The following is a 114,749-nucleotide window of genomic DNA, read 5'->3' as shown; positions in this document are numbered from 1 at the left end:
CTGAGGCTCCTGCCTCGAAAACGGGATCTTCGCCAGCCACGATTTCCCGATCGCTAGGATGGGTTGTGAATGTGGGGCTCTGTGGCGGGAGGAGAGTGATGGGGCCGAAGGTGTGGATTTTTCCCTCCGCTTCGGCATGAAGGACGTAGTTTCCGGCATCTGAGGCGGTTAGACTTGGGAAACTCAGGGAGCTACTGTTTTCTCCTGCCAATACTATTCCATCTTTACGCCAGCTCAATTGGATATCCTCGGCATCCAGAATGGTTATGTCGATGGAAAGAGGGGCAGCCGAAAAAGATACTTTTTGGAGGAAAGGGGTGGAGAATCCAATGGCATTTTTGTTGTAACGGGCATTCGCATCTATGGAGCCTGAGCCAATGAGAGCGGTGCCTGATATGTATAGGTCGCCTGTTGCGGAAATATCGACCTGAGCGCCTTCCCACTGCAGGGTGGAATCTACCTCGGTGACTTCCCCGGAAGGAGAAATGGAGAATAGCGTTTCTCGGGAAAATTCGCCCGGCTTGGATCCAAGTCGGGCGGAGGAACCGTCTCGGGCGTAAACGTTTGTATTAGGCGGCACGAGTAGGTTCTTGCGGTCTTGGGAAAGTTCGATCGACGTTTCTGGGGCGTAGGTCTCGTCGAGCGTTCCGTCGAGTTCGAAGCGAGCTCCAAGCAACTTTTCGCGTTTCTCTTCACCGATGCGTACGCTGGGGATATAGATTCCGTTTGCGGTTACACGCATCCGCGTGAGGTCGCCGTACAGGTTCTTAATTTCGAATGTTGGGTCTACGACTCCGTGGAGGTCCATGCGGTTGACATGTTGCGCTTCTGCCCCGGAGGAGCCTTCCGTGTAATAGATATGTTCGTCGGATATCGTGAGTATGCTAAGGTTGGCGGATAGCCTCGGAAAGCGGGTGTCGACGCTGCCGTCCTTTTGCAGACGTACGTAGGCTAAATCGTGCCCCCATTTTCCGTTCGTTTCGCGGGCCATGAATCCGCCGTCGGGGAACTCGCCTGCAAACCAGTAGTTAGGTGGGACGTTAGGCCGATCGAGCAGGCTTATGGTTTCGTCGTAGAATTGAAAGTCGGAGGTGACGAACGTTCCGTTGCTCAATGGAGTGAGCTTGCGGTTGTAGTCCCTTTCGAAAGTCGTTCTGCGGCTGCCGTCTGCTCTGAAGATGGCGGTGCCGGTCATGAGTTCTCCAGAGGGTGTCCAGTGGGCTGAAGTTGCAGCGAGGGATTCTAGTCTACCCGCTTCGGTAGCTGTCGCGGTTCCGTCTGTGGAGATTATTGCATATCCGGCACTCTCGGTTTCTGTATTCATTTTTCCGAACACGAGCAGCCCTTGTTGGGTTGCCGCAATCGCTGTGATGGATCCTCGTTCGGTTGACGCGAATAGGCCGTTTTTATCGAGTTCGAAGCTGCTATCAACGTTTCCATCGCGCTGGAGCTTGATGATGGGCGGTAACGTTTGCCCGAATTGCCCACTATAGCCGGATACAATATAGGAATTGTCAGGCGCTAGGAATATCTCGCTGCTGCTGTGTATGTAGAGGCCATTGGGGGTGGAAAAGGTTGTGTCGATCTTTCCTTGTGCGGTGAGACGAAAGGGTGACGGTCCATCGATGGTATCTGATAAGATGAGAATGTCTCCGTTACTGAGAGCGTGGAGCGCGTATGGGTTGTAGTCGAGATGTTCGCTGTAGAAGCCCTGGGGATCGAATCCGCTGGTCGCTTGACCGTTAGAGTCGAGTTTCATGAAGGAACCGACTTTTAGCGTTTCACTGTTCCTGTATTGGCCAACGAGGAGGTATTGCCCGTTTGGCAGGGGATGAATTGTTCGGGTGTCGCCTTTTACTCGTGGGGCGTTGAAGCTGTTGTCGAGGTCGAAGGTCCCGTTGCTGTTCAGTACGTAGCGTTGCGCCTGGGTGTATTGGCTGTCGGGAACTCGTGAATCGTATTCGTTTCGAAATGCGAGGATACGATTGTTTTCGAGTAGAATGTGTCCGGATAGTTCTCCGAGATCCGTTATTTTCAGTATTTCCCCTTTGGAGGAAAATTGAACGAGCGATCTGGCGTCGATCCCCAGCTCCGGGGAGCCTTGGGTGAAAGTAATGCTGTAGGAGCCGTCGCTATTGAGGACGGCTTGGTTGACTTGAGTGTTGAGCAGTGGAAGGCTTTTGGAAAAGGGCTTGAACTGGCCTTGCAGCGTATACAGGGCGAGCCCTCCGGCAGCTTGGTCGTCGATCAAATCGAAATCGCCGTTCGCGAGGTAGCTGCCGTTGCTCAGCTCTATAATTTTGTTTGGAGCGACGGTGGTTCTTTGGTCGAGGTCGAATTCTTCACTTAATTTGTAGTTGGAGGAAGAGTACGAAAGGGGCAATAGGGTTGTGACCAAGGTTAGAAGGTAGGAGACCGTTTTAAAAAATTGAGGACGCATGGTTAGGACTGTTATGAAAGAGGTTTCAGGGGACTAGTACGCGTAGGAATATTTCGTTTCCGTTCTCGTCGTAAGGGCTGATCGTAAAGGGGATTCCATCGCTTAGGGTCAGGAAGGTGTACCCCGGAGGGGTCGACCAGTTTACGAGATCATGACTGCGTTGGAGAAGATAGTGGCGTCCTTCGGGAATGTAGAAGGAGTAGTGAGGCTCTTCGTCACGGGAGCTTAGGTTTTCCTCGATGATAACTCTGGATCCGAGCGGACTGGCTGCTTTGGCGATGGTATAGCTGTACCCGAGCTCCATCCAGGCAAGGGGCTTGCCGTCGTTTAGCTGGAGGGGAGTTGGATTGTAGAAATTGTCGAGAGGGATGATATCCCCGTTCGCGCGCAGAGCGTTGCCACCCGTTTCGAGGATCCTGATAGCAACGATGTCGTTCGGGCTTGGTCCGGAGTATCGGTAGTCACCCCAGAGCTTTACGGTCCCATCCGCTTGAAGCGCGGCGGAGAAGTCGCGACCGGCTTCGATGGCGATTACGGAGCCAAGGTCGGCGGGCGTTTCTTGTATTCCGTCGTCGGTCCATTCGAGGACTTGGCCGTTTGCGAGGAGGGCGAGTTTGCGTTGTTCGCCGTTTGCGATGGCTATGGCTGGAGCGGGCAGATCGGGAACGGTTTCGGGCGTTCGGGTAAAGTCTTCCCACGCGAGTACGGTTCCGTCGACCTTTAGCGCCAGTAAACTGTCTGCCACTGCCTTGATCGATATGATTTCGGTCAACGCTTCGGGTACGTTCAAGAGCGTTCCGTTGGTGTTCCAGATGGATACGGTTCCATCGGAGTGGAGGGCGTAGCAAAGGCCGCTGCCTGCTTCGACGCTCACGACGTCGTTCACGGAGAGGCTGCGGTGCCAAGGTTCGTCTGACCACGAGAAGGCAGTTCCGTCTGCTTTGAGCGCGAGGATGAAGGTTCTGGCCGGAGCGACGGCGACGGCTTCGTTGGCCTCGGCGGGGAAATTCAGGAGTTCGTTGCCGACGGTCCCGTGGCCGAGTAGTTTCACCACAACTACGTTTTTGATCAGTTCCAAGCTGCTAGCGTAGCCTTCCCCGATACAGCGGGCTCTGAGCTTGAGAGTCGTTTCGTAGGGAATGGGGGCTTCGTAGACGGGGGAGAAGCGGGTAGGTTTCGATCCGTCTAAGGTGTAGTGGACGGCTCCGTGGGCGTTGGGGTTTCTAATTTCGATAGTACCGCTTTCCGCGAAGGAATTGCTGTCGTCGAATTCACTTTCTGGCGGTAGCAGGATGGGCTGGAAAATTGCTTCGAGGTTGAGGTCGGAACTAAACTCTAGGTTGATTGGGTTTTGTTCGGAGTCTAGGTCGCCTTGCCAGCGGCTAAATCCGTAGCCTGCTTTGGGGATGGCGGTGAGCCTTAGGGATTCGGAGTTTTGAAAGCTGAGCTTCTGTTTGCTTTTTCTTACGGAGCCGAGCGTTGCATTGTAGGCGATTGAAAGTTGGTGGGGTTCGGTTTGGGCGTGGCGTTGGGCAGTGACCGTGCTGTAGGAGGCATTGACTGCTATCACTTTATTGAGTCGAGGATCGGGCTTATCCGAACTCGTATCGGGCCAGTGTTTGAGCGTCCCGTCGGATTGGAGACCGAAGACGGTGTTGTAGGAGGTCGCGATCGCCGTGATGTCGGACCAGGACGCGAGGGCTGCGGTGAAGGGGCTGTTGTCTCCATATCTCCTTTTTCCGGTTACGGAGCCGTCATGGTGCAGGGCGAGTTGGAAGTCGTTGCCGAAGGCGAATGCGATCGCGTTGTCGAATCCGCTCGGAAGGAACTGGTCTTTCCAGGAATCGTAGCCCCAAACGCGCACGCTGCCGTCCTCGAGGATGGCGTAGGCGAGGTTGCCGTCGATGGAAGTGGCTATGACGTTAGTTAGCTCGGCGGGTGGATCGAGATCGGGAGAGCCGCCCCAAGCGACTAGAGTTCCGTCTTTGCGTAGGGCGAGAGCCGAATCGCCGCTAGCGTGGATGGCTACCACATTGGAAAGGTCTTGAGGGACCTCCGTTTGTCCGTAGTCGTTCTCCCCCCACGCGTAGACCTTTCCGCCCTTCGAGAGGGCGAGCGCGAAATCGTGGCCGGTGGCGATTTGAATGATGTCGTCAAGTCCCTCGGAAGGAGGCTGCGTTTGGCCGAAGGGGACGTCGAGGGGGGCGAGGGTTCCGTCGGTGTAGAGGACGACAAGCCCGCTTTCGTTCGCCGATACTGAGTCGATTTGGTTCTGAAGGTTTGGCAGGGGGATATCTTCTCCGAAGCGCCACGCGTCCAGCTCCTGGATCTTTAGGAAGCTTCTTGTGCTGACTTGGCTTTCCGCTTGGTTGGGAGCCTTTGCTACGGCACGAACTATGGTTTGCCCGTGGATGGTGAAGGGGCTTGAATAGCTGATGCGGGCGGATGTGTTACCATTGGTTTCCAGCGTGTACTCGATGGTGCTGCCAGGTGTCTCGGCCTCGATGCGGATGACTTGGCTGTCGTAGAATTTGTTGGATTCTGGGTAGATCGCAGGTGGAGGCGTAGCTTGCTGCTGGGCAAACGCCATTGCAACGGATAGGTGGGCGAGAACGAGGTGGAAGAGCGCCTTTAGGTGCCACGGGGCTAGAGAACTCAGAGGTAGGTTGGGTCTGTTCCTCCGTTTGCTGATCTGATTCAATTTCAAGCCCCGATACCTAGCTTTATGTACAAGGAGGAGACAAGATTTCTTTAGGTGAATCTACCTGTCTAGTCGATCTGGTAGGAAGGAGGGAAGTATAACGGACTCTCTGAGTATAGGTCGAAAAGGCGGGCGGATCCGTTCCGTGGGCGATGTCGATTTCACGGAAGGCGAGGGAGTAGCAGGCGGACCGTTTGGGGGACGCTGAGGGGGGAGGTTCGCCGTTTCCTAGTCGATGCTTTATTTAGCCCAAGGGATTCTGGGCGTTGCGGGAAAAGCTTTCTGGGTGGAATGCGGGTGCCGTTGGAATGGGTTTTCGAGGAGGATAGAGGGGTACTTTCAAGTTTTTCGTTAGGGAGTTTCCGGTGGGAGCAGCGTTGCGAAAAGCATGCTGGGACGTGTCGGTTGGAGGAGTCGGCATTCGATTGCGAGCATAGAATGAGGCGCCCCTGTTGCGACCCGAAACATTCTGGGAGGGAGGATGGGGCGGGGTGGGGGACATGCCTGGGCGGACCTAGGGAAAAGAGTTCGCTGGTTTTTCAGGACGCTCGGAAGGCGCGGAGCGGAAGAGTCCCTGAGGATGTTGGGAAATTCCGTTTGTAAAACCTGGGTTAACAGAAAATCGGGTCAAGGGCCTCGGCCATCAGGCGTTTCACATAGCTCTTTTAATTTAACTCTGGAAGATGTTCGTGAAGACTGTATTTGAAAATTGGTTACTAGTGATTTTTAGGGGGCAAGCTCACTTGGCTCTCTCTAGCAAGCGGCGCCTGTCGAGGCTGAGAAGTTGCTGGGCTGCGGCACTTTCAGGGGGTTGTGTGGTTCTCCTCGCAGGAGTTTCGAGCTCTTATAGCGAAACGTTGAAGCTGTCGTGGACGGACCGTTCGGACAACGAGGACGGGTTTTGGATCGAACGTTCGGTCGATGGCATCGACTTTGTCGAGGTTGGCGAATCCGTCGCCAATGGAACGTTGTTTATTGATGAATCAGTACTCGCTGGAAATCGCTATCACTACAGGGTTCGCGCTTTCAACGCGTATGGAGCATCCGAATACAGCGACGTTGTAAGCTCGGAGATCAGAAGCGAGGAAACGGAATTGGAGATTCAGGACGGTCCGGAATCGAGTGTTATCGGAGAGATGTCGGTCTTGGGAGAGAGCGTTTTCGATGTGGGGGCGCGAGCGTTTGCAGTTTCTGCGTCGGGCGCTGGCTACGAACAGGTTTTGGATGAGTTGCGCTTTACGCAGACCGCAGTGGAAGGGGATTTTAAGTTGAGAGTGCAGGTTCACGCCTTCGAAGCGGACGGGAGCTGGGCGCGAGTGGGCCTGATGGTGAGAGAAACTCTCGGGCAGGATGCGATGCATGAGTCTATCGTGTTGAATGGTAAAGGTTATGTGGAGAGGCTTTCCCGGAAAGGGACAGGACTTAAGGTTGCCTCCACCGTGCAGGCCGTCGCGGGCGATACCGTGTTTCTGGGCATCGAGCGACGAGCTGGCGTGGTCTTTTTGAGCTACTCTTTGGACGGGGAGGTCTGGAAGGAAGTAAGCGGTTCTCCTAGCCAAATGGATGGCAACGTTCACGTGGGAATCGCAATCGGCTCGGAACGAGATGGTCGGCTTTCCGCGGCCCTCGTTGAAGTGCTGGAGTCGGATTTGGTCGCTTTCAGCCAGTGCTCGACGGACTGGCCCTATTTGCTAGGGCTACCGATTGAGGAAAGCGTTATTGGGGAGATGGATGACGTTGGATCGTATGCTTACGATGCGGAGAGCGGGAACCATGTTCTCGAAGCGTCTGGCTTGGGATTTGAGCAGCTGGACGACGAGTTGCGTTTTTCGAAAGTGACTGTTGACGGTGATGTCGACTTCTCCGTGAAGCTCAGCGAGCTGGAGTTGGATGCCGGTTGGGGACGTGCAGGTATCATGCTGCGTTCGAGCCTGGAGCAGCGGGCGGCGCACCTTTCCGTCGTGGTGAATGGCTATGGCAATTTCGAATCCTTGGTTCGCAGGAGCGACGGGACGAAGGTCGTAGTGTCTAAGGGACGGGCGGCGCCCTCGGTCGCCTTCCTCAGGATATCCAAGGTCGGAGATTGGGTGCGAGGTTATGTCTCGGCGGATGGGAACGCTTGGACCTTGTTGGTCGAGTCTGAAGTCGAGTTGGGCGAAACGTTCGACGCTGGCTTGGTAGTGGGTTCGCAGTATGACGGTCGTTTGTCCCGTAGTCGTTTCGAGGTCTTGAACGAGGAGGAAATCGACGTTTCCCCTGGGCCCGAAGCGCCGGAACAGACGGAGCTATCGTTGCTCGGTCACGTTGCTCGTTCGTCTATCGTGGGCGAAATTTCCGAGCAAGGGATCACTCTGTTCGACGAAGCGACAGGTCTTTACTTCTTCAGCGCCTCGGGGGCTGGCTACGAAAGTATTGACGATGCTTTGCGCTACTCGTGGGTGCCGGCGATCGGTGACTTCAGCTTGAAAGTGGCGCTCCATGATTACGTGGCGGACGATGGCTGGAGTCGAGTCGGCCTGATGGTTCGTGAAGGTCTCGAGCCCGATTCGCCCCATGCGTCGATCGTTTTGAATGGCAACGGGATTTTTGAAACGCTGGTACGGACTGCGCTCGGATCGAAAGTCCAGGTGTCGGGAAGGGGAGTTGCGGGCTCGACCCCGCAGCTACGCTTGGATCGTGTAGGAGCACGGATCAAGCTGTATGTCGCGGATAACGGTGGCCTCTGGCGCTTGGTGAATGATTTTGAATTTCCTTTGGCAACTGACGCTATGGTTGGCTTAGCGATCGGTTCGCAGCGGGACGGCGACCTCTCGAGTTGCGTGGTCGAGCTCTTGGATTAACAATCCCTTCCTTCTGAAGTTCAGAGGGCGCGGCTTAGCAGCTGCGCCCTTTTTGCATGTCAAGTCAGCGCGGCCCAAGGTCTTTGGACGAATGAGGTATAGGTTCTGAGAGGCAGCCTCAGGGGCGGGCTCGTGCCTGTTAGAATATGCGAGCGAGGGCGGCTTGGAAGCTGGCTTCGAGGGGGCAGTGGATTTGCACTTGCTTGTCTTCGAAGGGGTGGGGGAAGGCGATGTCGGTGGCGGCGAGGAGGAGGCGGTGGATGGCGAAGTTGGCGCGGGCGAGCTTGTTGGCTTTGTTGCAGCCGTGGCGGACGTCGCCGATGATGGGGTGACGGATATGGGCGAGGTGACGGCGGATCTGGTGGCGTCGCCCGGTGTGCGGATAGAGCTCGACCAGCGAGTAGCGGGTGGTGTCGTAGCGCTCCGTTGGATACGGGAGTTCGGTGATGGCGAGGCGCTTGTAGGCGGTTTCGGCTTCTTGGGTTTCGGCGCTTTTCTTGTGTCCGTCTTGGTCTTCGTACTTGTGCAGGGGGGAGTCGATGACGCCGCTTTCGGGAAGGTGTCCGCGTACCACGGCCCGGTAGGTCTTTTGGACTTTGCGTTCTTGGAAGAGGATGGAGAGGGCGGTGCCGGCTGCTTCGTCGAGGCCGAAGAGGAGGATGCCGGAGGTGGGGCGGTCGATGCGGTGGGCGGGGTAGACGTGCTGGCCGATTTGGTCGCGCAGGAGCTGGATGGCGAAGCGGGTTTCTCGCTTGTCGATGGGGCTCCGGTGCACGAGCAGTCCGGAGGGCTTGTGGATGGCGATATAGCGGTCGTCTCGATACAGGACCTCGAGGGGCGGCTCGGAGGCGGGAGGTGTGAGTGGAGCGGAGTTAATAGCGGGAGCGTGTTTGCGGATGGTGGTGCGAGTTTCGTGTTATTTTGTCCACGAAGCTGAGGAAGTTGCACGAAGGAAATTGGGGTTTTGGCTTGGAGAAACGCAAAAGCCCGCATCTCTCGATGCGGGCTTCCTGCTACCATACGCCGAACGGGGCTCGACGGAGTCTATTTTTTGACCGTACTAGACAATTGGTTTCGGGGCGGCTGATGCCTTAGATTTCCTTGATGGTGACGCGGCCGCCGTTGGTGGTGAGTTTGACGAGGGGGCCGCCGCCGTTGACTTCGCCTTCGATCTTTTTCTTGTCGAGGGATCCTTGGAAGCTGCCGGGGTGGTTGAAGGAGACGCCGCCTCCGTTTGACTTGGCGTAGACTTGGAAGGCTTGCTCGCGGGGGAGGGAAATGCTGACGCTGCCGCCCGAGGTTTTCAGTTCGGCGGGCGCTTGCAGGCCGGAGGCGAGGGTGGCTTGGACGTTTCCTCCGGAGGTGCCGAGCGAGAGGGGTTCGAGCAGGACGCCGCTGAGCTGGGCGTTGATGTGCCCGCCGGAGGTGTGGGCCCTGAGGGCGGAGATGTCGCCCTCGATGCTTATGTTCCCGCCGGAGGTGTGAAGCTCTACGGCGCCGACGAGGCCTTCTACCTTGATATTGCCGCCGGAGGTGTGGGCTTGGGTGTCGCCTGAGATTTGCTCGAGGCGGATGTTACCGCCTGAGGTTTTGATTTCGAGAGGGGCGGAAATGTCGCTGGCGGAGACGTTTCCACCCGAGGTTTTAAGGGAGAGCGGGGCGCTCATGGCCTCGGCGCTGAGGTTTCCGCCGGAGGTTTTCACGTTTGTCGCGACGGATGCGGGGAGGTGGAGGGTGGCTGCCTTGTAGCCTTTTTCGTCGCCCCAAGAGAACCAGGAGCTCTTCTCTTTGGCGTGCTCGATTTTTATGACGAGGCGGTCGCCGTCGCGGGTGACGGATTGGGTGACCTTTTCCGGGTCGAATCCGGTGAGCGGTTCTTCGAGGCTGAGTTCGAGGTCGCTGCGGTCGGAGCCGATGAGGGTGACGTTCGCTTTGGAGATGTGGAAGTCGACCGTCTTAATGCCGGCGAGGTCGTGGATTTGGACTTCGTCTGCGGCGGAGGCGCTGGCGGCGAGGGCCAGGGTGGTGAGGGCGAGAAGGGGAAGGGAAAGTCGTTTCGTATTCATGGGCCAGTTTGGTGTTTCTGGCCTCAGTATACGCGGCGGGGCGAGTGAGGTTACGGGATTTTTTTTCTGACGGAGGAAGTGCCCTTCGAGGTGGGGCGTTCTCTCGAAGGGCGGTGATATTACAGGAGCCTATTCGGCAGCTGTCTCTTCGACTGCTTCCTCTGTTGGCTCGGAGTCGCTTTCCGGTTCTGGCTCCGGCTCCGGTTCTGGGATGTCGGCGAGGAGGGCGTCGAGGCTCTCGGGGGCGGCGGTGTAGAGGGTGCTGGTGGTGGCGAATGCGGTGCGGGTCATGTAGTCGTTGATGGGCGCCGTTTCGTCGCTACTGGAGATTTTGACGAAGACGGCACCGACGGGCGTTTCGACTTCTTCCTGCGTTTCGGTGATGGTTTCGCCTTCGTCGTTAGTGGTCTCGACTTCCTTTTCGACTTTCACTTCGGGACGGCGTCCGGCGGTGATGGTGTAGGTGGTATCGTCGGCGAGCGTGTAGCTGATGGTGTAGCTGTGCTCTTGGGCTCCGACGACTTCGGGGTCACCGTGTTCGGCGAGGCGTATGAAGTTTATGGATACGAGGCGGTTGAGGGCGCGGGTGATGGCGCCTTGGTCGAGCTGCTTGCCGTCGGGAAGGCTGTCTTCGGTGGTCCAGTCGTCGTTTTCGGACTCGCGGGCGACGCTGAGGGTGTCGCCGTTTTCGAGCTGGAAAGTGGCGGAGCGGATTTCGTCGCGTTCGGTCTTCAGAAGGGTTTTGTCGAGCCAAGAGACGGGGTCGCCGTTGACGGAGAAGGAATCGCTGGCGATGAAGGCGAGCTCTTCCTGGCCGAAGCGGACGAGCTGCTTGCCGGCGTCGGTCTCGCGGCCTAGGTCGAGGGAGAGCACGCTGTTTCCGTCTGCGTCGTGGAGGTTGATGTAGTCGATGCCGAAGCCGAAGTCGGCGATGCGTTCGGGCTTGCGGGAGGCGATGCGCTGGAGCTTGGTTTCCTTGAGCTGGTTGGTGAGGTCGGTGATCTTCTTAGTGTCGGCGGGGAGGTTGTGACGTTCCTGTAGTTGCCAGTTGGATGCGTCGGCGTCGTAGCGGAAGGTCATGGACTCGGAGCCGCTGATGAGCTCGAGGGTGGTGACCTTGTTGAGGTCGTCGTTGGAGACGATGGCGGTGCCGAGGCGTGGATCTTCCGGTTTGGCGCTATCGGCGCTTTTTACGAAGTAGGTGATGCCGGCGGCGACGGCGAGCACAGCGGTGGAGATGTAGAGTTTGTTGAGATTCATAGTGCTTACGCTGGGTGTTGGTTTTCGGTGCTAGGTTGTGGGATCTGGTGGTGGGGAGCGGGAGGCTCCCGCTGCTTTGATCTTGGTTGGTCCTAGTTGCTTTTGCGCATGCGGTTGAAGGTGAGGGCGAAGGCGAGGAGGCCGATGGGCGCCCAGAGAAGGTTGATGGCTCCGATGGTATTGCCGAGGGTGTCGATGCCTTGGCGGAGGCCGCTGCGGATTTCGCGGATCTGCGACTTGAGCTCGGCTTGCTTCTTCTGGTTCTCGGCAATGAGCTCTTCCATTTCGGGGGTGGCGTAGATGATGCCGGAGCCGGCTTGCTCGCTGAGGATTTGGCTGAGCTTTTGGTTGGTCTCTTGCAGCTCGGCTTCGACGGCTTCCAGCTTGGCCTGGTAGAGCTTTTGGGCCTCGGCTTCCATGCGTTGCACGACGTCGAAGGGGCGGGTGGCTCCGGCTTTGCCGCGGATGCCGATGAGGTCGCGGCTGCCTCCGAGGTACTCGATGAAGTTGTTGGCGAGGTCTTGGTTGTCGTTGATCTTTTGGACCTGCTGCATGCCGAGGAAGTTGACTCGCTGGACGGAGAACTGGTCGAGCAGGAAGTCGCTGTCAGAGATAATGAATACAGTAATGTCGCCGGTGGCCTTGTGGTTTTCGCCTTCGCGGTCGGGGAAGGCGGTTTTGGCTTCTCCGGTGAGCAGGCCGGCTACGGTAGCGGGCTCGCTGAGCGGCTCGGCTTGGCGTCCGATCTGGCTGGGGTCGGAGAACTGGAGCATCATGCTCTGCACTTGGCCGGCGTCGCTGGAGGTGGTGAGGATGGGCTCCCAGGAGGTGGTGGCGTCGGCGGACCGCTTGAGTTGGCCGGCTTCGAGCAGGAGTACGCCTTCCAGTTCGGAGGAGGGAAGCAGGTCGCGGTTGACGAATTCGTTGCGGAAGATGAGCCAAGCCGGCTGGGTGTAGCGGCCTTGGGAGAGTGAGTTGCTCTGGTCGGTGAGGACTTGGCTGGGGTCGTACTCGATGCCCCAGGCGGCGAGCAATTCGGGCAGGTCGCTGGGGGTTGGCTGGCTCATTTGGCCCATCATCATTTGCTGGCGACCTTGTTCGCGCTCGGTGACGGAGGAGGGGTCGAGTGCGAGGAAGATGGGCTTGCCGGAGAGGGCGTATTGGTCGATCGAATACTGTAGATCTTCGCCTAGGTTCTTGGGATGGATGAGGGCGAGGAGGTCGAGGTCGGTCGGAAGTTCAGACTCGCTGGCGTCGATTTCGACGATTTCGAATTGGGTTTCGAGTTGGGTGAGGATGATTTGGTCGGTTTGCGGCTGCTGGCCCGGCATGGGCATGGCGGGGGGAGCCTTGAGCGGCAGGGAAGTGATGAGGCCGAGGCGCGGCTTGGTGATGAGCTGGGTCTCGTAGATGGTCTTGGAGATGTCGTACTCGAGGAAGGTTTCGCGGTTCCAGTTGAAGAAGGGCTGGATGGTTTCGGTTTCGCCTTGGGCGACGGCCATGCCGAGGAAGACGCGGTCGCCGTTGGGGATCTCGGTGCCGTTGAGTCCCGCTGCGATGGCGCGCTCTTCTTCGGGGGAGTCGGGCTTGGGGTCGATGACCTTGAGCTTGATGAGCCCGCCGGAGGCTTTCTCGTATTGCTCGAGCATTTGCTCGACGCGGTCGGAGAAGTTCTTGAACCAGGCGGGGAGGTCGGCGATGGACTTGGAGGAGTAGAAGTCGATGGATACCGGTTCCTCCAGCTTTTCCAGCATGTTCTTAGTGCTGTCGGAAAGGGTGTAGATGCCCTCTTCGGTGAAGTCGAAGCGTATCGGCAGGGAGGATACGACGTAGTGGAGCAGCAAGAAGTTGAGGACGATGAGGACGGCTGCGGTGATTTTCTTGGAGAGTGTCATTTTTGAATGGGTTCCAGGTGTTGGGTACTGGGTTCCGGGGATCGGTTGCGCTTAGCGTTCTATGACGATCATGTTGATGCCGAGGCAGGCGAGGGTCAGCACGAGGTAGAAGGAGAGGGCGCTGATGTCTATGAGGCCTTTGGACATGGTGGAGAAGTGTTGCTCGAAGCTCATGAGCCGGAGGAAGTCGAGCAGGGCGGTGGGCACGGAGCTGCCGAGGAATTGGGCGAGCCAGTCGGAGCCCATGAGGGTGGCGAAGAGGCAAATCATGACGCTGATGACGAAAGCGATGACTTGGTTCTTGGTGAGGGCCGAGCAGACTGCGGTGATGGAGAGGAAGGCGGAGGCGGTGAGGATGGCTCCGATGTATCCAGAAAAGATGACGCCCCAATCGGGATCGCCGAGGTATCCGGTAGTGAGGGCGAGGGAGAAGGTAAGGCAGAGGCCGATGCCGATGAAGGCGAGGGCTGCGAGGAACTTGGCGACTACCGCGGAGCGGGGCGAGATGGGCAAGGTGAAGAGCAGCTCGATGGAACCGGAGCGCTTTTCTTCGGCCCAGAGACGCATGCCGACCGCGGGGATGAAGACGATGAGGATCCAGGGTAGAGGGCGGAAGAGGCTGTTGAGGCTGGCTTCGTTGCGGCTGTAGTAGCCGGAGTAGAGGGCCAGGCCGATGACCATGATGTGGAAGACGGCGAGGATAACGTAGCCGACGGGGGAGCGGAAGTAGCCGAGGAATTCTTTTTTGAAGATAGGCATGGGTTGAAAGAGTGAATGCTGAAAAGTGAAGGGTGAATGGGAGGCGTAGGGCTCGGGTGGCTTGTCGCGTGAGCCGCAGGCTCCCTAGTTGAGTCTAGGCGAGCACGGTCTTGTTGGTGAGTTCGCGGAAGACTTCGTCGATGGTGGCGCCCGGTTTGCGGGCCTTGAATTCTGCGGGGGTCTCGTCGACGAGGACCTTGCCTTGGTCGATGATGATGACGCGGTTGCAGATGGCTTCCACTTCTTCGAGGATGTGGGTGGAGAGCACGATGGCCTTGTCGGCGGACATGGCTTGTATCAGCTTTCTCACTTCGTGCTTTTGGTTGGGGTCGAGTCCATCGGTGGGCTCGTCGAGGATGAGGACTTGCGGGTCGTGGATGATGGCCTGGGCGACGCCGACGCGCTGGCGGTAGCCTTTGGAGAGGTTTTCGATGGCGCGGTACTTGACGGAGTCGAGGTGGCACTTGACGATGACGTCGGCGAGGCGGGATTGGAGCTGGTCCATGTCGGTGATGCCGCGGGCTTCGGCGACGTAGGTGAGGAATTCCACGACGGTCATTTCTGGATACGCGGCGCTGGACTCGGGCAGGTAGCCGATGCGCTTCTTGACCTCGATGGGGTCCTTGGCGACGTCGAAGCCGTCGACGGTGGCGGTGCCGGAGGTGGGCGTGAGGAAGCCGGTGATCATCTTCATGGTGGTGGACTTGCCGGCGCCGTTGGGACCGAGAAAGCCGAGGATGTCACCTTTGTTGATGGTGAATGAGACGCCGTCGACAGCGCGCAGCGTACCGTAGTCTTTTACGAGTCGATCTACTTTTACCATAATTGGGTTCCAGGTAATGGGTGTTGGGCCGTGGCGGAGCTGCTTTGGCGTGGCTTCGCTCGGTTCCGGGTTCTGGGTTTCAGGGAGAGGGATACGCAAAAGCTCCTCGTGGTGTGCGGGGAGCTTTTTAGCGGGGAACTCCTGTATGAAACAGGCGTTTTAAAATCAAGTTTCAGTTTCGGGATTTTTTGAGGGGCGGGAGAGTTTTTAAGCGCAGGTTTCTTGGATCGGGCGGCGCGGGATTGGCGTGTAGTCCGCGCCCTACGGGTTTTATTCGAGGTCGAGGGTGTCTTGCTCGAGCTGGTCTTCGGGGGGCGGGGCTTGCTCGTCCTTGAGGTGGCGGGGGGGCTTGGCGACGCGTTGGGTGAGGTAGGCTTCGCGGTCGGTGACGATGCGTTGACAAATCTTGTGCACGTGCATGCGCAGCCACATGGAGGTGTTGGATTCGGAGGAGTAGCGGGCGGGGCCGTAGGCGTGGATGCGGTCGGTTTGCAGGAGGAGGTCGTTTTGCTCGAACTCGGCGTCGTTGCCGGGCTTGTAGACGGCGTAGGCTTTGCCGCCGAACTTGCGCACGACGGAGAAGCTGGGCACGTCGCTGGGGCCGTCTGCGATGTAGATCATGTTTTGGAAGGGGATGCGGCGGTCTTCGGCGGCCATCTTGGCGTTGACGTCGATGGTGTCGTTCTTGTTGGCGCCTTTGTTGATCTCGAAGAGAGCCCGAGTCTTGGTGGTGTTGTCGATCATGGTGCCGATTTGGCTGACGATGTCCTCGGTTTCGATTTCGAGGTCGTCCTGGTCGAGGTAGCCGGGCTGGAGCGGGTTTTCGATGAATTCGCTGCCCCAGATGCCGTCGACGTAGGGGGCGATGGCGGAGCCGCGCACCATCTCGGCGAGGCCGGTGGTGACGATGTAGTGCTCGAGCTGGATGTCGTGGCGAAGGTACTCGGGGCGGGAGCGGGTGAGGGCGCGGAGCTCTTCGAAGAATTGGGGCAGGCCTTCGTAGAATTCGATTTCCTTGCCCAGCTGGCGGAGCATCTTGTTGTTGAGGCCGGGCATCTTGCCGGCTCGGGCGTAGGTGAGGATGTGGTTGAGGTAGACGCTTTCGCCGGAGACGGTGTAGCCGCGCTGCTTGTAGCGCTCGGCCATGGTGTTGACCTCGGTCCAGAAGAGGGCTTCGTCGATCTCGAACTTTTCGAAGATCGGCTGCTGCATGTAGCCGGGGATAAGGGTCTTGTCGAAATCCCAGACGATGGCGATTTTGTTCTGAGTAGAGTAGGAGTGGGACACGTGGAGAAAGAGTGAAGGGTGAATCGCGAATGGTGAATTTGATGGATGCAGACGCAATCTGCAAATGCTGCGCTTGCCATGTGGCTCGCTTTCGGTAACGGATTTGCGTCCTTTTCAACAATTGGGCTGCCGCGAGGCGCCTTGCTCACTTCCTATGGCTATCAAGCTTCCAGATATTTCCCCTTTTAAAGCGCGCGTCGAAGAGATCGACGGCTTGATGAACGCGCCTGACTTCTACAGCGACGCTCGACGTTCCGCTGCGCTTTCCCGCGAACACATGAAGTTGCGTCAGTTGATCGAGGACTATGCGGCTTTGGAGAAGGCGAAGACGGATCTCGCCGACAACAAGGAGATGATGGACGACGCTGCGGCGGACGCGGAGCTGAAGGAGCTGGCGGAAATGGAAATTCCGGAGCTGGAGGAGAAGATCGAGAAGCTGGAGGAGAAGATCCTCGCTGCCATGATCCCGCCGGACGAAACCGACTCCCGCAATACGATCGTGGAAATCCGGGCTGGAGCAGGCGGCGACGAAGCGTCGCTCTTCGCGGCGGACCTGTACCGCATGTATTCGCGGCTGGCGGAACGCAAGGGCTGGCGCGTGGAGCAGATGAGCGCCAGCGAGAGCGGCATCGACGGCTACAAGGAAGTGATTTTCTCCATCAGCGGGGAAGAGGTTTACAAGAAGCTGAAGCTCGAGAGCGGCGTGCACCGCGTGCAGCGGGTACCGGAAACCGAGTCGCAGGGACGTATCCACACCTCGACGGTGACGGTTGCGGTTTTGCCCGAAGCGGAGGAGGTCGACGTGGAGATCAATCCGCAGGACCTGGAGATCACGGCGACCCGCGCCAGCGGCGCCGGCGGCCAGCACGTCAATACGACCGACTCGGCGATCAACATCGTGCACAAGCCGACCGGGATCACGGTTTATTGCGCGGACGAGCGTTCCCAGATCAAGAACCGGGCCAAGGCCATGAAGGTTCTCTACTCGCGCATCTTGCAAGTGAAGCAGGAGGAGGAGCGGGCCAAGTACGCGGAGAACCGCAAGAAGCAGGTCGGCACCGGAGACCGCAGCGAGCGTATCCGTACCTACAATTTTCCCCAGAGCCGCCTGACCGACCACCGTATCGGCCTCACCTTGCATAGCTTGCCGGCAGTTATGGAAGGCGAGATGGACGAGATCCTCGAAACGCTGGAGGCGGAGGACATGCGCCTGAAGATCGACGCTTTGATGAGTTCGACCAGGTCCAAGTGATCTGGATACGCTAGCCTCCCGACCAAGATGCCTGAAATGTTGACAGTGCTGGACGTGATCCAGCGTAGCTCTGCCTTCCTCGAAGGCAAGGGGGTGGAGAGCGCCCGGCTCAACGCGGAGTGGCTGATCGCCTCCTCGCTGGGCATGGATCGCATGAAGCTGTACATGCAGTTCGACCGTCCGCTCAAGGAAGCGGAGCTGGCCGACATGCGTTCCAAGGTGGCGCGGCGGGCGAAGCGAGAGCCGTTGCAATATATTCTAGGTACGACCCCTTTTCACGAGCTGGAGCTGAAGGTGGACCAGCGAGCCTTGATCCCGCGTCCGGAGACGGAGCAGCTGGTGGAGCTCTCGCTGGGGAGCTTGGGCGAAAACGACGGGGAGTACCGTATCGTGGATTTGGGTACGGGCAGCGGCGCGATCGCGCTCGCCCTGGCGTTCGCTTTGCCGCGAGCGGAGGTGTTTGCGGTGGACGCGAGCCGCGACGCCTTGGAGCTCGCCCAGGAAAATGCCCTGGGCTGTGGCTTGCAGAACCGGGTGTCCTTCGTGCTTTCCGATTGGTTTACCGATTTCGATCCGGAAGGGGAATTCGACTTGATCGTATCCAATCCGCCATACCTGACGGACGAGGAGATGGAGACGGCTGAGCCGGAGGTGAAGGATTTCGAGCCCCGTTCGGCCTTGTTTGCCGAAAAGGAAGGTTTGAGCGACTTGGAGCAGATCGTGAGCGGCAGCTATTCCCGTCTGAAGCCGGGCGGAGTCCTTTGGCTGGAAACGGGGATCCTGCACCGCGAGCCGCTGCTGGAGCTCTGCAAGACGCAGGGCTATGCCAGCGCGGAGGGGGTGGAGGACTGGAGCGGTCGCCCTCGCTTCGTAAAGGCGGTCAAGTAGTCGTTTCGCAGTTTGGTTCATGCACTTCTCGATACCTATTAATAAACTTACCTAGGTAAATAGAGAGAAGGTTCTCGACACGACTACGGGAATCGCCGAATGATAGGGGATCCAACTTTTACGTCCAAGTTCCCGAGGGCTGCGGAAATTCCTTGCGGTTGTTCGGGACTGGCAAGCGTCCTTCGGGGCACCCTGATATGGAATTTCAGACTCGATACTCGAAAATGGCGGGCCCGTTGCAGGGAGCCGCAACCGAAAAGCGCTCGATGCGAAGCGGCGCGGGCGGGAAAAGCGTTTGCCCCAACGAGTGCGCGACCTTCAGCGACTGGGGGGACTTGAAGACCTACTTGATGCGGGCCTACGACTTGGAGGACGTGGTCATCCAGCTGCGGCCGGACTATGTGGGGGCGGAGACGATCGATTGCCTGGATCGGATCGAGGTGCGGGAGATCGCGGCCAACGAGGTGCTGCTTTCGCTCACGGTAGGCCTGCGGGTGAGTCTCGACGTGCACTTGTTTCGCCCGATTGGCGGCGGGGAAGAGGATCGCGACTGGCAGCCGCGCAGCCAGTTTTCGGAGCTGCTGATGTGCGCCAAGACCGTGTTCTGCAATACGGTCCGGGACAAGGTGGTGGAGCTCATGTCGGTCCGCGGCCGAATGGGGGTGGTGTCGTTCTTTCTAGATGGGGAAGGGCGACTGGAGTCCGCTTCCAGCCTGGCTCGCGATTTTTGCGACATGCATTTCCCTGCCTCGAAGCGGGTCGACGACTATTTTCCGCAGTCCCACTGGGACTACCTGCAGGGAGCCATACGGCTTCGCGAAACGATGAACACCTTGAGCTATCGCAACGAGAGCATGGTGTTTTGCTTTTTCCAGGACAGCGGCATCGTAGATTGCCTGCTGCAGAAGATGGGAGACAATGGCTATTTGCTCTCCCTCGTGATGGATCGCTGAGGCGGGAGCCGCGCTGCCTCGCTTTCCCCCCCTCGCTCCGAAGGGAAGCTCTGCTCCGCGGTCGCTGCTTTTACGCCCGCTGGAAGGGCAGCGGAGAGCGGCCGGCCGCCGTTCGTTTCCAACACTTGGGTGCATGCCGCCCATAAGAAGGGTTAATTAACGACCTGTTTATCTTCAATTATCCGCGCTTAAGGCTTGATCCGCGAACTTTTCCAGCAATAAAAGAAATAAAGGTATTTAATAGTAAAATAACTAACCGATAGAATTAGCCAAGCTACTGCCAGCGAAATGAACGTCCTCTTCCTCACCGTCTTCATCGGTCTGATCCTTGTCGGCCTCGCCCTGGCGTTCTTCGCGTTCACGCGTCGCTCGGCCAACTGGAGCAGTCCGGAGCGCGACAGCCTGATGCCTTTGGCGGAGGAGCGCACGGTGAGCCACCGGAATCGTCGCTAGTTTTGGTCCGACCTCAATTTTTCGATAAGCGAACACCTCCTCCTAACCCACTGACCTTTATGTCCGATCAGAAACGAGTAATCGAGTACGACGACCAGACCGTGCGCCTGTTCATGATAGCTTCCATCTTTTGGGGCATCGTGGGCATGTTGGTAGGCCTCGTCGTTGCCGCCCAGCTAAACTTCCATTTCCTCAATTTCAATACGGAGTGGCTGACCTTTGGGCGTTTGCGTCCCTTGCACACCAATGCGGTCATCTTCGCCTTCGTGGGCAACATGATGTTCGCCGGCATCTACCACTCGACGCAGCGACTGGTGAAGGCCCGTCTCGGCTCGGACCTGCTCTCCAAGGTTCACTTTTGGGGGTGGCAGCTCATTATCCTTTCGGCGGCGATTACGCTGCCGCTGGGATTCACCCGCGGCAAGGAGTACGCGGAGCTGATTTGGCCGATCAACATCGCGGTGGCCCTGATCTGGGTCGTCTTCGCGATCAACTTCTTCCTGACCCTTGCCAAGCGCAACGAACGTTCGCTCTACGTGGCGATCTGGTTCTACATCGCCACGATCATGACGGTGGCGATGCTCTACATCGTTAACCACCTTTCGATTCCGACCGGACTTTTGCATTCGTATCCAATCTTTGGAGGCGTTCAGGACGCGCTGGTGCAGTGGTGGTACGGGCACAACGCGGTGGCCTTCTTTCTGACCACGCCGATCCTTGGGATCATGTACTACTACATGCCGAAGGCGGCGGACCGTCCGGTCTATTCCTATCGCCTCTCGGTGGTCCACTTTTGGTCGCTGGTGTTCATTTACATCTGGGCGGGGCCTCACCACTTGCTCTACACGGCGTTGCCCGGTTGGCTGCAGCAGCTCGGCATGATTTTCAGCTTGATGCTTTGGGCACCGTCTTGGGGTGGGATGCTGAACGGTTTGCTCACGCTGCGCGGGGCTTGGGACAAGCTGCGCACGGATCCGGTGCTTAAGTTCTTTGCTGCCGGGGTGACTTTCTACGGCATGGCTACTTTCGAGGGGCCCTTGCTTTCGATCCGTTCCGTCAACGCTCTGGCTCACTATACGGACTGGATCATTGGCCACGTCCACGCGGGCACGCTGGGTTGGAACGGCTTCATGGCGGCGGGTATGTTCTACTTCCTGGCGCCTCGCCTTTGGAAGACGAAGCTCTACTCCGTGCCTATGGCCAACATGCACTTCTGGCTCGGGCTCGTGGGAATCTTGCTTTACGTGGCGTCCATGTGGGTGTCTGGCATCACGCAGGGACTCATGCTTAACAACGCGGATGCCAAGGGAATCCTCGCGTATCCAAATTTCCTGGAAACGCTGCAGTCGATCCGTCCCTTGATGCTGACTCGCGTGGTGGGGGGCGGCATCTACTTGGTGGGCTTCATCCTGATGGCCTACAACATTTGGAAGACAGTGCAGTCTGGCGAAGCGGTTAACGGCGTGTGCGAAGTTTCCGCGGCGAAGGACGACGCGAAGAAGCTGGGGCTTATCGGAGCGGTGATGCATCCTGCCTTCCTTTACTCGGCGGGACTGGTCGTCTTTTCCTGCGTCTGGCTTTTTTCGGATGGACTGCTGGAATTGTTCGGTATGGGCGCGACCATTGTCGTGATCATGAGTTGCGTGGTTCATTTCACGCGCAGCGGCGACAGCTTTGCCCAGTGGTATGACAAGCTGCTGGAGAACGCTATGCCGTTCACGGTGTTGGCCCTGCTGTCCGCTGCGGTTGGCGGCGTGGTGCAGATCGTGCCGCTGGTGAATATCGACAAGGCCAGCGTTGCGGAGGACAGGCTGCAGAAGGTGTACACGCCGCTCGAGCTTGCCGGGCGCGATATCTATATCAGCGAGGGCTGCTACAATTGCCACTCGCAGCAGATCCGTCCCTTCGTGGCGGAGGTGAAGCGCTACGGCGACTACAGCCGTCTCGGGGAGTCGATCTACGACCATCCCTACCAGTGGGGCTCCAAGCGCACGGGGCCGGACCTCGCTCGACTCGGCAGCAAGTACCAGGACGACTGGCACTTCGACCACATGATCAATCCGCGCAGCACCTCGCCCGGTTCGAACATGCCGAACTACCCTTGGCTCGCTGAAAAGTTTACCGACTACGGTTCCCTTCCGGCCAAGATCAACGCCCAGAAGATGCTCGGGGTGCCGTTCCCGGATTGGTCGCCTGCCGAGATCGATGCGGCTGCCAAGGCCCAGGCCAAAGCGATCAAGGAAAACCTCGAATTTCGCGGCAAGGAGGTCGATGCGGATACGCAGATCGTAGCCTTGATCGCCTATCTGCAACAGCTCGGCAAGTCGATGGACGTGCAGGAGCAAGTCGCCAACAAGTAGGAAGGAGAAGGCATCATGTTTCAACGAGTTGAATACACTGAGTGGCAAACGCTTTTTCCGAAGATCGGTTTCGTCCTCTTCTTCCTCGCTTTTGGAATCTTCCTTTGGAAGGCGCTGAAGATGGGCAAGGCGGAAAGCAGCAAGGCCAGCCGCATGCCGCTCGACGACTAGAGCTGTATCGAGAAATAACCTACAGGAGATTTTTAATATGAGTCAGACACCGAAGGAAGAAAAAATCCGCGAGCATACCTTCGACGGAATCGAGGAGTTCGACAAGAGCTTGCCGAACTGGTGGCTTTTTACCCTCTACGCGACCATTGCCTTTTCGATCGCCTACTGGGTCTACTACCAAAAGGCGAGCATGGGCCTCGACCAGGAGCAGGAATTGGAGGCGGCTTTGGCCGAGATCGACGAGGTCGTCGCCAAGGCCAAGGCCGAAGCGGGCGTCATCGACAACGATACCTTCGCCGTAATGGCCAAGGATCCGGACATCGTTTCCGCCGGTCAGCTGATCTATACGCAAAACTGTTCGGCTTGCCATGGGCAGAACCTCGAAGGCGGGATCGGCTTGCCGCTTAACGACGCCGATTGGAAGCACGGCGGCCAGCCGCTCGATATCCAGAAGATCGTCGTCGAAGGGGTGGCCACGGCCGGCATGCCTCCTTGGGGGCCGGTGTTAGGCGAGGAGAAGGTCAACCAAGTGGTGGCCTTCCTCGTGAGCAAGCAAGCCAAGTAGATCAAAGGGAAGGAGAGGACGGAAAGCCACTCGTCCTCTCGAATTCAGCCATCTAATGAGCACATCAAGCAGCCCCCAAAAGCACGTTCCGAATCGCGATGAGCTCACCGCGGTCAACGATGACGGTTCACGCTACATAATCCATCCCGCGGATGCGAAGGGGCGGTTCACGTTCTGGCGTCGCTTGACGGCGTATGTGCTGATCCTCCTTTACGCGGTGCTTCCTTGGATCGAGGTGGGCGGATATCCTGCCCTGTTTTTGGATACGGACGCCATGCGGTTCCATTTCCTGGGAATGACCTTCGCGTCCCAAGACCTTTGGCTGGCCTTCTTCCTTATTTCGGGCTTGGGCTTCGGGCTCTTTTACGTAACGGCCTTGCTGGGGCGCATTTGGTGCGGCTGGGCCTGTCCGCAGACCGTCTTTCTAGAGCACGTCTACCGTCGCGTCGAGCGCTGGATCGAAGGCGACGCGGTGAAGCGTCGCCGGCTGGATGCGGCGGGCTGGGGATTCGAGCGAATTTGGAAGAGAGGGCTCAAGCACGCTGTTTTCGCTTTCCTGTCCTTGGCCTTGGCTCACATGTTCATGGCGTACTTCGTATCGATTCCCGGGTTATGGAGCATGATGCGGGAAGCGCCTGCCGAAAACTGGAAGGTCTTTGTATTCGTTTTTGCATATGCCGCGGTGCTGTACTTCAACTTCGCTTGGTTTCGCGAGCAGCTTTGCATCGTGATCTGTCCCTATGGACGCCTGCAGTCCGCCTTGATCGACGAGCATTCGATGGTGATCGGCTACGACGAGAAGCGCGGGGAGCCGCGGGGCAAGGCCAAGACGGTAGGCGCGGGGGATTGCATCGACTGCAACCGTTGCGTGCAGGTTTGTCCGACGGGCATCGATATTCGGCAAGGTCTGCAGATGGAGTGCATCGGTTGCTCGGCTTGTATCGACGCGTGCGATACGGTTATGGATCGGCTCAAGCGTCCGCGCGGCCTGATTCGCTACGATTCGATGGAGGGGCTGGAAGGGCGCAAGACCCAATATGTGCGTCCGCGCATGGTATTGTATACGGTCTTGCTGATGGTGGGAGCAGCGGTGCTGCTGTTTTCGCTGCAAGGACTGGGGGACGCTACGATCACGGCGTGGAGAGCGCCCGGGTCATCCTACTTCGTCGACCAGGATGTGGTGCGCAACCAGTTTATGGTACGCGTGACCAATACGCGAAACGAAGCGGGGACCTACCGTTTGGCGCTGGAATCGGAGCAATCGGACGTGACGGTGCGGGGCGTGGACCAGTCCTTCGAGATTGCGGGAAATGGCGACCTGGTGCGGCCGGTGGTCGTGCTGGTGGACAAGTCCGGCTTCCAGGGGCCGTTTTCGATGACGGTTCGCGTTTTGGACGAAGAAGGAGAGAGTTTGATGGAGCGGCCGCTTGAATTCATCGGGCCGAGCTTAAACCTGCTGAAATAGGATGTCGGGAGAAGGAAAGAGATCGGTAAGGGGAGGTTGGCGCACACTCGGCGTTTGGGTGACGCTCGCATTCGTGGTGGTCATCGTAGCTTGGTATTTTCTGATTAAGGTGGCTTCGGAGAACGCGATGGAACCGATCCCGCTGGAGCAGTCCCAATGATCGACGACGGCAACCTTTACGCGCTGCTCAGTCCGGCGGCCGCTTTTATAGCGGGAGCTTTGGTGAGCCTGCATTGCGTGGGAATGTGCGGTCCCTTGAGTTGCGCCTTGATTGGGCAAAAGAAGGGAGTCTCGGCTTTGCCATCCCACGGCGTGTATCACCTCGGACGCTTGATTGCCTACACTTCCTTGGGCGCCTTGGTCGGGGCGCTCGGCAGTCGGGTCGTTTCTTGGGTCGGGGAAAATCCAGCGCGTTTCGCGCCTTGGGCCCTTGCGGCCTTCTTCGTGGCCTTGGCCTGCAATTTGGATGGCATTGTCACTCGTTGGCAGGCGAAGTCGGGTATCGGTCGCGGCATCGTGCAGAGGGCGTATCGGCTTTCTGGGCACGCCCGCGGATTTTCTCTGGGGATCGCCACGCCCCTGATTCCCTGCGGGCCCTTGTACTTGATGTTGTGGGCAACGACGATGAGTGGTTCGGCAGGGCAAGGCGCTTTGGTTATGCTCTGTTTCGCGATCGGAACAATGCCCTTGATGCTGCTTGCTCAGACAGGCTGGGCATGGCTCTCGCTCCGCATGGACGCGCGGAAGCTCGGCTACCTGCGTCGGGTCGTAGCTCTGGTAGCGGTGGGCTTGCTGTGCTTTAGGGCTTTCATGGGCACGGATGCGACTGCAGTCGTCGCGGGTGAGGGAATATGCAAGTAGGGAGGAAGGTAGGGAGGCGAGGGGAGGTTTCGAGCGACCATGCCTGCGAGCACTGCGGTACCCGCTTCAGTCCGGTTCAAGCCGAGGAGCGCTTTTGCTGTTCGGGCTGCGAGTACGTGTATCGAATTATCCATGACGAGTCCTTGGAGCGGTTTTACGAACTGCGTGGCGAAGTCTCGCGGCCGGTGGGGTCGAGCGTTTTCGAGAACCAGGATTATCCTTGGTTGACGGCTCTGGTGGAGGTTGCGGAGGCGAAGTCTGGGGTAGCGAGCTTGAGCCTAGCTCTGGAGGGAATTTCGTGCGTGGGCTGCGTTTGGTTGATCGATCGCGTCTTTTCCGAAGCGGAAGGCGGCGTTTCCTGTCGCGTGAACGTTCAATATGGCACGATCGATCTGGAGTGGGAGAGCGGTAGCTTTGATTTGTTGGGCTTCGTCTCTCGCATCAAGCAGTTTGGCTACCGCGTTTGTCCGGCACGCGAGGCGGCGGAGTCTGAGTCGAAGAAGGTCGTTTGGAAGCTAGGCTTGGCCGGAGCGTTCGCGCTCAATGGAATGTTGTATACGCTTCCTGGATACTTGGGGATGGAGGCCGACTTTCTGGTGGCGAGCCACTTCAATTGGCTATCGGCGATTTTTGCCAGTCTCAGTCTGCTCTTTTGCGGAAGCTACTTTATAGGAAAGGCGGCCAAGGCGGCGACTCAGGGAATCGCCCACTTGGATTTGCCGATCTCGATCGGAATTGTCTTTGCGTATTTGGTTAGCTGGTACGGCTTGTGGAAGGCGGACCAGCATTTGGTGTATTTCGATTTCGTTTCCACTTTCGTCTTCTTGATGTTGGTGGGCCGTTGGCTGCAGGTGATGGCGATTGAGCGGAATCGCAATCGTCTGGCGGATATCCAGCTGAGCGCTCCGGAAGTGGAGATCGAGAGCAGCAATGGGAGTCGCATCAAAGCTCGGGCGGACCAGATCAAGGGCGGTGAGGTGTATTGGCTTCCTTCGGGGCAGCGGGTTCCGGTGCGGTCGGTATTGCTCGGCGAGCGGGCGAGCTTGGGGATGGATTGGATCAGCGGGGAGTCGGAGTCGCGTATCGTGGAGCAGGGTGGGGAGGCCCCTTCCGGAGCGGAGCTGGAGAATCAGTTTGCGACGCGTCTCGAGGCCCAGGAGGAATGGGAAGCGTCCTTGTTGTTCAAGCTGAGCTCCCGTGGGGCCCGTTCGCTGGAGCGGGACCTGGTGGCGCAGCGGTGGATCTTTCGCTACCTGCTGGTGGCCTTCGCGGTCGCCGTGTTAGGAGGGGGCGTTTGGTGGGCGCTGGGCAGCTTGGCGGCGGGCTTGAAGGTGTTTATTTCTGTACTGGTTGTATCATGCCCTTGCGCTCTGGGGATCGCTTGGCCGTTCGGGGACGAGATTGCCTTGGCGAAGCTCAAGCAGCAGGGCGTTTTCGTGACGACGCATACCTTGTGGAATCGACTGTCTCGCCTGCGTCGCATCGTCTTCGACAAGACCGGTACCTTGACCCGCTCGTCCTTGGCTTTGGTGAATCCGGAGCGCATCGAGGCCCTGGTAAGCGAGGACTTGGCTGCCCTCAGTACGCTTTGCTCGAAAACGCGTCACCCGATTTCCAATACGATCCGCGAGTACCTCATGGCGAAGGGGAAGTACTCTCCTTGGGGGGCGACCCGAGCGGAGGAATTCGTCGGCTTGGGCCTCGAGCTGAGGAGCGGGGCATCGCGTTGGCGATTGGGCAAGCCGCAGTGGGCGGGGGTCGCTGGGAAGGGCACGGTTCTGTCGCGGGACGGGCGGCTTTTGGCGGACTTGAGCTTCGAGGACCTGCCGCTGCCGGATTCCAGCCGCGAAATTCGGGCCTTGGCGGATCAGGGGTTCGACATCGCGATCCTAAGCGGCGACCGCGACGAGAAGGCCCAGCGCATCGGGCAAGCATTGGGATTGGCGGCAGATTCCGTGCACGGAAACCTTTTGCCGGAAGAGAAGGCGGCTTGGATCGCGGCGCGGGAACCGGAGGCGACCCTGATGGTGGGGGACGGGGCCAACGATACCTTGGCATTCCGGAAGGCCTTGTGCGCGGGGGCTCCCGCCAACGAGCAGGGAATCGTAGCGGAGAAGGCGGACTTTCACTACCTCGGGAACGGCATCGGCGGCATCCGCAGCTTGCTGGAGGTCGGGCGCCTGCGTCGCCGGGCGGTGCGGGGGCTGGTCGGCTTCGCCTTGGCCTACAACCTGTTTGCCGTGGGGCTGTCGCTGGCAGGCTGGGTGACGCCGCTCGCGGCAGCGGTGCTGATGCCGGCCAGCTCCATCGCGAGCCTGGCGATCGTCTGGGCAATGCTCGGCGGGAATGCGTCTAAGTAGCAGGAAGGCAAGGCCTAAGCCCTCGCGTCGTGTCCGCCTTCCGAGGGGAGGAAATTGCTTGAACCAAGAATAAGACAATAAAATACAAGTTTATCATCAAATAAGCTTGCATACTCGGATTTGGGTCCTAGGTTTGTCTTCAGTTTCAAGCGCTCCGCTAGACGATCAAGCCCAACAAAACTCATGCTCAACGGAGCAAAGGCACATTAGAGAGTTACTCCAAAACGGGCTGGATTTCTAGCGGGAGCGAGTGGAACTAGAAGGCGATTTTCGCCTTTGAATCTCTGTCAGGCAATACGAGCCAAGTTGGATTAGGCACAAGCAGGGAAGCCCTTTTAATGGGGGCTTCCTTAGCTGACAGAGATTCAAAGGACAAATTCCTGGGACAGTTTCTTGGTGTAAAAAGCGTTGTTCAATCGCACCTGCAGGTGGGGCCCTTAGCTTTCGCCTGCAGGTCTTTTTGTATCTGAGGATCAGTAATTCCTGAAAATTGCTTCGTAATATTGACGGAATGGCGGATAAAGTTACATAAAAGTCTTTATTGGTATGGCCTTAAGAATCAATTTTTAGGAAATTAGATCCACTTATGTTCGGTTACGGAAAAATGGCCAATTACGCGATCGCCAGCCTCAGCTATCTGGCGGCGAACTACGAAAAGGAGGGGTTCAAGGCGAACTCCCAAACGATCGCGACGGCTCGCAATCTCTCGCGTCCTTTGGTGGGCAAGCTGATGTCGCAGATGTCGACCGCTGGCTTGGTGAACGGTACGCCCGGACCGGGCGGAGGCTTCTTTCTCTCCCGTCCTCCCAGCGAGATCACCTTGTTGGAGATCGTGCGCCTTTTCGAGAAGGTCGAGGAGTCCTTGATGTGTCCCTTCGGTCCTGGCTGGTGCGGCAACGGGGACCCGTGTCCCTTCCACTACGAGCTGGAGGACAAGCGCGACGAGATGATGTCCTGGCTGTCCAATACGAACCTGGAAGTTTTCACCAAGCACCCGATCAAACCGGACAGGGGCTACTGCGCGGAAGAGGCCAAGTAGGCGTCCTAGCCTTGGCGAGGCGCCGGGAGACTCGCTCCTGTCGGCTCCCGCTTCTTCGCCCTTCGAGTCGCGCTTGGAATGTTTTCTGCAGGAAAAGCGGCCCGCAACCTTCGCTTCCCTTCTAGACAAAGGAGGCAGGTGAAGGTTCTGCGAGGATCGCATGTCTACGCCCGCTGCATTCAACGAAAGTATCGAAGCCTGGCCTCCGGAGGCTCGGTCGCTCCATGCCTGGAGCGGCGGTCTCGACTTCGCTAGTGGAGGCGCGGACTGGGTCGCGTCGCCCCGGCCGACGCTTACAATCCTGATCGTGAGGAACCTCCAAGTATGATCGCTCTTAGCTACTTTATCGGACTGTGCTTGATCGCTATGGCTCTGTTTGACGTGTATCGTACGGTACTCGCCAATGGAATGGGAAGAGGTCCTATCGAATCGAATCTGAGCGATTGGATTTGGAGATCTATGTTGGCCGGCGGAAAGGCGGTTAACTCGCGGGATAGGGCTGCCAGCTTGTGTGGCTCCTTGCTGGTGGTGCTGTTGCTCATGGCCTGGTCGGCGTTCCTGGTGGTGGGCTTTGCCCTGTTGTATTGGCCCCAGCTGGGGACCGGCTTGCAGTCTACTTCCCACGCTGTCGATTCTTTCAGCCATGCGTTCTACTACAGCGGTTATTCCCTAACGACTTTAGGCCTGGGGGATATCTACCCGTCGAACGACTTCGTGCGAGTCCTGACCCTTGCTCAATCATGGCTGGGATTCACGCTGCTGACGCTTTCCATATCCTACGTCCTGTCGGTTTATCAGGCTGTTCGGCACCAAGAGTCGGTATCCCTGAAGCTCCATTCGCTGAGCGGAGGTACAGGAGAAGCCTTCCCTTTGTTTCGCGCTATCGTTTCCGGGAACGCCGCGGCGGTTTTTAGGGAGCTTAACGATGATCTGATCCAGCTGCACACTGCCCATCACCAGTATCCGATCATCCACTACTTTCATCGAACGGAAGAAAAGTATTCGACGACTAGACGCTTCTACCTGGCGCTCGAATCGGTATCTCTCTGCTTATCTGCCCGTAGGGAAGATCCGTGTAGCGAAGATCGCGCCTGCTGGATTACCTTGAGGGAATCGGTGCGAGAGTTCGCCTCGATGATTGCGGGGTTCCGACCGGATCAAGCTGGTTCGGATCCGTCCAGTACCTTTCAAGCGGGAAGCGAGAGGTCGACGTTCGCGATCGAAACGCCAGGCGTTCTCGCGTTTGACGAAAAACAGTACGCGGAACTTCGTTCGCAATGGGAACCCTACCTGCGAAAGATTTGCGACTATTTAGGGGAGAGCTGGCCCGAGAGCCGAGGCGATTGACGATTTGCTAACTGCGGGAGACGCAGTTGCGGCCACGGGCCAAGGCTGAGGCAGCGCGAAGACGCTACGGCTCGGTTGCTCCGGAGATTAGCCAGAGCCTTCTCTCCGTGCTTCTCGGCTTACTGCTCCTGTTCGTCTTCGAGGGTCCGCGTGCGGCGCACGTGGGCGTAGTTGAGCAAGGCGACGAAGCCGGTGCCGCCCACGGTATTGCCGGCGATGGCGAAGAATATGAAGTGCAGGATGGAGCTGGTGGAGAACTCCGGGCTGGTGAGCCGGGCGATGAACATTTCCACGCTGCCGGCGATGGCGTGGTGCAGGCCGCCGAGGCCGATGAGGAAGGTGACGAGGAAGATGCAGACGACCTGGGAGAGGTTGGCTGGGGTGGACATGACCAGCCAGGCGCCTTGGGCCATGAGCCAGCCGGCGAGCACGCTGCTGACGAAAAGGGGCAGACTGTCGAAGTGGGTGAGGTGGTGGCCGACTTCCACGTAGCCGACGGCGGCTCCGATAACGGGCTCGGCGCTGTGCAAGAGCAGGGCGCTGATGAAGGCGCCGAGCAAGTTTCCGCTCAGCACGAGGAACCAGAGCCGGAAGAGGCGCCGAAGCGTGGAGCGTCGGTCCAGTACGGGATAGACGGCGGTGGCGGTGTGTTCGGTGAAGAGTTCCGATCCGCTCATGATGCAGACCACGAAGCCGAGAGGGTAGACGAGGGCGGTGACGAAGCGCTCTAGGAGGCTGGGTTCCGCGCCGGCGAAGTAGGTTTGCACGACGCCGACCGCCATGGCGGAGAAGCCGAGGATGAGGCCGGCGGCGATAGCTGAGATGAAGAGGGAAAGGGAGGGGCGATTGAGTTGTTCGAGACCTTCCTCGATGGTCTGCTCCAAGGTATCGTCCGGATGGCGGCGCGATTCGTCGGTCCGCTTGATGATGACGGGCACGTACTGCTCGTCTTCCTGCATCTTGGCTTTGGCCCTACGGGTGGGAGGGTCGCTTTGCTTGGGATCGTTCGGTAGCGGCGGTTTTTCGTTTTCAGGCATGGGAACGGAAGGTGGGAAGTGTCGTACTAGCGAGCAAGGGTCAGCTTGCAGAGGGAACTTTGCAAATTCGATGGTCGGAATCGGGCGGGATGGCGAGCGTCGATGCGCTGTTTTTCACAATTATTCGGGCAAGATTGACGGAGGGAAGCGGAGGCCTAGTGTCCGCCTTTTTCATGAACGGTATCGAGATTTCAAAGACTGGGAGGGGACTTGATCGCACGGGGCAAGCTTAGCGGCTTGTTGGCCTTGGTGCTGGCGATCTGGGCGGTCTACCTGGTTGGCCTGGTCGCGGGAATGGACCTGAGCGGCTTCGGCGTGCAGCCCCGCAATTGGGAGAAGCTGTACGGCGTGCTGACCTGGCCCTTCATCCATGCGGACCGTACCCATCTGATGAACAACTCGGTGACCTTGATCGTATTTGGGGCGATCATATCGCTGCGCAGCTCCAGCCGGCAGTTTCTCGGCTTGAGCTTCCTGATAACGCTGTACGCGGGGCTGGGCGTGTGGCTGCTGGCGCGGGACGCATCCCATATCGGCGCCAGCGGGCTGGTGTTCGGATATTTTGGATACATCATGACGCGTGGCATTTACGACGGACGGATCAGCTCGATCGTGATTTCGACCGGCGTGATGCTGCTTTTCGGCGGGATGATCTGGGGAATCCTGCCGACGGATGCCCGCGTCTCCTGGGAGGGGCACCTGTTCGGTTTCTTGGCCGGAGTCGTGCTCGCGGTGCGCTACCAGCCGGGACGGCGCTAGGCGGGAAGCTGGGCGATCAGGTAGATCGCGCCCATCGCAAGAGCGAGGAGGGCGGCGCTGGCAGAGCAACCGGCCGACTTGGAAGGCTCCGGGTAGCGGTCCGGGTACTTTTGGTGCAAGTCGGCGTGCAGTTTCTCGACGGCGTCCTTGGCGTCCTTCAGGCCAAGGCCGGTGGCTTCGCGGTAGATCTTGATGGCGTCGAGCTTGCGGTTGAGTTCGAGCGCTTCGGCTAGGCGCTGCATTTGGTCTTCGTTTAAGTCGTCAGGCATGGATGGTATCAGGTTTGCGTTCCCCTAACCCTAGTTCGGGCAGGGCGGAATGCAACCGCTCCCAGAAAGTAGGCGGAGTTTAGCGCGTTAGACATCGAGTAAAGAATATTTGACATGGAGAGCTTTTGCGTTCCTTGTGTTAAAGATAGTTAACACGGAGAATGTAAACCTTAACTCAATTACAGATGGCTATGTCTTATCAGGAGAGAAACAATTGGATAGAGCTGCTCGTGGCCTTGTGGGCCATCGGCTACTATGGAGTGACTTTATTGTCGGTGGAGGGCGGTTTGGGTGCGGATTTGAGCTATTTCCTTCCGTTTTTGGTGAAGGTCATCGTCGTCTCCATCGTGTTAGGGATCGTGCTGGCGATTCTTAATCGCGTGTTGAGCAAGGATGCGAACGACGCGAAGGACGAGATGGACAAGGCGATCGATATGCGCGGCTTCCGCAACGCTTACTGGGTCATGTCAGGAGCTTTGATGGTGGTAATCTTCGCAGGGCTGGCCAACGAGCGCATGCTCGAAGTGGAAGGGGCCCCTCAGATTGCCACTACGAACTTGTTGATCCATTCGATCTTCATGGTGGCGGCTTTGAGCGGTTTGGTGCAGAGCGCCACGCAGGTTTTCTACTATCGGAGGGGCTTGCTCTAGCATGGCGAAGAAGTTACCGATCACGAATTCGATTCGCCGCCTGCGTTTCGACGCGGACGAAATGACGCAGCAAGCCTTGGCGGAAAAGGTGGGAGTGACCCGCCAGACCATTTTGGCGATCGAGGCGGCCCGTTATTCGCCGACCTTGGAGCTCGCCTTCAAGATTGCGGAGGTTTTCGGCAAGGAGCTAGGGGAGGTGTTCCAGTACGTGCCAGCGTCGGAGCAGACTAAATGAGCAGGTCGCTGCGTCTGGTTGCGTATTCAGGCAAGGACTACGACGGCAGAGCGGGTGCGTGAATAGCGTCGTTCGAGCCGGCGGCGAGCGCGTACCCGAGCTGGCCGGACCGCGAAATGCGTTGCTAATGGAAAGGCTGGGGAATAGGGATGGTTAGGGGTTGGTTCACGGAAGCTGGCTCGCTGACGGAATCCATTTTCCTAATCATGACGTACTTTGAGCCTAATCCTTTGCCTTTCGATATCACCGTACGAGTCGGTTGCAGCCTCGCCTACGAAGTGGCGGGGTCGGCCAGCTTGCTGCTCAACCTGCAACCGGCGGAAAGCGCTCGCAACGAGGTGGTTTTCCAAGCTCTGTCGCTAGGGAACGACTTGATAGACAACGCCTTCGTGGACAGCCACGGAAACTTGGTGCATCGGGTTCGCCTGCAGCCCGGCAGCAACCTGTTTCGGCACGACGCGATTGTGCGGGTCAGTTCTCGTCCGGACAATTACGACTTGCCGGACAAGACGCCCTTGCAGCCGGCGGAGATTCCCTCGGAGCTGCTCCGCTACACTTTGCCGAGCCGCTACTGCGATTCCGACAAGCTGATCGACTTCGCCTGGCAAAACTTTGGCCAAGTCGATCACGGCTGGCCGCGCGCTCAGGCCATTAGCAAGTGGGTGCACGAAAATATCGAGTACCGGTACATGTCGGGGCAAGCGGACCTTTCCGCTTGGGACGTGTTGCAGCGGGGCTTCGGGGTGTGTCGCGACTTCGCTCACTTGGTGGTAGCCTTGAATCGAGCGTTCAACGTTCCGACGCGGTACGTGACCGGCCATTTGCCGGATATCGGATTTCCTGAGCCCGACGGGCATATGGACTTCCATGCCTATGCGGAGGTTTACTTGGGGGGGCATTGGCACACTATTGACGCCCGTTTCAATGTGCCGCGAATTGGTCGAGTGAAGCTCTCTTGTGGGCAAGATGCGGTGGACGGCGCGTTTTCCACGATTTTCGGCGGTGCGGCTTTGACCTATTTTGACGTCTGGGCGTATCAGGTTCCTCGTGACACGGTGGGGGTGGGGGATCCCATCGATTTGAGCCTGCGCTTGGATAACCAATACCTCGTCGTGCGCGACCCGTTGCCGCCGAGCTGAAGCTGGAAGCGAGGGTAGGCTGCGAGCGGACAGCTTGGTATTGGGAGTGGGGGCGGAGTTGGCTACTGGTTTGCGGAGTCTGATTTCCAGATCCGGTAGAACTGGGGAGCGGGGCCGTCGCTCGGGGGAAAGGGAAGGGTCGCTGGGGCTTCTCCTGATTTGTATTTCTGTAGAACTTCCCAGTTCAGCAAGTCGGTAGAATGCTCGAGCAGGTAGCTGGAATCGGTTTGGTACGGGTATGCGATGGTGGGTGTCTCGTGAGAAGCCTGCAGTCTGGCTGCTACGAGAGAGTAGGTTTGCAGCTGCCAGTTGCGAACGGAGCCTTGAGTATCGCGGTAGAGGAAGCTGGCCGAATCGGCCGCGAAGTGGGCTTGCTCGCGCACGGGGCCGAAGTTCGACATATAAACATTGTTAGGAAACCAAGCGGTGGCGGCTTCGTCGGCGATTTCGCCTTTTTCGAGGTCGACGAGGATGAGGTGGGAACGGCGTGAAAGGGCGACGAGGTAGCGGCCGTCCGGGCTGGTGTCGAGGAGCCCGCTGGGCGCTTCGCCGTACAGGTTCAGGGTTGTGAGGTCTGTGGGAGCGTCTAGGTCGAGGACTGCGATCTGGTAGTGGACGCGACCGAGTTGAGTCGAGGAAGGGAAGAGGTAGAGGCGACGGTTGTGATGGCCGAAGCGGATTTGGTTCCAGCGTCCGGAGGCCTCGCTTTGAAGCTGGATTTCTGCAGAGTCGGAGCACCGTAAGAGGCGAGGGCGGGACGTGCCGTTCGAGTTTTGCTGCAAGGTGGCGAGGTGGCTTCCATCGGGCGAGATGGATAGAGCGAGGAAATTGCCGTCGGTATTTTCGAGGTTCAGGAAGGGCGTGTTCTCCTGTTTTCGGTAAGCGATCAGGCGATTGTCATTTTCGAGAACTTGGTAGGGAGAGACCTTTTCGATTGCGGCGACGATTTCGCCGGCTTGATCCATCGCGGTGTGGGTGACTCCAAAGCTGTTAAGGGGCGTCTCCCATTGGCTGCTACCGCTTTCGGTATCGATAAGGTGGATACTTTGCGTCTGGCTGAAGAGTCCGTCGATTTGCTCCAAGGTGGTACGGCGGACTAGCCAGCTTGTGGGAGAACTGGCTAGGATCTCGGTAGAGTTGGCTCCTTGGTTGTCTATACGGCTGAGAGCCAGCTCGCCGCTTTCGAGTTGCCGCTCGGCTAGGCTGTTCGATTCGGTAAGGTAGGTCAGCGCCCCTTCGCTCGCTGGGCCGAGAAGGCTCTCGGCCGATGGGTAGATGAGCCGCTTCCAATCGCTCGGATCGTCAGTGGGCACGGCAATGGTCGAGCCTACGAGGGAGGAGAGGATCCAGTGCCGGGAGTCGGGGGAGAACTTGATCCCTAGGTAGGGCGTATTGAGGATAGGGAACTGGGCGGTGTCGCCGGTTTGCAAGTCGAGCTGGTATGCGGTGTCGCCGGCAGTCGCAGCCAGGTGCTTCCCATCTGGGGAGACGGCGAGGGCGGCGATGGTGCTATCAGCAGGTATTTGATAGCTTGCGGAGCTTTGTCCGCTTGGGATGTCGATGGCGCTGATGGCGCCGGCTTGGTTGGTGGAGAGGTAGAGAATAGGAGCCTGGGGCGAGAAGGCGGCGAAGGGGGAGGCCGCGGCCTTGGCGAACAGGAGGCTGCCGTCGGAGCTGCGGATGGCTTTTAGGGTTCGGTTCAAGTTGTCCCAGAGCAGGAAGCTGCTGCCGTCGGGGCTGAACGGGTTTGCAAGGTAGGGGGACAAGCCGGTGGCGTTCTCGATCGGCTTGGCGGTACCGTTGACTGTATCCACGATTAGGAGACTTGGATTGGAGTCTTGGGGAGTGCCGGAAGATTGGACTGTCGTGCCGATGAGCAGGAGGTAGTTTTGCTCGGGCGATGCGGCGGCCAGTCTATAGGTGTTGTTGGGATAGGGGGTCGCTAAGTCTATTTCCGAGAGGAGGCTTCCATTCGAGAGGTCGATGGCTTTCACAAGCGAGATGCCGGAGCCGAAGCTTGTGGTGAAGTTTCCAAGCGGCTGCAGTTCGATCGCTCGGCTTTGGTCCGCAGACAGGGTGTAGTTTCCTGCTTGCTGCCAAAGGGAGGCGTTTTGCGAAATGGAAAAGAGCTGGGATTTATTAGCGCTGCCGGGCGGATAGCTTCTGGCTGAGGAAAAGAAGATGTGTTCGCCGTCGTCGAGAAGCGCCGCTTCCCCTCTGCTGAGGTCCAAGTCGATGTCTATCGGATCCGCTCCGTCTACGCGCGCTTGCAGGTTCAGGTCGCGGTCGAGGGTAAGGTAGCGTCCGCTCTCCGGGTGGTAGCCGATGATAGGACCGGCGTCGGGAGAGGATTGCTGCTCGAAATGAAGTTTGCCGGTGTCGATTTCGTAGTAGCGATATCCTCGCGGCAAGACGTTCGAAGCAGGAGTGACCTGAAGGATGGAATGCGGAAGTATCCGCTCGGAGTGTGGGGGGATGCGCGGGCTGGCTACCAGCTCAGGGCTCGGCTTGAGCAGGGTGTGGGCCGAGCAAGAGAAGGCTGCGAGAGTGGCGATGGCAAGAAGCGTGAATCCGAAAGCGGGGCGATGGTACATGGGAAGAGTGGATTGCGAATGGCGCGTTTCGAATGTCAGCGCCTTTACGGTGCATTTCAACGGTAAATCTTTTCGCTGGTCTTGGGCCGGGGCTAGGTCGATGGTTCTCCCGCTATGGGTCGAGCGATGTGCTACAAGTGTAATAGGCCGCAGCAGCTCTGCTGGTGCGAGCGGGTGAAGTCGATGGGGACGCGGACGAAGTTCGTGATCTTGATGCACCCTTACGAGTATCGTCGCATAAAGTTGAATACAGGTCGGCTTACCCACCTTTGCTTGGCGGACAGCGAGCTGTATGTGGGGGAGACCTTTGACGATCACGAAGGTGTGCAGGCTCTGATCGAGGATCCTGCCAACTATCCTGCGCTCTTGTATCCAGGGCAGGAGGCCCGCGACTTGTCGAAAGGGGAGTTGCAGGCAGAAGATTTTGCGGGGAAACGTTTGGTGGTATTTTTATTGGATGGCACGTGGCGGCTGGTAAGGCCCATGTTGCGTTTCAGCGAGAGCTTGCAGCGCTTGCCGAAGGTTATGTTTTCGAACGCGGCTCCAAGTCGCTACGTGATCAAGCGCCAACCGGAAGCTGGCTGCCTCTCGACCTTGGAGGCGGCTCACGAGCTCTTGCTTGCCCTGGATCGTAGTGGCTTGGGTGAATACAAGGATCGGACGCAGATGCTTGACCTATTCCTGGAGATGCAAGCCTTTCAGGTGAAGTGCGAGCAGGAGAATCGCCGTCCGGATTTCGTGCCCCGAAGCGAGCGCCGGAAAGGAGAGGCAAGGTACAATCCGTCGAAGCGCCGAAAGGTTTTCCCAAAGGAGTAACAACGAAAGCGCGTGCATGCCCGAGCTTCGCGCAAAGTCGTGCGGAGATGTGCGAAGGTGTGCGCTTTCCATATCAACGTTGATGATGAAAGCGCACGGATCGGGGAGTTTCGGGGATGTGCGCTTTTTATATCAACGTTGATATGAAAAGCGCGCGAGGGAGGACGATGTGGGATGGGGGGAGGGCGCTTTCGTTTTGGGGGTGGGTATGGATGTGCTTGAGTTCGGCCGTCCTAGGGGGGGGCGTTCCGCTTGGTTTTCGTTCCGCTCGGTTTTCGCTCTCGGTTCTCGCTTTGCTAGGAGGGGGCCATGCTAGAGTTTCGCAGCTCTACATTTTCGCAGCTCTAGATTTTCGCCCCGCTAGAGTTTCGTCCCGCTAGAGTTTCGTCCCGCTAGAGTTTCGTTCCGTTAGAGTTTCGTTCCGTTAGAGTTTCGCTTTTGCTTATTTGAGGTAGGGGGAGGTGATGCTGCGTTTGGACTTTTTGAGGCCGGCGAGGTTGCCTTGGTAGAGGATCTTGCCGCCTTTGGGGCCGCCGCCGGGGCCGACTTCCACGACGTAGTCGGCCTCTGCGATGAGGTCGAGGTGGTGCTCGATGACGACCACGGTGTGGCCTTGGTCCACGAGCTTGTGCAGGAGGCGGATGAGCTTTTCGCAGTCGCTGAGGTGGAGGCCGATGGTGGGTTCTTCGAGAACGTATAGATTGGTTCTTTGGATGCCGCGGCTGCGTTCGGTGTAGCTTTGCAGGCCTTTGGCGAGCTCGGTGACGAGTTTGAGGCGTTGGGCTTCGCCGCCGCTGAGAGTGGGGCTGCTTTGGCCGAGAGTGAGGTAGCCGAGGCCGGTCTCGACCATGAGTTGCATGATCTCGCCGAGCTGGCTGTGGAAGCTGAAGAATTCCGCGGCTTCCTCGAAGCCCATGGCTAGCACGTCGGCGATGTTTTTGCCTTTCCAATGGAGGTCGAGCAGTTCGGGGCCGTAGCGGGAGCCGTCGCAGTCTTCGCAGGTTACGTAGGTGTCGGGCATGAAGCTCATCTCGAGCTTTACGCGTCCGGCGCCGGAACAAGTTTCGCAGCGGCCGTGGGCGGTGTTGAAGGAGAAGCGGCCCGGCTTGTATCCACGCATCTTGGACTCGGGCAAGCTGGCGAAGAATTGTCTTATGATATCGAATACGCCGAGGTAGGTGGCGGGCGTGGAGCGGGGCGTTTTTCCGATGGGGCTTTGGTCGACTTCGATGACGCTGCGGAAGCCGCTGGCTCCGGCGAGGGATTCGAAGAGAACTTGGCCTTCGTTGCCTTCGATGCTGGGCCCGTTCTTGGCGAAGTCGGCGCCGGTGATGGCGTCCTTTTTCGCCTTGATGGCGTAGGCGGTGGCGGGGGCGAGCAGGTCGCGGATGAGGGAGGACTTGCCGGCGCCGGAGGCCCCGCAGAGCATGGTGAGGCGGTTGCGTGGGATGCGGACGGTTTGTTTCTTTAGGTTGCGGAAGGTGACGCCGGTGAGGGTGAGGAATGGGGTGTTGCCAAGCTGGGGCTTGGCGTTCCCAGTTTTGCTTTTCTTTTGATTGGGTTGTTGCGGCGGCCTCGGCGAGGCGGCGCGACCTGTGGGGAGTGGGCGGTATTGACCTTGGAGGGGGTGTGGGATGCCGGATTTTAGGTAGCGGCCGGTGAGGGAGCTTTTGTTTTTCTTGAGTTGGGCAATGGTGCCTTGGGCTATGACTTCGCCGCCGTGGATGCCGGCGCCGGGTCCGAGATCGATGATGTGGTCGGCGTGCTCCATGGTGGTGTCGTCGTGCTCGACGACGAGCAGGGTGTTTCCTTTGCTCTTCAGGTTTTTGAGCGTCTCGATGAGGCGGTCGCCGTCGCGGGCATGCAGGCCGATGCTGGGCTCGTCGAGCACGTAGAGGACGCCGGCGAGGTTGGAGCCGAGTTGGGCGGCAAGGCGGATGCGTTGGGCTTCGCCTCCGGAAAGGGTTTGGGTGGGGCGGTCGAGGCTTAGGTACTCGAGGCCTACTTTATCCAGGAACTGGAGACGCTCGTGGATTTGGGCGACGATGTCGCGGGCGATGATTTGGCCGCGTTTGTCGAGCTTGAGCTTTTTGAGGGTGGCGAGGAGTTGCTTGGGGTCTTGGGCGAGAAGCTTGGGCAGGGAAATGGTGTCGCCGGATTTTAGATACAGGTAGACGTGACGGCTGGTGCGGTTGAGGCGTTCGCCGTCGCACTCGGGGCAGATGATGGCTTGGCTGTCGTCTTCGCTGGAGTCGTCGGCGCCGATGGCTTTGGCGAGCTCTTCGTCGTCCTCCAGGCGTTCGCGCATCCAAGGGTAGATGCGGCCGTGTCCGCGGCAGGCGGGGCACCAGCCTTTGTGGGAATTGAAGGAGAAGTCCTTGGGATCGAGCTCGGGGAGGGCTTCGCCGGTCTCGGGGTCCATGCGGGTGGTGGAGAGGTAGTGGATATCGGCTTTTTGCGACGATCTCGGCGAGACCGCTCCTCCTTGAGCGATAACCAGGGCGGTGCCTTTGCCGCGTTTGAGGGCTTCTTTGAGGTGATGGTTGAGCTGGGATTTGAGGTGGGCGATCGGCGCGAGGTCGGCGATGACGACTTCGATGTTGTGCTCCTTATAGCGGTCGAGCTTCTTGAAGTCGTCGGTGAAGATGAGCTTCCCGTCGACGCGCATCATCTCGTAGCCGTGGTCGGCGATCCAATTGGCGATGGGTTGGTGGTGGCCTTTGCGATTGCGGATGAGGGGGGCGAGCAGGTAGAGGTGCTTGGCTTTGGTGGCCTCGGGCGTCGTAATTATTTTTTGGAGACGCTTTTGGAGTTCGCTTTCGGTCTGGGCGATGAGTGGGTTGCCGGAGTCGGGGTTGTGAGGGATGCCGAGGCGCGAGTAGAGTAGGCGTAGGTATTGCGCGACTTCGGTGATGGTGGCGACGGTGGACTTGCGGGAACCGCGGGTGACGCGTTGCTCGATGGCGACGGTGGGCTGGATGCCGGTGAGTTGGTCGAGGTCGGGGCGGGGGAGCTGCTCGACGAATTGGCGGGCGTAGGGCGACATGGATTCCATGAAGCGGCGTTGGCCTTCGCCGAAGACGATGTCGAAGGCGAGGGTGGACTTGCCGGATCCGGAGGCTCCGGTGACTACGGTGAATTCGTAGTGGGGAATGGATACGGAGATGTTGCGCAGGTTGTGTTCGCGGGCGCCGGTGACGGTGAGTGCGGTGGTGGATCGGGTTGTGTTGTTTTTGGCCCACGAAGGGCACGAAGCGTCACTAAGGGTGGGAGTGTTGTAGGGGGTGGGGGCTTCGGCGGCGAGGAGTTGATCGGGTTGTTGCGGCGTGCCGCGAGCGGCAGCCCTACCATCGAACTCGGGAGCGAGGTAGCGGGCGGTTTCGGTGGTGGTTTTTGAGCAGGCTTCGGGGGTGCCTTGGAAGACGACTTGGCCGCCTTTGGCCCCGGCTTCGGGGCCCATCTCGATGATCCAGTCGGCGGACTTGAGGACGTCGATGTTGTGCTCGATGACGATGAGGCTATGCCCGGAGTCGACGATCCGCTGGAGCACTTCGAGCAGTCGGCGAACGTCGTGCTTGTGCAGGCCGGTGGTGGGTTCGTCGAGGAGGATGAGGGATCCTGCTTGATCGGGTTGTTGCGGCGTGCCGGGCCGTCCCGCCCTACCTTGGAGATACTTGACGAGTTTGAGGCGTTGGGATTCGCCGCCGGAGAGGGTGTTGAGGGGTTGGCCGGATTTTAGGTAGCCGAGGCCGACTTGATCGAGGGCGGCGAGTTTGTCGTGGATTTTTGGGTACTCTTTGAAGACCTCCATGACTTCGGCTATGGTGAGCTCGAGGAGGTCGGAGATGGAGTGGCCATCGTGCTTGATTTCGAGGAGCTCGTCTTTGAAGCGCTTGCCGTTGCAGTGGGGGCAGGGGACGTAGACGTCGGAGAGGAACTGCATCTCGATCTTTTCGTAGCCGAGGCCTTTGCAGGGTTCGCAGCGTCCGTCGCCGGCGTTGAAGGAGAAGCTGGATGCGGTGTATCCGTTTTCTATGGACGCTGGGAGCTTGCCGTAGAGCTTACGGATTTCGTCCCAGGCCTCGACGAAGACGATGGGGTTGGAGCGCGGGGTGCGACTGACGGGGGATTGGTCGACGAGGGTGATTTCGTCGAAGTCCAGGTCGGAGGTGAGGCTGGAAAGGGCTGCCGGGTCCTCGGCGAGCAGGCCGCGCTGGGCGATGAGGTTTTGGTAGAGGACGGCGTTGAGCAGAGTGGACTTGCCGGAGCCGGAGACGCCGGAGAGGCAGACGAAGCGTTGGAGGGGGATGGAGAGGCTGAGGTCTTGGATGTTGTGTTTGGATGCAGCGGTGATGTGGAGCCATCCTTCGCTCTGCGAGCTAGGGCGGGTTCTCGCTTTGCTCGAAGGTTGTGGGTCCGCGACCGAGGTCGCACTTACAGGGCGGGTTTTGGTGGGGACAGGGATTTGTTGTTGGCCGGAAAGGTATTGGCCGGTGATGGATTTTTTGGATTTCAGGAGCTCTTTTTGGCTGCCTTGGAAGACGAGGTGTCCGCCGTGGGCTCCGGGCTCGGGGCCGATCTCGATGACGTGGTCGGCGGCGCGAATCATGGCGTCGTCGTGTTCGACGAGGACGACGGTGTTGCCGGAGTCGGTGAGGGTGCGGACGATTTGGATGAGGCGGTCGATGTCGCGGGCGTGCAGGCCGACGGAGGGTTCGTCGAGCACGAAGAGGGTGTCGACGAGGGAGGCTCCGAGGCAGGAGGTGAGGTTGACGCGTTCGACTTCGCCGCCGGAGAGGGTGCGGGCGGGGCGGTTGAGGGTGAGGTAGCCGAGGCCGACGTGGTTGAGGTAGCGGAGGCGGGAGAGGATGGAGGCGCTGGCTATGTCGACTTGGTTGTGATCGGGTTGTTGCGGCTCGCCGGGCCGTCGAGCCCTACCTTGGATTTCGATGAGGGGGAGCAGGTCGGAGATGGGGATTTCGTAGAGGTCGGGGAGGCGGTAGTCGTTCCACTTCCAGCAGAGGGATTCGGGCTGGAGGCGGGTGCCTTGGCAGTCGGGGCATTTGACGTAGGATCGGTAGCGGGAGAGGAAGATGCGCACGTGCATCTTGTAGGTGTTGCGCTCGAGCCAGTCGAAGAAGCCTTTGACCCCGTACCAGAGTCCGCCGGAGTCGCTGCCTTCGGGGAGCTTTTGGTAGGCGGGTTCGCCGAGGATGACGATGTCCTGCTGGCGTTGGGTGAGCTTGTTGAAGGGCTTTGTAGTGGAAATTTTGAGACGTTTGCAGGCGCGGACGAGGTCGTTTTTGGATTCGCCGTAGACTTGTCCTTCGAAGGGTTTGATGAGGCCGTCTTCGATGGACTTGCTGGTGTCGGGGATGGCAAGGCGGTAGTCGATCTCGATGACGCGTCCGAAGCCGCGGCATTTGGGGCAGGCGCCGATGGGAGAGTTGAAAGAGAAGAGGGGCGGGCTGGCGGGGCGGTAGGTCTTGCCGGTGGCGGTGGAGTGCAGGCCGCGGGAGTGTCGGGCGAGGATGGAACCGTCTTTTTCGAGGAGCAGCAGCTGGCCTTGGCCGAACTCGAGGGCGGTTTCGGCGGCTTCGAGAAAGCGGGACCGGTGGGTGTCGGCAATTTGGATACGGTCCTGCACTACGTGCAGGGAGGCGGAGGCTTGTGGCTTGAAGGCTGAAGGGTCTTCGAGGCGGTGGAGCTGTGGCGGTGAGGAGGGGGATTCTTGGGCGAAGAAGCGGGAGTAGCCTTGGGCTTTGATGTTTTTGAGTATTTCCTGCCAGCTGAGCTTTTCGGGCTTTTTGACTTCGAAGGCGACGATGAGGGAGCGATTTGCAAAGCGCTCCTTGGCGTTTTGCCAAATGGATTGGGGGTTGTCGTCGTGGATGGGGGCGCCGGTGGCGGGATCGTAGAGGGCGGCGACGTGGGAGAACCAGACTTTGAAGAAGTCGGTGAGCTCGGTCATGGTGCCTACCGTGGAGCGGGAGGTCTTGATGGTGTTCTTCTGCTCGATGGCGATGGAGGGGCGCACGTTCTCGGCGGAGTCGAGGTCGGGCTTTTCGAGCAGGTCGAGGAACTGGCGCGTGTAGGCGGAGAAGGTTTCGACGTAGCGGCGTTGGCCTTCGGCGTGCAGGGTGTCGAAGACGAGGGAGGACTTGCCGGCTCCGCTGAGGCCGGTGACGGCGATGAACTTGCCGAGGGGGATATCGACGTCGATGTTCTTGAGGTTGTTCTGGCGAACGCCGCGGAGGCGGATGGAGTCTAGCATGGTGGAAAGCGTGTTTGTGGAGACGGGATCGGTGAATTGGCGGGGGGCGATTCTTGCAGGCTTTATGCCAACGAACTGAGGAGGCGGATGTACGCGGAGGTCTGGGCTTTTAGGGAAAATTTCTTTCGGGCGTGGTCGCGGGCGGCTTCGCCGAACTGGAGCCTTTGGGGCGGGTTGGTGGCTAGCGTTTGCAGCGCGGAGAGGAATGCGGCTCCGTCGCGGTGGGGGATGAGGTAGCCGGATTTTTCATGGAGGAAGGTTTCGCCGACCCCGTTGACGTCGTAGGCGACGACGGGCAGGCCGGACATCTGGGCTTCGACGAGAAAGTTGGGCAGGGATTCCTGGTCGGAGGTGTGGACGGCGATGTCGGCGTCGCAGTAGAGGGAGCGTGGATCTTTGAGGAGTCCGGGAAAATGGATACGGTCGGCGAGGCCGAGGCGATGGGCTTCGGCTTGGCAGGCGGTCCGGGTAGGGCCTTCGCCGGCGAGGGTGAGCTTCCAGTTGATGTTGTCGGGAAGCTGCGAGCAGATGCGGATGAGGCGGATCTGCTTTTTCTGCGGACGGAACATGGAGACTGAAACGAGGTGGAGAGTGGGTTCTGGGTTGTGGGTTCTGGGTTCTGGCCGCGTGGCGAGGTTGCCTAGGGGGATGGTGGTTTCGAAGTCGCGGATGCAGCCGTTGTAGATGACGCTGGAGGTATCGGGACGGTGGATACGGTAGTCGGATGCGAGGCGTCGGAGGGCTTCGTGGGAGTTGGCGACGATGTAGTCGCTGCGCGTGAGGGCCCGGCGGTAGAGGAAGGGGATGGAGCGTCCGGTGCGGAAGGTGGAGAGCAGCTTGTAGGAGCGGGGGCGGGTGGCGAGGAGGCCGGCGTGGCAGTTGGCCATGCGGCCCATGGGGATGACGACGTCGGGGGAGAGGCCCTCGAGAAGGCGTCTGAGGCCGGGGGCGAACCAGTCGGTTTTTAGGAAGCCTTGGCGCAAGTAGTGAACCTCGGGGGCTGGGGATTGGCCGGAGGGGGACATCGCTGCTACCTGAGGGTCGAGGGCGCCGCCGCGGCGGAAGACGACGAGGTGCACGGGGTGGCCGCGTTGGGCGAGGCCCTGGGCGATGGCGAGGGTCTGTTGTTCGGTGCCACCGTTGCGGAGGTGGTCTTGGAGGAGGACGATGTTGAGCGGCGCGGTTTCGATAGGGTGGGGAGATTTGGGGGGGGGGAGGAGCTGGGCAAGGATTTGTGCGGGGATTTTGCGCTCGCGTGCAACCGATGAGCTAGGCGAGTGTTTAAGCAGTTATGAGTCGTGACGGATCGGAAGGGTTTTCTTCTATTTTGAAGCGTTGGGTCGTGAGCGGCCTGGGCGTTTGGCTGGGCAGCTACTTCGTGGAGGGGATCCACTACGAGGCGAATTCGACGCTGTTGATCGTGGTCTTGCTGCTGGGCTTGTTCAGCGCGGTGTTGAAGCCGATCTTGGTTTTGCTGGCGCTGCCTTTCGTGGTGCTGACATTGGGCTTGGGCATCCTTTTTATCAACGCGTTGCTGTACTTGCTGGTGGGAGAGCTGGTCCCGGGCTTCGAGGTCGTGGGCTTCGGGGCGGCGTTTTGGGGGGCGCTGTGGGTGACCTTCCTTAATATCTTGTTCGGGAGCTGGATCGGTGGCGGCGGGCGGAGCTCTTTCACGGTCCGCGCGAGCGGCGGTGGAGGCGGGAGGGCGAAGCGTCCGACCCGGAAGGTAAAGGCCAAGGACGACGTGATCGACATCTAGGCGCTCCGCCTTGAGTCTGGCTTCCGCGTCGCTTTTCGGGCGATTGCGCTAGACACTTTGGGCGGGGGGAGCTATCCCGCTAGGCTTTTCAAAACCCGATTCATTATGGCTGACGTTAAATACGATTTGGTAGTAGTAGGAGGTGGCCCCGCAGGCTATGCGGCCGCAATTCGCGCCGGGCAACTCGGCAAGAAGGTTGCTTGCGTGGAGATGGATCGCGCCGGCGGTACCTGCTTGAATTGGGGTTGTATCCCGAGCAAGGCTCTGCTTAAGAGCGCGGAGCTGATTCACTCGATCAAGAAGGCGGAAGAGTTCGGCATTTCGGTCGGTTCCGTCGACTACGATTTTTCCAAGATCATCCAGCGCTCCCGCGGCGTGGCGGACCAGATGGCCAAGGGGATCGAGTTTCTCTTCAAGAAGAACAAGGTCGACTACATCGTGGGCAAGGCGCACGTGGACGACGCCAAGACGGTTTCGATCGTGGAAGGCAAGTCCAAGGGCAAGAAGCTGAGCACTTCGAACGTCCTGATTTCGACCGGTTGCCGCGCTCGCCGCTTGCCGTTCCTCCCGGACGACGAGCGAATCATGACTTCCCGCGAAGCGTTGGTCATGAAGAAGCAGCCCAAGTCCATCGCCATCATCGGTTCCGGCGCGATCGGCGTGGAGTTTGCCTATTTCCTCAATGCCTTTGGCACGGAGGTAACGATTCTCGAAGTGATGGACCAGCTGGTTCCGGTCGAGGACGAGGAGATTGCCAAGACCTTGGGCCGCGAGTTCAAGAAGCAGGGCATCAAGTCCGAGCTCGGCGTGCAGGTGAAGGCTGCGACAGCTGAGAAGGACGGGATCAAGCTCGTCTACGAAAAGAAGGGCAAGGACGTGGAGCTGAAGGTCGACGCGGTGATCCAAGCGGTCGGCGTGGTCGCGTTCCTCGACGGCGCGGTGAACCCTTCCCTCAACCTCAAGACCGATCGCGACTACTTGGTGGTCGACGACAAGTACATGACCAACGTGGCCGGCATCTACGCGGCGGGCGACATAATCGGTCCGCCTTGGTTGGCCCACGTGGCGACTTTCGAGGCGGTGCAGGCGGTCAACGGGATGTTTGGCGCGGCCAAGCCACGTCGCGTGAAGAACTTCCCAGGCGCGACCTACTGCAACCCTCAGATTGCGAGCACGGGCGTGACCGAGAAGAAGGCCAAGGAGCTGAAGCTTGACTACAAGGTCGGCAAGTTCCCCTTCGTGGCTTCCGGCAAGGCGGTCGCGGGCGCTCACTCCGAAGGTTTCGTGAAGCTGATCAGCGATGCTAAGACTGGCGAGATCCTCGGCGCCCACATCATTGGCCGCGACGCGACGGAGCTCATCACCGAGTACTGCTTGGCGATGGAGATGGAGGGCACGATCGACGAGATCCACGGCACTATCCACGCTCACCCGACTTTGAGCGAGGCCTTGGCCGAAGCCGCTGCTGCGACGCACGACGAAGCGATCCACATCTAGGATTTAATCGACGCGAGGTGGGCGGGCGACGAGTCGCTTTTCGGAGAAACCGCCCCACCTTTGATATTCTTTCACCTTTGCCCTCGACTTTCGGGGGCGGAGTTTGAAAACGTCTCCGAGTCAATTTTTGCTGCTCCCGTAGTTCAATGGATAGAACATTGGTCTCCGAAGCCGAAGATGTGGGTTCGATTCCCGCCGGGAGTACCATTCGCCGCTTGCGAGCGGAGGGGGATGGTGAGTCGGCCTGTTGAGGGTTGGCGTGTCTTGAGGCGGTTCGCGAAGCTGCCTTTTTTGCTATCTGGGAAGGATGCTGCGAGTTGTTTCGGAAACGGCGCGAATCCTTGCTAAATGTATCTAGGCACTTAAGTAATAGCGTCTTCCCCCGTATTCTGCATCTAGAATCCTCATGTAGATGGACAATCCTTCGATCGAAACCGAAACCGCCGTACCGGATCCCGTTAAGCAGCTCTCCATCTTCATGGAAAACAAGGTGGGCCGCCTTTCCGACATCTTCCGGCTTTTTGAAGACAGCGGCATCCACGTGATGGCCTTGACCACTCTGGACACGACGGACTGCGCGATCACGCGGGTAGTGGTGGACGATCCGCAGAAGGCGAAGGAGCTGCTTTGGGAGCATGACGTGACCTTCAGCGAGAGCGAGGTGCTGGCGGTGGAGATCGCGGGCGAGCACGACATGAACCGTGTCTTGGCTTCCTTGCTGCAGACCGAAATCAACATCCACTACATCTACGCTTTCGTGAGCAGGCCGCATGGCCGCTCGGCTTTGGTCATCAGCATCGAGGATACGGACCTCGCGGTGCACATCCTGAATACCCATAATATTCGCGTTTTGAGCCAAAGGGACATTTCTCGCTAGTCTTTCCCGCCGATCCTCCTATCCACATTGCCCACACATGAGCGAAGAAACGCTGCCACCAAGCGAACAGCCACAAAAGACAGAAGCCAATGGAGTTGCCGCTAAGCACCAGGACCTCGAGGTCAAGGATGCTCAGATTATCTTCAACACGGTTTGGACTAAGCTAGAGGAGAAGTACGGGCGCACCCGTTTGCATTTTCCCCAGGAGCTCATCTTGCTGGGTGGCGCTCCGGGCGCGGGCAAGGGCACGAATACGCCCTTCATCCAGGAGGTTCGCGGCCTGACGGCGGAGCCGATCGTGGTCAGCTCCCTGCTCGACACGCCGGAGATGCGGGCCATCAAGGACGCGGGTGGCATGGTAGGCGATACGGAGGTTATCAGCATCCTGTTCGAGCGCCTGCTTTCGCCGGACTACAAGGATGGAGCGATTTTGGACGGCTTTCCGCGCACGTTCGTGCAGGTCGAGTGTATGAAGATGCTCTACCACAAGATGCTCCAGCTGCGGGCGGAGTTCTTCAACACCGAGTACCGCTCGAGCTTCCGCCAGCCCTTGATCCACATCATGATGCTCTTCATCGACGAGAAGGAGAGCGTGGCGCGGCAGCTCAAGCGCGGCCGCGAGATCATCGAACACAACGAGGAGGTCGAGCGTACGGGGATTGGCGAGCCGAAGGAGTACCGTGCCACGGACTCGGACCCGAAGGCGGCCCAGCGCCGCTACCGCGTTTTCAAGGAGGCCACTTACGACGCCCTGCAATCGCTGCGGGAGGTCTTCCACTACCACTTCATCAATGCCCAGGGAACGCTGGCGGAGGTGCGGCAAAACATCATCAAGGAGCTGCAGTACCAGAGCTCCTTGGAGCTGGACCCGCGTACCTTCGACTCGCTCCATCGCCTTCCCATCGCGAAGAAGATCGTGGAGCACGCTCGCCAGCAGCTGGTGCGTCGCCTGGACCAGTACGAGATGGAGAACCCGGACCAGTTCCATCGGGTGATCGATTTCATCGAGGAGAAGATCATGCCGATCGTGAAGCACCATGCGATCACGGGCTCGGCGCATATCAACTCCGAGGACCCGACCTTGGACGACCCGCATTCCATGGCGATGCTCATCGACATCTTTTCGGAGCGCGGCTACCACGCGTCGGTAGATTTGCACAAGATCGAGATTCCGGAGGAGTTCGACCTGCAGACCGGCCAGATTCGCTGTCGCCTGAAGAAGGTTTGGCGTATCCAGATCCGTTTCAAGGGCTCGGAAATCCGTCGCGGTTCCTGAACAGAGCGCGGGGACCGCCGTAGGTGGAATTGTGGAGCGAAGGGCGCGATTATTGGTCGAAGACTTAACTTGCGCCGCTTGTGAGACCTTCCTAGTTCTAATGCTGCTTTGAACTGCCTATCAGGTCGTTCGGGCAGCGAATTGTCCCCATTCCGCAAGTTGTAGAGCCCTTCCAAGCCGTCGTTCGAGCTCATCTCGACCCCTCGAACGGCCAGTTCCAGAAACATGTCTAAACCTATTTTGAAAGTAGTAGTTGCCGAAGATGAAACGCTGTTTCGCGACTTTCTTTGCCGGATCATCCGGCAGCGATTTGGTTTCGAGATCATCGGCGAAGTCGCGACGGGGGAAGAGGCCTACAAGCTTTGCGAGGAGCATCGGCCGGACTTGGTCATCCTGGACTTGCGCCTGCCCGGCATCACGGGCCAGGAGTTGGCGGAGCGATTGATCAGCGAGCAGCCGGAGGCGCGCATCCTCATCATTTCCTCGGTGGAGGACCCGAAGCGGATTGGTTCGCTGCTGCAGATGGGGGTGACGGGATTCCTGAACAAGAAGGAGGAATTTTCCGTTTTCGAGCAGGCGATCGAAGCGGTGGCGAACGGCAACATCTTCGTAAAGGCGTCGGCTCAGACGCAGGTTGATTCGCCGGACGTGCTGGACCAGAAGGAACTGCTCGAGACCTTGAGCGATCGCGAGAAGCAGATCGTGGTGTTCGTGGCCTCGGGGATGACCAACAAGGAAATCGCCCAGAACCTGGGGCTCAGCATCAAGACGGTGGAATCCCACCGGAGCAATATTTCCAAGAAGCTGAAGATCTTCGATATTGCGGGAGTCACCCTCTTCGCGGTTCGGACGGGATTGGTAACGCTCTAGGGGACCGGCGACATGGCGAGCGGAGCTGAGATGAAATTCACCGTGATTTTCGACCGGCAGTTTCGCGTGCTGCGCTTGCCGGTGGAGTTGAAGATGCTCCTGGGCTTGGACCCGGAGTCCGAGGAGGCCATCGGCTGGCAGCGTATCGTGCTGGAAGACGCGGCGACTTTCCTGCCGCAGGCGTCGGACGGGAAATTGCAGCGGACGGGCTACCTCAAATGCGAATCGGGCGAGATCCTGGAGGCTTCCTTCGCTTGCGAGTTGCTGGATGGGCCTGCCGACTTGGTTTGCGTGGAGATCGCGGTCTCGCAGCCCCAAGGAGTGGAGTCTGACCCGGTTGACAAGGATTCCTTGGATTTTCTGACCACGGTCAGCCATGAGCTCCGCGTGGCCTTGAATGGCGTGATCGGCTTCGCCAACGTTTTGAGCGGAACCACTCTCGACGTGAACCAGCATGCGATCTTGGACAAGCTGCAGTCCTGCAATCACATGCTAAAGGGCTTGATCAACGACATCCTGGAGTACTCGCGGGTCGCTACCTCGAAGATCAATTTGCGTACCGAGTCGGTCGAATTGGACGTATTCGTCACGGAGGTGGTGGGTCTCTTTCGCGAGCGGGCCCGCAAGAAGGGCTTGGACCTGAACGTGGAGATCGATTCCAGCGCTCGCATCAAAGCGATTTTGCCGCGCATGCGGGTGACGCAAATCCTGAGCAATCTGATCGCCAACGCGATCAAGTTTACGGACCAGGGGTGGGTGCGCGTTTCGGTTTCCTGTTCGGAAGGGGAACTTTGTATTGGCGTCCAGGATACAGGCCCGGGGGTCGATGCTGGGGATGGCGAAGCTATCTTTAAGCCTTTCTTCCGCCTGAAGGATCAGGAGGACGCTCCAGAGGGGACGGGGCTGGGGCTAGCGATCAGCAAGGAGCTCGCCGACAAGATGGGTGGTACCTTGCGTCTCGAGCATCCGCAAGACGGGGGTAGCCTCTTTGCGTTTTGCCTGCCGTTGAGCGATAGCTTGGAGCTAGCCGAGGAGGCCCTCGAATCCGGGAAGGAGCGGGAGGCGCTCGCTCCGAAGGAAACGGCGCGAAGGGGGGACAAGCGGGTGCTCGTCGTCGAGGACAACCAGTTAAACGCGGATATCCTAGGACATTTTCTGCAGGACTACGGCGTAGCCTTCGACCATGTGGATAACGGTCGTTCCGCGGTAGACGCGTATCAGGATGGCAAATACGATTTGATCTTGATGGACGTGATGCTGCCCGAGATGAACGGCTACGAGGCTACGGAAAAGATTCTCGCTCGGGCCAAGCGGAAGCCTCCGGTTCCGATCGTGGGAGTGACGGCTAAGGTTTTTCGTCGCGACCAGATGCGTTGCATCGAAGCGGGCATGGTCGAGGTGGTGCACAAGCCGGTCGACTTCAAGCAGCTCCGAGCGGTGCTGGATAATCGCTTGTTCGGTGAAAAGGGGGCTGGCTCCGGCGTGTCGGAGGGGGCTCGTTTTGCGGACGATGAGGTGCAGTTGCCGTCGCCGGAGCTTGAAGGCGAACTTCGATTCGAAAAGGTTCCGTCTTCCAACGGTCGCGACTGCATGGATGCAGGCACCCTTGAAGCCTATATCGACCGTATGAAAACTCCGGATACGAGCCGCAGCGAAATCGTGAATACTGCGATCGCCATCGTCGATGCGGAGGTGAAGAGCTTGGTCGAGTCGATCGACAAGGGAGATCGCAAGGATGTTGGCATGCGGGCTCACTCGCTCAAGGGGGCGTTGGCCTTGTTGGGAGCCCGAAACATTTTGGATCTCGCCAAAGGCTTGGAGCTGATCGCGAGCGACGGGCGTTCACCCCTGAAGGCGGAGCATTGGAAGAATATGGTGGAAGGCTCCTATGCCGAGTTTCGGACTCAGCTGGAGGCTTACATGAATACGACGATGGCAGAGTAGCCGAGTAGCCGAGCGGCTAGGTTCGCGGCAGGCGTATGTGGGTGTTGTGCTCTACGTAGCGAGCGAGGGAGGCGAACGCGTTTTGCTGCTCGTCCTTGTGCAGCTCGATTTCCTTGAGCGGGGTGTTGAGGATGTGGGTAACCTTTTCCGACAAGGCGAGAGGGAGCTTGCTGGCCCAGTCGGCAAGCACGGGGTAGCCTTCGTCGCGGGCGAAAACGTAGAGGGTTTTCAGGAGGACTGAGTGGGGCGGGGCTCCGTCGCTGAGCGAGTCGAGGGCCCGCAGGGCGAGCCGATAGGTTTCCTCGCCGAGTTCGTCCTCGTGCATGGGATTGGCGAGGAGGAGCCCCGAGAGCCAGGAAGCGGCTTGCAGGGCGGCGTAGCTCTTGCCGAGCCCGATCCGTTTCTTGGATACGGTGAAGTCGGTGAGGAATCCGTTGTTGGCGCTTTCGCCCGGCTTGAGGTCGACTTGGGCTTCGCCTTCGTCGAAGAGGTCGAGGGAGAAGGGGTTCGACTTGCTGCGGTTGCGGCGCAGCACGCTCAGCAGTCCTCGCTCGGCGGAGAGGAGGCGGACTTGGGTGAACTTTTCGCCGCTGGGGCTGAGCTTGAGAACGATCGCGTTGGCGACGATGAGCTTTTCAGCTGGCATCCTGGGGCGTAGTGGCGGGGCGTGGCTGCTCGTTCTTGAAGTTGAGGCTTTTCTCGACGGGAGGGTAGGGCGGGGCTACGGCTCCGCCGGAGATGATGAGCTTCATGCCTTGGCCGACGGTCATGTCGAGCACTTGGATATCCTCCTTTTTCATCATGACGAGGAAGCCGCTGGTGGGGTTCGGGGTGGTGGGCACGAAGACGTTCTGCAGGAACTCGTCGGTCTTATGCTGGATCTCGCCTTTTCCGTCGCCGGTCAGGAAGCCGAGCGCGTAGCAGCCTTCCTTGGGAAACTCCACGAGGACGACCTTCTGGAAGACGGCCCGGTTTTGGGAGCTGAAGGTGTCGACGATCTGCTTCACCGAGGTGTAGACGGTGTTGATGATGGGCACGTTGTTGAGGAAGCGTTCGCCGATGGAGAAGAGGTACTTGGCGATGAAGTAGCGGGAGAGGAAGCCGAGCAGGGTGATGGCCAGCAGGACGATGACGGTGGCGAGGGTGTCCCAGACGAGGGTGAGGCTTTCCTTGGAAACGAGGTTTTCGGGGATGAGCAGCAGCTTGAGGATCGGTTCCTTGACGTTGCCCCCCACTTTGATGACCAGCCAGTTGAACACGAAGAACGTGATGCCGATGGGGGCGAGCAGGATAAGTCCCGAGAAGAATGATTTGCGGAGTCGTGTGAACATGGAGGCGATTGAGCTACGAACGGAAGTGTTGATGAATTGCTTACACAGGTACACGCCAAAAGGGAGAAGGTTTCGTATTAGCGGCTTTGCTCGAAAAGCATTGAGTGGGCTTCCTGCATTTTTCAAGGTGGTCGGTTTATGAGTTGGAAAGGAGCTAATCGCCTTTATTCGCGGCAGTCGCTGGAGCTTTGGAGTTCTCGTCTAGGCGGGGACTGGGAAGCTGCGTTCAGCGAAGCGGAATTGCGGCGCGGGCGCTCGATCTACAAGCGTGGGGAGATCCGGGAAATCTCGCTCAACGACTCGGATGTGATCGTGAACTCCAAGATCGGGGTGGCGGAGAGCTATTCGGTGGTGGAGTGGAGCTCCGGCAAGATTTCGGTGCGTTCGTCGACTTCCGACGAGGTGCTGGGCGGTGCGATCGCGGTAGCGGGGCTGCTGGAGATCGAGGAGCTTTTGGCGGACGAGGAGCTTTCGCTGATCGAGAGCGAAGGCTTGGGCTTGGACGGCGAAAGGGAAGAGGAAAAGGAGGAGGAAGCGCCGATCGACCTTTCGAAGAACGCCATGAGCAAGGAGGGCGAGGCCCGCGTGCTGCACCTGGTTTTGGATACGCATTTCAAGGGCTTGATCTGCGAGGCGTATTGGCTGGGCGGGGACGGGACGCGCGTATCGGCCTTGAGCAAGGAAGACGGGGCGCCGCGGGCGAACAATTCGGAGGAGCGCGGGCGGCTGATCATGCTGGCGGCGCGGGCCCGCAAGTCGCATTTCGTTTATTCCCCGGAGTTTGGCGGCTACTTGCTGGAGAACTTGCGGGAGGTCGTTTTCTTCATCCAGTCGGTATGGCCGAGCTGGAAGGCTCGCTTTTCCACGGAGGAGCGGGAGAACGTGAAGCACATCCAGCAGGGGATCGTCGAGATCAAGCTCAAGCCGCAGGCGAGCCGGGCCAAGTCCGGGGGCTTGGATATCCAGTGGGTTTTCGACGCGGGCGCCAAGCTGCTGGACAGCGGTTTGGCGGACGAGCTGCTGGCCCGCAACGAAGAGCCGATGCTGGTGCCCGAGCTAGGCGTGATCAAGCTGACCGAGGAGTCGCGGCAGGCCTTGAGCGCTTGGAAGGAAGTGGAGGCGGAGGCGAGCGGCGCGGGTCAGCTCTATCAGCTGTTTTCGCTCTTCGGCGAGGGCGAGGAGGAGGTGGAGCTTTCCGACGAGCTTTCGCAATGGCGGGAGGGCTTGCTCAATCCCAAGCCCGACGCGGAGCTGGAGCTGCTCGACTGCTTGCGCCCGTACCAGCGTCAGGGGGTGGAGTGGATGTCGCGCCTGCTGCGGCACGATTGCCATTGCCTGCTTGCGGACGAGATGGGCTTGGGCAAGACGGTGCAAGTGATCGCCTTGCTCCTGGCCCAACGGCAGGAGGGCGAGCGAGTGATCGTGGTTTGTCCGGCCAGCGTGGTTCCGGTTTGGATTTCGGAGTTCGCCAAGTTCGCTCCCGACGTGAAGGTGGGCAAGTATGGCGGCCGCACGGCTAAGGCGGCCTCGAAGCTGGACGTGGTGGTGGTGAGTTTTGCCCTGCTGCGCAATCGCATCGAGCGTTTGGTGGCGGAGGAATTCGACTACGCGGTGGTGGACGAGGCCCAGTTTATCAAGAACCCGGACTCCAAGGTTTCACGCAGCTGTCGGCGCCTGCGGGCGAAGCGACGCATCGCCCTCACCGGCACGCCGATCGAAAACAAGCCCTTGGATATTTGGCCCGCCTTCCAGTTCCTGATGCCCGGAATGCTGGGGTCGCGCGAGCAGTTCGACCGGCTTTACGCGGAGAATCCGGGGGCGTTCAAGGCGCGGCTGAGGGCTCAGATAAAGCCCTTCATGCTGCGGCGCACCAAGAGCGAGGTCGCCTTGGAGCTGCCGGAAAAGACCATCGTGGACCTGGAGTGTCCGGTCACGCCGGTGCAGGCCCGCGAGTACCAGCGGATTTGCGAGGAGGGCTTGGCTCGCTTCGGCGACGACCTGGGCAGCGCGATGCGTACGAATCGCTTCGCGACCTTGAGCTTGTTGACGCGCTTGCGTCAGGTGAGCTGCGACCCGCAGTTGCTGCCTTGGATGGAGGCGAGCATCGAGGACAGCGGGAAGCTGATGGTTTTGCTTGAAAAGCTGATCGAGGTTTTGGGGACAGGGCATAAGGTGGTGATATTCAGCCAGTTCGTGCGCTTTTTGGTGCGGGCTCGCGAGATGATCGAGCACGCGTTTCCGGAACTGCCCATTTTTGAGCTGACTGGGTCTACGGCGGATCGCGAAGCGCCGGTGAGGGAGTTTCAAGGGACGGATCAGACGGCGGCGATGCTGGTGAGCCTGAAGGCGGCCAGCGTGGGGATCACCCTGCATGCGGCGGACTACGTCTTTTTGCTCGATCCGTGGTGGAATCCGGCGGTGGAGAGCCAGGCGATCGACCGGGTGCATCGCATCGGGCAAACCAAGAGTGTCTTCGTCTACCGCTTGTTCGCCCAGGGAACGATCGAGGAGAAGATTCAGCTCTTGCAGAAGGAGAAGCGCGATTTGTTCGATTCGATCGTGAGCGGCTCGAAGTCGGGGCCGGACTTGTTGGCCAGCGGGGTGCAGTCGCTGCAGAGCTTGCTGGCGCTGGCGCAGAGCGGCTAGGGGCGCGGCGCTGGGGTTGTGCGAAGTGAGGAGCTGGGCAATTGCGCTCGTTTCGCCGAATTGGGATTCAGTAAACGCTACCTAATGCCGTTAAAGGGGTGAAGTACCCACCCCTTGATCGAATCCCCTATCTATACAGATTTTATGGCTCAAACCACTGCACCCACTTTAACAGCGATCGGTCAGCTCGAAATTCGAGTTGGAAACATCGAAGAGGCTCGAGCTTTTTACGGGGATACCCTTGGGGTCGAGGTGGAGTCCGTATTTGGTCAGACCATGATGCTGAAGTGCGGGGAACTTACGATCATGGTGCAGGAGTCGAGCAATCGTCCGATTGGCTGCCCGATCTATTTCAAGGTGGATGGACGGGTGCACGAAGTGGCCGACCAGCTCAAGGCGAACGGGGTGCGTTTCAAGAGCGGCCCGAGCTGCATCGTGGAGAACTTCATGGATAAGTCCTCGTGGTTGGCCTTCTTCGAGGACCCCTGGGGAAATCCTCTTGGTTTGATGGGCGATATGCCGGTCTAGGTGGCGCCGAGGTTCGCCTCGCGAGCGATACCTGTATTTTATTTCGTGAAAGATTTTGCTTCTCTATGGGGGGAACTTGTTCTAGCTGACTGCCCTTGATGTCAGAGAAAAACAGTTCGAAAAGTCTGCCGCTTTCCTTCGTGGAGGGGCATGAGAAGTTCCTCGAGAGTGATTACGCCAAGAATCCGGCCCTGTTCGCCGATTTGGCGAGCGGCCAGTCGCCGAAGGTGATGTGGATCGGCTGCGTGGATTCTCGGGTCCCGGCGGAGCGTATTCTCGGCGCCGGATTGGGCCAGCTTTTCGTGCTCCGCAACGTGGCCAATATCGTCCCGCCGCTCGCTGCGGACGAGGCCTCTGTCGGTTCCGCTATTTGGTTCGCGGTGGATGCCTTGAAGGTGGAGCACATCATCGTGTGCGGGCATTCGAACTGCGGCGGGGTGAAGGCTTTGTCGCAGCTTGGCAAGGCGAGCTTCGATCCGATGCTTTCCTCTTGGGTGGAGTACGCGATTCCGGCTTTGGAGGATTTCGACGGATCCTCGCTGGAGGACCTGGAGCGAGCGAACGTGGTGTCCCAGACCGAGCACTTGCTGGAGTACCCCTGCGTCGCGGATGCGGTAGCGGAGGGTCGCCTTTCCATTCACTCGTTCTACTACGAAATCGGGAAGGGGAAGCTCGAGCAGTACGATACGGAAAAGAAGGCTTGGTCTTACTTGGCCCGCTCCTAGGAGGCGGGTCAGCCGTTGGCGCTGAGGCGATAGCTGCTGGGGGATTCGCCGGCTACTTTCTTGAAAGCCCGATTGAATTGGGCGATGGAGTCGAAGCCGCTGGCGAAAGCGATATCGCTGATGCGGTCGCTGCTCTGGCTGATGCGTTCCTTGGCGCGTTCGACGCGCTCGCGGGTCAGGTAGTCGACGAAGGTGAGCCCGGTCTCCTCTTTGAAGACCTTGCTGAAGTGGCGAACGCTTGCTCCGGCGATCCTTGCGATTTCGCTGAGGGAGATGGGCCGGTCTGAGTGTTGGCGAATGTGGCGAACGGCCTTCAGGGCGGCTGGGTTGCCGGATTTTTCCGCTTTGGCGAGGTGGAGGGTGTTGGCGGCGGCGCCGAGGCTTTCGGCGAAGATTTCCAGCATCTTGACGAAGCCTTGGTAGGCGTCGCGATCGAGGCTGACGCTTTGGCGGTAGGCCTTGCGGGCAGCCTGCGAATCGAGCTCGATGCCGCGTAGGATCATTTCGCTATGGGCCCGATCGTAGTGGGAGTTGTCGAGCGCTTCGAGGGCGACTTGTCCGGTTTGCAGGTAGGCGATGATGCGGTGTCCCATGCGGATGGGGACCAAGGTGTCGTGCAGCCCTGCGAAGCAGTGCAGGGTGGAAGCCTTGCGCGACGCGTTTTTCTCGAGTTCCGATTGGGCCATGAGGCAGGCTAGGCAGCCCTTGCGCGCGGTGGAAACGAGGGCGCAGAACGGGTTCTCCTTGCGGTGTCCGGTGGCGGGCATGCGAAAAGTGCCGATAGGGCGCAGGGTCAGGGGCAGGCCGGAGGCGGCCGTGAAGGAGCGCTCGTATTTGGCGAAAAGGCGGGTGGCGCCAATACTCTTGGTCAGCTCCCGGCTCTCTTCGGGCGTGGCTAGCTCGAGGCTGGCCGCGGCTTGTTTCGCTCTCTTCCTGGGCATGGGTCCATTCATCCCTCTTTCAATAAGAGAGTCAAATGTAATTAATTCGCTTTTAGCCGGATTTGCGTAGGATTTGGCCGAATCCGAGTAGGGGGCTTCCTGCAAATCTGCGATAGTCCTGCCATGAACCCTAACAACGAAGTTGAGATAGTAGGCCGTCGCCTGGAGTTGACGGAGTCGATCAAAGGCAAGGTGAACGAATTGGCTGCGAAGCTTTGCGAGCACGATTCCGATATCAGTCGTATCCGGGTGGAGTTGGAGCTTGAGCGTCACTCGAAGACTCACCGTGGCGAGTTTATCGCCAAGGGACGTGTCGATGACCGCAGGAAGCGCTTCGACGTGACGGTTCAGAAGGACGATCTTTACAGGGCGATTTCTGTGTTGGGCGAGAAACTTGACCGGCTGATTCGCAAGGGAAGCCGTCGCCGGGTCACCGCGCGTCGGCATTTGGCGGCGATCGAGTTGGAGGCAGCCTTGCCGAAGGTAGGCTAGGGAAGCTACTAGGATGGATTTATCCACTATTTGAATACTGAACAATCGACGATTATGCCAACTGCACCACTTAGCTTCTCGCGGGATTCGCTCGGGCTCAATCCCGCGTTGATCCGGAAGTACAACCAGCCGGCCCCGCGCTACACCTCCTATCCGACTGCCTTGAAGTTCAAGGCGGTGGAGGACCGTAGCGGCCGCTCGGCGCTGTTGGCCGATTTGGAGGACGCGGAGGGGCCTTTGTCCCTCTACGTCCACGTGCCGTACTGCCGCAGTCTGTGTTGGTTTTGCGGCTGCGCGAAGGTCATCTCCACCGACACCTCGCTCGCGGACAAGTACCTCGACTACTTGGACATGGAGGTGCGGCGCTATGCGGGTCTGATTCGAGAGGGACGCAAGGTGGTGCAATTGCACTTCGGAGGAGGTTCGCCGAACTTTCTTTCCCCGAAGCAGGTCAGAAGGCTCTCGGGGATTTTGCGCGGCGCCTTCGAGTTCGACGATGCGGCGGAGATCAGCGTGGAGCTGGATCCGCGTACGCTTTCGGAAGCCCAGGTGGCGGCCTTTATGGAGTTGGGCGTCAATCGCGCCTCGATCGGGGTGCAGGACGTGAATCGCAAGGTCCAGGAGGCAATTCACCGTATCCAGCCTACGGAGACGAACGCCAAGACTATTAGCTGGCTGCGGGCCGCGGGGATCCATTCCATAAACGTGGACTTGATCTATGGCTTGCCGTATCAGACTGAGGAGAGCTTCAAGGAGACCCTGCAGGAAGTGCTTTCCTACGATCCGGATCGGCTCGCGGTTTTTTCCTACGCCCATGTGCCTTGGAGCAAGCCAGCTCAGAAGATTCTCGAGCGCTCGCCTTTGCCGGATGCGGATTCGAAGATCGAGATCCTAATCCAAACCGTGGAGAAGCTGACGGGTTGCGGCTACTCCCACGTGGGCATGGACCACTTTGCGAAGCTGGAGGATCCGCTGGTGAAGGCGCAGCGGGCCAAGACCTTGCAGCGGAATTTCCAAGGTTACAGCTTGCACGCGAACGTCGACATCTGCGCGTTTGGCATGTCGGCCATTAGCCAGTCGCAGAATGCGTTCCGCCAAAACTACAAGGATTTGGATACGTATTACCGGATGCTGGACGAGGGGAACATCCCGTTGGAGAAGGGCTACCTTTTGACGCGGGACGACCAAGTTCGTCGCGAGGTGATCATGCGCTTGATGTGCGACCTGGAGCTGGACTTCGCGGAGCGCGGAGCGGTGAACGGGATCGATTTTTCGAGTTACTTCGAATCGGAAATCGAAGGCCTGAAGGGCATGGAAAGCGATGGGCTAGTTTGCTTCACCGAAAAGGGGTTGAGCGTTACGCCGCTAGGGCGACTGTTGATCCGCAACGTGGCCTGTCGTTTCGACGCCTACCTGGGCAATGCCTCCCAAGGGTTCTCCAAGGCGATCTAGACTTTTTTATTCGATCTCTCGTTATCGCGTGCTCGCGGGCAGCTTCAGAAGCTGTCCGCGTTCTATTTGCTGGTCGAGTTCGACTTGGTTCATGATGGCCCAGTCGTGCGCGTCGGTCCCGGGCGGGAGTCGATCGGGCAGCAGGTCTTGGAAGGCGGCGTTGCGATCCGCTCGCGTCACCGCGATGCGGTAGGGTTGGATGTTGAGGATGTCTGGGTTCGTCAGTTCCTCGAAGGAGCCGGCGATGGAGCGGATCGTTCCAGCTTGGGCGGGGAAGGAGGCGCTGGTTCCGTATCCCAGGAATGTGAATACGTTTTCGCCTTTTTGCACGAAGGTGGCGTGGAGCATGATGACGCCGGACTGGGTGGTGACGCTGCCTTCCAGCGCGTAGGCGGGCATGCTGTTGACGTGGGTGTCCTGGGCGTAGGTAGGTTCGAAGGAAAGCTTCGAGGCGAGGGCTTGGGCGGCTGCTAGGGGCGTCTTTTCCGGGGCGATGGTGAAGGCGAGCATGACGGAGCGGTTGGCGTCGCTCAGGTAGACGGCGCCGCTTTCGTTCTGGAGGCTCCAGCCCGCTGGCTTGTCGAACTGGAAGCGAAGGTCGGGATGGTAGAAGCGTTGGCCGTCGCTGTATCCGTTTCTTGGATTCTGGCCGACCACAAGGCCGTCGATTTTCGCCAGGAAGCGCTCTTCGCCTACGATTGGGGTCTGGCCGGTTTTGGCGTTCCATTGGCTGGCGAGCTCCTGGATGGTCTTTTCGCGTTCGCCCGGGTCGGGGTGGGAGGACATCCAGGAGGGAATGCTCTGGCCGCTCTTGTCCGAGATGCGGTCGAGGGAGCGGAAGAAGGCGGAGCCCTCTCCAGCTGCGTAACCCGCTTTGGCGGCGTACTCGACGCCGTGCAGATCGGACTCGCGTTCCGCGTCGCGGCCGTACTTGAGCGTAGCGAGTTGGAAAAGCTCGCCCCCTAGGTTAACCATCTCGCGAGCGAAGTCCTTGTTTTCGGCGATTTGCTCGCCGATTACGGCGCCGGCGACGAGTCCGATTTGTCCGAGCTGTTGCTTGAGGGCTTGCTTGGAGGCGTGGCGGGCTTCCACGTGGACGATTTCGTGGCCGAGCACCACCGCGAGTTGAGCCTCGTTCTGCAAGTGGGAAAGCAAGCCGCGCGTCACGTACACGAAACCGCCTGGAAGGGCGAACGCGTTGACCACATCGGAGTCGAGCAAGCGGAAGGTGAATTCGGTGTCCTGGTAGATCTCCGGAGCGTCGCTACGCTTGATGGCGCTGTGCTGCAGGAGCTCGTTGCCGAGGTCGCGGATGTAGGCGGCCAGTTCGTCGTCCTGGTAGAGGCCCATTTGCTGGACGATCTGGGCGTCGGACTGGCGGCCCAGCTGGAGCTCCTGTTCCCAGGTGTAGGCGTAGTAGCCGGTCTGTCCTGTGTAGAGGTTTGGCTCCGTGGCGCATCCTCCGAGGAGTAGGGCTAAGGTGGATACGAGGCAGAAAATGCTAAGCAGTCTTTGGCGCATGGTGAGCTTGGATCGGTCTAGGTTGGAAAAGTTCGTTGCCTATAATGGCTTGTCGATTGGGTGCGGGTCAAACGCCCCGAGGGGAGTTTTCACTTTTTTTGATTTTCTTGAATCAAAGAGTTGACAAGGGGCTGCCGAAACTACTTTTTCCGAATCCTTCATTGCCCTGTAGCTCAGTGGTAGAGCAGGTGACTGTTAATCACTTGGTCGTTGGTTCGAATCCAACCGGGGCAGCCATTTTATTTTCCGTCCGCCAGATTGGCGGTTTTTTTGTGCTCAGGCAGCCCTTGTTTCAAATGGGGCTCAACTGTGGCTCGTTTTCCTTTTGCCGCTTTTTTCTGTGTTTCGGCGAAAGTTTTGATTGATTTCCACCTGAAGCGACTTACGGTTCGCTCCCTTTCACTCGGAGTCTCGCTCCGCATCTAACGATTTTCGTACCATGAATACGCTCACAATCAACGCTTCCGCCCGCGAACAAGCGGGATCTGCATCATCCGGCCGTCTCCGCGCCGAAGGCCGCGTGCCAGCTGTTGTATACGGCAAGAGCAAGAAGCCTGAAAATCTGTCGATCGACTCTAGCGAGCTTCGCCAGCTTCTCCGCGCGATCGGTAACAACACTCCCGTCGTTCAGCTCAAGGCTGGCGAAGGCGAAGCGGTCACTTCTATTATCAAGGAAGTGCAGCGCCACCCGATCAAGGACACCTACACTCACGTAGACTTCCAGGAGATCGCGGAAGGCGAGCTCGTCGTTCTCGAGATTCCCGTTCACGCCAAGGGCGAGGCATGGGGCGTGAAGAACGAAAACGCGACGGTTGAAACCGTATCGCAAACGGTCAGCGTACGTTGCTTGCCGAAGGACATCCCTTCTTCGATCGACGCGGACGTTCGTCCTTTGAAGGTAGGCGACAGCCTCCACGTCAGCCAGCTGCCCGAGATCGAAGGCGTCCAGTACCTCGACGCTCCGGATCAGCCGGTCTTCGCAGTCGTCAAGTAAGCGACTTAACTTTCCCCTGGTGGGCCAGTCCTTGGGCGGGCTCACCTTTTTGTTCTTTTTAAAAATCTAGAACGGCTCATGAGCTTCCGGATGATAGTCGGCCTCGGCAATCCTGGCAGCGAATACGCCGATACCCGCCACAATATCGGATTCCGCGTGGTCGACGCCTTTGCTGCGAAGCATGGGGCGGAGCCTTGGAAGAAGGAGCGCAAGCAAAAGGGCGAGGTCGCTCTCCTGAGCGGTTCGAAGTTCGGGAAGCTGATCCTCGTGAAGCCGACGACCTTCATGAACGAGAGTGGCGTGTGCGTGCAGAAGCTTTGCAGCTACTACAAGATACCTCCGGAAGAGGTGGTAGTGGTGTACGACGAGATCAACTTGGATGTCGGCGAGGTGAAGCTCAGCATGTCGGGCAGCGCGGGCGGTCACAATGGCTTGGCCGACATCCTCAGTCGCATGCCTCCTCGCTTCGCTCGCATTCGAGTGGGGATCGGGGGCAAGCCGGACAAGGAGATGCCCTTGGCAGACTACGTTCTAGGCAAATTTTCCAGCGACGACGAATCCGTCGTCTCCGCTAGTATGGATCGCTACGTCGAGAGCATCGAGCTCTTGGTGGCTCTCGGTCCGGACTTGGCGATGAACCAAATCAATCGAAAACGAAAAAACGATGACAGCAACAGCATCTAACTACAAAGCAACCTTCATTCTCGACACTCGTGGTCGCGAAGAGTCTATCGATGACCTCATCGAAGGCCTCAAGGCGGATCTCGCATCCGTCGGCGCCGAAGTATCCGAAGTCGAGAATCTCGGCCGCCAGGACTTCGTTCGTACTCCAGACATCAAGTACACCGCAGGCGTTTACGTCCGCTACGATTTCGCTGGTACCGCTGAAGTGCCTGCTGCGATCCTCGAGAAGCTCCGCTTGAACAAGCTCGTTTCTCACAAGATGATCCAGAAGGCGTAAGTTTCGCCTTTTTGAAACACCCAGCCCGCTTCGTCTATGGCCAACTTCAACAAAGTAATTCTCCTCGGTAACCTTACCCGTGACCCGGAACTTCGCACAACGCCGAAGGGCACTTCCGTGTGTCAGTTCGGCATGGCGGTCAACCGGGTCTATCGCTCCGGCGACGAGACGCAGGAGGAGACGACTTTCGTTGACCTTGAGGCATGGGGCAAGCAGGCGGAGATCATCTCCAAGTACGTTAGCAAGGGTAACCCGCTCTTCATCGAAGGCCGCCTGAAGTTCGACTCCTGGGAGTCGAAGGAAGGCGAAAAGCGAAGCAAGCTGAAGGTCATCGTTGAAAACATGCAGCTCATGGGCAGCCGCGGCGACAACAACGGCGGCGGCCAAGGCTCCGGCGGTTACGCTCCGGCCCAGCGCGAAAGCGGCTCATCGGCTCCCTCCTCTCAAGCTCCCGCCTCCAGCGGCGACATCGAAGAAGACGTTCCCTTTTGATTAGCGGTTCCGTCATCACACACATCCGAATTTTAAAATACACTTAACCACTCGCATATCATGGCAACTAGCGAAGTACTACTCATCGAGGCTGTTGAAGGTCTCGGCGGCGAAGGCGATCAAGTAACAGTTAAAGCGGGCTTCGCTCGCAACTTCCTCCTTCCTACTAAGAAGGCGATCCCGGTAAACCGTTCCAACCGCAAGCAGATCGAAGCTCTCAAGGACCGCCGCGCCAAGCGCGAGGCCAAGGAGATCGAAGACGCACAAGCACAGGCTGCTAAGCTAGGCGAGACTCAGATCGGTATCGCGGTCAAGACTGGCGAAGCAGGTCGCATGTTCGGCGCCGTCACTTCCATCCACATCCACGAAAAGCTCGTGGAAGCTGGCTACGAGATCGACCGCAAGAAGATCCACCTCGAGCAGCCTATCAAGGAGCTCGGCCAGCACACCTTCATCGTAAAGGTGCACCCAGAAGTCGAAGTCGAGATGAAGATCGACGTCGTTTCTGAGAACCCGATCGTAGAGCCAGAAGCTGAAGAGGCGGAAGGCGAAGCGGAAGCGGCTTCTGACAAGGAATAATTAGCCACGGCTTGACGATCCCACATGTCGAACAAGCCGTTCTCGGGGAATAAGTTCCCCGACAAAAAGAAGAGTCCGACCGCGTTTTCGCTGGCCGGACTCACTCCGCCCCACAGTTTGGAGGCGGAGAAGGGCCTCCTCGCCGCATGCTTGCTGGACCCAGCCGAGATCATCTCTCGCTGCTTGGCCCAGAAGCTGCCCGCGGAGGCTTTCTACCATCCGGCTCACCAGATCGTTTTCGAGACCTGCGTCGACCTGTTCGAAAACAAGTCGATGCTCGACGCCCAGGTCCTCGCGGAGGAGCTGCGCAGTCGCGGCAAGCTGGAAGAAGTGGGCGGCCTCATGTACGTCGCCGACCTGACCTCGCACATCGAGACCACGGCCCATGCGAACTACTTCCTGGACAAGGTTCGCGAGCACTATACTCGCCGCCGCTTGATCAAGACGGCGACCTCCAGCATCGAGCGCTGCTTTTCGGCAGAGAACAACGACATCGAGATGCTGGTCGACGAGATCGAAAAGGAGATCTACTCCATCTCGGACGCCCAGGTCGCGGATACCACCCTCCCGGTCAAGGAAGCGGTGGTGGAGGCGGTCAGCCTGGTCAAGCGCATGATCGAGAACAAGGGGGAGCTGGTCGGTCTCTCCAGCGGATTCCGCGGCATCGACAACATGCTGGCCGGCTTGAAGCCGACGGAAATGATTGTCTTGGCGGCTCGTCCTTCCATGGGTAAGACCAGTTTGGCCCTCAATATCGCCGAGCGCGTATCCATGTCGTACAACGGCAAGCCAGCTCAGGCCGGCACTTTGGTTTTCAGTTTGGAAATGGGAGCTGAGCAGCTCGCCATGCGACTGCTGACCGGTCGCGCCCAAATCAGCGTGTCTCGCTTGCGCGACGGAATTGTGAACCAGGAGGAGCAGGAGAAGATCGCCGCTGCAGCTATCGAGCTCAAGGACGCTCCCATCTGGATCGACGACGGCGCCCAGGTGACCATCAACCAGTTGCGAGCCAAGTCGCGACGCGTTTTCGCCCGCAACAAGAACATGGGCTTGATCGTGATCGACTACCTTCAGCTCATCAACGGCTCGGATCCGCGCACCCCTCGAGAGCAGCAGATCTCGGAAATTTCCCGTGGAATTAAAGGCCTCGCCAAGGAACTTAAGGTTCCGGTAATTGTTCTCAGTCAGCTTAATCGTGACTCGGAAAAGGAAAAACGTCAGCCCAAGCTTTCTGACCTGCGTGAATCAGGCTCGATCGAGCAGGACGCGGACGTTGTTTTGCTTTTGGCTCGACCGAAAGACGCAGGTGACGATTTTTCCGTTGCAGCCGACAAGGCTGATCTAATTGTTGCCAAGCAACGTGCTGGCGCCGTCGGCGAAATTAAGCTCAACTTCATCAGAGAAATAACCCGTTTTGAAGATTACACAGAATAGCCAGTCCCTTCTGGCCCGTATATCCCTCGCCTTTGTTCTTGTAGCTCTTAGTTTCGCCTCCGCTTCCGCCCAGGGAACGAAGGACCAGGAGCCGCCCACGATCAATAAGCTCATCATCAACTTTACCGGCCTCTCGAACGTAAACGAGGAGGTCGCTCGAGCGAACATGTCGATTCGGGAAGGGGAGAAGTACGACCCTGTCGCCGTCGATCGCGACATCCGTTCGCTCTACCGCTCGAACCTGTTCGAGTACATCGAGGCTCGCATCGCTCCCGCCGGCGAAAATTCCATCGACGTGATCTTCGACATCCGTCCGAAGTTCCGCATCTCCGCGATCATTTTCGAGGGCAACGACAAGCTCAGCAACAACAAGCTGAAGCGGGAGACGTCGATCGTGGTGAATCAGGTGCTCAACGAGCCTCGCGTGAAGGGCGCGGCGGAGGACCTGCAGGAGCTCTACCTCAAGAAAGGCTTCTCCCAGGCTCGCGTCGACTACCAGATCGACCGCAGTCCGGTGACCGGTTTCGCGACCGTGACCTTCCAGATCCGCGAAGGGCGCAAGTTCAAGATCGGCTCCATCAACTTTACGGGCAACGAGAACATCAAGAAGCGTAAGCTGAAGAAGAAGATGGAGACCAAGAAGTGGGGCTTCCTCTCGATCCTCACCGGCAGCGGCCGCTTCGACAGGGACAAGTTCGACGACGATTTGGAAACCTTGAAGGACGTTTACCGTCAGGAAGGTTATCTCGATATCGATATCGATCCCGCCAAGGTCCAGTTCTCCTATCCCTCCGAATCCCGCATGCGTATCGACATCAACGTAGGCGAGGGCAAGCAGTACCGCGTGGGCAAGATCGAGTTCGTCGGAAACGAGACCTACGAAGATTCCGTCCTGCGCCTCATGCTGCGCGTGCTTCCGGGCTCGGTCTACCGTCCGGAGAAGATCGACGAAGACGTCGAGCGCCTGGAAGATTTCTATGGGCAGTTCGGATACATGGAGACCCGTATCCGCATGCAGCGCGTGCCGAACGTGCAGACGGGCGACATCGATATCCAGTACGTCGTTTACGAGAGCGAGAAATTCCAGGTGGAGTCCATCGACATCGAGGGCAACACCAAGACCAAGAGCGTAGTGGTGCTTCGCGAGCTGGCCCTCACGCCGGGCAGCACCTTCGACAGCGTGCGCATGGAAGCCAGCCGTATGCGCTTGGACAATACGCGTTACTTCGAGGATACTAACGTCACGCCGCAGTCGACCAACGTCCCCGGGCGCAAGGACCTGCGCGTCACTTTCCGCGAAGGTCGTACCGGCAACTTCTCTTTCGGCGCCGGATTCAGTTCGCTCGAAAAGGGCGTGTTCTTCATCGAGCTCACCCAGTCCAACTTCGACATCTTCAACTGGCGCGGAGCCTTCCAGGGCGACGGTCAAAAGTTCCGCCTCAAGGCGCAGCTTGGCGGTTATTCCTCGTCCATCGTTCTGGCCTTCGAGGAGCCTTGGCTGTTCGAGCGTCGCTTGGCATTCGGCCTGCAGATCTTCAAGCAGGAGACCAACTACGACAACCAGTTCTACAATTCCATCCAGGAAGGCTTCGATATCTCGCTGAGAAAGCGCCTGATCGAAATCATCGAAGGCCGCATCTCCTATTCCTTGGTTAACCAGGACTTCAACCAGTTCCAGGACGCTGGGGTAGAGCAGCGCCTCGCCAGCAGTATCGGTACGGCGTCCAAGCTGAACCTGCTCTTGCTGCGCGATTCGCGTGACCGCCTGATCAACTCCCTGCGCGGAATGCGCCTGGAGCTCGACCTGAACTACGCGGGCGACTTCCTCGGCGGCGACTTCGACTTCTACAAGGTCGAATCTCGCAATGCTTTCTATATTCCGCTTTCCGAGCGCTTGAGCCAGACGGTCGAGGTGCTCGCTCGCGCCGGTGTGGTGCAGGAAACGGGCGACAGCCCGGTGGTGCCTTGGGAGGAGCGCTTCTTCCTCGGTGGTCCCAATACCTTGCGCGGCTTCGAGTTCCGCGACGTCAGTCCTTTGGAAGGAGGCTTCAGCAACTTGGGCCGGCCTTACCAAGCCGGCGGTAAGACTTACGGCATGTTCGGCTTGGAGTATTCCTTCGGCATAACGGAAGACTTCCGTGTCGCCGCTTTCTACGATGGCGGTTTCGTCAACAAGGAAGCCGGGGATTTCGGCATGGATGTGGAAAAGATTTTCTACGAATACGGCGGCGGCGAGTATTTCGCCGGCCAGCGTCGTTCCGGATGGAACGACAACTATGGATTTGGTATTCGTATGTCTATGATGGGTACGCCGCTGCGTCTCGATTACGCCATTCCTATGTCCACCAACGGCACCTCCGATGAATTGGGCGGTAATGACAATGGCGGACAATTCAACTTTACTTTTGGCGGTAGATTCTAATCTCTCTCTGCCCCCACAACACTAACTCCTATTCTCAATGAAACGTTTTAAATCCCTTCTCGTAGTCCTCAGCGCCATCGCCATGGCAGCAACTAGCCTTCGCGCGAACGAAGACGTCATCATCACCGTGATGGTAGACGACGCTCTCGGCAGCTATTACAAGGTCCAGGAATTCATGGCCGAAATGGAAAAGAGCGAGGAGGAAGCTCGCGCCAAGGCTGCGGAAATCGAAGCTCAGGGCACTGCGCTCGTCGAAGAGTTCCAAGAGCTGCGCGAACAGGCGAACAGCGACATCCTCATGGAGGAGGCTAAGCTCGAAGCGACTCAGGATGCACAGAAGAAGATGCAGGAAATCCAGCAGAAGGAGCAGGAGCTGCGTCAGTTCGTTGGCAACACGCGCCAGCAGTTCGCGGCCATCCGCCAGCAGCAGCTCAACGCCTACTACCAGGAGATCGCTGAAGTCGTTACCGAGATCGCTAAGGAGCGCAACGCTACCCTCGTAATCGACATCACTGCCCGCGCCGGCGACGGCCGCGCTCCGGTTCTCTACACGGACGGTTCCTACGACATCACTCCTTTGGTCATCGAGCGTATCAACGCCACCCAAGGCCAGGAGCCAGCTGCCGAGTAGTTTTCGCGAGTCGCCAAAACCGATCTTTTAGAGCCCTGTCGCGATTGCGGCAGGGCTTTTTTCTGTTTTGGGCATCGCGGGGTTCTCGTGGGTTGATTTCCCGAACGTTCGCTTCCATTTTGCCATCCTCTTGTAATTAACTTTCAGACCATGGATATCACCCTCTCCCTCAATGCAGTGCTAGATCGCATCGACTATTCCACTTTCGAAGGAGAGTTGGGAGTTCGTAGCATAACGGGAGTGGCTTCGCTCGGCGACGCTCAGCGGGGCGACGCGACCTTTGTGGCTTCGGCCAAGTACCTCGAGGAGCTTGCGAAGACGGAAGCCTCGCTGGTGGTGCTCAGCAAGGATTTGGAGGCGACGCCCAAGTCGGGGCAGTTGTTCCTGCGGGTCGAGAACCCATCCATCGAGATCGCCAAGCTTTGCGAGCTCATATCGCAGAAGATGTGGGAGAAGCCTCAACCCGGGATTCATCGGTTGGCGAATATCGATCCTTCGGCGGAGATCGATGCGAGCGCTTGTATCGACGCTTTCGTTACAGTCGCGGCGGGCGCTCGCATCGGTCCGGGCTGCGTGATCGCATCGGGTTGCTTTATCGGTCCTGCATGCGAGCTAGGGGCGGATTGCCAGCTCTCGGCCAACGTGACGCTCGAGCGCGATACGGTAGTGGGAAAGCGAGTACGCATTCACGCCGGAACGGTCCTTGGGTCGGATGGATTTGGATACGAGTTTCAGGACGGCCGTCACCGCAAGGTGCCGCAGGTGGGCTCGGTGTTGGTGGGAGACGACGTGGAAATCGGCGCCAACACGACGGTCGATCGCGGCCGTTTCGGGCCGACGCGTATCGGCGAAGGCAGCAAGATCGATAACTTGGTGCAGATCGGCCACAATGTGGTGGTAGGGAAGCACAACATACTTTGCGCCCAGGTCGGAATCGCCGGAAGCACCAAGCTGGGCGATTACGTGGTGATGGGAGGTCGCGCCGGCGCCTCGGGCCACATCGAGATCGGCCCAGGCGCCCAGTTGGCGGGGCAGTGCGTTGCCTATTCGGATCTGGAAGGCGGAGCCAAGTACGGCGGCGCCCCGGCGATCCCGCTGGTGGCCTACCAGCGCATAACGGTGATCACGCGTCGGTTGCCGGAGCTTTTCAAGCGCCTGACGCAGCTAGAGAAGCAGTTGCTGCGCGATTAGCGGATTTTAGGCCTGTGCAATCTGGAGGGGTTTGATAGCTGTTTCTGATGCGAGACAGAAACCTCAAGATCATTTCCGGTAACTCGAACCGCCAACTGGCTGAGGATATCTGCGACTTCATTGGCGTTCCGCTTACGGACACCACGGTTACGAGCTTTCCGGATGGGGAGTCTTTCGTTAAGATCAACGAAAACGTGCGGGGACAGGACGTGTTTCTGGTCCAGTCAAGCTGTCCGCCGGTCAACAACAACTTGATCGAGCTGCTGATCATGATCGATGCCGCACGGCGGGCGTCCGCGGCGCGAATAACGGCGGTGATCCCGTTTTATGGATACGCCCGGCAGGATCGAAAGGACCAGCCACGGGTACCGATTACGGCCAAGCTGGTGGCGAACCTATTGACCTCGGCCGGCGCGGATCGGGTCCTGGCGGTGGATTTGCACGCGGGGCAGATCCAAGGTTTTTTCGATATTCCAGTGGACCACTTGCTCGCTTTTCCGGTGCTCTACGAATACATCGTCAAGAAGGACCTGAGGAATTTGATGGTTATGTCTCCGGACGTCGGCGGCGTGAAGATGGCCGACGCTTATGCTCGCATGTTGAAGTGCGGATTGGGTTTCGTCGCCAAGAAGCGGCACAGCGCCACGCAAGTCGAGGCGACTAGCATCGTGGGCGACGTGAAGGATTGCGACGTTCTCCTGATCGACGATATGACGGAGACGGCGGGAACGCTTTGCGCGGCGGCTCGCTTGATCAAGAAGCAGGGCGCTCGCCGCATTTTGGCGGCCGTGACCCATGCGAACTTGCAGGAGATGGCCTACGAGCGCTTGAAGGACGGCCCGATCGACGAGCTGATCGTGACCGATACCATCCCGGTCGACCCGAAGGACTTGTCGATCAAGGTGCTTAGCGTGGCTCCTTTGCTGGGCGAGGCGATTTTGCGGATCAACAATAACGAGTCGGTTACCAGCCTGTTCAGGGTGAAGGGCTTCTGAAGCGTAGGCTTGGAAAGCGGGCTTTCCTGTGCCAGAGTTGCAACTTTCCAAGGTCACCTCTGTCCCCAATCACTATGCCCAAACTTAAACGCGCTTTCACCTGTATCAGTCTCGCCCTGCTAGCGGCCGCGCCGCTCTTGCATGCCCAAGAGAGGGAAGTTATTTCGGAGCTTGTCGAGATCGACAGCGCCGCTCTCGATCGCTCGCAGAGCGGTCGGGTGGTTAGCTACTCGGAATCGCTCAAGGAGGCTCGTCCTGCGGTGGTCAGCGTTTACGCGAAGTCGTTGGGGAACTCTCTCAGCCGCGAGGAGCTGCTCATGCAGCAACTTTTTGGCGTGCGTCCGCGTCGCCCGCAAGCTCCGCAGTTTGGGTTGGGATCGGGCGTAATCGTATCCGGAAATGGATACATAATCACGAATAACCACGTGATCAGCAAGGCGGACGAGATAAAGGTGCAGCTCGATAGCCAGCGGATTTACGACGCGGTTCTGGTCGGAACGGATCCAAGCACGGATATCGCGGTGTTGAAGATAGAGACCGCGATCGATTTGCCTTATATCAAGTTGGCGGATAGCGATAAGATCGAGGTCGGTGACGTGGTCTTTGCTATTGGTAATCCACTCGGCGTAGGCAAGACGGTGACGATGGGAATCGTATCCGCTACGAAACGACAAGAGATGGGGGTGATCGACGGCGGCTTTGAGAATTTCATCCAAACCGATGCTCCGATCAACTCGGGGAACTCGGGAGGCGCCCTGGTCGATGCCAAGGGACGCTTGATTGGGATTAATACCTTGATCCAGACCGATGGAGCTTCGACGGGGAACATTGGTATCGGATTCGCGGTGCCGGTTAACCTAGCTTATTCGGTGATGCGCGATCTCGTGGAAACGGGGGCTGTTTCCCGCGGATTTCTGGGTGTGGGAATCGAGGGGCTGGACGAGGACAAGGCTGAGTTTTTTGGTGTCGATAGCTTGAACGGGGCTCTTGTGAATCAAGTGAATCCGAACACGCCGGCGGCGGAGGCAGGTATCAAGGCAGGGGATGTGATCGTGGAGCTGGATGGCGCTCCGGTGGATTCTCCGAGCGATTTGAGAATCAGGATCGCAGCTCGAAAGCCTGGAGATACTGTATCCTTGGTTTTGATACGCGATAAGGCCCGCGAAGCGATCGACGTGACGCTCGCGGAGCGTGGAGGCGACGGGCAGATCGCCGGGACGAATCCGCTTTCAGGTGCCCGCTTTCTGGAAGGCGTTTCTATTGCCGCGTTGAACGAGGATCTTCGTGAGGCGTATCAGGTGGACGAGGCCGTGGAGGGAGTTGTGATCACCGCGGTGGAGGAGGGCAGTCCTTACGCTCGTATGTTGCCGGTGGGGATGGTGATCCAGAGCATCAACGGCAAGGAGGTGCGCAATCCGAACGAAGCGGCTCAGGCGCTGAAGCGAGAGGGTAAGAATATGTTCCATGTCGCTTTCCGAGGCGTTAACCGTTGGGTAGGCGTAGAGGTGGAGTAGTTCGCTGGAACTGTATTTGAAAAGAAAAGACGCAACCTGTGAGGGTTGCGTCTTTTTTGTTAATTAAGGGGGGTGGCTACGGGAGCGTAGCTTATGAAGCGCTGCGGCTCTTTACGAATTCAACGATGGCTGGCGTGTCGTCCATGTTGGCCCAGACGAGGCGTAGGAACTCGGCGGGGTGGATGTCGTGGGTTTGCAGGAAGTTCCTGTCTCCACCGCAGCAATACATGATCTCGTCGCTGAGCTCGCCTTGAAGCTTGCCCTTGGCTTTTTCGATGATGCGGGGGAGCCAAGGAATGCCGTCGAGCGCTTCCGGCTTCGGCGTGAGGCTGGAGGCCTGGATGATATTATCTGAAGCGACCCCTTTCTGGATGTGCAGGAAGTAGTCGCGGCGAACTTGCTCGATCGATTGGGCGATTTCGTAGGAAGGCTCGCCTCCTTGTACCTGGTCTTCTCCGTAGTCGAAGAAGTCCTGTACGCGCCAGCCGTTGGCTGCGATGAAGGCGAGCTCGTCGGCGTCGAACCACGTGCTTTTGTCGATGTTGCCCGAGCGGTAGAGCTCGACTGACTTGTCGTAGAGTTTCTTGAAGGTGTCTTGGTAGTTGTAGTGCTTCATGGGCTAGAGATACGAGGGAGTAGCCGTTCTGATCGCAGGCGAGGTCGGTCGGGGGGCCTACCGGTTCCGCTTTCTGGCAGGTTTTGCAGTCTTGGCTGGCGGAGCCGTCTTTGTCGCTTTCGCTGGTCTCGCTGGCTTGGCGGCCTTCGCAGGCTTGGCTGCTTTGGGAGCGGGCTGGGCGGGTTTGGCGGCGGCCTTTTTCGGCCGGGCGCTGGAGGCGGAGCGGCTTGGCTTCTTGGACTTCTTTTGCTTGCGGTAGAACTTCTTCGGTCCTGGCTGCGTCGTTTCGTCGGAATCGTTGCCTTTCCGTCTCGAAGGTTTCCCTCTGGTTTCTGGCGGCTTGGGCTTGCCGGCTGGAGCGGAGGTGTCCATCGGCATGATCTTGGGCTTCGGGTTGTCGGCCCGTTGCTTGGCGCAGAGACGGAAGTCGACCTGGCGCTTGAAGCGATCGACTTTGTGGACTTCGACTTGGATGGTTTGTCCGAGCGAGTAGGCGTTCTTCTTTTTGCGGCCGATGAGGGCGGTGCCGCTGGCGTTGAGGCGGTAGAGGTCGTCGCGCAGGGCGGAGATGTGTACCATGCCGAAGGCGCTGGACTCCTTGAGCTCGATGAACATGCCGTGATTGCGCACTTCGGTGATGATGGCGTCGAAGGCGGTCTGCGGTTTCTTGTCCAGCTCGCGTTCGAAGAACTCGAGCAGCTTGACCTTGACCGACTCGCGTTCCGCTTCCACGGAATTGACCTCGGTATGGCTCAGGTGCTCGGCGATGCTGGCGGCCTTGGAGGCGTTGTAGCGGGGGCCGGGTTCGGCGAGGGCGGGTTCGCCGCGGACCTTGTCGAGGAAGTGGTTGAAAACGCGGTGAGTGACCAAGTCGCTGTATCGACGGATTGGAGACGTGAAGTGCAGGTAGTCGTTCTTGCAGAGTCCGTAGTGTCCGTCCGGGGTGGACTTGTAGCAGGCCTTCTTGAGGGAGCGCAGGACTTGGGTTCTGAGCAGACGGCTTTGCGGGTGGGCGGATAGCGTTTCCAGCAGCTTGACGAGCTCGGCGCGGTTGTTGAGGTCGCTGGTTTCGATACCCCAGGTGGCCATGTATTCGCGCAGGTCGTTGAGTCGCTCTTCATCTGGATCGTCGTGGACGCGGTAGATGCAGGGGAGGCGGTTTCGCTTCATCTCCCGGGCGACGCATTCGTTGGCCAGCAGCATGTATTCCTCGATGAGCTGGTGGCTCTCGTCGTTGTGGATCTTTTCGAGGCGGTCGGCGTAGCCCTTTTCGTCGACGAAGATCTTGGTTTCTTCCATGTCGAGGTTGAGGCTGCCTTTCTTGAAGCGAGCGGCGCGGAGCTTGGAGGCGAAGTGCCAGAGCTCGCGGATCGACTTTTGCAGCTTGCCCAGTTCCTCGTCGCTGAGGGTGTTGAGAGCCCGTCCGGTGGATCCGGTTTGGTGGGATGGCGGGAGCTTTAGGTCTCGGGCGACTTGCAGGTCGTCGTTCTTGAGCAAGGCGTAGGCCTGCTTGTAGGTGAGGCGCTTGTTGCTGCGGATGACGGTGTTGGCGTAGTCCACGTCGACGATCTCGCCCTTCTTGTCGAAGGTCACGAAGACGGACTTGGTGAGGCGGTCTTCGTCTTCCACGAGGCTGCAGATCCCGTTGGAGAGGGAGCGAGGCAGCATGGGGATGACGATGCCGACGAGGTAGGTCGAGTTGCCGCGTTCGAAGGCTTCTTTGTCGAGCTGGGTGCCGCCGCGAACGTAGGCGGCTACGTCGGCGATATGGATGCCGACGCGGGTGTGCTTGTTGTCTGGATACTCGAGGGAGATGGCGTCGTCGAAGTCCTTGGCGTCGTCCGGGTCGATGGTGAAGGTGAAGGCCTTGCGCAGGTCGCGGCGTCCTTTGAGCTGGTTTTTGGAGACCTTGTCCGGTACCGCTTCCGCTTCCTTCATAACCTCCGGCGGAAACTCGGTATTGAGGTTGTACTTGTGCAGCACGGCCATGAGCTCGGCTTGCGGCTCGTGGGTCTTGCCGAGGTTTGCGATGAGCTCGCCCTCGGGGTTGACGTGGCGTTGCTCCCATTCGTGCAGCTTGGCGACGACCTTATCGCCGACGACGGGCACGGGCTTGAGGCCGGACTCTTCGGGGGGCGGTACGTAGATGTCGTGGATGATGCGGGGATCGTCCGGGGCGACGTAGTGGAAGAAGCGGGTTTTGCAGAGGGTGCCGACTACGGTTTCGCGGGCGCGTTTCTGGATACGGATGACGCGACCGAAGGGGCCTTCGTTTTGCGGACCGGGCTTCTTGTTGCGGTTTTTCCAGATGGGTTGGTTGGGCGGGGCGTCGGCGATGCGGACCACGACTTTGTCGTCGTGCATGGCGACGCTGGTGTCCTCGGCGTTGATTTGGATGGCCTTGGGGTTGGGGTCGGACTTCTTTGCGTCCGGGATGAGGATGGCGGAGCCTTTCTGGCGGAACTTGATGGTTCCGGTAACGAGGTCGACGTCCTTGGGGATGGCGAAGCGGTCCCCTTTGATGCGAATGATGTCTCCTGTAGCCAGGAGGAGGCGGACTTCGTAGTCCAGATTGCGGCGTTCCTTTTTGCCGAGTCCAAGTTCTGCGGCGATGCCAGACTTGTCGAGCGGAGCGTAGTCCGCTTGTTGGAGGAGGGCGATGATTCGTTCCCTTAGTTTCATTTATTGTATAATTGGCCGATATTGGCCCTTGGGCGGTCAGATTGTTGTTGGATTTGCGCCCCTAATCCCTAGGACAGAGGAATCTATGAAAATCGTTCATGCAGCAAGCGAGATGTTCCCTTATGTGAAAACGGGGGGCTTGGCAGATGTCTGCGGTTCCCTCTTTAAGTCGCTGGCCGGTGTAGGGCACGAAGTTTCGTTTTTCCTTCCAGGGTATCGAAAGATCATCGAGTCGAAGGAGTTCGAGAGCGCTAAGTTGAAAGTGGTGCTGCAAGTCGAGTTAGGCGAGCAATTTCTTAGGGGAGAGGTGTGGGCCTTGAGTTTAGGCCGTCGCCAGACGCTTTACATAGTCCGCCGGGACGAGTTTTTCGACCGTTCGAACCTGTACGGCACTCGCGAGCGCGACTACGACGACAACGATCGCCGCTTCATCTACTTCAGCAAGGCGGTGGTGCAGGCGATGCGCTTGCTGGAGATAAAGGCCGATATCTTGCATTGCCATGACTGGCAGACTGGCTTGCTGCCGCTGTTTCTGCGCATGACGGAGCAGGAAACGGGCAAGTCGCTGGCGCTGAAGACGTTTTTTTCGATCCATAACCTTGCGTTCCAAGGGCTGTATCCACGTTCGTCCTTCAAATTCACGAACCTGCCGAAGGAGTTCAACGGCATCGATGGCCTGGAGTTCTACGAGCAGATCAGCATGATCAAGGGCGGCATATTCTTCGCCGACAAGATCATGACGGTCAGCCCGAACTACGCTCGCGAGATTTTGACTCCGGAGTTCGGTTGCGGCTTGGAGGGAGCTTTGAAGGTCCGCGAGGAGGATTTGGTAGGCATCGCCAACGGCATCGATACGGAGGTTTGGAATCCGCAGAAGGACCCGTATCTGATCAATCACTACAGCGCCTCGGACTTGTCCGGGAAGCAGGACTGCCAGGAAACCTTGCTGCAAAAGGTGGGGTTAAAGAAGGGGGCGGGGCCAGTTTATGGCATGGTCGCTCGCTTGACCCAGCAGAAGGGCTTGGATCTGCTGCTCGAGCAGCTGAAGTTCTTCGTGAAGAACGATTGCCGCCTAGTGGTTTTGGGCAAGGGCGATCCGGAGTACGAGAAGGCCCTCAAGCGTTTCGCGAAGAGCAATCCGGAGCACGTAGCCATCTGCATCGTGCTCGACGAGGAGATGTCGCACTTCGTGGAGGCGGGATCCGACTTTTTCATCATGCCGTCGATCTTCGAGCCCTGCGGCCTCAACCAGATGTACAGCCAGCGCTACGGGACTTTGCCTCTCGTTTCCGGCGTGGGCGGCCTCAAGGATACGGTGATCGACCTGGTCAGCGATCCGGAGAATGGTACCGGCATCGTTTTCGAGCCGAACAGCGAAGGTTTTGCGGAAGGTTTGAATGCCTCGCTCGAGCTTTACGGAAACGAGAAGGACTTCGTGCACGCCATCAAGCGGGCCATGAAGCGCGACTTCTCTTGGAAGCGGGTGACCACGGAATACGAGTCGCTCTACCTCGACAGTATTTGAACTAATTCGTAAGCTATTGAAAAACAAGGCCTTCGATTCGGATAAGCCTTGTTTTCCACCCCTGCTCGGTCGCATGATGGTTTCATGTCTGAGCATCCGCCGGTAATCCTTTGGTTTCGCCGTGACTTACGGCTCGCCGATAATCCAGCTCTCCAGCAAGCCTGCGAGGGCGGACAGGCGGTGCTTCCGGTTTTCGTGCTGGACGAGGAGGGGGAAGGCGATTGGCCGGAGGGCGCTGCCAGCAAGTGGTGGCTGCACCATTCCTTGTCAGCTTTGGACAAGGACTTGCGGGAGCTGGGGTCGCGCTTGCTCTTGCTGAAAGGGGCGGCGGACGAGGCGCTCGCGAAGCTCTGCGGCGAGACGGGCGCAAGTGGCGTGTTTTGGAATCGGCGCTACGAGCCGTCGATCGTGGCTCGGGATACGGCGCTCAAGAAGCGCTTGGCGGAGCAGGGCGTGCAGGTTCGCAGTTTCAACGGATCGCTGCTGCAGTCGCCTTTGAGCGTGACCAACAAGTCAGGAACCCCGTTCAAGGTTTTTACTCCTTTCTGGAAGCATATCCAAAATCTCGGTACGCGGGAACCGCTGGGCAAGCCGCAGGCCTTGGCTGCTCCGGCGTCGTGGCCGAAAGGCGAGGCCTTGGAGTCGTTTGGTCTTTTGCCGCAGCTCGATTGGGCGGATGCGTTTGGCGAGGAGTGGACGCCGGGCGAGCGAGGCGGGCAAGTGGCGCTTGCGGTTTTCAGGGAACGGTACGTCGGGAAGTATTCGCAGCAGCGGGATACGCCAGCCGTGCGGGGCGTTTCGCGGCTTTCGCCGCATCTGCATTTTGGTGAGCTATCGCCCAATCAGGGTTGGTACGCCATGGATCGCCAGGAGCATGAACCGTACTTGCGGCAGATCGCGTGGCGAGAGTTTGCCCATCATCTTTTGTTCCATTTTACGGATACGCCTGCTAAGCCGCTTCGCCCTGAATTCGAGGCGTTTCCCTGGAAGCCCGACAGCCGTTTGCTGGAAGCTTGGCAAAAGGGGCAGACTGGCTACCCGATCGTGGACGCGGGGATGCGGGAGCTGTGGAAAACGGGCTGGATGCATAATCGGGTGCGAATGATCGCGTCCTCGTTTCTGGTGAAGCACTTGCTGCAGCCCTGGCAGGCAGGAGCGCAGTGGTTTTGGGATACCTTGGTGGACGCGGATCTCGCGAACAACACCATGGGCTGGCAGTGGGTGGCTGGCTGCGGGGCGGATGCGGCTCCGTACTTTAGGATCTTTAATCCGATCACGCAGGGAGAGCGCTTCGATGGAGGCGGGGACTATACGCGGAAGTGGGTGCCTGAGATCGCGGGCTTGCCGGACAAGTATTTGTTCAAGCCGTGGGAAGCTCCTGCGAATGTTTTGGAGAAGGCCGGTATCGATTTGGGCAATACCTACCCCAAGCCGATCGTTGACCACCCGAGGGCAAGGCAGGCGGCCTTGGATGCATACGCAGCGATGAAAGCTTGAGACCCATGAAGTTCGAAAAACGCAGTCCGATGCCGGTGTCAGCTGGGGAACTCTTCGAGTGGCATGGGCATCCGGGCGCCTTTGGACGGTTGGCCCCGCCTTGGCAAACGCTGGAGGTTTTGCGGGAGGATCCGGGCTTGGGCGTAGGCAAGCGGGTCGAGTTGAAGTTGGGCACCCCGATCGGCAAGCGCTTGTGGAAGGCGCGGCATTCGCAGTGCGAAGAGGGGCGGAGCTTCACGGACGTGCAGGAGAAGGGGCCCTTCAAGGTCTGGACGCATCGGCATGCGTTTGAGGTCACAGGAGATGCGAGCTGCGACCTGGTGGATGCGATCGAGTATGAATTGCCGTGGGGAGGCTTGGGGGAGTCCTTCGTGCGACGGCAGCTGGAGAAGTCGTTTGCCTATCGGCATTGGGTGACGCGGCGAGACTTGGACTTGCGCAATGCCTTGCCGGATTTTCGTAAGTTGAAAGTCGCGATCACGGGAGGTAGTGGTTTTTTGGGTACGCAATTGAAGTATCTGCTGGGAGCCCAGGGGCACGAGGTTTTCGTGGTCACGCGAAGTAAGCGCTCGCAGGGCGACATCCGCTGGAATCCTGCAAAGGGCGAGGTCGAGTTGGAACGGTTGGAAGGCTTGGATGCAGTTGTTCATCTGGCAGGGGAGAACCTTACGTCCGGCCGCTGGAACGAGGCTCGGAAGAAGCGTCTCTGGTCGAGCCGCGTGGATACGACGCGATTTTTAGTAGAGGCGCTCGAGCGCTTGGACTCGCCCCCGAAGGTTTTGCTAAGCGGATCCGGAATTGGAATTTATGGGAGCGACGCGGATGCGGAATTTTCGGAGAACGCGCCGCGGGGCTCAGGATTCTTGGCGGAACTCTGCGAGGCGTGGGAAGCGGAAGCGATGCGCGCTGAATCTTTGGATACGCGGGTGTGCCTGCTGCGCACGGGAGTGGTGATCGATCCACGCGGCGGCGCCCTCGAAAAGATGTTGCCTGCGTTCAAGCTGGGCTTAGGCGGTCCCTTGGGAAGCGGGAAGCAGTGGTTTCCTTGGATCTCGTTGGAGGATTGGATCGGGGCGGTGAATTGGCTCCTTTTTTCGAAGCGGGCAAAGGGAGCGGTGAACCTGGTTTCTCCCCAGATGGTCCGGCAGAAAGATTTTGCCCGAGCCCTGGGCAAGGCCTTGGGGCGACCTGCCATTTTGCCGGCCCCGGAGTTCGCCCTGAAGGCTGCGCTGGGCGAGATGGCGGAGGAAGCATTGCTTGCGAGTATCCGGGCGAAGCCGAACGCTTTGGAGGCGTCGGGCTATCCTTTTGCCCTTCCGAGCTTGGAGGCCCTCTTTTCTCGGGCGCTCTGAGCGTATTCGCGGGAATGCATTGAGCGGGTCTTGGTTGATTCACCCCAGTTGGCCATCCACGCCCCCTTTGGCCTTAAGCTGCTTTTGAGCGTGTTAGGGCTGATTTGGTTGTCTGGAAGCGGGGCGGGCTAGGTCCAACACTCGATTGAAACTGAAAGGGGAAGTTTGTTATTATTCCAGTTTTGCAGGAAGGGCCTGCGTATTGGGGAAGCATGGGAGATGAGCACGATATCAAGCGATGAGACGGGGAACCCGTCGGGAGGAGCGGGAGGAGCGATCGCTGTAGCGATAGGCTTTGCGGGTGGGATGGTTGGCGTCATGAAGATGGTCGCGCCGGAACTTTTCGCCAACGTGACGGGTGTTATTGCCCTCTTGGCGTTTTGCGTCGTGGTGGGGGCGACCGTTTTTATCGCAATCCGAAATGCGGCGCTAGGCAGCGGTCTCTCGAAGGGGGATGTTCGGCGAATGGAGGACGACAAGCTCCGCTACGTGGAGGCTCGAGTGCTGCGGTTTAAGGAAGAACGGGAGCGCTTGGAAGGGAACGCGTTCGAGTTTTACCAGAAAGTCTTGGGTGAAGTGCCACTTAAACTTCGCGAAGTGGTGGTATCCAGCCGGGTCGCATTGGGCCAGGTGTCGACGGAAATCGCGAAGGCGTCCAAGCTTGCTCGGGACATGGGAATCGAAGGGGGCGCCGACGAGTGGCGTCGGGTGATCGGCGAGCAATGGGCTGCATGGGAGAGCGATTTGGGATACGTCGGCGTGTCGGAGATCGAAAAGCGGATTCAAGAGGCCAGCGAGTCTTGGCGTTCGTACGAGGGTTTGAATCCGGACTCGTTCGAGGGCCGGAAGGTGGACGAAGAGGAGGGGCCGGCTTTGGGCTTGGCCCTTTCTATTGGGCGTCTTCGCATGGACTTGATCAACGAGTTGATGGCTGCCTATCGCCAGTCTGCGGAGAGTTTCTTGCTGGTGTATCGGCGCGAGCGGGAGTGGCTGAGCCAAGTGGTGTACCAAAGTTTGCTCTTGCTTGGGGAAGTGGGCGAAGAGAATGCGACGCTTGCGGATACGAACATGCGCAACCGGATCGTTCGGCTGAAGACGGTATTCGATTTGGTGATACGCATGGGTGACTCCGTCGAAAGCGAATTGCGAAACGTCGAGGACGGGGAAGCGAGGCGAAGCAAGGTGGTGCGAACCTGCATCAACTTGAGCGTGCTCGGCGCGATGCCCCGTTGGTTCGCGGAAGCGGGCAGCATGGGATGCGAGGAGGAGTGGGAGGGGGAGCCTGCGCTAGGGCTTGCGGAATGCGTGTAGCCCAAGCGGCGTTCCGGCATCGACAAATGTTGACTAAGGTAGGTCAGAAACCCATATAACCAAGCATTATGGCAAAAGCATTCCCTGATATCACTGCCGCGATCGGCAATACCCCGCTCATAAAGCTCAACCGCCTGACCGAAGGCTGCGTTGCTGACGTCTACGTCAAGTGCGAGTTTTTCAATCCGCTCTCCAGCGTTAAGGACCGTATCGGCAAGGCCATGATCGAGGCGGCCGAAAAGGAAGGCAAGCTGGGCGAAGGTTCGATCATCATCGAGCCGACATCGGGCAACACCGGGATCGCTCTCGCGTTCATCGCGGCGGCCCGCGGCTATCGTTTGATTCTTACCATGCCGGAAACCATGTCCATGGAGCGACGCATCCTTCTCAAGATGCTCGGCGCGGAACTCGTTTTGACTCCAGGGCCGAAGGGGATGCCCGGCGCCATCGCTCGCGCTACGGAGTTGGTCGCTGAGTACGGCGAAAAGGCGTTCATGCCGCAGCAGTTCGAAAATCCCGCTAATCCTGAGGTGCACCGCCAGACTACGGCGGAAGAGATCTGGGAAGCGACCGAGGGCAAGATCGACGCTTTCGTGGCGGGCGTCGGCACCGGCGGCACCATCACCGGCGTTTCCGAAGTGATCAAGGGTCGCAAGGAGCTTTACACGGTTGCGGTCGAGCCGACCAACAGTCCGGTTCTGTCCGGCGGCCAGCCCGGTCCTCACAAGATCCAGGGCATCGGCGCGGGCTTCGTTCCGAAGAACTGCAACAAGGACATCATCGACGACGTCATCACCGTGGAGAACGAAGACGCGTTCCAGACGGCGCAGGACATGGCCCTCAAGGAAGGCATCAGCTGCGGCATCTCTTCCGGAGCCAACGTTTGGGCGGCGATCCAGCTGGCCAAGCGCCCGGAAATGAAGGGCAAGATGATCGTAACCATCGCCGCCAGCGCTGGCGAACGCTACATTTCGACTCCCTTGGGTGAAAAGGCGCGTGCCGAAGCGGCAGCAGCGACCGTTTAAGGCTCGGGCTCTACGCGTCAGTTTAATTGATTTTCCAGCGGGCTTCCTGTTTAAGACAGGGAGCCCGCTTTTTTTGTATCCCCCTTTTTGTCCGTGAGTTTATCCCGATTGATCAGCCGTTCCTTCGACGCCGCGCTGGAAACCGCCTTCCCCAGCCAATGCGCCGGATGCGGCGAGGCGGTGGTCGGTTCGCGCTTTTCGGGAGTGTGCGGGGCTTGCGTGCCGCGCCTGCAGCTGATCGAGGATCCCAAGTGCCTGACCTGCGGATTCCCGTTTTTCGGCGATACCGAGTCGCATACGCATTGCATGCACTGCGAGCACTTGCAGCCCGCGTTTGGCCAGGGCTGGTCGATCGCGTTGTTTCGCGGGCCGGTGCGGGAATTGATCTACGCGCTCAAGTACAAGGGAGGGCTGTGGGCCTTGCGGGATATTCGCGAGCTGGGGCGGAGGGCTCCCGGCTTGACTGGATTTGCGGCGGGGGCGACCTTGGTGCCGGTGCCCTTGCATCCCCGCAAGCTGCGCGAGCGCGGCTACAACCAGAGCGAATTGCTCGCTCGCGAGTTGCTGGAAATCCTGCCGGATTGCCGTCTGGAGGCTTTGCTGGAGCGTTGCGTCGATACGGTTTCCCAGACCCAGTTCGACCGGAAGCAGCGGATCCGGAACCTCAAAAATGCCTTTTCATTGCGCCAAAAGCGTGCCATAGACCCGGCCCAACGCTATATTATTGTAGATGACGTCTTCACCACAGGTTCCACTGTCAATGCGTGCGCCGCAGCTCTGCGACGCGCGGGAGCTCGGGCGATAGACGTCCTGACCATAGGGCACGGATAGCCCGTTTCGGCGATCCCGCCTCATTTTCAAACCCATTGCTCAATCACCATGGCGCTTTTCCAAAAACCGAAGTACTCGACCGTAATCGTTAAGAAGAAGGACATTCCGCACGGCATGTGGAAGAAATGTCCCGTTTCCGGCGACATCATCTACAATAAGGAGCTGGAGCAAAACCAGAACGTGGTTCCCAAGAGCGGCTACCATTTTCCCATCACCGCTCGCAAGCGGATCTCCCATTTGCTGGACGAGGGGAGCTTTACCGAGCTGGAGAAGGACCTGTGCGCGGGCGACCCCTTGGAGTTCGTGGATTCCAAGCCGTACCCTGAGCGCCTGGCGGCCTACCAGAAGAAGACGGGCGAGAACGATTCCATCGTAAGCGGCGTGGGCAAGATCCACGGCATTCCCGTTTCGATCGCGGTTTTCGATTTCCAGTTTGCCGGCGGCTCGCTCGGTTCGGTTGCTGGGGAGAAGATCACCCGCGCCATCGAGTTGGCGATCAAGGAGAAGATTCCCTGCATCGTGGTTTCCGCTTCCGGCGGCGCTCGCATGCAGGAGGGGATCCTGAGCTTGATGCAGATGGCGAAGACTAGCGCGGCCTTGGGACGCCTTTCGGAGGCGAAGCTGCCGTTCATTTCCGTTTTGACCGACCCCACCGCGGGCGGCGTCACGGCGAGTTTTGCGACCTTGGGCGATGTCATCATCGCGGAGCCCGGCGCCCGTATCTGTTTCGCGGGAGCTCGAGTCATCAAGGAAACGACCAACGAAGAACTGCCGGAAGGCTTCCAGTCGGCGGAATTTCTTTTCCAGCGCGGCTTGATCGACCAAGTGGTTCCGCGTACGGAAATGCGGGATCGGCTGCGTGACCTGCTGGCGGCTCTCTACGTGAAGAAGGAGCCGACCCAGGCTTAGAGCCGAAAATTTAGTTGGGAAGCGACCTCGGGGCGTAGTGCCTGCCTCGCTAGGCAGTCGCGGCGGGCGGCCGCTTCCCGCGAGCGGATTTTTCTGATGCCTGATCTAGTTTCCTACGAGGCTGCCCGCGATTGGCTGTATTCGCTTAAGAATCGGGGCTCGAAGTACGGCATCGACCGCATGGAGCGCTTTGCGGAGGTCTTGGGCCATCCGCAGCGTCGCTTCCCTTGCATTCATGTGGCCGGCACCAACGGCAAGGGCTCGACCTGCGCCATGCTGGAGCGGATCTTCCGCGACCAGGGCTTCCGAGCCGGCCTGTCGACCTCGCCCCATCTGGTGAGGCAAGGGGAGCGCATTCAGGTGAATCGACGGATCCTGGAGGAGTCGCAGATTCTCGATTACGTGCGCGAGCTGCTGCCTTTCGCCGCAAGGGTGGCTCTTGAGGATTCGGAGCTGCATCCTAGCTTCTTCGAGTTCATGACGGCGATGGCTTTCCTGCACTTCGCTCGCGAGGAGGTCGATGTTGCGGTGGTCGAGGTGGGGCTCGGGGGGCGTTTGGACGCGACCAACGTGTTGGTTCCCGAGGTGAGCGTGATCACTTCGATCGCCTTGGACCATTGCGAGATCCTGGGCGACTCCTTGGCGGCGATCGCCCGGGAGAAGGGCGGGATCATCAAGCCCGGCGTGCCGGTGGTGGTTGGCTTGTTGGAGCCGGAGGCCTTGGAGGCGATTCGCGAGATTTGCGAAGAGCGGGGGTGCGAGCTGGTTTGCGTGGCGGACCGCTTCGGCAAGGACCTGTCGCGGTACCCGGAAACGAATCTTTACGGCAGCTACCAGCGCATCAACGCGGCGATCGCTCTTGCTGTGGTGGAGGGGGTGCAAGGCCGTTTCGGCCTGGATCGGGAGAAGGCCGAGAAAAGCCTGCAGGCTGTTGCCTGGCCTGGAAGGTGGGAGGAACGCCAGCTGCGGCACCGCAAGGTCGTTTTCGACGTTTCCCATAACGCGGAAGGGGCTCGCTGGCTGGACGAGAGCCTGGCGGACTTGGTGAAGCGAAGCGGCGGAGCGCGGCCGGACGTGGTGATGGGGGTCATGGGCGGCTACCGGGCCTCCGCCTTGGTGCCTGTAGCGGCGAAGTGGGCGAACAGCCTTTGCTTCGTCCGGCCGGAGCAGGATAGGGCCTGTAGCTTCGAGGAGCTGCGTTCCTTCGTGCCGGCGGATTTCGCAGGGGAAGTTTCCGATGCGAAGCTGGCGGATCTTTTTCCCCGAAAAGGGGAGTGCTCCCTCGATTTCGAGGCCGGTCGACCGCTGGTGGTGAGCGGATCGATCTATCTGATCGGAGAAATTTGGGACCGGTTTTACGAAGAAAGCCCGCTTGGCCAGGGGGCTTTGCAGGACTTTTGAACTTTCTTCAGAGGGGAAATCGAAAAAATCTCAAAACGGGGTTGACAGATGGGTTCTTAAATAGCTTTTTCGGGGCCTTCCAAATGACGCCTCTCTAGCTCAATCGGTAGAGCAGTTGACTCTTAATCAATTGGTTCGGGGTTCGAGTCCCCGGGGGGGTACCACTTTCTTTTAAGTTTAGCGGTACTTGTCCGTTTTACAGTTTAGTTTGCCGGTGTAGCTCAATTGGTAGAGCAACTGATTTGTAATCAGTAGGTTGCGGGTTCGAGTCCCATCACCGGCTCCACTTTCAAAAGATCCGCCAGCCTTCCAGGTCGGCGGTTTTTTTGTGTCCGCAGGGAAGGGGATTCGCGGCTTGTCTCGGGGCGCTGCGGCTAAGCGAAAATAGCTTTATTTCCCTTTACACTGGGGAGGTTTTGTATCTTTGTCATCGATTCCTTCAAAGTCATGCAAAAGACCAAGAAATCTATCGCAAAACGCTTCAAGCTTACTGGCAACGGTAAGCTCCGTCGTCGTTCTCCTGGCCAACGTCACCATCTTCACCAGAAGACCACGAAGCAGAAGCGCAACCTCAACAAGGACAAGTCCGTTTCCGCTGGACGCCAGGCCGACCTCATGCGCGGCTTGCCCCACGGTCTCTAAGAGTCCCTGTTACGACGAAAATTATTTCGGCTAGGTAAATTCTAATCAAGGCGACCTGTCGAAATCCAATACTAGAAAGAATAAAACATGCCTAGAGCAACAAACGCACCCGCATACACAAGGCGTCGCAAGAAGATGCTGAAGCAGGCCAAGGGCCACTTCGGTAACAAGTCACGCTTGTACAAGTACGCTAAAGAATCAGTCGCCCACGCGCTGACTTACGCCTACCGCGACCGCCGCGCTAAGAAGCGCACTTGGCGCGCCCTATGGATCGTTCGTATCAATGCCGCTTGCCGCGCTGAAGATATGAGCTACAGCCGATTTACCGAAGGCCTCAAGGCTGCGGAAATCGTTCTCGATCGCAAGATCCTCGCCGACATCGCTGTCAATGATCCTATCGCATTCAAGGGATTGGTCGAAAAGGCCAAGGAAGCCCTGAAGGCGAAGGCTGCAGCGTAAGGCCCGAAGCGAAAGCGTTTTTCCGAAGCTCACAAAAAGAGCTCGGACATCACAATTTTCCTTTCACTAGAAGGAGTTCGAGTATCTGCTCGGGCTCCTTTTTTTATAGCCAAATTTCCCGCGGCTCTCGCAGCGCAAGGCTCGATCCGCATGACCATTAGAAACCCTCCCTTCTCATGGAAGACGAACTCAAGAATATCGTAGAATCTGCCAAGCAAAAGGTAGCCGCAGTCACCAGCCGGGCCGGCTTCGAGACCATCAAGGCGGAAATCACAGGACCTAACGGAGCCCTCACCAAGGTGATGAAAAACATGGGCTCGATCGCCAAGGAAGATCGCCCCACCTTCGGCAAGCTGATCAACCAAGCGAAGTCCGCTATCCAAGGATTCTACGACGAGGCGCTCGGCGCCATCGAGCAAGCCGAGCTTGCCGCCCGCATCGGACCGGCCATCGACCCTTCGCTTCCGTCGCCTAACGACGCCTTGGGCAGCCAGCATCCGCTCACCAAGGTGCGGGAGGAGATCTGCAGCATTTTCAAGCAAATCGGATTCACGGTGACGGAGGGCACGGAAGTGGAGACCGAGTACTACTGCTTCGACGCGCTCAATACGCCCGCCGACCATCCTGCCCGCGACTTGCAGGACACTTTCTACCTGCCCAACAACGCCCAGTTCGGGAACGTATCCAAGAAGGGCGACGAGCGCTATCTCTTGCGCACGCACACCTCTTCGGTGCAGATCCGTACCATGCTCAAGGAGAAGCCGCCGTTGCGTATCATTTCGCCGGGCCGTTGCTTCCGTCGCGATACGGTGGACGCCACCCATAGCGCCAATTTCCACCAGATCGAAGGTCTCTACATCGATGAGGACGTCACCGTTCGCGACCTCAAGGCGATCCTCGACTACTTTTTCGAGCGCTTGCTCGGGAAGGGGACCAAGACGCGTTTCCGTCCTCACTTCTTCCCTTACACGGAGCCCAGCTTCGAAGTGGATTTTTCGTCCAGCCACCTTGCCAAGCTCGGTAGCGATTGGGTGGAGATCGCGGGTTGCGGCATGGTCGAGCCTGCCGTCTTGGACTCGGTTGGAGTGGATCAGGAGAAGTACTCCGGTTTCGCTTTCGGCATGGGGATCGAGCGAATCGCCATGATTCTCTACGGAATCGATGACATCCGCTATTTCTATCAGAACGACGCCCGCTTCCTCTCGCAGTTCGCGTAAGGAAAACCTGTATCCAGAATATCTAACATTTTTGTACTGTGAAAGTATCTCTCAAGTGGCTTAAGCGTTACGTTGACCTCGACGAGTCCCCTAAGGAGCTCGCCGCCTCTCTCACTCTCCTCGGATTCGAAGTGGACGACATGGAGACGACGGGAGTGCCGCCTCTCGAAAACGTGGTTGTGGGCGAAGTCCTGCAGCGCGATCCGCATCCCGATGCGGACAAGTTGGGCGTGTGCCGTGTGGACTGCGGTCCTGAGATCGGCGAAAAGTCGATCGTGTGCGGCGCCAGCAACTACAAGGTGGGCGATCGCGTCCCTGTGGCGCTTCCTGGCGCGGAACTGCCCGGCGGCTTTAAGATAAAGGAGTCCAAGCTGCGCGGAGTGCCTTCTGCGGGCATGATGTGCGGCGCTAGCGAAATTGGGGCTTCGGGCGACGATTCCGGTTTGCTCATTCTCGATGGGCGGCCGGAGCTCGGAACGCCGATCAACCAAGTGCTCACCGATAGCGACACGATTTTCAACCTCGAGGTAACGCCGAATCGTCCGGACTGCTTGTCGCATATAGGCATCGCTCGGGAACTGGCCGCTTGGTATCGTCGCGACGTCAAGTATCCAGAGGTCAATGACATTCCAGCCAAGGCGGATCGCGCCAATGGTGAAGGGATCTTTAAGGGCGTTTCCGTCGACGCAGAGGAGGATTGCCCGCTCTACATCGCGAGCGTGATCAAGGGCGTGAAGGTCGGCCCGAGTCCGAAATGGCTGCAGGAAGCCCTGACGTCGATCGGGCTGCGCCCCATCAACAATGTGGTGGACGTGACGAACTTCGTTATGCACGAATGCGGCAACCCGATGCATGCCTTCGATGCCCGTGACATCGATGGCGGCAAGATCGTCGTTCGCCATGCGGGCGAAGGGGAAGCGATGCATACGCTCGACGGCGAGGAGCGCAAGCTCTCGAGCCGCATGGTGGTGATCGCCGACCAGTCCAAGGCCCTTGCGGTCGCTGGCGTGATGGGCGGCCAGAATTCGGAAGTGAAGGAGGATACCACGGACCTCGTCCTGGAAGTCGCTTACTTCAAGCCTAGCACGATTCGTTGGGTATCCAAAAAGTTGGCGCTCTCTACGGATAGCTCCTATCGCTTCGAGCGTGGAGTGGATCCGCTCTCGCTACGCTACGCGACCGAACGCGCGATTTCCCTGATCCTTGAAACGGCGGGCGGCCAGCTTTGCTCCAATGGCGTCACCGTAGGCAATGAACCCGTGTGGCAGACGGAGGTTGAGATCACGCCGGATTGGATTCGCAAGAAAAGCGGTTTCGACATCGGCGACGCGGAGATTCGCGAAGCCTTGGAGCTGCTCGACATGAGCATCTCGGTCGACGGTGACAATGTATGGACGGTTTCGATACCAAGCTACCGCGGTGACCTTTATCGTCCGGTGGACCTCTTGGAGGAAGTGCTGCGTATCTATGGTACGGACAAGATTCCAGGCGGGCAGGTACGCGCGACCGCAACCACTGCGGGAGACAGCCCGATCACTCAATTCAATCGCAAGGCAGCTTCTTTCCTCATCGGCCAGAACTTTGCGGAAACCGTGACCTATACGCTGCGTTCGGCAGCCGAGCAAAAGCTCTGGGCAGGGCATGTATCGGCCGAAGAGTTGGCTTTGCTCAACCCGATTAGCGAAGACCAGACCCAGTTGCGCCATAGCTTGCTTCCGGGCATGCTCGAAGTCTTGCACCTGAACCAATCCCGCAAGACCGGGGCGAATCGCTTCTTTGAGACCGGTCGCGTATTTCGCGAGCTCAACGGCAAGGTCGTGGAGATGGTGGCAGTGGCATTCCTCGAGTGCAACGGCGGTACGGAGCGGTCCTGGAAGGATCGGACCTTCGACGACTTTTACGCGGCGAAGCAGCGCATCAAGACCATCGCGGGATATGCGGGCATCGACCTAGACAAGTTCAAGATCCGCGAAGTTTGCGAAAACGAGGGAGCTTGGCAGGAAGGTCACAGCGCCGCTTACGAAGAGCCGAAAGCCGGCTTCTTCGCGCGGGTCGGCTTGATGAGCCTGCCGCGGGTAAAGGAAATGGATATCCAGGGCGAAGTCTTTGGCGGCATTTTCTGCTACTTGCCGGAGCGCCTGCGCGAGCCGAAGCGCATCAAGTTCAAGCCGTTTAGCCTGTTCCCCGCCTCCAGCCGCGATTTGGCATTGGTGGTCGACAAGAACGAGCCAGCGGAAGAGGTGGTTCGCGCCGTAAGCAAGATCGCTTCCAAGGCGACCAAGGGCTTCGAGGTGGAGAAGGTTTCGGTCTTCGACGTCTACGAAGGCGTGGGCGTGCCGGAGGGGAAGAAGAGCGTAGCGGTGACGATGTCGTTCCGCGCCTTGGACCGCACCCTTAAGGACAAGGAAGTCAACAAGGCGTTTGAGACCATCCAGAACCAAGTTCGCGAGAACTCGCCCTACAGCATTCGCGACTAAATTTCGAGGCAACCGATCATGTCAGAAGAAAAGCACATCGATATCGACTACACGGCTAAGCTTGCCCGTATCAACTTAACGGATGCGGAGAAGGAGAAGCTTTCTGCTCAATTGGATTCGATTATTGGATACGTCGAGAAGCTCGAGGAGCTCGATACGGATGGGGTTGAGCCGACGGCGCACCCGCATCCGGTCTACAATGTTTGGCAAGAAGACCAGGTGCAGGAAGGGCTCTCGATCGAGGAAGCTCTCAAGAACGCGCCTGCTCAGCGCGACAACATGATCGTGGTTCCTAAGGTGGTTGATTAAGAGTTCCGCCTCGGGAAAACGCTAAGATAACACGAAGAATACGGTGTCTGAAGAATTGCATTACAAGTCGGCTAGCGAGCTCTCCGAGCTGCTGGAGAAAAAGGAATTGTCGTCGGTCGATCTGACCAAGGCGATCATCGCTCGCACGAAGGCGGTCGAGGATAAGGTGGGAGCGTTCAACTCCTACGACGAAGCGGACGCGCTTGCTCAGGCGGAAGCGTCCGACGCTCGCCGCGCGGCGAGCGCTTCGCTCGGTCCGCTTGACGGCATCCCTGTCGGTATCAAGGACAACCTCGCGGTCAATGGTCAGCCGTTGACCTGCTCGAGCAAGATGCTGGAAAAGTTCGTCTCTCCGTATGATGCGACTTGTATTGAAAAGTTGAAGACGCAGGGCGCAGTACTTTGGGGACGCCTCAATCTCGACGAGTTCGCGATGGGGTCTTCTACTGAGAATTCCGCGTTCAAGACGACTTCGAACCCTTGGAATCTCGACTGCATACCGGGCGGTAGTTCCGGTGGTTCGGCTGCGGCTGCGGCGGCAGGGCAGGCGGTAATGACGTTAGGCAGCGACACCGGCGGCTCCATCCGTCAACCGGCCTCGCACTGCGGTGTCGTGGGCTTGAAGCCGACCTACGGCCGCGTCTCCCGTTACGGCTTGGCCGCCTTTGCTTCGTCGCTCGACCAAGTGGGGCCCTTGACCCGTAGCGTTAAGGATGCGGCCTTGCTCTTGCAGGCGATCTCGGGGCACGACGAGCGCGATTCCACCTCTTACAAGATTGCGGAGCCGGACTTCGTGGCCGCCATCGAGAAGCAGCGCGGCCACAAGTGGACGCTCGGCTTGCCCAAGGAGTACTTTGCCACCGCAGCGAATACGCCTGCGATGGAACCGGTGCTCAAGGCTATCGAGTACTATAAAAGCTTGGGGTGCGAGATTAAGGAAGTATCGCTTCCGCACACGGACTACGCGGTGGCGACCTACTATATTGTCGCTACGGCGGAGGCTTCCTCGAACTTGGCTCGCTATGACGGGATTCGCTACACGCACCGAGCGGAGACTTTCGATGCGAAGGATTCGGTGGACATTTATTGCCAGTCCCGCGCGGAGGGCTTTGGCGAGGAAGTGAAGCGTCGCATTATTTTGGGTACGTACGTTTTGAGCAGCGGCTATTACGATGCGTATTACTTGAAGGCGCAAAAGGCGCGTACTTTGATCCGCCAGGATTTCGAGAACGCCTTCAAGGAAGTGGATGCCTTGCTGACGCCCACGTCGCCATCTCCCGCCTTCAAGAAGGGCGAGAAGGCGAGCGATCCGCTCTCGATGTACTTGAGCGATATCTATACGATCTCGGCGAACTTGGCTGGCATTCCTGGGATGTCGTTGCCTTGTGGATACAGTGATGGCTTGCCGGTTGGACTGCAGATTCTCGGCAAGCCGTTTAAGGAAGACGAGCTGCTTTCGATCGCCTATGAATTCGAAGCGGGGCACGACTTCAAGGACCAGCATCCGCAACTGTAAGGAAATTAGATTGAACCACAAAATGCGCAGAAGTCACAAAAGGCGCTGAGGAGATAGGATCTCCTTTGTGAGGTTTGTGCTTTCTGTGGTTAAGAAAGATTTTTCAAATGGAATACGAAGCAGTAATTGGCCTGGAAGTTCACGTTCAGATTAAGGCCGAATCCAAGATTTTCTCCCGCGTTCGGGCCGGCTACGGGCACGAGCCGAACAAGTTGGTAGACCCGGTTGTCATGGGATTGCCAGGGGCTTTGCCGGTCATGAACAAGGCGGCGCTCGATGGGATCATCAAGGCAGGTTTGGCCTTGAATTGTACGATACCCGAAACCTGTAAGTGGGACCGGAAGAACTATTTCTATCCCGATAGTCCGAACAACTATCAGATCACGCAGTACGACCAGCCTATTTGCGACGGCGGATTCGTGGAGATCGAGCTTCCGGGCGAAACGCGCGGGGTGATGGGCGAGCACAAGAAGATCAAGCTGACCCGTATCCACTTGGAGAACGACGTGGGGAAGCTGAACCACTTTGCCGACGATAGCCTAGTAGACTACAATCGCGCCTTCACCTCGCTGATGGAGATCGTGAGCGAGCCGGACATGCATTCGGGCGAGGAGGCGTTCGCGTTTCTGACCGCGATTCGCCAGACCATGATCTACTGCGGCATTTCCGACTGCGACATGGAGAAGGGGCAAATGCGCGCGGATGCGAACATTTCGGTGCGTCCGATCGGGCAGAAGGAGTTGGGTCAGAAGATCGAGCTGAAGAACCTGAACAGCATCACGGGCGTAAAGAACGGGATCGAGTACGAGATCAAGCGCCAGACGCGAGAGTTGAAGAAAGGGAACGTGATCAAGCAGGCGACGTGGCGTTGGAACGCGGACCTCGGCCAGACCGAGATGATGCGCGAGAAGGAGGACGCTCACGACTACCGCTACTTCCCGGATCCCGATTTGATGCCGGTGCGCATCGACGAGGATTGGAAGGCGAAGCTACGTGCGGAGATCCCGGAGCTGCCTTGGGACAAGCAGCGTCGTTTCATGGAGGAGTATGGCTTGCCGTATTCCATCACGGCGGTGCTGGTGCCGGATCGCGTTTTGAGCGATTGGTTCGAGGCGGCGGTCAAGCAGGCTCCGAAGCTTGCCCAGGCCCTCGGGAATTTGGTCGCCAACGACCTGCTGCGCGAACTGAGCGAGGCGGACATGGCTTTGGAGGAGTGTAAGATAACTCCGGATACATTGCTGGGACTCGTGCAAGTGGTGGAGAAGGGCGTGATTCCGAAGAACGTGGCGAACAAGGACGTTTTCCCTGAGATGTTCAAGTCGGGCGAAACGGCGGAGCAGGTGATCGAGCGCAAGGGCTTGAAGCCGGACTTCGACGAAGGCCAGGTCAAGGTCTGGTGCCAGGAGGCGATCGACGAGAATCCCAAGCCAGTGCAGAACTATCGGGACGGGAACGAGAAGGCGCTGAACGCTTTGCTCGGACCGGTGATGAAGAAGAGCAAGGGCAAGGCCAACCCGCAGCTGGTCAACAAGCTGATTCGCGAGTTGATCGACTAGTCTTTCCGCAAAAAAGCCAATCGCCGATTAGGGCGATTGGCTCGAAATGCGGGAGTGAACGAAGGGTATTCGTTACGCTCTCGGGCGCCGTGCTGCGATCACGAGCGACATGGCGGCTGCACCGATAACTCCATATAGGGAGGGAGAAAAATCTCCGATTGGATTGATTGAAGCTCCAGATTCAGAGGCTTGCGCGAGGGGTGTTTGCTGACCCGGGGTAAGTCCCAAATCGTCGGTAGAGATATGGGCACAGACGACAGTCGCGGCGATGATGCAAGCGGTTGTCGTGAGGATTGGTTTCATTGGTTGCTTCAATATGATGACCTTTCCACGACACACTAGGGGGAGGGGGAAGACAACCCCTAGAGCGCGACAATCAGGTGAACCCTGCCTTTGCTTAGCGTCGCCTCATCCAATCCCCTAGGGCCCTGCTTCCAATAACCTGACGCTCGCGCGAATCGTAAATGATATCCCTTAGCTACGACTCATTTCGCTGATCAAGTGTTCGATGGAGGTCCAGTTTTGGTCCACCGCGGCTTTGGTGCCGCTTACGGTGAAGACAAGCAGGCGGGAGTTGACGAAGGCGAAGATTTCGCGGCGTTTGACGATGGCTTTGGGAGTGGCTTGTTCGTATACGATTTGTCGAAACTGTTCGCCGAAAACGTAGGGCGTGATGGCTTGGCCGATGTTGGAGTTGTCGAGAACGATTTCCGCGTTGGGCAGCTCGGCGGCGAGTCCCGCTTTGTAGGCGTTCCAGCTTTGGTCGGAGAGGTCCGGAAGGAATTCGTCCACCTTGAAAACGGAGAGGCCGAGGGATACGCCGGGAAGGCGCGAATCCGTCAGCTCTCCGGAGTAGCGGTAGGAATTGGATCCGCGGGCCCGCAAGGTCTTTCGGTTTGATAGGAGGACGTTGAGGGAATCGACTTGTAGTTGTATCATGGGTACGTCGATCCCGTCGAAGTCCGTGTAGAAGCTGGAAACGTTGAGCTTGGGCCGACCCTCCTTGGGCCAGAAGATGGGCTCGACCGTTTGCTCGGAGCCGGCGGCTTGGCTAATGGTTGACGGGACGGCTTGAGCTCTTAGCAGAGCGGCGGGTGTCGCCACCGCGAGGGTGGCGAGCAGGAGTGATGTCGTGAATTTCATGATACTGGGAATTAGGAGTGCGGTGTTGAGCGTTTCGGTGGGTCGGATCAGCTCCACCACCACCATTTGTCCTTCTTCTCCTTTTTGCCTTTCCGGTCGTCGTCGTCCGATCCGGAGTCGTTGTCAGAGTCGGAGCCGTCGTCGGAGCTGGATCCGTCGTCGGTCCCGGAGTCAGAACCAGAACTGTCTTCCGAACCGCTGCTGTCTTCCGAGCTGGAGGTGTCTTCCGAGCTGGAGGTGTCTTCCGAGCTGGAGGTGTCTTCCGAGCTGGAGGTGTCGTCCGAGCTGGAGTCGTCACTGGAACCGGAGTCGTAAGGGTCGCTTGTTTCGTCTTCGGATGATGAAGAGGAGGAGGTGCTCTGCCAAGGGAGGGCGGCGACGTAGTCTTCGTACTCTTCCTTTGTGAGGTTGGTGTAGTTGACTCTGCGGTAGGTTCTAAGAAGGGGAGTGCCGGGAGGGAAGGTACCGTTGAGGAAGAGGCGGCTGAATCCCCACTTGCGGCCTGGCGGACCGTAGTAGTCGATGCGCCAGGCGCTGTTGTCGACTTCGCTCTCGTAGAGGCAGACGAGGGAGCCGCGAATATAGAGGTCTTTGCCGGACCAGCTTTCGAGGAAGCGAGGGAAGTTGTGCACGCCGCCGCTGCTGCGGCCGTTGTTGTCGGCGTTGGAAGGAATGAGTCCGGAGACGATGGCGGCTGCGACTTCGGTGGAGGAAGCGGAAGGCTTCTTGCTGGTGGTCGAATCGTTCCAGCTGTTGGAGAGGATGGTGACGCTGTCGCCGTAGACGGCGACGGGCACTTCTCCGACTTCGGGCACGATGGAGCTGTTTTCGCTGGTGCTGGTGTCGTGGAGGGTTCCGTCCGCGTTGAAGTGGCCGCGGATGTAGAGGGCGTTGTTGGTGGCGAAGGTCATTCCGGGGTCGGCTCCGCGGCTCGGGATGCCTTGCTTGGAGCGGTCGGTCTCGCCGCCCCAGAGGCGTACGCCGGAGTAGTGGAGCCTGGCTCGGTCGTTTGAGTTGGAGGAGCTGGTTTTGCATTCCATGTAGACGATGCCATTCCACGCCGAGCCGGGGGAGTAGGCGCTGCTGACGTATTCGCTGCTCCCGTCGGCGGGTACGGTTCCGGAAGAGTCGTAGGGCTTGATGTGCTTGTTGTTCGAGTTGTAGTCGGGGTTCTCGATGAGCTGCTTGAGCTTGCCGACGTTGAACTCGAGGATGTCGATGTACTGGTAGCGACGGTGGTCGTACATGGCGTCCGGCTTGATTTCGTAGAGGTAGTCTTCGCCGGAGCCTTCGAGGTGGGAGATGTCGTAGCGAATGCCGGCTTTGTCGTAGGCGCGGACTTCGCCGGTTTGGATGTCCCAGCTGAAGTAGAGCCCGGCCTTGGTGGAGAGCTTTTGGTCCTCGACCTCCTTGTTGTAGTCCGAGTGGGCGACGCTGAGCGGCGGCTCGATCATCTTGTGGCCCGAATTGAGCGGATCGTAGGCGGAGGTGGCGGGATTGTCGGGTTCGTAGTCGGGGAAGGCGACCGGCTGGTAGGTCTCGACCCCGTGTTCCTGGGTGAGGAGGTTGCCGTTCCAGCGATCGGCGGCGTAGGTGCGCCAGTTGCTCAGGTTCGAGTCCTTGTAGTTGCTTCCGTCCTTCATGGAGACGAGGTTGCCCGCCCGGTTCTTGAACTTGACGTGGCCGTTTTGCAGGGATTCGTAGCCGGATCCTTGGGCGGATCCGACGGGAGTGCCCCAGCCGTAGTACATGTCTTGGGCGGTGGAGACGGGATAGTGGAAGTCGACGCCGTTGATGGCTTGCAGGTAGAGGTCGCCGTTGGTGTGGACGGGGCCGTGGATTTCCATCTTAGGGCCGGGGGAGACCTCGAGGTCGAGGTTGTAGAAGATGGCGTGGGCGAAGAGCGGGGCGTCGCGGACCTGCATCTTTTGGGTAACGTAGTTGGTGATGTCCGGGCCGCCGCGCGGGTCGGTGACGGTGGCTTTCGCGTAGAGGGCGATTTGGCGGGCGTAGACGTTTTGGCCTCGCAGGGGGTCGAACTCGTTGGCGGGGTTGGTAGGGTCGATGAAGGTCAGGGTGGAGGGGTAATCGTCGATGATGCCGCCGATGATTTCGGACTTGCTGTGGTCGACGTTGGAGCCGAAGAGATCGGAGGAAGGCATCCGCAAGGCGTCCGCGGAGCCGGGCGAGAGGGCGGAGGCGCTGAAGTTGGTCTGGTTTTCGAACTTGTGGCGTAGCTGGGCGAAGCCGTATTCGACGACGGCTTCGGAGGCGTTCTTGGCGATCAGGCGGAGTTCGTGGCGGGAGTTGACCTTCCGCTCGGTCAGGGAGTGGCTGAGGATGGCTCCGAGCACGACGGCGAGGGCGGTGGTAATGACGAATACGGCCATTACGACGCTGCCGCGTTTTTCGCTGATTCTTGATTTCTTGTTTTTCATTGGCTTTATCCTCTTGGCGAAACCGTGAAGTTATAGGTGTTGGTGGCCCGTTTGAGATTGCTGCCTTGGTGGAGAATCTCGCCTTGAACGGTGATGCTACGGTTGAAGAAGTTGTAGAAGAGCTGGCCGTCGCTGAGACCTTTGGAGAGTTCGATGATTTCGTTGTGGGTGCCGAGAGTGCTGGGAGCGGGAAGCAGGTTTTCCAAGCTGTCCGCCTGGGGAGAATCGAAGAGGGTGGAGAAGCGCATGACGGGGCCTTCGCTGTCCGCGGTGGCTGCCCGGTAGAAGCCGATGACGGCGGTGTAGAGGGAAGGATTGTCGTCGTCCACGAAGGCGAGCACGAGGAAGTCGCCCGATCCGCCGTCGTCAACGACGGTGCGATTGGTGAAGGATTCGTAGATGACGAAGAAGTTGGAGTAGGTGGCGTTGTCGCTGAGCTCGCTGGTGAACTTTCGGATGTCGTGGTTCACCAGCAGCTTGCCTTCGTTGTAGGCGGCGAAGTTGGCGGTGGATACAAGGAAGCTCATCACGGTGCCAAGGATGAGTCCGGCCACCACGGTGGTGACCATGACCTCGGTGAGCGTGAAGGCTCGTTTTTTGAAATTTCGTGCAGAGCTGCGCATGTCGTTAGTAGGTGGGGATTCGCGAGCGGATGGCGTAGAGGGTGTTGCCGACGTGCACGTCGCTGCCGGTGGTATTGTCGGTGTAGTACCAACGCAGCACGATGCGGCGGGCGTCGCCCACGCCGTTGGCGTCGTCGGTGATGTCCTCCACGTAGACGACGAAGTTTATGGCGAGGTCGTCGTCGGCGTTGTCGGGGGTGTTGTTGATGTCGATGCTGCGCGTGTTGACGAGGTCAGTGTTGGCGTCGCCGCTTTCCACGTCGGCTGCGAGGGGAGAAACGAGCAGGGAGTCGGGCTGGCCTTGGCTGATCAGTTCGGGAATGGAGCTGCCGTCCAGGAGGTTGAACTCCATATTCTTGATCTGTTCGATATAGCCTTGGGCGACGGTGGTGGCGGTGGCGACGTAGATGGAGCCTTCCGTCATCTTGCGGGCCTGCAGGAGTCCGGTGAGCACTCCGACCCCGGCGATGGCGAAGATGACAGTGCCCATCATCGCCTCGATGAGCGTGAAGCCGGCCTTGGAGCGGGGGCGTTTGGACTTTCGAGGGTGAGAGCGCATTACCGCTGTACTATCGGCGAAGCGGTAAGCCTTTTTGCGTATTTGTAAGTAAAACCGCTTTTCCCGAGTTGGAGTGGGTACTGCTAGCGGAGAAAAACCGAGATAGGGCGCTTTGCTCTGAGTAGGGGCCTGCGGAAATTACTGGCCACCCTTGTGTAGTCGTTCGGGTTGCCCACGTACGGGGGCTGCGCTCTTATTTGGGTTGCGGCCACTTGGGTGGCAGCTTATGCACTCCCGCTTTCTATTGATCGATGAAGTCCTTTTACATCACCACCGCTATTGACTACGCGAACGGCTCCCCGCACCTCGGGCATGCCTACGAAAAGGTGCTGACCGATGTGGTCGCACGCTTCCGCCGCCTGATGGGGGACGACGTTTATTTCCTCACCGGAATCGACGAGCACGGGCAGAAGGTCCAGCAGTCGGCGGCCAAGCGCGGCATCGAGCCGATCGAGCTCTGCGACGAGGCCGCGGGGCAGTTCAAGGAGCTTTGCTCCAGCCTGAACATCTCCAACGACGACTTTATCCGTACCACGGAAACGCGTCACAAGGACGTCGTGCGCAGCATCCTGCAGGACCTTTTCGACCGCGGTGAAATCTACCAGGCCGAGTACAAGGGTTTCTATAGCGCCCGGGCCGAGCAGTTCCTTCAGGAGAAGGACATGGTCGACGGCAAGTGGCCGGAGATTTTCGGCGAGGTGACCGAGATCACGGAGAGCAACTACTTCTTCAAGCTCAGCAAGTACCAGGATTGGTTGGTCGAGCATATCAAGACGCACGAGGACTTCATCTTTCCCCGTTTTCGGGCGAAGCAGGTTCTGGAGTTCCTGAAGGAGCCGATCAACGACCTCTGCATTTCGCGCCCTAAGGAACGTCTCGAGTGGGGCATCCCGCTTCCCTTCGACGAGGGTTACGTGACCTACGTTTGGTTCGACGCCTTGGTGAACTACATCAGCGCCGTCGGCTACGGCACGCCCGATTTCGACAAGTATTGGCCGGTCAACTACCATGTGATCGGAAAGGATATCCTCTTGCCGCCGCACTCCGTTTATTGGCCCATCATGCTCAAGGCGATCGGCGTGGAGATCCCTTCCAGCCTCCTCGTGCACGGCTGGTGGTCGATCAATGGCGACAAGATGTCCAAGAGCACCGGTAACTTCATCGAGCCGTCCGAATTCGTGAAGGAGTACAGCGTGGACGCCTTACGCTACTTCCTCATCCGGGAGATGAGCGTGGGGCAGGACAGCGATTTTTCCGACGAGCTTTTCACCAACCGCTACAACAGCGACCTGGCGAACGACCTCGGCAACCTGCTCAACCGGGTGCTCACCATGACGCCACGCTACTGCGGCGAGACCTTTCCGGCTCGCACCATAAGCGAGGAGCCGGAGAAGGAGCTGGAGGAAGCTTGGGCGAATACGGAAGGCAAGGTGGTCGAGCTCTACGAGGAGTTCCAGTTCCACAAGGGGCTGGAGTTAGCCTTTGCCTTCATCCGTTCCATCAACCGCTACGCCGAGCAGCGTTCCCCTTGGAAGCTTGCCAAGTCCGAAGACCAGAAGGACAAGGACACTTGCGCCACGGCGCTTTCGCTCATGGCGGAGGCTCTGCGTCGCGCGGTGGGCCTGCTGGAACCTGTCATGCCCGAGACGACGGTTCGCGTGTACGAGCTTCTTGGGTACAAGAGCGATGCCCCATGGTTGGAGCGCCTCAAGCCCTCCGATGCGTTGACGGGAGCTAAGGTAGGCGAGAAGGTTATTCTTTTCCCCAAGCCGCAGCAGGAAAAGAAGTAAGCTCGTTTCCTCTTTGTGGATACAATCCAGCTAGACCCCAGCAAAGCCAAGAGCTACGAGGCCTTGCATGCTTTTTTGCAAGGCTGCCAGTTCAAGGCAGTGGAAAAGGGTCACGCCCAGCTGGTGAGTATCGCAGCGGAATCGTCCATCCTCGATCCGCTGGCGGTGCTGGAGTCGATCTACGAGGAACGTCAGCAGCACTTCTACATCGAGCGCCGACGCGACGACTTGGCGATCGCCGGGGCGGAAGCGGCGGTGAGCTATTCGCCCGCAGGTTCGGAGCGCTTCGCCTCGGTCAAGGATTGGATCGCGGAGACCTTGGACAATGCGATTGCGGTGGGCGATGCGAACCTGCCGTTTTTTGGTCCGCACTTCTTTTGCGGATTCACCTTTTTCGACGAGGTCGAGCACGGGACGCCGTTTCCCGCCTCCTCCGTCTTCGTGCCGCGCTGGCAGGTCGTTTCGAGCAAGGGGCGTTGCGTGGCGATCGCGAATGCGACCATCGCTGCCGGCGACGACATTGAGGCTGTCGCTAAACGTATTTGGAACGCGAATACGAAGTTTCGCACCTTTGACTATACCGAGGAGGAGGCTCGCTCCAAAGGCGAGCGGCTCAAGGTGCTGGAGACTCGCGAGTGCGGTGGGGAGAACGCTTTCCAGGAATCCGTGGGCCGCGCTTTGGAACGGATCGAAGCCGGAGAGTTTCAGAAAATCGTTTTGGCTCGAGCTCTTGACCTGAAGGCCGACCAAGCCTTCCACCCGCTGGAGATTCTCAACACCTTGCGCGAGCGCTACGAGGATTGTTACGCGTTCTCGATCGCTAACGGGTTGGGGCAAAGCTTCATCGGGGCCAGTCCGGAGCGTTTGGTATCCGTTTCGCAAGGACGCGTAAACGTAGACGTTTTAGCCGGCACGGCTCCCCGTGGCAAGACGGCCTCTGAGGACGCGCGTTTCGGCGCGGGATTGCTCGAGAGCGAGAAGGACCGCCGCGAGCACAAGATCGTGCACGAGTCGGTTTGCCGTCGTTTGCAGTCGCTCGGGCTTCAGGCGGAAGGAGCGTGCAATCCTGTCTTGAAGAAGCTGCAGAACGTGCAGCACCTGTTCGTGGACGTGGAGGCGGAATTGCCGGCTGGTATCCATTTATTGGATCTGGTTGCCGAGCTGCACCCGACGCCTGCGGTGGGCGGCATGCCGCGAGAGGCGGCGGTGCCGCGGATCAAGGACCACGAGAGCTTCGACCGCGGTTTGTACGCGGGGCCGATCGGTTGGCTGAATGCCAAGGGCGAGGGGGAATTCCTAGTGGGAATCCGCTCCGCTTTGGTGGACGGCGATACGGCGCGGCTGTATGCGGGGGTCGGCGTGGTCGAGGGATCCGTGCCCGAGCGCGAGCACCTCGAGACGAATTTGAAATTCCAAGCGCTGAAAGAGAACCTCCTTTGATATGGCCAAGAACTGGGCGAATGCGAACGAACTGTGGGCGGATGTCATCGCGGAGACGCTGCACCGCAAAGGAATCGCCTATGCGGTTACGTGCCCCGGTTCTCGAAGTTCGCCGCTTACTTTCGCCTTTGCGCGTCACGCGGCGATTGAGGCGATTCCCGTCTTAGACGAGCGTTCGGCGGGCTTTTTCGCATTGGGCTTAGCCAAGCGGACCGGGAAACCGGTCGCGATCGTTTGCACTTCCGGTTCCGCGGTGGCGAATTTCTTTCCGGCAGTGGTGGAAGCCAGCGAGAGCGGGGTGCCGCTGCTCGTTTTGACCGCGGATCGTCCTGCGGAATTGAGGGATTGCGCGGCCGGGCAGACGATCGACCAGGTGAAGTTGTTTGGTGGATACGTTCGGAAGCAAGTAGAGCTCGCGGTGCCGGAAGCGAGCCTGGAGCTCTTGCGCTACGTGCGGCAGACGGTGGCTCACAGCGTGGATGTTGCGACTGCTTCGAATCGTGGTCCCGTTCACCTGAATATACCTTTCCGCGACCCATTGATTCCGGTCGCGCAGGCCGACTTCGTCGCACCTTTTGGCGCGGATGATTTTGCATCGTATTTTTCGCATTTAGAGCCCTCGGATGCCTTGCCGCTTTTGCAGGCAATGTTGCCGGCTGCGATTCGCAGCGTTCAGAAAGGGCTGATCTTGGTTGGTCCTGCTTCGCCGGTGAACGAGGAAGCCTGGTGCGAAAACGTGGCGGCGCTGGCGAATGGATTGGGGTGGCCCGTGTTGTCGGATGCCTTGAATCCGATCCGTACCAACGCGAGCTCGTTTACGTCATTGGTTTGTGGGTACGAAAGCGTTCTGAGAAATGCGGAGCTAGCGGAGGGCTTGCGGCCGGAGCATGTGATTTTGCTGGGCGGTTTTCCGACGAGCAAGGCCCTGCGCTCGTGGATCGGCGAGGCGGATGTTCCGATTACGATCCTTAGCGATCGTCCGGTGAATTTGGATGCGACGCATTCCCGGGCCACCCAGGTGTACGCAGATTTCGAGTTTACGGGAGTGATCGTCGAAAAGGGCGACGCGGCGGACTATGCGGAGCGCTGGCTTGCTCTCGACCGGCAGGTGAACGAGGCCTTCGAGGCGCGTTTTTCCGGGACGGAGGAGCTCTTCGAGGCGAAGCTAGCGTGGACGCTTTCGAAGGCGTTGCCGGAAGGGAGCTCGCTGTGTGTGTCCAATAGCATGCCGCCGCGCGACATGGAGTTCTACTTCGGGCGAAACGATTTGGGTATCTCCATCTTCAGTTCGCGGGGCGCCAATGGGATCGACGGGATCTTGTCGACGGCCATGGGCGTGGCGCATGAGGGCGAGGAAACGTTTTTACTGACCGGCGACCTAGCTTTGCTGCACGACAGCAATGGGGCGTTGATCGCCAAGGACCTGAAGGGGAGCCTGACGGTTCTGTTGGTAAATAATGCGGGCGGCGGGATTTTTGAGATGCTGCCGGTTTCGCAGTTCGAGGATGTATTCGAAAAGCATTACGGCACGGACCAGAAAGTCGATTTCGCGAATTGGGCGAGGACCTATGGGATCGGCTACGAGCTGGTGGAAAGCTGGGCGGATCTGGAGGAGAAGCTGGAGGAGGCGCCGAACGGGGTGCGGGTGCTGGAGATTCGTACGGACCGGAAGCGCGATGCGGCTTGGCGCAAGCAGTGGTTTGCGGAAGTGAGTCGGGAGTTGTGGTAGTTCCTAGCGCGGTGCTTTAGCTCGAGACCGTGGAGTACCAAGGCATTGAAGTCGACGCGTTCATCGATCTTGCAGCGTGGTCGCTGGCTAAAGCTCCGCGCTAAGGGATTGCTAGGACTTTAGCAGTTTGGCGGCGACGCCGAAGCGGAGGTTGAACTCGGAGAAGTAGAGGCGTTCGCAGCCGAGGTGCTTCAAGGAGGCTTCGAGCGTGACCATGGCGGTGGGAAAGATGTCGGCTCGGCTGGCGGGGATGCCGTATTTTTCGATGCGCTTTTCGAGCGGGAGGGCGCAGATCTGGTGGGCGATTTTAGTGAATTCGCTGAAGCCGAGGCCGTTCTTGAGCTGCTTGCCGCTTAGGGTTTCGGCGAGGTGCTTGGCCGCTCCGCCAGTGAGCACCGCGATTTCGGATGGGCTGGAATGGGCGGGGAATTTGGAGGTGAGCCATTGTTCGCTCACGTAGTTTGCGATCTTCTTTTGTTTCTTGGCTTCGAGCGGGATGGCCCGGTCTTTGAGGAGCAGGGAGGCGAGGCGTACGGAGCCGAGCTGGAGGCTTTCGGCTTGCTTGAGTTTTCCGTTGAGAAATTGGATACACTCGAGGCTGCCGCCGCCGAGATCGAGCAGGGAGAAGGAGTCGAGGTGGGAGAGGGCGGGGTCGCATTTGAGGGCGTCGCCGATGAAGGCGGCTTCTTCGTCACCGGATAGGATGCGCAGCTCGTGGCCGCAGGCTTTTTCGACGGCGTTGACGAACTCTTGCTTGTTAGAGGCGTCGCGTACGGCCGAGGTGGCGACGATGCAGATGGTGTCGCACTTGCGGGCGGCCTCGACGAGGCGGGCGATGGCTGCGGCGCCGCGAGCGATGGCCTTCTTGTCGATAACGGGTGGCTGTCCTGTCATGCCTTCGCCGATACGGGTTTCTTCGACGAGGAAGTTAACCTTTTCCGCGGGCAGCCTTTTGCCGGGTTTGGCGATGAGGAGCTTGATGGTGTTGGAACCTACGTCGATGACGCCGACTGATTTCATGGTTGGGAAGGAGAAAGGTGGTAAGGTTTTTGGCCCACGAAGGGCACGAAGCGACACGAAGGGTAGTTTTAAATTGAGGAACTTCGTGTCGCTTCGTGTTCTTTGTGGGTGATTACAGTTCGTAGTTGGCGGGGGCGATGAGGACGACGAATTCGCCCTTTTTGCTGGCGGTGGACATTTGCTCGCGGATTTGGGAGATGGGGCCGGAGCGGATGGTTTCGAATTTTTTGGTGAGCTCGCGGCCGATGCAGACGATGCGTTCGGGGCCGAGCAAGTCTTCGAGCTCGGCAGTCATCTTCTCGATGCGATGGGTGGATTCGTAGAGGGCGATGGTGTGCTTGAAATCTCGATACTCTTCGAAGAAGCGGCGACGGGCGGCGGATTTGGGCGGGAGGAATCCGGCGAAGAAGAAGGCGTCGGTGGGGAGTCCGCTGACGCTGAGCAGGGAGGTGAGGGCGCAGGCTCCGGGGACGGGCACGACGGGGAGTCCGAGTCGTTGGCATTCGCGGGCGACGCGGAAGCCGGGGTCTGAGATCGCGGGGGTACCGGCGTCGGATACGAGGGCTACGGATTCGCCGGCTTGCAGTTTGGCGACGATGGAGTCGGCGGCGCGTTTTTCGTTGTGGTCGTGGTAGGCGAAGAGGGGGCGTCGGATTTCGAGGCGAGTGAGCATGGCGCCGGTGGTGCGGGTGTCTTCGCAGGCGATGGAGTCGACCTTGGAGAGGAGGGAGAGGGCTCGCTCGGTGATGTCGGCGAGGTTGCCGATGGGGGTGGCGACGACGTAGAGGTGGCCGGGCTCGGGCGTGAGGGATGGATTGTCGGAGGACATGCGATGAAAGGCTAAAGGGGGAGGCGCTGCGCTGCGGGTCTGGGCAAAAAAAGTCGGATCCCTTGCGAGATCCGTTCCTTGATTTTGCGAATCGTTGGGTGATTCGTGGATGTGCGTGGGTGCGGCTTAGCTGCTGCCCATGCCGGGAACGCCGCCTTCCCAGTCCTTTGGACGGCTCCAAGGAATGGTGGATTCGTCTGGGTCTGCGCAGCCGGTGACGAAGAAAAGGGACGAGATGCTCGCGGCGGCGAGTAGGATGGAGATGAACTTTTTCATGGTTGTAGAAGTCAGTTGAGGCTCGAAACCGAGTCCCCGGTTTGCGGGGCCTTGACCAAGGACTCTGGCAGAACTCGGGCGATGCTCAAGTTTTCCTTAACCTCGGTGACCTGTATTTTGGCAATCGGTGTGTCAGCGTGCTGCACGTAAAGTTCATTTTGCAGGCGAACGCCGTCGCTGTAGCCGATGTCGAGCACCACGAAGGAGGCTCCTTTGCCGACGGTGAGGACGTTGCCGCGCAGGGAGGGATCGGCGGGGATGGCGGTGGGGAGGGAGGTCGCAACTTGTTGCAGGGGTTGCGTTTGCTGGAGTTCGAGGACTTGGCGCTCGAGGTTGGCGATGGCGAGTTCGTAGTTGGCGATTTGCTCTTGGGGAACGCTGGTGGCCTTGAGCACGTTCACTTCTTGGGTGAGGCGGCTGTTCTCCTTTTGCAGGCGGCGTTCGGCGACATCCTGGGCGTCGCGTTCGTCGGCGAGCCGCTTGTTTTCCCGTTGGATCTGCAGGAGCTGGTTGTTGGCGAGCAGGGCGTCGGCGGTGAGTCGCTGGATTTCCGCGGCTTGGGACTCGATGGTTTTGGCTTGGTCGGCGCTTTCCTTCTGCAGCTTTTGGGAGCGGGCTTTCTCGGCTTTGAGGGAAGCGTTGAGGGTCTGCAGGTTGGTGTCGAGGGATTGGTACTCGGCTTTGGCCAGAAAGTAGAACGCGCCGGCAGCGATGGCTCCGAGGACGGCCAAGGCTTGGAGGGTGCGGGTGATCACTTTCATGGGAGGGATGTTAGGTATGCGGATTTGCGGAGGGAAGGATTTTGTTGCGGAGGGGGGAACGGGCGAGGAGTTGGAGGAGGATTAGATGGCGGGGGGACGGGGGCGGGTGAGCTTGGCGATTTCGGCCATGATGCGGTCGGCTACGATTTGGTAGCGCTCCTTGCCGGCTTCGCGGCCGGGGTCGTAGGCGGAGGGGGGGAGAGGCTTGCCGTAGCGCATGTGCACGCTGAGGTTGAGGTTGGGCAGCACCTTTCCTTTGGAGAGGACTTTGTTGGAGTTGAAGATGCGGCAGGGGATGACGGTGGCCTGGGACTTGGCGGCAATGAGGCCGATGCCGGGCTTGGCGGATTGCAGGGTGCCGTCGGGGCTGCGGGTGCCTTCGGGGAAGAGGGAAAGCAGGCCGCCGTTTTTGAGGGTGGAGAGGGTGGCCTTCATGGCCTTGATGTCGGAGTCGCCGTCGCGGTCGACGGGGATGGTGCCGACGCTGTCGAGCCACCAGCTGGCGGCTTTGTTGATCCAGAGGGTTTTGCGGGCGAAGAAGTTGATGTGGCGCTTCAGCAGGCAGCCGATGAGGGGCGGGTCGAAGTGGCTGGCGTGGTTGACGGCGAGGATGACGCCGCCGGTGGCGGGCACGTTTTCCATGCCTTCGATGTCGCCGATGAGGAGCTGGCTGAGCACGCCGGCGGCAAAGGTTTTGCTGGCGTGGTAGACGGTGGGCGAGTAGCTGGCGGGCATGCTTATTGTAGGTAGGCCTTGGATACGAGCTCGGAGACGTGTTCGACGACTTCTTCGAGGGTCATTTCGGAGGAGTCGACGAGGGTGGCGCCTTCGGGCACGGAGAGGGGCGCGGTCTTGCGGGAGCTGTCCATATGGTCGCGCTTTTCGATGCTGTCGGTGAGGCCTTCGGCGGCGCGGCGGGCGGCGCGCTTGGCGGGGTCGGCGTAGAGGTAGAGGCGCAGGTCGGCGTCGGGGAAGATGACGGAGCCGATGTCGCGGCCTTCCATGATGAGGCCGGCGAAGCCTTCTTCGCGGGCGATGGTGGCTTGGTCGCGTTGGTAGTCGAAGAGGAATTTGCGCAGTTCGGGCACAGCGGCGTATTGGGAGACGTTGGCGTTGACCTCTTCGCTGCGGATGGATTCGTCGGGTATCCAGTCGTTGACTACGATGTAGGCGGAGTTCTCGTCGATGTAGGTGCCGAGCTCGAGGGCGGCGAGGGCAGCGTCCATGGCGGGTCCAGACTCTGGGGCGACGCCGGCTTCGAGTAGCTTGACAGTAGTGGCGCGGTAGAAGGAGCCGGTATCGACGTGCATGAGGTCGAAGCGTTGGCTAAGGGCGCGGGAGGTGGAGCTTTTGCCGGCGGCTGCTCCGCCGTCGACGGCGATGATGATGAAGTCTTTCTTGGACATGTGGGTGAAAAAGTTTGATCGGGTTGATGCGGCTCGCCCGTCGGTCGAGCCCTACCGGGCGGCTGTGAGGGAGTCTTGTCTCAGCTTTTCCAGGACTTGGAAGAAGTCGGGGAAGGTTTTTTTGCAGCAGGTGGGATCCTCGATTTGCAGCCAGGCTTGGCCGTTGCCGAGGGCGTCGTAGCTGCCGAGGATGCCGAAGCTCATGGCGACGCGGTGGTCGTGGTAGGTGGCGATGGTGGCGGGCTGCAGTGGTTGGGGGGTGATGGTGAGGGAGCCTTCGGTTTCCGAGACCTTTTGGCCGACGCGTTGCAGGCCGTCCGCCATGGCGGCGATGCGGTCGCACTCTTGGTGGCGGGTGTGGCCGATCTCTTCGATGGTGGTGGTGCCGTTGAAGAGTGGGGCGATGGCGGCGGCGGTGAGGAAGGTGTCGGAGTAGGGGTAGAAGCTGCCTTCGAGGGATTCGGGCTGGGCGCCGGGTTCGTAGTGCACGGTGGCGGAGCGCTTGTCCCAGACGATGTAGGCGCCGGCTTCTTCCATGCGGCCGGAGAAGGCGATGTCGCCTTGCAGGGAGTCTTGGGTGACGCCGTGGATTTCGAGCACGCCGGTGACGGCTACGGGAAGGGCGAAGAAGTAGGAGGCGGCGGAGGCGTCGCCTTCGACGAGGTAGCCGTCGGGCTTGGCTTGGTAAGGGGTGTGGCGCTGGATGGCGTAGCCAGCTTCGGAGGCGGAGAGGGCTGACTTGGGAACGCCGAATTGCTTGAGCATGGCCAGGGTCATGTCGATGTAGCTGCGGCGCACGGAGGTGTCTTCCATGACGATCTCGATGCCGCTTTCCGCGTAGGGGGCGGCCATGACGAGCGCGGAGACGAACTGGCTGGAGGAAGAGGCGTCGATGGAGGCGCGGCCGCCGGCAAGGCCGTTGGCTCGGATGCGCAGCGGGGCGAAACCGTCGGTGGTTTCGATCTGGGTGCCGAGTTGGTTGAGGGTGTCGGCGAGGTCGGCGATGGGGCGTTTGCGCATTTGCGGGACGCCGTCGAGGATGTAGTCGCCGCCTTGGCTGAGGCAGAGGAAGGCGGTGAGGAAGCGAGCGGAGGTGCCGGAGTTGCCGACGAAGAGCTCGGCTTTCTTGTTGGGGATTTCGCCGGCGAGGCCGATGACGCGGATGGTCTTGGCCTGGGGATCCGGTTGCACGTCGAAGCCGAGGTCTTGCAGGGCTTTGACCATGATCTCGGTGTCCTCGGAGAAGAGGCAGTTTTGCAGCAGGGTTTCGCCGTCGGCGAGGGCGGCGATGATGAGGGCTCGGTTGGTGATGCTTTTGGAGCCGGGCACGGTGACGCTGCCTTGGACGGGCGTGGTGAAAGGTGTGACTGGATAGGGATCTTGCATTGGTAGGTTCCGGGTGTTGGGTGCCGGGTAATGGTCGCCTTCCGAAAAGGCGACCCGCCTATTAAAGTTGGTCGCGGAATTGTTTGCCGTCGGCGAGTTGTTGTAGGAGGTCGAAGTCGCTCTCGTTGGCGATGGCTGCGGTGAGGGTTTGCAGATGGTCTTGGAAGTCGCGTAGGGCTCGCAGGACCTCGGGGCGGTTTTGCTCGACGATCTCGCGCCAGAGTTCGGGGCTGCCGGAGGCGACGCGGGTGGTGTCGCGCAGGCCGTTGCCGCAGTAGGTGGCGGCGTCGGGGCAGCGGGTGGCGAGGAAGGTGGCGAGCGAGGAGGCCAGCAGGTGGGGGAGGTGGCTGACTTGGGCTACGATCTCGTCGTGCCGGTCGGGCGATTCTTCCACGACTTGGGAGCCGACGGCTTGCCAGAAGGCTTTGGTTTGGGCGAGGGCCTCGGGGTCGGCTTGGGCGGAAGGGGTGACGAAGCAGCTGCGTTGCTCGAAGAGGTCGCCGCAGGCGTTTTCCATGCCGGTTTTTTCCGATCCGGCCATGGGGTGGGAGCCGATGAAGCGGGCTTTGCCGGCGAGGGCGGCTTCGCAGCGGTGCACGATGTCGGCCTTGACGCTGCCGACGTCGGTGACGATGGGGGATCCGGTGGCGAAGGTGGCGATTTCCTGGGCGAGGGAGATGATGCGGTTGACGGGGGCGCAGAGCACGATGAGCTCGGAATCGCGGCAGGCTTCGGCGAGGTCGGTGGAGGCTCGGGCGCACCAGGGCTTCTGGAGAAGGGCGTCGACGGCCTCTTGGCGGCGAGCCCAGAGGGTGACGTCCTTGGCCACGCCTTTTTGGTGGGCGGCGATGGCGAGCGAGGCTCCGAGGAGACCGGGAGCGACGATGGTGATGGTTTGGAACACGTTGGCGGAAAGGGTCTGGAAAGTGTGGTTGTTGGGAGGTTCTGCTCTGCTGGCGGCGGTTTGGTCCTTTACTGGAAAGGGCTGTTTGCTAGCGTCTTGGCGAGAATTTGTAGGATGGAAGAGCCGGAAGAAAACAGTGAAGAGGCAAAGCGCGCCAAGCGAATAATTTATTGGGTGATGGCGGGGTTCATCGCCGCTCCGGCCTTGGCGTTGCTGTATACGATGTTTTCCGGTTGATTGGGGTCGTTCCGGGTCGATAGGAAGGGGATATCTAGGGCTCTTATTATTGCCCGCCGGACATCCCATCATTCCCGTCCGAAACGACTCATCCCATGAACCAATCGATACTCACTTTTCGTGCTATCCTATTGGCGTTCTGCGCCTTGGGCGGCTATGGCGTTTGGTACGCCTTCAATGAACTCGGCAGCGTGTGGCTGGTGATGACGGTGGCGGTGCTGATCGGCTGCTTGCTGATCCTCATCGACATCCTGCTGAAGGGCTTCTCCTTGCGCGGTCTGTCGGCCCTGACCTTTGGTCTTTTGGCGGGCATCTTGGCGTCGCATTTGATCTCGATTTCTCCGCTTTTCGAGGAAGGCGATCCGCAGGTAATCTACATTTCGCGGGTAGGCGTTTTCGTGGCGGTGACCTACCTGGGGGCCATCATCGCGCTTCGGGGAAAGGACGAGTTTAACTTGGTGATCCCCTACGTGCGTTTCGACCAGCAGCAGGTGGAGGTGCCGCTGGCGGTGCTGGACGAAACGGCCCTCGTAGATGGGCGGGTATCGAAATTGGTAGCGGCGCGGATGTTGGTGGATGTGTTGTTCGTGCCGAAGTTCGTGGTGGACGAGCTGAACGATCTCGGCAGTTCGACGGTCGAGGAAGAGCGAAACCGCGGCAAGCGGGGGTTGAAGACTTTGGCCGAGCTGAGGGCCTTCGAGCACGTGGAGGTACGGCTGCACGAGAGCGAGCTGAAGTCGGGGCAGAGCCGGGAGGAGAAGATGCTTTTTATCGTGCGCAGCTTGAAGGGCCGCTTGGTGACGGTGAGCGAGTCGCTGGCGTCACGGGCCAAGCAGGAGGGCGTGCCGTTCGTCGATATGCTCGGGGTCGCCAAGGCGTTGTCGCAGGAGGTAACGGTGGGGCAGGCTGTTACGGTGCGCTTGGTTAAGACCGGGCGCGAGGACAGTCAGGGAGTCGGCTACCTGGAAGACGGTTCCATGGTCGTGGTCAATGGGGCGGCGGATTTGGTGGGGACGGATGTGTTGATCGAGGTCGACAGCATTATTCCGACCAGCGGGGGTCGCATGGTGTTCGGCAAGATGCTGGGGCAGGGAAGCTAGAGGCGGCTCCGTCCTTTCTGGGTTCGTTCTTTGGGTAGGGCGACTTGGTGCTTGCCACCAGAGGTGCGCGCTTAGAATGCGGAGCGTCGGCGGACTTTTGGGTCTGCGGATGCACTCTTCAGCCTTATAACCTTCCCAAAAACCTCTTATGGAGTTCTTCACTCTCGAAAACAAAAACGGCCTTAAGCTTACGTTCACTAACTACGGGGGAATCGTATCGAAAATTCACGTACCGGATCGCGACGGCGCTTTCGCGGACGTGGCGCTCGGGTTCGAAACGGTTGAGGAGTATCAGGATCACAACGACGCGTATTTCGGCGCGATCATCGGTCGCTATGGAAACCGGATCGGCAAGGGCCGTTTCGAGCTCGATGGGTCGGAGGTTTCCGGGTTGGCGATTAACAATGGGGAGAACCACTTGCACGGCGGTCTCAAGGGTTTCGATAAGGTGGTTTGGCAGACCGAAGCTGTATCCGGAGATGGATACACCGGGATGAAGCTAACCTATCGCAGCGCGGATGGCGAGGAGGGCTATCCGGGCAATCTCGATGCGTCGGTGATTTACAAGCTGACGGATGCGAACGAGTGGGTGATCGAATACGAAGCGACGACGGATAAGGCTACGGTTTTTAACCCGACACAGCATGCCTATTTCAACTTGGCCGGGCATGATGGGCCGTCGCCGTTGGACCATGAGATGCAGATCAATGCTGCGTTCTTCACGCCGACGGACCACGGCGGTATTCCCACGGGCGAGATCAAGAGCGTTGAAGGGACGGATATGGATTTTCGCCAGGCTCGGGTTTACGGGGAAACGATCGACTCGGAGGACAGCTTGATCAGCCGCCTGGGCGGCTATGACCACAATTGGGTTTTGGATAAGCAGTATGGCGAGCTAGGCTTGGCTGCGGTTGCCTACGATCCGAAGTCCGGCCGCGAGATGAAGGTATTTACGACGGAACCAGGCGTGCAGTTTTACGCCGGAAATTTCTTGGACGGTTCGCTTACGGGCAAGGGAGGCAAGGTCTACCAGAAGCGGGACGGGTTCTGCTTGGAGACGCAGCATTTTCCGGATTCTCCGAACAAGGGGCACTTTCCCGCGACTACCTTGCGCCCCGGCCAGGTGTTTCGCTCCAAGACTGTGTACGCGTTTGGTGTTCGGTAGGCTGTCGTTGGAATTCCATTACAAGCCGGCGTCCATATGGAGCGGCTTGCTGTTATTTTAGGCTAATATGCCGCGCTTCGCCTTGAGCGGTGAGCTGGAGGCGATGGGTGACGGGCCAGGGGATGAAGGGCAGTTTGCTGGGCCACTCGATGGCGAGGCAGAAAGGAGGAAAGATGAGCTCTTCCAGCATGAGCTCGTCCCAGATTTCGGGCGACTCCTCCAATCGGTAGGCGTCCATGTGAGCGAGCTGGCGAGTACCCTGGTAGATGTTGTAGATATTGAAGGTCGGGCTGGTTACCGCCTCTTGGATATCCCAGGCTTGGGCGAGGCCTTTGACGAAGGTGGTCTTCCCGGCCCCGAGGTCTCCTTCGAGCGTGAGTATGGCTTCTTCGGGTAGGGTGGCTGCCAGGTCTCGGGCGACTTGGTAGGTGTCCTCGACCGTTTCGGTGGCGATGCCTGCTTTGAGTTTATCTAAGATGTTCATAGCCGGTTGCGGAGAAATCTTGTGGCGCGTTAAGAAGGCGGAGCTGGGAGGAGGGAGATGGGCCAAGCTCTGTAGCGTAGCCGATGTGGGTGACTTCCGTTTCTAGCGCCTGGCTCCAGGCCGAGGCGAAGGCGGCCAGGTCGGTGTCGGGCTTGAGGGCGAAGATTAGCTCGAAGTCTTCACCGTCGTTGAAAACGTGATACAACGGGCTTTGTTGGGAGCTCTGGGCGGTGGTGAGGGCGTCTGGGGAAACGGGGAGCTTGGAGCAATCGATTTCGCAGGCTAGCGATGGAGGGAGAAGGTTCGAATAGTCTTTTCCTAGGCCGTCGCTGAGGTCGCAACAGCTGAGGCACTGGCCTGAGTTTGCGAGCCACTGGCCTTCTGGGAGGCGGGGCTCGAAGTCGTGGTGTTTTTGGATACGGGTGCCGCCGAGGGCGCCGCTTACGAAGATGGGGCTGCCGGCTTGGGCTCGGTGGCGAAGGAGGGGCGCTTGATGGGGGAGGGTTTCGCCGTAGAGAGTGAGGAAGGCGCCGAGGAAGGAGTCGGCGCTGGAGACGTCGCCGCCGACGATAGGAGTCTGGTAGGCTTTCGACTCTTCGGCGAGGGCTTGGTAGAAGGATTTTATCCAGGATATGGATACTTTTGGAGAAAGGGCTAGGCTTACGACGGCGTGGGTGGGACGTCCGCCCATGGCAGCGATGTCGCTGAGGTTACGGCGCAGCAGCTTTTTCGCGGCTTGCTGGGGCGTGAGGGCGTCGTCGAAGTGCTTGCCGTAGATGACGGGGTCGGCGGTTACGAGTTGCTGGGCGCCGGGCGTGGGGGCAGGGAGCACGGCGCAGTCGTCGCCGATGCCGTAGGGGGCGGCAGGGGAGGCGTCGCCCAGCCAGGCGCGCAGCTTTTCGATCAAGGCCGATTCGCCGAGGCTGCCGATCGATTGGCTTTGTTGGGATGCGAAAGGGGTCACGTGATCTCGGGGAAGAGGAGGATTAGGCCGAGGTTGATCGCGTTGAAGGCGGAGTGGAAGACGATGTTGGAGATCAAGCTTCCGGACTCGCGGTAGGCGAAAGCGAGCATGACGCCGATGGTCATGAGGGGGGCGAAGGAGTAGAGGTTGGCGTGGAGGAGGGCGAAGAAGAAGGCGGACAGGCCGATGGAGGCGACGAGGGGCATGCGTTGGTGGAGGAAGCGGAAGATGCCGCCGCGAAAGGCCACCTCTTCGCAGACGGGGGCGACGATGACGATGACGCTGTACATGATCGCCAGCTCGAGCGCGGTGCCGCCTTCCAGGACCATTTTGATGGGGTCTTGGATCACTTGTTCGAAGCCGAGCGAATCGAGCAGGATTCGCGAAAAGGCGTTTACTCCGAACATGACGGGGTAGGCGATGGCTAGCCACTTGAGGCCGATCAAAGCGGCTTGGGGGGCGCTGGGGCGGGTGTCGGCGGGGGGCGTGAGGTCTTGCTCGAGGGTGAACCGCTTGAAGACGAGATAAGCGATGAGCATG

General features: G+C 59.0%; 96 protein-coding genes and 4 tRNA genes (2 of these 100 only partly in view). 65 read left to right on the top strand and 35 right to left on the bottom strand.

The features are described from left to right. Together QEH57_RS04495 and QEH57_RS04490 are read right to left on the bottom strand one after the other, a co-directional pair. Positions 1-2,398, bottom strand: partial view of a hypothetical protein gene (locus tag QEH57_RS04495; protein WP_309005482.1) — the start only. It extends 2,657 nt beyond the left edge of the window; only the first 2,398 of its 5,055 coding nucleotides appear in the window; the start codon lies at positions 2,396-2,398; the stop codon falls past the left edge of the window. Between the two features lie 67 nt (positions 2,399-2,465). Beyond that, positions 2,466-5,030, bottom strand: a complete 2,565-nt coding sequence (locus QEH57_RS04490) for a chitobiase/beta-hexosaminidase C-terminal domain-containing protein (RefSeq protein ID WP_309005481.1) — start codon at positions 5,028-5,030, stop codon at positions 2,466-2,468. Positions 5,031-5,998: 968 nt separating this feature from the next. Between QEH57_RS04490 and QEH57_RS04485 the strand changes: the two genes are divergently transcribed. Further along, positions 5,999-7,981: a hypothetical protein gene (locus tag QEH57_RS04485; protein ID WP_309005480.1), complete on the top strand. Its 1,983-nt coding sequence runs from the start codon at positions 5,999-6,001 to the stop codon at positions 7,979-7,981. A gap of 139 nt (positions 7,982-8,120) precedes the next feature. Here the strand turns inward: QEH57_RS04485 and QEH57_RS04480 are convergent, their stop codons facing one another. From QEH57_RS04480 to QEH57_RS04450, 7 genes are all read right to left on the bottom strand, one after another. Further along, positions 8,121-8,858 (bottom strand): pseudouridine synthase, encoded by a 738-nt coding sequence (locus QEH57_RS04480; RefSeq protein WP_343224752.1) that lies wholly within the window; start codon positions 8,856-8,858, stop codon positions 8,121-8,123. A 214-nt stretch (positions 8,859-9,072) separates the two neighbouring features. After that, positions 9,073-10,047, bottom strand: coding sequence for a DUF4097 family beta strand repeat-containing protein (locus tag QEH57_RS04475; protein WP_309005479.1), 975 nt, complete (start codon positions 10,045-10,047; stop codon positions 9,073-9,075). Between the two features lie 129 nt (positions 10,048-10,176). Then, a complete protein-coding gene (locus QEH57_RS04470) occupies positions 10,177-11,307 on the bottom strand; it encodes a DUF4340 domain-containing protein (protein ID WP_309005478.1) in 1,131 nt (376 codons plus the stop codon). 92 nt (positions 11,308-11,399) lie between these two features. Continuing rightward, entirely contained in the window at positions 11,400-13,202 is a 1,803-nt protein-coding gene (locus tag QEH57_RS04465) for a GldG family protein (RefSeq protein WP_309005477.1), read from the bottom strand. A gap of 51 nt (positions 13,203-13,253) precedes the next feature. Beyond that, on the bottom strand, positions 13,254-13,961 hold the full coding sequence (locus QEH57_RS04460; RefSeq protein ID WP_309005476.1) for an ABC transporter permease subunit: 708 nt from the start codon (positions 13,959-13,961) through the stop codon (positions 13,254-13,256). 94 nt (positions 13,962-14,055) lie between these two features. Beyond that, complete coding sequence (locus QEH57_RS04455; protein WP_309005475.1) at positions 14,056-14,784, bottom strand: ATP-binding cassette domain-containing protein; 729 nt, start codon at positions 14,782-14,784, stop codon at positions 14,056-14,058. A 270-nt stretch (positions 14,785-15,054) separates the two neighbouring features. Continuing rightward, positions 15,055-16,071, bottom strand: coding sequence for an HAD family hydrolase (locus tag QEH57_RS04450; protein ID WP_309005474.1), 1,017 nt, complete (start codon positions 16,069-16,071; stop codon positions 15,055-15,057). A 154-nt stretch (positions 16,072-16,225) separates the two neighbouring features. Here QEH57_RS04450 and prfA point away from each other — a divergent pair, with 154 nt between their 5' ends. The 12 genes from prfA to QEH57_RS04390 all read left to right on the top strand — a co-directional run bounded on the left by prfA (position 16,226) and on the right by QEH57_RS04390 (position 29,785). After that, entirely contained in the window at positions 16,226-17,323 is a 1,098-nt protein-coding gene (prfA, locus tag QEH57_RS04445; protein WP_309005473.1) for a peptide chain release factor 1, read from the top strand. 27 nt (positions 17,324-17,350) lie between these two features. After that, positions 17,351-18,211 carry a peptide chain release factor N(5)-glutamine methyltransferase gene (gene prmC / locus QEH57_RS04440; RefSeq protein ID WP_309005472.1) on the top strand — a complete coding sequence of 287 codons (861 nt, stop codon included), beginning with the start codon at positions 17,351-17,353 and terminating at the stop codon, positions 18,209-18,211. Positions 18,212-18,435: 224 nt separating this feature from the next. Beyond that, a complete protein-coding gene (locus QEH57_RS04435; protein WP_309005471.1) occupies positions 18,436-19,164 on the top strand; it encodes a hypothetical protein in 729 nt (242 codons plus the stop codon). Between the two features lie 288 nt (positions 19,165-19,452). Further along, positions 19,453-19,617: a hypothetical protein gene (locus tag QEH57_RS04430; RefSeq protein ID WP_309005470.1), complete on the top strand. Its 165-nt coding sequence runs from the start codon at positions 19,453-19,455 to the stop codon at positions 19,615-19,617. A 59-nt stretch (positions 19,618-19,676) separates the two neighbouring features. Continuing rightward, complete coding sequence (gene ccoN, locus QEH57_RS04425; protein ID WP_309005469.1) at positions 19,677-21,977, top strand: cytochrome-c oxidase, cbb3-type subunit I; 2,301 nt, start codon at positions 19,677-19,679, stop codon at positions 21,975-21,977. Positions 21,978-21,992: 15 nt separating this feature from the next. Beyond that, a complete protein-coding gene (locus tag QEH57_RS04420) occupies positions 21,993-22,148 on the top strand; it encodes a hypothetical protein (RefSeq protein ID WP_309005468.1) in 156 nt (51 codons plus the stop codon). A gap of 37 nt (positions 22,149-22,185) precedes the next feature. Next, complete coding sequence (locus tag QEH57_RS04415; RefSeq protein ID WP_309005467.1) at positions 22,186-22,713, top strand: cbb3-type cytochrome c oxidase N-terminal domain-containing protein; 528 nt, start codon at positions 22,186-22,188, stop codon at positions 22,711-22,713. A 55-nt stretch (positions 22,714-22,768) separates the two neighbouring features. Next, on the top strand, positions 22,769-24,178 hold the full coding sequence (gene ccoG, locus QEH57_RS04410; RefSeq protein ID WP_309005466.1) for a cytochrome c oxidase accessory protein CcoG: 1,410 nt from the start codon (positions 22,769-22,771) through the stop codon (positions 24,176-24,178). Between the two features lie 156 nt (positions 24,179-24,334). Beyond that, positions 24,335-25,039 carry a sulfite exporter TauE/SafE family protein gene (locus tag QEH57_RS04405; RefSeq protein WP_309005465.1) on the top strand — a complete coding sequence of 235 codons (705 nt, stop codon included), beginning with the start codon at positions 24,335-24,337 and terminating at the stop codon, positions 25,037-25,039. After that, positions 25,030-27,399 (top strand): heavy metal translocating P-type ATPase metal-binding domain-containing protein, encoded by a 2,370-nt coding sequence (locus QEH57_RS04400; protein ID WP_309005464.1) that lies wholly within the window; start codon positions 25,030-25,032, stop codon positions 27,397-27,399. The genes QEH57_RS04405 and QEH57_RS04400 overlap by 10 nt, the downstream gene beginning before the upstream one ends. A 604-nt stretch (positions 27,400-28,003) precedes the next feature. Beyond that, positions 28,004-28,438, top strand: a complete 435-nt coding sequence (locus QEH57_RS04395) for an Rrf2 family transcriptional regulator (protein ID WP_309005462.1) — start codon at positions 28,004-28,006, stop codon at positions 28,436-28,438. A 324-nt stretch (positions 28,439-28,762) separates the two neighbouring features. Beyond that, positions 28,763-29,785, top strand: coding sequence for a potassium channel family protein (locus QEH57_RS04390; protein WP_309005461.1), 1,023 nt, complete (start codon positions 28,763-28,765; stop codon positions 29,783-29,785). Positions 29,786-29,904: 119 nt separating this feature from the next. On the opposite strand, the gene QEH57_RS04385 is transcribed toward QEH57_RS04390, so the two are convergent. Continuing rightward, the gene (locus QEH57_RS04385) at positions 29,905-30,822 is read right to left on the bottom strand and encodes a formate/nitrite transporter family protein (protein WP_309005460.1); all 918 of its coding nucleotides are present in this window, start codon (positions 30,820-30,822) and stop codon (positions 29,905-29,907) included. Between the two features lie 210 nt (positions 30,823-31,032). On the opposite strand from QEH57_RS04385, the gene QEH57_RS04380 reads away from it, so the two are divergent. Beyond that, the gene (locus QEH57_RS04380) at positions 31,033-31,581 is read left to right on the top strand and encodes a rhomboid family intramembrane serine protease (RefSeq protein WP_309005459.1); all 549 of its coding nucleotides are present in this window, start codon (positions 31,033-31,035) and stop codon (positions 31,579-31,581) included. Here the strand turns inward: QEH57_RS04380 and QEH57_RS04375 are convergent. After that, complete coding sequence (locus QEH57_RS04375) at positions 31,578-31,850, bottom strand: ribosomal protein L7/L12 (RefSeq protein ID WP_309005458.1); 273 nt, start codon at positions 31,848-31,850, stop codon at positions 31,578-31,580. The two genes, QEH57_RS04380 and QEH57_RS04375, sit on opposite strands and share 4 nt — an antisense overlap. A gap of 185 nt (positions 31,851-32,035) precedes the next feature. Here QEH57_RS04375 and QEH57_RS04370 point away from each other — a divergent pair, with 185 nt between their 5' ends. The 3 genes from QEH57_RS04370 (at position 32,036) to QEH57_RS04360 (ending at position 33,874) form a co-directional block, all read left to right on the top strand. Next, on the top strand, positions 32,036-32,500 hold the full coding sequence (locus QEH57_RS04370) for a hypothetical protein (RefSeq protein ID WP_309005457.1): 465 nt from the start codon (positions 32,036-32,038) through the stop codon (positions 32,498-32,500). 1 nt (position 32,501) lies between these two features. Further along, positions 32,502-32,735, top strand: coding sequence for a helix-turn-helix transcriptional regulator (locus tag QEH57_RS04365; protein ID WP_343224750.1), 234 nt, complete (start codon positions 32,502-32,504; stop codon positions 32,733-32,735). 206 nt (positions 32,736-32,941) lie between these two features. Next, the gene (locus QEH57_RS04360) at positions 32,942-33,874 is read left to right on the top strand and encodes a transglutaminase family protein (protein ID WP_309005456.1); all 933 of its coding nucleotides are present in this window, start codon (positions 32,942-32,944) and stop codon (positions 33,872-33,874) included. A 62-nt stretch (positions 33,875-33,936) separates the two neighbouring features. On the opposite strand, the gene QEH57_RS04355 is transcribed toward QEH57_RS04360, so the two are convergent. Next, a complete protein-coding gene (locus tag QEH57_RS04355) occupies positions 33,937-36,468 on the bottom strand; it encodes a WD40 repeat domain-containing protein (RefSeq protein ID WP_309005455.1) in 2,532 nt (843 codons plus the stop codon). A 126-nt stretch (positions 36,469-36,594) separates the two neighbouring features. On the opposite strand from QEH57_RS04355, the gene QEH57_RS04350 reads away from it, so the two are divergent. Next, entirely contained in the window at positions 36,595-37,284 is a 690-nt protein-coding gene (locus QEH57_RS04350) for a tRNA-uridine aminocarboxypropyltransferase (protein ID WP_309005454.1), read from the top strand. A 442-nt stretch (positions 37,285-37,726) separates the two neighbouring features. Here the strand turns inward: QEH57_RS04350 and uvrA are convergent, their stop codons facing one another. After that, a complete protein-coding gene (uvrA, locus tag QEH57_RS04345; protein WP_309005453.1) occupies positions 37,727-43,558 on the bottom strand; it encodes an excinuclease ABC subunit UvrA in 5,832 nt (1,943 codons plus the stop codon). Between the two features lie 62 nt (positions 43,559-43,620). Then, positions 43,621-44,727: a glycosyltransferase gene (locus QEH57_RS04340; protein WP_309005622.1), complete on the bottom strand. Its 1,107-nt coding sequence runs from the start codon at positions 44,725-44,727 to the stop codon at positions 43,621-43,623. A gap of 122 nt (positions 44,728-44,849) precedes the next feature. Here QEH57_RS04340 and QEH57_RS04335 point away from each other — a divergent pair, with 122 nt between their 5' ends. The 7 genes from QEH57_RS04335 to QEH57_RS04305 all read left to right on the top strand — a co-directional run bounded on the left by QEH57_RS04335 (position 44,850) and on the right by QEH57_RS04305 (position 51,781). Beyond that, positions 44,850-45,317, top strand: coding sequence for a phage holin family protein (locus tag QEH57_RS04335; RefSeq protein ID WP_309005452.1), 468 nt, complete (start codon positions 44,850-44,852; stop codon positions 45,315-45,317). Positions 45,318-45,422: 105 nt separating this feature from the next. Then, positions 45,423-46,814 (top strand): dihydrolipoyl dehydrogenase, encoded by a 1,392-nt coding sequence (gene lpdA, locus QEH57_RS04330; protein ID WP_309005451.1) that lies wholly within the window; start codon positions 45,423-45,425, stop codon positions 46,812-46,814. A 132-nt stretch (positions 46,815-46,946) separates the two neighbouring features. After that, a tRNA-Arg gene (locus tag QEH57_RS04325) sits at positions 46,947-47,021 on the top strand. A gap of 205 nt (positions 47,022-47,226) precedes the next feature. Next, on the top strand, positions 47,227-47,691 hold the full coding sequence (locus tag QEH57_RS04320; protein ID WP_309005450.1) for an acetolactate synthase: 465 nt from the start codon (positions 47,227-47,229) through the stop codon (positions 47,689-47,691). A 37-nt stretch (positions 47,692-47,728) separates the two neighbouring features. Further along, positions 47,729-48,967 (top strand): nucleoside monophosphate kinase, encoded by a 1,239-nt coding sequence (locus QEH57_RS04315; protein WP_309005449.1) that lies wholly within the window; start codon positions 47,729-47,731, stop codon positions 48,965-48,967. A gap of 225 nt (positions 48,968-49,192) precedes the next feature. Continuing rightward, positions 49,193-49,837, top strand: coding sequence for a response regulator transcription factor (locus QEH57_RS04310; protein WP_309005448.1), 645 nt, complete (start codon positions 49,193-49,195; stop codon positions 49,835-49,837). A 30-nt stretch (positions 49,838-49,867) separates the two neighbouring features. Beyond that, the gene (locus QEH57_RS04305) at positions 49,868-51,781 is read left to right on the top strand and encodes an ATP-binding protein (protein WP_309005447.1); all 1,914 of its coding nucleotides are present in this window, start codon (positions 49,868-49,870) and stop codon (positions 51,779-51,781) included. Positions 51,782-51,797: 16 nt separating this feature from the next. On the opposite strand, the gene QEH57_RS04300 is transcribed toward QEH57_RS04305, so the two are convergent. Both QEH57_RS04300 and QEH57_RS04295 read right to left on the bottom strand, forming a co-directional pair. Continuing rightward, complete coding sequence (locus QEH57_RS04300) at positions 51,798-52,427, bottom strand: hypothetical protein (protein ID WP_309005446.1); 630 nt, start codon at positions 52,425-52,427, stop codon at positions 51,798-51,800. After that, the gene (locus tag QEH57_RS04295; RefSeq protein ID WP_309005445.1) at positions 52,417-53,112 is read right to left on the bottom strand and encodes a DUF502 domain-containing protein; all 696 of its coding nucleotides are present in this window, start codon (positions 53,110-53,112) and stop codon (positions 52,417-52,419) included. Before QEH57_RS04295 ends, QEH57_RS04300 begins: the two co-directional genes overlap by 11 nt. Positions 53,113-53,250: 138 nt before the next feature. Between QEH57_RS04295 and QEH57_RS04290 the strand changes: the two genes are divergently transcribed. The 3 genes from QEH57_RS04290 (at position 53,251) to QEH57_RS04280 (ending at position 57,011) form a co-directional block, all read left to right on the top strand. Continuing rightward, positions 53,251-55,758 (top strand): DEAD/DEAH box helicase, encoded by a 2,508-nt coding sequence (locus tag QEH57_RS04290; RefSeq protein WP_309005444.1) that lies wholly within the window; start codon positions 53,251-53,253, stop codon positions 55,756-55,758. A 144-nt stretch (positions 55,759-55,902) separates the two neighbouring features. Then, positions 55,903-56,286 carry a VOC family protein gene (locus QEH57_RS04285; RefSeq protein WP_309005443.1) on the top strand — a complete coding sequence of 128 codons (384 nt, stop codon included), beginning with the start codon at positions 55,903-55,905 and terminating at the stop codon, positions 56,284-56,286. 98 nt (positions 56,287-56,384) lie between these two features. Next, the gene (locus QEH57_RS04280) at positions 56,385-57,011 is read left to right on the top strand and encodes a carbonic anhydrase (RefSeq protein ID WP_309005442.1); all 627 of its coding nucleotides are present in this window, start codon (positions 56,385-56,387) and stop codon (positions 57,009-57,011) included. A gap of 8 nt (positions 57,012-57,019) precedes the next feature. Here QEH57_RS04280 and QEH57_RS04275 read toward each other — a convergent pair whose 3' ends face one another. After that, entirely contained in the window at positions 57,020-57,952 is a 933-nt protein-coding gene (locus QEH57_RS04275) for a helix-turn-helix domain-containing protein (RefSeq protein WP_309005441.1), read from the bottom strand. 123 nt (positions 57,953-58,075) lie between these two features. Here QEH57_RS04275 and QEH57_RS04270 point away from each other — a divergent pair, with 123 nt between their 5' ends. Together QEH57_RS04270 and hemN are read left to right on the top strand one after the other, a co-directional pair. Beyond that, positions 58,076-58,444, top strand: a complete 369-nt coding sequence (locus QEH57_RS04270) for an HPF/RaiA family ribosome-associated protein (protein ID WP_309005440.1) — start codon at positions 58,076-58,078, stop codon at positions 58,442-58,444. A gap of 54 nt (positions 58,445-58,498) precedes the next feature. Further along, positions 58,499-59,896, top strand: coding sequence for an oxygen-independent coproporphyrinogen III oxidase (gene hemN, locus QEH57_RS04265; protein WP_309005439.1), 1,398 nt, complete (start codon positions 58,499-58,501; stop codon positions 59,894-59,896). A 21-nt stretch (positions 59,897-59,917) separates the two neighbouring features. Here the strand turns inward: hemN and QEH57_RS04260 are convergent, their stop codons facing one another. Next, a complete protein-coding gene (locus QEH57_RS04260; protein ID WP_309005438.1) occupies positions 59,918-61,417 on the bottom strand; it encodes a M48 family metalloprotease in 1,500 nt (499 codons plus the stop codon). A gap of 162 nt (positions 61,418-61,579) precedes the next feature. Here QEH57_RS04260 and QEH57_RS04255 point away from each other — a divergent pair. The 12 genes from QEH57_RS04255 (at position 61,580) to QEH57_RS04200 (ending at position 72,630) form a co-directional block, all read left to right on the top strand. Then, positions 61,580-61,654 (top strand) — tRNA-Asn (locus tag QEH57_RS04255). Positions 61,655-61,856: 202 nt separating this feature from the next. Beyond that, positions 61,857-62,411 (top strand): 50S ribosomal protein L25, encoded by a 555-nt coding sequence (locus QEH57_RS04250; RefSeq protein WP_309005437.1) that lies wholly within the window; start codon positions 61,857-61,859, stop codon positions 62,409-62,411. A 78-nt stretch (positions 62,412-62,489) separates the two neighbouring features. Continuing rightward, positions 62,490-63,095, top strand: coding sequence for an aminoacyl-tRNA hydrolase (gene pth / locus QEH57_RS04245; protein WP_309005436.1), 606 nt, complete (start codon positions 62,490-62,492; stop codon positions 63,093-63,095). Continuing rightward, a complete protein-coding gene (locus tag QEH57_RS04240; protein WP_309005435.1) occupies positions 63,076-63,372 on the top strand; it encodes a 30S ribosomal protein S6 in 297 nt (98 codons plus the stop codon). The genes pth and QEH57_RS04240 overlap by 20 nt, the downstream gene beginning before the upstream one ends. A 36-nt stretch (positions 63,373-63,408) precedes the next feature. Next, on the top strand, positions 63,409-63,864 hold the full coding sequence (ssb, locus tag QEH57_RS04235) for a single-stranded DNA-binding protein (RefSeq protein WP_309005434.1): 456 nt from the start codon (positions 63,409-63,411) through the stop codon (positions 63,862-63,864). Between the two features lie 60 nt (positions 63,865-63,924). Then, positions 63,925-64,443, top strand: coding sequence for a 50S ribosomal protein L9 (rplI, locus tag QEH57_RS04230; RefSeq protein ID WP_309005433.1), 519 nt, complete (start codon positions 63,925-63,927; stop codon positions 64,441-64,443). A gap of 24 nt (positions 64,444-64,467) precedes the next feature. Beyond that, on the top strand, positions 64,468-65,877 hold the full coding sequence (gene dnaB / locus QEH57_RS04225; RefSeq protein ID WP_309005432.1) for a replicative DNA helicase: 1,410 nt from the start codon (positions 64,468-64,470) through the stop codon (positions 65,875-65,877). Continuing rightward, the gene (gene bamA / locus QEH57_RS04220; RefSeq protein ID WP_309005431.1) at positions 65,858-68,299 is read left to right on the top strand and encodes an outer membrane protein assembly factor BamA; all 2,442 of its coding nucleotides are present in this window, start codon (positions 65,858-65,860) and stop codon (positions 68,297-68,299) included. Before dnaB ends, bamA begins: the two co-directional genes overlap by 20 nt. A gap of 37 nt (positions 68,300-68,336) precedes the next feature. Continuing rightward, positions 68,337-68,930, top strand: coding sequence for an OmpH family outer membrane protein (locus QEH57_RS04215; protein ID WP_309005430.1), 594 nt, complete (start codon positions 68,337-68,339; stop codon positions 68,928-68,930). Positions 68,931-69,080: 150 nt separating this feature from the next. Further along, positions 69,081-70,121 (top strand): UDP-3-O-(3-hydroxymyristoyl)glucosamine N-acyltransferase, encoded by a 1,041-nt coding sequence (lpxD, locus tag QEH57_RS04210; RefSeq protein WP_309005429.1) that lies wholly within the window; start codon positions 69,081-69,083, stop codon positions 70,119-70,121. 47 nt (positions 70,122-70,168) lie between these two features. Beyond that, positions 70,169-71,116 (top strand): ribose-phosphate pyrophosphokinase, encoded by a 948-nt coding sequence (locus QEH57_RS04205; protein WP_309005428.1) that lies wholly within the window; start codon positions 70,169-70,171, stop codon positions 71,114-71,116. Positions 71,117-71,190: 74 nt separating this feature from the next. After that, positions 71,191-72,630, top strand: coding sequence for a Do family serine endopeptidase (locus QEH57_RS04200; protein ID WP_309005427.1), 1,440 nt, complete (start codon positions 71,191-71,193; stop codon positions 72,628-72,630). Between the two features lie 91 nt (positions 72,631-72,721). Here the strand turns inward: QEH57_RS04200 and QEH57_RS04195 are convergent, their stop codons facing one another. Both QEH57_RS04195 and QEH57_RS04190 read right to left on the bottom strand, forming a co-directional pair. Beyond that, a complete protein-coding gene (locus QEH57_RS04195; protein ID WP_309005426.1) occupies positions 72,722-73,246 on the bottom strand; it encodes a DUF5069 domain-containing protein in 525 nt (174 codons plus the stop codon). Positions 73,247-73,303: 57 nt separating this feature from the next. Further along, positions 73,304-75,928 carry an RNB domain-containing ribonuclease gene (locus tag QEH57_RS04190; RefSeq protein ID WP_309005425.1) on the bottom strand — a complete coding sequence of 875 codons (2,625 nt, stop codon included), beginning with the start codon at positions 75,926-75,928 and terminating at the stop codon, positions 73,304-73,306. Between the two features lie 85 nt (positions 75,929-76,013). Between QEH57_RS04190 and glgA the strand changes: the two genes are divergently transcribed. The 17 genes from glgA to gatB all read left to right on the top strand — a co-directional run bounded on the left by glgA (position 76,014) and on the right by gatB (position 93,955). After that, positions 76,014-77,453: a glycogen synthase GlgA gene (glgA, locus tag QEH57_RS04185; RefSeq protein WP_309005424.1), complete on the top strand. Its 1,440-nt coding sequence runs from the start codon at positions 76,014-76,016 to the stop codon at positions 77,451-77,453. 84 nt (positions 77,454-77,537) lie between these two features. After that, positions 77,538-78,950 carry a deoxyribodipyrimidine photo-lyase gene (locus QEH57_RS04180; protein ID WP_309005422.1) on the top strand — a complete coding sequence of 471 codons (1,413 nt, stop codon included), beginning with the start codon at positions 77,538-77,540 and terminating at the stop codon, positions 78,948-78,950. A 5-nt stretch (positions 78,951-78,955) separates the two neighbouring features. Beyond that, positions 78,956-80,302: a TIGR01777 family oxidoreductase gene (locus tag QEH57_RS04175; protein ID WP_309005421.1), complete on the top strand. Its 1,347-nt coding sequence runs from the start codon at positions 78,956-78,958 to the stop codon at positions 80,300-80,302. Positions 80,303-80,521: 219 nt separating this feature from the next. After that, positions 80,522-81,613 (top strand): hypothetical protein, encoded by a 1,092-nt coding sequence (locus QEH57_RS04170; RefSeq protein WP_309005420.1) that lies wholly within the window; start codon positions 80,522-80,524, stop codon positions 81,611-81,613. 68 nt (positions 81,614-81,681) lie between these two features. Beyond that, positions 81,682-82,638, top strand: a complete 957-nt coding sequence (gene cysK, locus QEH57_RS04165; RefSeq protein ID WP_309005419.1) for a cysteine synthase A — start codon at positions 81,682-81,684, stop codon at positions 82,636-82,638. Positions 82,639-82,731: 93 nt separating this feature from the next. Next, positions 82,732-83,469 carry a double zinc ribbon domain-containing protein gene (locus QEH57_RS04160; RefSeq protein WP_309005418.1) on the top strand — a complete coding sequence of 246 codons (738 nt, stop codon included), beginning with the start codon at positions 82,732-82,734 and terminating at the stop codon, positions 83,467-83,469. Between the two features lie 48 nt (positions 83,470-83,517). Then, positions 83,518-84,378: an acetyl-CoA carboxylase, carboxyltransferase subunit beta gene (gene accD, locus QEH57_RS04155; RefSeq protein ID WP_309005417.1), complete on the top strand. Its 861-nt coding sequence runs from the start codon at positions 83,518-83,520 to the stop codon at positions 84,376-84,378. A gap of 96 nt (positions 84,379-84,474) precedes the next feature. Continuing rightward, entirely contained in the window at positions 84,475-85,779 is a 1,305-nt protein-coding gene (locus QEH57_RS04150; RefSeq protein ID WP_309005416.1) for a folylpolyglutamate synthase/dihydrofolate synthase family protein, read from the top strand. A gap of 88 nt (positions 85,780-85,867) precedes the next feature. Next, a tRNA-Lys gene (locus QEH57_RS04145) sits at positions 85,868-85,943 on the top strand. 46 nt (positions 85,944-85,989) lie between these two features. Then, positions 85,990-86,065 (top strand) — tRNA-Thr (locus QEH57_RS04140). Positions 86,066-86,226: 161 nt separating this feature from the next. Next, the gene (rpmI, locus tag QEH57_RS04135) at positions 86,227-86,421 is read left to right on the top strand and encodes a 50S ribosomal protein L35 (RefSeq protein WP_309005415.1); all 195 of its coding nucleotides are present in this window, start codon (positions 86,227-86,229) and stop codon (positions 86,419-86,421) included. 87 nt (positions 86,422-86,508) lie between these two features. Further along, positions 86,509-86,880 (top strand): 50S ribosomal protein L20, encoded by a 372-nt coding sequence (gene rplT / locus QEH57_RS04130; RefSeq protein ID WP_309005414.1) that lies wholly within the window; start codon positions 86,509-86,511, stop codon positions 86,878-86,880. Positions 86,881-87,056: 176 nt separating this feature from the next. Further along, positions 87,057-88,097 (top strand): phenylalanine--tRNA ligase subunit alpha, encoded by a 1,041-nt coding sequence (gene pheS / locus QEH57_RS04125; protein WP_309005413.1) that lies wholly within the window; start codon positions 87,057-87,059, stop codon positions 88,095-88,097. A 38-nt stretch (positions 88,098-88,135) separates the two neighbouring features. Then, complete coding sequence (pheT, locus tag QEH57_RS04120; protein ID WP_309005412.1) at positions 88,136-90,574, top strand: phenylalanine--tRNA ligase subunit beta; 2,439 nt, start codon at positions 88,136-88,138, stop codon at positions 90,572-90,574. An 18-nt stretch (positions 90,575-90,592) separates the two neighbouring features. After that, positions 90,593-90,883: an Asp-tRNA(Asn)/Glu-tRNA(Gln) amidotransferase subunit GatC gene (gatC, locus tag QEH57_RS04115; RefSeq protein WP_309005411.1), complete on the top strand. Its 291-nt coding sequence runs from the start codon at positions 90,593-90,595 to the stop codon at positions 90,881-90,883. A 43-nt stretch (positions 90,884-90,926) separates the two neighbouring features. Further along, positions 90,927-92,399, top strand: a complete 1,473-nt coding sequence (gene gatA / locus QEH57_RS04110; protein ID WP_309005410.1) for an Asp-tRNA(Asn)/Glu-tRNA(Gln) amidotransferase subunit GatA — start codon at positions 90,927-90,929, stop codon at positions 92,397-92,399. A 107-nt stretch (positions 92,400-92,506) separates the two neighbouring features. Further along, complete coding sequence (gene gatB / locus QEH57_RS04105) at positions 92,507-93,955, top strand: Asp-tRNA(Asn)/Glu-tRNA(Gln) amidotransferase subunit GatB (protein WP_309005409.1); 1,449 nt, start codon at positions 92,507-92,509, stop codon at positions 93,953-93,955. 474 nt (positions 93,956-94,429) lie between these two features. On the opposite strand, the gene QEH57_RS04100 is transcribed toward gatB, so the two are convergent. The 4 genes from QEH57_RS04100 to QEH57_RS04085 are packed head-to-tail and all read right to left on the bottom strand — an operon-like array spanning position 94,430 to position 98,718. Then, positions 94,430-95,098 (bottom strand): hypothetical protein, encoded by a 669-nt coding sequence (locus QEH57_RS04100; protein WP_309005408.1) that lies wholly within the window; start codon positions 95,096-95,098, stop codon positions 94,430-94,432. A 47-nt stretch (positions 95,099-95,145) separates the two neighbouring features. Beyond that, complete coding sequence (locus QEH57_RS04095; protein WP_309005407.1) at positions 95,146-97,536, bottom strand: hypothetical protein; 2,391 nt, start codon at positions 97,534-97,536, stop codon at positions 95,146-95,148. Positions 97,537-97,541: 5 nt separating this feature from the next. Then, positions 97,542-98,159, bottom strand: a complete 618-nt coding sequence (locus QEH57_RS04090; protein ID WP_309005406.1) for a type II secretion system protein — start codon at positions 98,157-98,159, stop codon at positions 97,542-97,544. 4 nt (positions 98,160-98,163) lie between these two features. Beyond that, on the bottom strand, positions 98,164-98,718 hold the full coding sequence (locus QEH57_RS04085; protein WP_309005405.1) for a prepilin-type N-terminal cleavage/methylation domain-containing protein: 555 nt from the start codon (positions 98,716-98,718) through the stop codon (positions 98,164-98,166). A gap of 251 nt (positions 98,719-98,969) precedes the next feature. Here QEH57_RS04085 and metG point away from each other — a divergent pair, with 251 nt between their 5' ends. From metG to menD, 3 genes are read left to right on the top strand one after another with little or no spacing between them, the layout of a single operon-like run. After that, entirely contained in the window at positions 98,970-100,508 is a 1,539-nt protein-coding gene (metG, locus tag QEH57_RS04080) for a methionine--tRNA ligase (protein ID WP_309005404.1), read from the top strand. Positions 100,509-100,523: 15 nt separating this feature from the next. After that, on the top strand, positions 100,524-101,948 hold the full coding sequence (locus QEH57_RS04075) for an isochorismate synthase (RefSeq protein WP_309005403.1): 1,425 nt from the start codon (positions 100,524-100,526) through the stop codon (positions 101,946-101,948). A 1-nt stretch (position 101,949) separates the two neighbouring features. Next, the gene (gene menD / locus QEH57_RS04070) at positions 101,950-103,677 is read left to right on the top strand and encodes a 2-succinyl-5-enolpyruvyl-6-hydroxy-3-cyclohexene-1-carboxylic-acid synthase (RefSeq protein WP_309005402.1); all 1,728 of its coding nucleotides are present in this window, start codon (positions 101,950-101,952) and stop codon (positions 103,675-103,677) included. A 111-nt stretch (positions 103,678-103,788) separates the two neighbouring features. Here the strand turns inward: menD and QEH57_RS04065 are convergent, their stop codons facing one another. The 8 genes from QEH57_RS04065 to QEH57_RS04030 form a co-directional block, all read right to left on the bottom strand. Beyond that, positions 103,789-104,697 (bottom strand): hypothetical protein, encoded by a 909-nt coding sequence (locus QEH57_RS04065; protein WP_309005401.1) that lies wholly within the window; start codon positions 104,695-104,697, stop codon positions 103,789-103,791. 112 nt (positions 104,698-104,809) lie between these two features. Further along, positions 104,810-105,526 (bottom strand): 16S rRNA (cytidine(1402)-2'-O)-methyltransferase, encoded by a 717-nt coding sequence (gene rsmI, locus QEH57_RS04060; RefSeq protein WP_309005400.1) that lies wholly within the window; start codon positions 105,524-105,526, stop codon positions 104,810-104,812. Between the two features lie 126 nt (positions 105,527-105,652). Beyond that, entirely contained in the window at positions 105,653-105,802 is a 150-nt protein-coding gene (locus QEH57_RS04055; RefSeq protein ID WP_309005399.1) for a hypothetical protein, read from the bottom strand. Between the two features lie 11 nt (positions 105,803-105,813). Beyond that, complete coding sequence (locus QEH57_RS04050) at positions 105,814-106,563, bottom strand: hypothetical protein (protein WP_309005398.1); 750 nt, start codon at positions 106,561-106,563, stop codon at positions 105,814-105,816. Between the two features lie 81 nt (positions 106,564-106,644). Continuing rightward, complete coding sequence (locus QEH57_RS04045; RefSeq protein WP_309005397.1) at positions 106,645-107,298, bottom strand: lysophospholipid acyltransferase family protein; 654 nt, start codon at positions 107,296-107,298, stop codon at positions 106,645-106,647. 2 nt (positions 107,299-107,300) lie between these two features. Further along, complete coding sequence (gene cmk, locus QEH57_RS04040; RefSeq protein ID WP_309005396.1) at positions 107,301-107,969, bottom strand: (d)CMP kinase; 669 nt, start codon at positions 107,967-107,969, stop codon at positions 107,301-107,303. 51 nt (positions 107,970-108,020) lie between these two features. Then, on the bottom strand, positions 108,021-109,355 hold the full coding sequence (gene aroA, locus QEH57_RS04035; RefSeq protein ID WP_309005395.1) for a 3-phosphoshikimate 1-carboxyvinyltransferase: 1,335 nt from the start codon (positions 109,353-109,355) through the stop codon (positions 108,021-108,023). A 61-nt stretch (positions 109,356-109,416) separates the two neighbouring features. Next, complete coding sequence (locus QEH57_RS04030) at positions 109,417-110,259, bottom strand: prephenate dehydrogenase/arogenate dehydrogenase family protein (RefSeq protein WP_309005394.1); 843 nt, start codon at positions 110,257-110,259, stop codon at positions 109,417-109,419. Positions 110,260-110,373: 114 nt separating this feature from the next. Here QEH57_RS04030 and QEH57_RS04025 point away from each other — a divergent pair, with 114 nt between their 5' ends. The 3 genes from QEH57_RS04025 (at position 110,374) to QEH57_RS04015 (ending at position 112,761) form a co-directional block, all read left to right on the top strand. Then, positions 110,374-110,496, top strand: a complete 123-nt coding sequence (locus QEH57_RS04025; protein WP_309005393.1) for a hypothetical protein — start codon at positions 110,374-110,376, stop codon at positions 110,494-110,496. 95 nt (positions 110,497-110,591) lie between these two features. Next, positions 110,592-111,596, top strand: coding sequence for a twitching motility protein PilT (locus QEH57_RS04020; RefSeq protein ID WP_309005392.1), 1,005 nt, complete (start codon positions 110,592-110,594; stop codon positions 111,594-111,596). 148 nt (positions 111,597-111,744) lie between these two features. Next, positions 111,745-112,761, top strand: a complete 1,017-nt coding sequence (locus QEH57_RS04015) for an aldose epimerase family protein (RefSeq protein WP_309005391.1) — start codon at positions 111,745-111,747, stop codon at positions 112,759-112,761. A 52-nt stretch (positions 112,762-112,813) separates the two neighbouring features. Here the strand turns inward: QEH57_RS04015 and tsaE are convergent, their stop codons facing one another. The 3 genes in view from tsaE to QEH57_RS04000 are tightly spaced (each overlapping or abutting the next) and all read right to left on the bottom strand, a layout consistent with a single transcriptional unit that may run on beyond the window. After that, positions 112,814-113,245, bottom strand: a complete 432-nt coding sequence (gene tsaE, locus QEH57_RS04010; RefSeq protein WP_309005390.1) for a tRNA (adenosine(37)-N6)-threonylcarbamoyltransferase complex ATPase subunit type 1 TsaE — start codon at positions 113,243-113,245, stop codon at positions 112,814-112,816. Beyond that, positions 113,229-114,209: a thiamine-phosphate kinase gene (locus tag QEH57_RS04005; protein WP_309005389.1), complete on the bottom strand. Its 981-nt coding sequence runs from the start codon at positions 114,207-114,209 to the stop codon at positions 113,229-113,231. The genes tsaE and QEH57_RS04005 overlap by 17 nt, the downstream gene beginning before the upstream one ends. Continuing rightward, positions 114,206-114,749, bottom strand: partial view of a CPBP family intramembrane glutamic endopeptidase gene (locus QEH57_RS04000; RefSeq protein WP_309005388.1) — the 3' portion only. 230 nt of this gene lie beyond the right edge of the window; 544 of the gene's 774 nt are visible here — the last part of the coding sequence; its start codon lies off the right edge, out of view — the gene reads right to left on this strand; the stop codon is at positions 114,206-114,208. Before QEH57_RS04000 ends, QEH57_RS04005 begins: the two co-directional genes overlap by 4 nt.

Origin of the sequence: Pelagicoccus sp. SDUM812005 (assembly GCF_031127875.1) — a bacterium.
GTDB lineage: Bacteria > Verrucomicrobiota > Verrucomicrobiia > Opitutales > Opitutaceae > Pelagicoccus.
Note: the sequence above shows the minus strand (reverse complement) of the source record. Positions and strands in the feature narration are given on the sequence as shown.

Excerpts from the sequence above, each read along its gene's own strand:
- QEH57_RS04490 (WP_309005481.1), bottom strand. The coding sequence starts at position 5,030 with ATGGCGTTTGCCCAGCAGCAAGCTACGCCTCCACCTGCGATCTACCCA.
- QEH57_RS04475 (WP_309005479.1), bottom strand. The coding sequence starts at position 10,047 with ATGAATACGAAACGACTTTCCCTTCCCCTTCTCGCCCTCACCACCCTG.
- QEH57_RS04470 (WP_309005478.1), bottom strand. The coding sequence starts at position 11,307 with ATGAATCTCAACAAACTCTACATCTCCACCGCTGTGCTCGCCGTCGCC.
- QEH57_RS04465 (WP_309005477.1), bottom strand. The coding sequence starts at position 13,202 with ATGACACTCTCCAAGAAAATCACCGCAGCCGTCCTCATCGTCCTCAAC.
- QEH57_RS04460 (WP_309005476.1), bottom strand. The coding sequence starts at position 13,961 with ATGCCTATCTTCAAAAAAGAATTCCTCGGCTACTTCCGCTCCCCCGTC.
- QEH57_RS04455 (WP_309005475.1), bottom strand. The coding sequence starts at position 14,784 with ATGGTAAAAGTAGATCGACTCGTAAAAGACTACGGTACGCTGCGCGCT.
- prfA (WP_309005473.1), top strand. The coding sequence starts at position 16,226 with ATGGCTATCAAGCTTCCAGATATTTCCCCTTTTAAAGCGCGCGTCGAA.
- prmC (WP_309005472.1), top strand. The coding sequence starts at position 17,351 with ATGCCTGAAATGTTGACAGTGCTGGACGTGATCCAGCGTAGCTCTGCC.
- QEH57_RS04435 (WP_309005471.1), top strand. The coding sequence starts at position 18,436 with ATGGCGGGCCCGTTGCAGGGAGCCGCAACCGAAAAGCGCTCGATGCGA.
- QEH57_RS04430 (WP_309005470.1), top strand. The coding sequence starts at position 19,453 with ATGAACGTCCTCTTCCTCACCGTCTTCATCGGTCTGATCCTTGTCGGC.
- ccoN (WP_309005469.1), top strand. The coding sequence starts at position 19,677 with ATGTCCGATCAGAAACGAGTAATCGAGTACGACGACCAGACCGTGCGC.
- QEH57_RS04420 (WP_309005468.1), top strand. The coding sequence starts at position 21,993 with ATGTTTCAACGAGTTGAATACACTGAGTGGCAAACGCTTTTTCCGAAG.
- QEH57_RS04415 (WP_309005467.1), top strand. The coding sequence starts at position 22,186 with ATGAGTCAGACACCGAAGGAAGAAAAAATCCGCGAGCATACCTTCGAC.
- ccoG (WP_309005466.1), top strand. The coding sequence starts at position 22,769 with ATGAGCACATCAAGCAGCCCCCAAAAGCACGTTCCGAATCGCGATGAG.
- QEH57_RS04405 (WP_309005465.1), top strand. The coding sequence starts at position 24,335 with ATGATCGACGACGGCAACCTTTACGCGCTGCTCAGTCCGGCGGCCGCT.
- QEH57_RS04400 (WP_309005464.1), top strand. The coding sequence starts at position 25,030 with ATGCAAGTAGGGAGGAAGGTAGGGAGGCGAGGGGAGGTTTCGAGCGAC.
- QEH57_RS04395 (WP_309005462.1), top strand. The coding sequence starts at position 28,004 with ATGGCCAATTACGCGATCGCCAGCCTCAGCTATCTGGCGGCGAACTAC.
- QEH57_RS04390 (WP_309005461.1), top strand. The coding sequence starts at position 28,763 with ATGATCGCTCTTAGCTACTTTATCGGACTGTGCTTGATCGCTATGGCT.
- QEH57_RS04385 (WP_309005460.1), bottom strand. The coding sequence starts at position 30,822 with ATGCCTGAAAACGAAAAACCGCCGCTACCGAACGATCCCAAGCAAAGC.
- QEH57_RS04375 (WP_309005458.1), bottom strand. The coding sequence starts at position 31,850 with ATGCCTGACGACTTAAACGAAGACCAAATGCAGCGCCTAGCCGAAGCG.
- QEH57_RS04370 (WP_309005457.1), top strand. The coding sequence starts at position 32,036 with ATGGCTATGTCTTATCAGGAGAGAAACAATTGGATAGAGCTGCTCGTG.
- QEH57_RS04365 (WP_343224750.1), top strand. The coding sequence starts at position 32,502 with ATGGCGAAGAAGTTACCGATCACGAATTCGATTCGCCGCCTGCGTTTC.
- QEH57_RS04360 (WP_309005456.1), top strand. The coding sequence starts at position 32,942 with ATGACGTACTTTGAGCCTAATCCTTTGCCTTTCGATATCACCGTACGA.
- QEH57_RS04355 (WP_309005455.1), bottom strand. The coding sequence starts at position 36,468 with ATGTACCATCGCCCCGCTTTCGGATTCACGCTTCTTGCCATCGCCACT.
- QEH57_RS04350 (WP_309005454.1), top strand. The coding sequence starts at position 36,595 with ATGTGCTACAAGTGTAATAGGCCGCAGCAGCTCTGCTGGTGCGAGCGG.
- uvrA (WP_309005453.1), bottom strand. The coding sequence starts at position 43,558 with ATGCTAGACTCCATCCGCCTCCGCGGCGTTCGCCAGAACAACCTCAAG.
- QEH57_RS04335 (WP_309005452.1), top strand. The coding sequence starts at position 44,850 with ATGAGTCGTGACGGATCGGAAGGGTTTTCTTCTATTTTGAAGCGTTGG.
- lpdA (WP_309005451.1), top strand. The coding sequence starts at position 45,423 with ATGGCTGACGTTAAATACGATTTGGTAGTAGTAGGAGGTGGCCCCGCA.
- QEH57_RS04320 (WP_309005450.1), top strand. The coding sequence starts at position 47,227 with ATGGACAATCCTTCGATCGAAACCGAAACCGCCGTACCGGATCCCGTT.
- QEH57_RS04315 (WP_309005449.1), top strand. The coding sequence starts at position 47,729 with ATGAGCGAAGAAACGCTGCCACCAAGCGAACAGCCACAAAAGACAGAA.
- QEH57_RS04310 (WP_309005448.1), top strand. The coding sequence starts at position 49,193 with ATGTCTAAACCTATTTTGAAAGTAGTAGTTGCCGAAGATGAAACGCTG.
- QEH57_RS04305 (WP_309005447.1), top strand. The coding sequence starts at position 49,868 with ATGAAATTCACCGTGATTTTCGACCGGCAGTTTCGCGTGCTGCGCTTG.
- QEH57_RS04300 (WP_309005446.1), bottom strand. The coding sequence starts at position 52,427 with ATGCCAGCTGAAAAGCTCATCGTCGCCAACGCGATCGTTCTCAAGCTC.
- QEH57_RS04295 (WP_309005445.1), bottom strand. The coding sequence starts at position 53,112 with ATGTTCACACGACTCCGCAAATCATTCTTCTCGGGACTTATCCTGCTC.
- QEH57_RS04290 (WP_309005444.1), top strand. The coding sequence starts at position 53,251 with ATGAGTTGGAAAGGAGCTAATCGCCTTTATTCGCGGCAGTCGCTGGAG.
- QEH57_RS04285 (WP_309005443.1), top strand. The coding sequence starts at position 55,903 with ATGGCTCAAACCACTGCACCCACTTTAACAGCGATCGGTCAGCTCGAA.
- QEH57_RS04280 (WP_309005442.1), top strand. The coding sequence starts at position 56,385 with ATGTCAGAGAAAAACAGTTCGAAAAGTCTGCCGCTTTCCTTCGTGGAG.
- QEH57_RS04275 (WP_309005441.1), bottom strand. The coding sequence starts at position 57,952 with ATGCCCAGGAAGAGAGCGAAACAAGCCGCGGCCAGCCTCGAGCTAGCC.
- QEH57_RS04270 (WP_309005440.1), top strand. The coding sequence starts at position 58,076 with ATGAACCCTAACAACGAAGTTGAGATAGTAGGCCGTCGCCTGGAGTTG.
- hemN (WP_309005439.1), top strand. The coding sequence starts at position 58,499 with ATGCCAACTGCACCACTTAGCTTCTCGCGGGATTCGCTCGGGCTCAAT.
- QEH57_RS04260 (WP_309005438.1), bottom strand. The coding sequence starts at position 61,417 with ATGCGCCAAAGACTGCTTAGCATTTTCTGCCTCGTATCCACCTTAGCC.
- QEH57_RS04250 (WP_309005437.1), top strand. The coding sequence starts at position 61,857 with ATGAATACGCTCACAATCAACGCTTCCGCCCGCGAACAAGCGGGATCT.
- pth (WP_309005436.1), top strand. The coding sequence starts at position 62,490 with ATGAGCTTCCGGATGATAGTCGGCCTCGGCAATCCTGGCAGCGAATAC.
- QEH57_RS04240 (WP_309005435.1), top strand. The coding sequence starts at position 63,076 with ATGACAGCAACAGCATCTAACTACAAAGCAACCTTCATTCTCGACACT.
- ssb (WP_309005434.1), top strand. The coding sequence starts at position 63,409 with ATGGCCAACTTCAACAAAGTAATTCTCCTCGGTAACCTTACCCGTGAC.
- rplI (WP_309005433.1), top strand. The coding sequence starts at position 63,925 with ATGGCAACTAGCGAAGTACTACTCATCGAGGCTGTTGAAGGTCTCGGC.
- dnaB (WP_309005432.1), top strand. The coding sequence starts at position 64,468 with ATGTCGAACAAGCCGTTCTCGGGGAATAAGTTCCCCGACAAAAAGAAG.
- QEH57_RS04215 (WP_309005430.1), top strand. The coding sequence starts at position 68,337 with ATGAAACGTTTTAAATCCCTTCTCGTAGTCCTCAGCGCCATCGCCATG.
- lpxD (WP_309005429.1), top strand. The coding sequence starts at position 69,081 with ATGGATATCACCCTCTCCCTCAATGCAGTGCTAGATCGCATCGACTAT.
- QEH57_RS04205 (WP_309005428.1), top strand. The coding sequence starts at position 70,169 with ATGCGAGACAGAAACCTCAAGATCATTTCCGGTAACTCGAACCGCCAA.
- QEH57_RS04200 (WP_309005427.1), top strand. The coding sequence starts at position 71,191 with ATGCCCAAACTTAAACGCGCTTTCACCTGTATCAGTCTCGCCCTGCTA.
- QEH57_RS04195 (WP_309005426.1), bottom strand. The coding sequence starts at position 73,246 with ATGAAGCACTACAACTACCAAGACACCTTCAAGAAACTCTACGACAAG.
- QEH57_RS04190 (WP_309005425.1), bottom strand. The coding sequence starts at position 75,928 with ATGAAACTAAGGGAACGAATCATCGCCCTCCTCCAACAAGCGGACTAC.
- glgA (WP_309005424.1), top strand. The coding sequence starts at position 76,014 with ATGAAAATCGTTCATGCAGCAAGCGAGATGTTCCCTTATGTGAAAACG.
- QEH57_RS04180 (WP_309005422.1), top strand. The coding sequence starts at position 77,538 with ATGTCTGAGCATCCGCCGGTAATCCTTTGGTTTCGCCGTGACTTACGG.
- QEH57_RS04175 (WP_309005421.1), top strand. The coding sequence starts at position 78,956 with ATGAAGTTCGAAAAACGCAGTCCGATGCCGGTGTCAGCTGGGGAACTC.
- QEH57_RS04170 (WP_309005420.1), top strand. The coding sequence starts at position 80,522 with ATGAGCACGATATCAAGCGATGAGACGGGGAACCCGTCGGGAGGAGCG.
- cysK (WP_309005419.1), top strand. The coding sequence starts at position 81,682 with ATGGCAAAAGCATTCCCTGATATCACTGCCGCGATCGGCAATACCCCG.
- accD (WP_309005417.1), top strand. The coding sequence starts at position 83,518 with ATGGCGCTTTTCCAAAAACCGAAGTACTCGACCGTAATCGTTAAGAAG.
- QEH57_RS04150 (WP_309005416.1), top strand. The coding sequence starts at position 84,475 with ATGCCTGATCTAGTTTCCTACGAGGCTGCCCGCGATTGGCTGTATTCG.
- rpmI (WP_309005415.1), top strand. The coding sequence starts at position 86,227 with ATGCAAAAGACCAAGAAATCTATCGCAAAACGCTTCAAGCTTACTGGC.
- rplT (WP_309005414.1), top strand. The coding sequence starts at position 86,509 with ATGCCTAGAGCAACAAACGCACCCGCATACACAAGGCGTCGCAAGAAG.
- pheS (WP_309005413.1), top strand. The coding sequence starts at position 87,057 with ATGGAAGACGAACTCAAGAATATCGTAGAATCTGCCAAGCAAAAGGTA.
- gatC (WP_309005411.1), top strand. The coding sequence starts at position 90,593 with ATGTCAGAAGAAAAGCACATCGATATCGACTACACGGCTAAGCTTGCC.
- gatB (WP_309005409.1), top strand. The coding sequence starts at position 92,507 with ATGGAATACGAAGCAGTAATTGGCCTGGAAGTTCACGTTCAGATTAAG.
- QEH57_RS04100 (WP_309005408.1), bottom strand. The coding sequence starts at position 95,098 with ATGAAATTCACGACATCACTCCTGCTCGCCACCCTCGCGGTGGCGACA.
- QEH57_RS04095 (WP_309005407.1), bottom strand. The coding sequence starts at position 97,536 with ATGAAAAACAAGAAATCAAGAATCAGCGAAAAACGCGGCAGCGTCGTA.
- QEH57_RS04090 (WP_309005406.1), bottom strand. The coding sequence starts at position 98,159 with ATGCGCAGCTCTGCACGAAATTTCAAAAAACGAGCCTTCACGCTCACC.
- QEH57_RS04085 (WP_309005405.1), bottom strand. The coding sequence starts at position 98,718 with ATGCGCTCTCACCCTCGAAAGTCCAAACGCCCCCGCTCCAAGGCCGGC.
- metG (WP_309005404.1), top strand. The coding sequence starts at position 98,970 with ATGAAGTCCTTTTACATCACCACCGCTATTGACTACGCGAACGGCTCC.
- menD (WP_309005402.1), top strand. The coding sequence starts at position 101,950 with ATGGCCAAGAACTGGGCGAATGCGAACGAACTGTGGGCGGATGTCATC.
- QEH57_RS04065 (WP_309005401.1), bottom strand. The coding sequence starts at position 104,697 with ATGAAATCAGTCGGCGTCATCGACGTAGGTTCCAACACCATCAAGCTC.
- rsmI (WP_309005400.1), bottom strand. The coding sequence starts at position 105,526 with ATGTCCTCCGACAATCCATCCCTCACGCCCGAGCCCGGCCACCTCTAC.
- QEH57_RS04055 (WP_309005399.1), bottom strand. The coding sequence starts at position 105,802 with ATGAAAAAGTTCATCTCCATCCTACTCGCCGCCGCGAGCATCTCGTCC.
- QEH57_RS04050 (WP_309005398.1), bottom strand. The coding sequence starts at position 106,563 with ATGAAAGTGATCACCCGCACCCTCCAAGCCTTGGCCGTCCTCGGAGCC.
- QEH57_RS04045 (WP_309005397.1), bottom strand. The coding sequence starts at position 107,298 with ATGCCCGCCAGCTACTCGCCCACCGTCTACCACGCCAGCAAAACCTTT.
- cmk (WP_309005396.1), bottom strand. The coding sequence starts at position 107,969 with ATGTCCAAGAAAGACTTCATCATCATCGCCGTCGACGGCGGAGCAGCC.
- aroA (WP_309005395.1), bottom strand. The coding sequence starts at position 109,355 with ATGCAAGATCCCTATCCAGTCACACCTTTCACCACGCCCGTCCAAGGC.
- QEH57_RS04025 (WP_309005393.1), top strand. The coding sequence starts at position 110,374 with ATGGAAGAGCCGGAAGAAAACAGTGAAGAGGCAAAGCGCGCCAAGCGA.
- QEH57_RS04020 (WP_309005392.1), top strand. The coding sequence starts at position 110,592 with ATGAACCAATCGATACTCACTTTTCGTGCTATCCTATTGGCGTTCTGC.
- QEH57_RS04015 (WP_309005391.1), top strand. The coding sequence starts at position 111,745 with ATGGAGTTCTTCACTCTCGAAAACAAAAACGGCCTTAAGCTTACGTTC.
- tsaE (WP_309005390.1), bottom strand. The coding sequence starts at position 113,245 with ATGAACATCTTAGATAAACTCAAAGCAGGCATCGCCACCGAAACGGTC.